We start from the raw sequence: 115343 nt of genomic DNA, 5'->3' as shown, positions 1-115343 counted from the left end.
CGTCGGTACAATGAGTAACTCTTGTGGAGTAGCCATTTGCTGCATCAACAGCATACCGATCAGGCCGACCACCATACTCCAAAAGATAATGTCATTACCAAATGCACCTGTCAGCATACTAATGATTAATACTGCAATGACAAAGCCAAGGGAACCATAGGAGCGGCTTTTGCCATAGTGTACATTTCCATGCTGTACGAGCGTTGCCGCACTACTTTCAACGGCAGGTAGCAGTGCTGGATAGAATATACTAAATAAAAGGGTAACAATAAGAAGCGAGATAAAGCCCGTGCTTAGTATGTAAAGTAAAGTTGTGATTAGGGCACCTATTGCTAGAATGCTAGTGAGTCGTTTATTATTCACATATTTTGCAAGCGTCGGGAAGAAAAAGAGATTTGAAATAGCCCGTGCTAAAAGACCGCAGCCCATTATGACGCTAGCCTGTGAAACAGTAAGATGTTTGGCATCTACAAGCCAACCAGTCCAATAAGGTAAGAAAATACCCCATGTAAAGAAAAATGCAAAGAAATTTTGAGAAAGCCATCGTTGATTGTTCATAAAATTACGTACCTCCATTAACTATGTTGAATAATAGCACGTTCATCGATACAATAATGTGAGATATCTCACATTATTTTCGGAGGAGAGAGTAAAAAATGCAAATACTGGTAGCTGAAGAACGTTCATACTATCTCGATAAATATCCAATAGATGATTTTTTTTCTTTTGAAATTGATCCATTTTTAGAAATATGTAAGTTTGACAAAGGTGAATGGATTTTTCAAGAAGGGTCATTTCCAAATACGCTATACTACATGATCGAAGGAAAGGCGAAGCTATACATGACACACAAAAATGGCAAGGTCTCGCTTATCGATTACTTGGAGGCACCACTTTTTATGGGGGAAATTGAGTTGCTTAATGAGGCAAGATATACGAAGGGGATTCAGACAGTAACCGAGACGATTTGTTTTTCGATTAAACAGTCCTGCAAAGAAAAGTTACTCACGGATGTACTATTTTTACGTAAACTTTGTGTGTTTTTAGGGGAAAAGGCGTTCAAAATGACGTCAAAATATACACAAAATCAAGCATTTCCACTTGAAAATCGACTTGCTGCCTTTATTCAATTTTCGTCAGATCAAGGAGTCTATAAAGAAAAGCATACTGAAATCTGTGAATATTTAGGGGTTTCCTATCGGCATTTATTATATGTACTTGCACAATTTTGCGAAGAAAAAATTTTAGAGAAGAAGAAGGATGGCTATCACATTATTAATGAAGAGCGTCTTTCCGAATTGGCTCAGGAAATACTATGAGGAAAGAATATAGTTGCTGTTAAAGGTCATATAAGCTGTCCAAATCATTTCACGAAAACAATGTGATTGGGAAATAAAAAAAACCTTTTTTGACGGTCAACCTCAATAAATGGTATTATTTACTATTGTCTGGTGAAAATTCTTTAAAATAGTGTATAAAAGAGAAAATAACGAGTTTTGGAAAAAAGATTGAGTGAACAATATGGATAAGCTCAATCATTTTTCGTATTCAACTAGATTTTGGAGGTATATAATTTTTAAACATAATTACATATTAATAAATATACGCGGAGAAATTATTAGAGAGGATCATAGTAGAAAGTTTGTGTTGTTTTTAAATAACAACTTTATTAGCGTTATTCAATAAAATGTTATGGCAAAATAAAGAAAAGCCATTACTAGAGTATTTTTTTAAAAGGGTGGACTTTAATGAGTAATAATCATACAATATTAAACTTTTCAAAAACTGATAAAGTTATTATGTGGCTTGGTTTCCCACTTATCGGTTTAGTGCTAGGATGGTTTCTTCCGAGTATTGCTAAATGGGCTAGTACTTTACCATGGGTACCTTTTCAAGGACCTTTAAATTTTATTGCATCTTATCATGGAGCATGGGTAGGTTTCATCACAATGGCACTTGGTTTGGTGGCGGGAATTGCAATCACTTTTTTTTCTATTCATGAAAGTTTAGAAATGACAATAGACGATGAGAAAATTATTTTAAAACTTAGAAATGATGAAATGAACTTAAAAAAGAAAGATATCTCACTCGTATTTATGGATGGCAAGCAAATAGTATTATTAGGTAATGATGAGAAAGAACTTTTCCGATATAAACAAGAGCTTAATAAAAATACAGTGGGTGCTGCATTTTTAAAACATGATTATCTTTGGAGTGAGAGTGAGCTATTTAAAGAAGATTTTAAAAAGTGGGTAGTAGATTGTCCTGATCTATCACCCGCTGCGAATGCTCTATTTAAAGCAAGAAAAATTGCGATTGAAGATGGCGATGATGAAGAAGTATTTCTGTTAGCTAAAGAGCTTTGGAAGCTAAGAGTGTCAGTAAAAGAAATAAAAAAGAGTCAATATTATCGATAAAAGACAATAAATAAGTAAAAAATGACTTCCCTCTTAAATGTAACAATTATGCTTCAATAGTGTTTTGAAAATACAAGTTATGCCGAAAAAAGCTTGGTAGCAAGTTTTTTTCGGCATTAGTCTTCTGAAAAGAAGTCAGGATTTTAATTCTTCAGTAAAATGTTTTTGTACCGAAAGAGTAGCGATAGGTACAGAAGTCACTTACTTCTATTGAAGATGAGATATATTCAGGTTTAATTTAATTTTCAGCAGTTGTCCAAACATCCGCTGAAATAGAGGAATCAGTCAAAGAACGCCACGTCCTGTGGCAATTTATCTGTGCAACAACAACACATGAATGAGTGACCAACATCACGCTATCGCTTCGCTTTCGCACATTAAAAACCTTTTGCTGACGCTACGCTTTCGCGCGAAAAACATCCGTTGCCCCAAAGCCTCCGGACGCAATTATGTAGTGGCATAAGCTACTATTTCCTAACAAGTCTAAAATTCTCATAATATATATTGATTCTCCGATTTTACTCCTTTACAATTACACCCCTAAAACATAGCGAAGAACTAGTTAAATGTAACTTTTTGCATATAGATTGTCCCAAAAAAGGCAAATGATTAGGGGACTTCGATCCTATGCTGAAGAAGTAAGGAAACGTAACTCAGTTTTAGTCAGTCCTAGCCTTATTATATTCACATTTTTTAACCAACCAGCGCGCGATCTCTTTGCCTCCATGGTAGAAGTTAATCTCATTGACCCTTTGTATAGATGTAACTAGGGTTTCTTCCGTAACGCCAAAAGGTATAACCCCTAAACATTGGTGTGTGTTGTGTGGGATCTTTTTGTGCTTTACCTCAGTTTCAATGTGAGTTGTAGCAGATTTTTGTGCATTTCGGAATGGACGAGTAAGTAATTCTCCTTGTTCCAATGTTGTGCTTGGCGAATAACAATTACCTTTCATTCAACATGCCCCCTTTGTCGTTAGTTTTATTGTACAAGACATGCGGTGGAAAAAGTCTTCATTTACAAGGCTTTAACGAAAACTTAAAGGTTAGTTAATCAATTATGCCTCGGCATAATTGCGTCCGGAATCGGCTTTGTGCTTAGGCCTGCACGACGCAGGTCAGTTAGCCGTTATCGCATGGATGCGATGATTTTAGGCTAACATCCTATGTGAACTCCTTTCCGATTTCCATGACATCCGCCGGAGGCTTTGGGCCAATACGACGTTGGTCACTCAGTCGTTGCCACAGGACGTGGCGTTCTTAGACTGAGTTCCTCTATTTCAGCGGATGTTTGTATATTCGCTGAAAGAAGTTAAATATGTAACCGTATTCATGCCATTTACGAATAGAAATCATAGAAAACTTGTATGATTTCAAGAGAAAAACTCGTACTCAAACTATTGTGAATTTTCCTAACACAACGTATTATTGTAAGTAGATTTAACGTGAAGGACTTCACATAGTCACGTAATCGTGAGGAGGAATTTTTAATGAGTGCAATTCGAGTAGGTATTGTAGGTTATGGAAATTTAGGGCGCGGTGTAGAGTATGCTATTTCACAAAATCCAGATATGGAGTTAGTAGCGGTATTCACACGTCGCGATCCTTCAACTGTAAACATTGCAAGTAATGCAAGCGTATATTTAGTAGATGATGCTGAAAAATTCCAAAATGACATTGATGTAATGATTTTATGTGGTGGCTCAGCAACAGATTTACCTGAGCAAGGACCACACTTTGCACAATGGTTTAATACAATTGATAGCTTTGATACTCATGCGAAAATTCCTGAGTTTTTCGAGGCTGTAGATGCAGCGGCACAAAAGTCTGGTAAAGTATCCGTCATTTCAGTTGGCTGGGATCCAGGTTTATTCTCATTAAATCGTATACTCGGGGAGACAGTTCTACCAGTAGGCACAACTTACACTTTCTGGGGAGACGGTTTAAGTCAAGGTCACTCAGATGCAGTGCGTCGCATTGAAGGTGTTAAAAATGCGGTACAATACACATTACCAATTCAAGAGGCAGTAGACCGTGTTCGTAACGGTGAAAATCCTGAGCTGACAACGCGTGAAAAGCATGCACGTGAATGCTGGGTAGTTCTTGAAGAAGGTGCAGATGGTGCGAAAGTTGAACAAGAAATTGTGACGATGCCGAACTATTTTGATGAGTATGACACAACTGTAAACTTTATTTCTGAAGAGGAATTTAAAGCAAACCACACAGGCATGCCACACGGTGGGTTCGTTATTCGTAGTGGAGAAAGCGGCGCTAACGAAAAACAAATTCTTGAATTCTCATTAAAACTTGAAAGTAATCCAAACTTCACGTCTAGTGTTCTAGTGGCCTTTGCACGTGCTGCACATCGCTTAAACCAAGCTGGTGACAAAGGTGCTAAAACAGTATTCGATATCCCATTCGGTCTGTTATCACCAAAATCAGCTGCTGAATTACGTAAAGGACTTTTATAATTTTAACCTATTAAACTACCCGATTATCATTTAGTTGATAATCGGGTTTTTCAAATTTAGCAATTCATTTTGTTAAATCACTATTTAGGTAAACTTTAAATGAAAGCACCATCAAAAGCTGGGTTGACGAAATTAACGACTCAACAATCGGTAACTTTATGTAAATTGTTATACAAATCATCGGTTCATATTTATTGTATATATTTTTAAATTAACCCTTTTTCATATCACAAAAAACTCTCATTTGGTTCGAAAATTCAAGTCATTTTCCCCAGTGGGAAGAGTCAGTCAAGTTTACTCAAACTTTGATAAATATGAAAACGCAGAATTAGTTTACATTTACAATCTTTTAAATAGCGGTATAGCAAAGGTTTTCATATCTATGGAAAAACAAAATATGAATCAGAATCCATTTTGATTAATCCGTTCAATATGTATTCAAAGTAAAAGTAACTTTTACAGGTGTAATTGAGGAGAAAAAGGCCTAGGTTATGTGACTATAACTGAAGGTAGTGATTGTAAATCTTGTGAAGTATCCAGATCAAACATTTCATATTGGCGATAAGGTAAAATTGGTCTATGATGGTAAAATAAAGGATAAAGCACCAAATAAATTTCTACACATACAACAGAGCTGTTTTGGTTATATTTACCAAGTTGTTTAGTATGAAAATGATAGAGTGGGGAGTTTTATATGGAAAAAGTGAATTTTTTTAATAGTGAACTATTTCATAAAAATGCTGAGAAATCTTTTTTGATTCACGCAAATAAAATACAAGATTTACTACCAGAGGCTGATATCCAGCATGTTGGTAGTTCAGCAATCCCTAATTGCATGACTAAAGGTGATTTAGATATCCAAGTACGTGTTCATGCTGAACAATTTTCGAAAGCCGTAGAACTTCTATCAAATTTATATGAAAGAAATGATGAAAGTGTTAAAACAGCTACATTTAGGGCATTTAAAGATGATACAAGTAATCCTCCTTTAGGGGTTCAATTAACTGTAATTGATTCTGAGTTTGATTTCTTTTGGAAATTTAGAGACGTTTTATTGGCAAATTATAAATATCGCGATGCATATGATGAATTGAAGAAAGAGTACGAAGACAAATCAATGGATGCCTATAGGGAAGCTAAAGATATCTTTTTCCAAAGATTAATGGAAACTCCTGAGTTTAAGAAATACGATAAATAATATTGATTATTCATCGGATAGTAAGGAAACTGAAAAAAAGTTGGTAACGGTAAAATCAATTTGATAAACTTGAAGTACCAAGCGAAAACTCCACTCGTGGTTTGTCTCAGCAACAATTGCGATACGTGAGTTTTCGCTTTTATTCGATATATAAATGTAAAGATTTCATAAGAGCATCCCCGCGTTACTATGAGGAACTCATAAAAGATTTTAACTCTGAAGAATTGTAACCTTACATAACCAGTTGAATGGGGAGGTTATCACTTAAATGACGACAGACATTATTATTCAATCAAAATGTATTCCACCGAGTCCGTCTAATCATTGTATTAGTAGAGCAACATTAATGAGAACATTAAATAAAAGCTTAGACCATAGTTGCACGCTTATTCATAGTGGAGCTGGATATGGCAAAACAACAATCCTTACACAATTTCTACATGCACAATCAAGCAAATTTTCCTGGTATAGTGTGTCGGAGGAAGATGATAATATATTGCCGTTTTTAAGGCATTTATTTTTTAGTATCACACGAATTGTTCCGGGCTTTGGCCAAGAATTTGATGCTTGGAATCAATTATCCCGTTTTCCTAAAATTGAAGAACTTAATCGTTGGTTTAAGCTGTTTGTCAATAGTTTATGTGAAATCGAAGAAGCAATATTAATTGTCATCGATGACTACCATCTCGTTGACCATGAATTTCATATAAATTATGTGATGGAAAAAATAATTGAGTTTTCACCACCGAATGTTCACTTTATCATTGCCTCTAGAACGATGCCGAATTGGGATATTTCGAGGAGATTAAAGCTACAAATGAGATTACTTGTTATTGCAGAAAGAGAATTAGCATTTTCCTCAGAGGAGATCGCTGTTTTTTTCGAGGATTATGCAGAGGTGCATTTAACAGAGGATGAAATAGCTAAGGTTGTGGAAATTACAGAGGGCTGGGCAATTAGTATTTCTTTGTTAGCTGAGCAATGGAACAATGAGACATTAACTCATTGGTTAAATATTTCTACAAATGATCTTTTCGCTTATTTATCGGAGGAAGTTTATCTTAAGATGTCTGCATTTGAGCAAGAGGTATTATTAAAGCTGGTGATTTTCCCCACTTTCTCAGAAGAGTTAATATCGCAATTTTATAGTACGGAAATTGCACAGGTGTTAAAACTGTTTGTCCAGCGACATTTATTTATTCAACCAATCACGAAGGATGGTTTGTATCGTTTTCATGCCTTATTTAGTCGATTTTTAGAGGCAAAGTGGCCACAACAAAATGCTTCCCAGTATGTTGCATTGCATAAACAAGCAGCATTGTATTATGTAAAACAAAACAATATTCAAGCTGTTCTTCATCACGCATTTAAAACGAATGATCAGGATTTTTGTGGGGAGCTATTACAAAATCATGCTGAAAGTCTAGTCCGTGCCGGGCAATTTGAGTGGTTATTAGAAAAGATAAACAGATTTACAGCTTATGAAAAATCGGAATATTATAAATTGTATTATTTTGAAGGTGAGTGCCATCGCTATCGTGCTTACTATGAAAAAGCGAAGCAGTCGTATGAAAATTGTGCAACCATCGCAAAAAGTAAAAATGATTATCTCTTTATGACAAAAGCACAGGCAGGTTTAGCACATATTTATCTCGATACAATTCAGCCAGCATTGGCAGAGCCACATTTAAAGAAGGCTTTAGAGTTAGCGAATCATACGCCGTTAAACAAAGAGGAACTTCTCGAATTGCAACGTCAGTATGCAGAAAATCTTGTGAATCTAGGGAAGGCGAAAGGCGCACAAGTATTTACCGATGAGGTTGCTTTAACGGAGGACGTGCTACAAAGAGCAAATGTCGATGTTCGAATATTGTTAAGAACAGGACAGCTACTAGAAGCGAAGGAATTGCTGACGAAGAGATTGGAATTACCACCACAGCTTGTCGCGACACATAGAGAGAGTGAGCTGCTAGCATCATTTGTCTATGCGCTTTTAGGGCAGGGGAAGGATGCATGGTATGCCGCCCAACATGGAATTCGTAGGGGGCTACGTGAAAAATCGGTTTTTATTGAGGCTGTTGGCTATATTCGCAAAGCACATGCTTACCTATTAGTGGATTTTCCTGATCATCAAGGAGCCTGCCAAGCTTATGAGAAAGCTCTTACATTAATGAATACTATTAATATTTCTCGCGTAAAAGCCGAACCTTACATGGGACTAGCAATTGTCAAACATGCGCAAGGTGATATGATCTCAGCTAAAAAATATATAGCCCTTGGCTTACAGGAAACAGAGCAAGTACAAGACGCATGGATGACCGCTCTAATATTAATTGCTGAGGTGAAAATCATTCTTTCTCATCATGAATATGAACGAGCCGGACAATTATTAATAAAGGCACAGCGATTATTTCACGACTGTGGTGATCAAAATGGTGTAATGCATGTACTATTCTTTCAATCTGTCATTGCTTTCAAAGAAAATAAACCGCAACAATTCAATCATTATTTTCAGCAGTTTGCACAGTTATGCATCGCAAATGGCTATGACTACTTTTTACAAAGGAAAACCATTCTCGGTCCAGCGAATGGGATTATTTTTTATGAGCTTTTACAATTTAGTAGAAAGTGTAATGGGGAAAATGCCGCTATTTTGACGATGCGCAGCTATTTTCAGGTTGAGAACAATATCATCTATCCTGATGAGGAAATGCAGGTGAATTTTTTAGGAAGTCTAAATTTAACAAGAAATCATCGAAAGCTTGAGGATAAAGAATGGCAGCGCGATAAATCGAAGGAGCTTTTTGTCTATTTATATTGTCATCGCAATCGTTTTACGCCGAAGGAAGAGATTGCACAGGCGCTGTGGCCAGAGCGAAATGTTGATTCACTCGATCGAGATTTTAAAGTTGTCTTGAATACGTTATTAAAGGTTCTTGAGCCTAATCGAAATGCGCGTCAAGATAGCTTTTTCATTCAGCGGAAAAATAATATGTATCAATTGCAGCATACACAATTTCTGCAAATCGATATCGAGCGCTTTCTCTATTTTTATGAATTAGGGATGGAGGAGTTTGAGCCACAATTGTCAAACGAGTGGTTGTATCTTGCTGAAACAAGCTATACGGATACACTTTATGCTGAAAAAAAGCAGTTAGATTGGCTTATACAGGATCGAGAAAAGCTCCAATCATTGTATATTGAAGTTCTGGAAAGATTAGCACAAAATGCGACGAGGCAGCAAAACTATAAGCAAGCTATTTTTTATGCAGAAAGAATGATTCGTGAAGATGCATTATGGGAAGAAGGCTATCGCTTGTTAATGTATAGTTACTATCAATTACAAAACCGCTCCCTTGCATTAAAATGGTATGAAAAATGTGTGCAGCAATTAAAAAGGGAACTAAATACAACACCGATGGAATCGACGATGATTGTTTATGATTTGATAATGGGCTAGTATATATTATGTAAATTGGTTATTTTTGGGCATCTATGACTTAGGGGGATTTCCGTTCCCACTGGGCGCTTTGTAGCTGCCGCTTCGCTTTCGCACAGATAAAACAATTGTTGTTGCTGTCGCTACGCATTCGCACAGAGCAAAGCTTCCTGGGGGCGTCCGATGAGTCTCCAGTCTCCGCTCCAATCAACTAGCTCCTTCAAGGAAAAAGCATAACAACTTTTGATGAACATTTATGTGTATTAATCAACAATTTTTATAATAATTGGAGGAACTACTATGTCATTTTGTAAGGTAAGTAAAGCGAATATTTACTATGAAGTGATTGGAACCGGAACACCAATCGTAATGCTCCATGGCTATTCGCCAGATCATAGATTAATGAAGGGATGTATGGAACCTGTTTTTGCCGAAAGGGAAGGTTGGAAACGAATTTATATTGACCTTCCAGGAATGGGCAAGACGACGGACTATGAAAAGATCCATGACTCAGATGAAATGCTAGAGGCCGTTGTAGAACTAATACACGACTTACTACCAAACGAACGTTATTTATTGGTAGGAGAATCTTATGGTGGATATTTAGTGCGAGGAATTATGAGAGAGTATCATGAACAAATATTAGGGGCTGCGTTTATTTGTCCGTTAATTATTCCTGATAAACAAAATCGAACAGTGCCTGAACAAAGTATTGTCTCGGCGGATAATGAATTTATATCAACATTAACAAAAGAGGAACTAGAGGATTTTACCTCACATCTAGTCGTATTGGATGAATACAATTGTCATCGTTATACGAATGAAGTGTTAGCAGGGCAAAAAAATGCAGATGTGGAATTTTTAGAAAAAATCCAAAAAGGCTATCGTTTTTCTTTTCCTGTAGATGAAATTTCATTTGATAAACCTTGCTTATTTTTGTTGGGCAAACAGGATTCAATGGTTGGCTATAAGGACGCTTTTGATATTTTAGATAAATTCCCACGAGCAGCCTTCACAATTTTAGATAAGGCTGGGCATAATTTGCAAATTGAACAAGCGATTTTGTTTAATAGCTTAATGCATGAATGGTTGAATAGGGTAGAGGAAATTAATGATTGAATACATTTTTAAAAAGACAGACAGAATGAAACTTTGATAGATTGAAGAATTCGCTAACTCAATAAATTCAAGAGATTCTTTCTGTCTAATTTTTTTCACGTAGTTTCTTCATTGGAATCTATATCAATTTTTATAGTCTCAAGTCTTTCTTTAGTGACTTTGCCCTCGTTATCAAATGGATATTAGGAAAATGCGATATTTCATAATGGTGGCAGAAGAATTGAATTTTAGTCGTGCAGCAGAACGTCTGAGGATGGCGCAACCTCCTTTAAGCCAAGAAATTCGTAAATTAGAAGAAGAATTGGGAGTTCAACTTTTTCATCGAACGAAAAGAATGGTTGAACTTACGGATGCTGGAAAGATATTTTTAGAAGGATCTCAACAAACACTGCTTCAATTAGAAAGAACTATAAAAGAAACACAACTCGCAGCTGAAGGGAAAATAGGGAGTTTAATTATTGGTTTTGTCGATTCCACAGAAATTGTTATAGAAGTTCTTAATAAATTTCGAGAACGCTTTCCTAAAATCCATCTTATATTACGTGAAATGACAACCGAGCAGCAATTAAAAGCGCTTTATGAGAAACAAATTCATATTGGATTTATTCGTTCTAAACAGAACAACGGGATATTATCTTCTGAAGTTTGTTCGGAAGAATCTTTAAGATTGGTTTTACTTCAAGATCATCCTTTCGCCTCATTGCCCGAAATACCACTGCAATTGTTAATTGATGAACCATTTATTTTGTTTCCGCGTCATATGGGTCCAAATTTTTATGATTTAATTATTAGCTACTTTTGGGATCATGGTGTAAGTATAAATGTTGTTCAGGAAGCTATTCAAATGCAAACGATTGTTAATTTAGTGGCAACTGGAATGGGAGTTTCTGTCGTTCCATCGTCGGTGGAAAGTTATAAACATCCTGGGGTTATCTATAAAAAAATCCAAGAGACTACACCAAAGGTAAACTTATATGTTGGTTGGAGAGAAGATGAAAAATCTGCAGTAGTAAATCATTTCTTAACAGTAGTTAGAGAGATGTATGCGATTTTGCAATTTAATCACCAAAAATAAAAGCCCATCCTAAAGGGGATGGGTAATACAATATTATTAACCTGTTTTACTCGGATCGTACTCAATGAAACCTTCTAATACTTTGTCAATCTGATTCATAATTTCAATGTCTAGTTTGACACCAGAAGCGAGCGCGTTCTCTCTTACCTGTTCTGGGCTCGAGGCACCGATAATTGCTGAGGAAACGTTCTGGTTTTGTAGTACCCAAGCTACTGCGAGTTGAGCGAGGGTAAGATCAATCTCTTGTGCGATGGGTTTAAGCTTCTGAATAGCAGTGAGGACATTGTCGTTCATCCAACGTTGTGCAAGTTTATTAAAGAATGGTTTGCCAGCCGCAGAATTAGCACGCGATTGGGCTGGTACCGGTTTTTGAGGTAAATATTTGCCAGTGAGAACACCTTGTGCTAAAGGCGACCATACTACTTGCCCAAGTCCTTCACGTTGACAGGTTGGTATAATATCGCTTTCGATAACTCTCCACAACATTGAATACTGAGGTTGGCTTGCGATGAACGGAATATTCAATTCCCGTGAAAGTGCTGCACCACGGGTGATTTGTTCGGATGTCCACTCACTAACACCTACATAGAGCACTTTACCTTGTCTTACAAGATCTGCGAAAGCTAACATCGTTTCTTCAAGTGGAGTAGTTGGATCAAATCTGTGTGCATAATAGACATCTATATAGTCTGTCTGTAATCGACGCAAAGATGCATGACAATTTTCTAGAATATGTTTTCGTGATAAACCTTTATCGTTTTGCCCATTCCCAGTCGGATGGCACACCTTCGTACATAGTTCAATGCTTTCCCGGCGTATACCTTGTAAAGACCTGCCGAGTACTTCTTCAGCTTTAGTTTCTGAATAAACATCAGCAGTATCGAATGTAGTTATACCGACATCTAGTGCTGCTTTAACACACTCTTTTGCAATATCCTCATCTACTTTACCCCCATGATTTATCCAGTTTCCGTATGCAATCTTGCTTATTGTTAATCCGCTATTGCCAAGTTTACTAAACTCCATTCTAGTCCCTCCTTTTAAAAGTGCTATCTTCATTATAAAAAGCAGATTTCAATATGGATAATATATTATTACTAATGAATTAATATGAAATTTATATAATAAAACTGCTTTGCTGTTGTTGCAGAAAAAGTAGTACCTTACATTGTATTTTCTAAAATGTTCCGATAAATCGCTGAAACATTCCGATAAAACCTGAAATTGTTCCGATAAATCACTAATTTATTCCGATAAATCTCTCATCCCCGTAAAAATCCCACTTTCGTCGCAGAGTTGTTAGGCTCAAGTGATGAGCCTAACAACTTGTAACTAATTTGTAACTGGAGTTTTATATAGTGTTTACATAGCAACGAAAGCGCTTTCTTTTTAGTTCATTATGAAAGGGGATATGGGATGAAGAAGCATTGGTTATTTGTGCTTTTATTGATGTTGACGATGTTGATGGTGGCTTGTAATTCGGATGGGTCGAAGGATAGTTCAACAGGTGATAAGGCTTCAGATGATGACACAAAAGGAACTAAGGAGGATGGGGGCACTATTAAAATCGGCGTGCTTGCGTCATTAACGGGTGCTCTTGAATCGTATGGGAAACAAACGCAGCATGGCTTTGATTTAGGAATTGAATATGCTACAGGCGGCACGATGGAGGTTAACGGTAAGAAAATTGAAGTTGTCTATGAAGATACAGAAACAAAGCCTGAGGTTGCGGTTCAAAAAGCGACGAAGCTATTAGAAGATGACAAGGTTGATTTTTTAGTAGGTTCTTCTAGCTCAGGTGATACGCTTGCTGTTTTACCACTTGCGGAAGAGTACGAAAAGATTATGGTGGTGGAGCCTGCGGTAGCGGATAGTATTACGGGCTCAGAATTTAATAAATATATTTTCCGTACAGGTCGAAATTCCTCTCAGGATGCTTATGCTGCAGCGGCAGCAATCGCGGGAAAAGGTGTAAAGATTGCAACGTTTGCGCCGGATTATTCTTTTGGCTTGGACGGGGTAAAAGCCTTTAAGACGGCTGCGGAAAAGCTAGGTGCAGAAATTGTTTTAGAGGAATATGCAGATCCGGCAGCGACTGATTTTACGTCCAATTTGCAAAAAGTAATTGATGCTAAACCAGATTATTTATTTGTTGTATGGGCTGGTGCAAACTCACCGTGGAATCAAATTGCCGATTTAAAAATTCAAGAAAAAGGCATTAAAATTTCAACAGGTGCACCAGATATTATTGCATTGAAATTTATGAATCCATTAATTGGTATGGAAGGGTTCTCTGTTTATTATCATACGTTACCACAAAATGATGTGAATAAATGGTTAGTTGAGGAGCATAAAAAACGCTTCATTGACGTTCCAGATTTATTTACGCCAGGAGGCATGTCTGCAGCCATCTCGATTGTAGATGCTTTGAAAAAATCAGAGGGTGATACAGATGCGGAAAAACTGATCGGCATTATGGAAGGGATGTCATTTGAAACACCAAAGGGTACGATGACTTTCCGAAAAGAAGATCATCAAGCATTACAGTCGATGTATTCGATCCGTTTAGAAAAGCAAGATGGTGTAGATTATCCGGTACCAGTGCTAGTTCGTGAGCTTAGCCCTGAAGAAACAGCCCCACCGGTTATGAATTAATGAAATTGGAGACAGAAAGCTTTATTATTCTGTCTCTCTTCACCCACTTTCATATGAGAATGGGTGAAGAGAGTTAGAAGTACTAGAAAGGAGAATACGATGGAACCCATTTTACGAACAGAAAACTTAACCATTCGTTTTGGCGGACATATAGCTGTCGACCATGTGAATTTTAATATGCCGGAAAAGCACTTGAAGTCAATTATTGGACCAAATGGAGCTGGGAAAACAACCTTCTTTAATTTAATAAGTGGAGAGTTGAAGCCGACTGCCGGGGATGTCTATTTTAAGGGGCAATCACTTGCGCAAAAATCAGCAATTGAAAGAACACGCATGGGGCTAGGGCGATCATTTCAAATTACGAATGTTTTCCCGAACCTGACAGTATTAGAAAATGTCCGTCTGGCTGTGCAATCCAAGGAGAAAGTTCGTTATCAATTATTTCGTCATTATAAAAGCTACAAGGCAATTACAGAAAAAGCGGAGGAGCTATTAACACTTGTTTTGCTTGACAATAAAAGAGATGCCCTCACGACAATGCTATCTCATGGGGAAAAGAGAAAGCTTGAGATTGCGATGCTGTTAGCACTTGATACGGAAATTCTTTTACTAGATGAACCAACGGCAGGTATGTCCTTAGAGGAGGTGCCGACGATTTTAGAAGTGATTCGCACGATTAAAAATCAAGGGGATAAAACTATTCTCCTCATTGAGCACAAGATGGATATGATTCTAGATTTGTCGGATTCGATTATGGTGCTATTTAATGGCCAGCTTCTTGCAGATGGAACACCAGAGGACATTATGAAAAACGAAACCGTACAAAACGCATATTTAGGAGGTCTGTACGATGAACACCTTACTGAAATTAAATGATGTCCACACATATATCGGGCAATACCATATTTTGCAGGGGGTCAATTTTGAGGCAATGGAAGGGCAAGTAACTGTACTGCTTGGCAGAAATGGAGCAGGCAAAACGACCACTTTAAAAACGATTATGGGGTTAACACCTGCCTCAAAGGGAGAGATTGAATTTCGCTCACATTCTATTAAGAAAAACCCTACCTATAAAGTAGCTAAGTTAGGAATAGGCTATGTTCCTGAAAACCAAGGAATCTTTGCAGATTTAACAGTAGAGGAAAATATGAAAGTAGCCATGCGTAAAGAAGATACAGCTACTTTAGAGCGGCAAAATTATGTACTGGAGCTGTTTCCAGACTTAAAGAAATTTTGGAAGAAGGCTGGTGGACATCTTTCGGGTGGTCAAAAACAAATGCTGTCCATGGCACGGGCATTTATCAATGATAGTAAGTTGATATTGATTGATGAGCCTTCGAAAGGATTAGCGCCCATTGTGGTAGAGAAAGTAATGGAGGCCATTGTTGAAATGAAAAAGCAAACGACCATCGTTCTTGTCGAGCAAAACTTTATGATGGCGAGCCGAATTGGAGATACGTATACATTGATTGATGATGGTAGAACCGTTCACTCAGGGAAAATGCAAGATCTTATCCATCATGAAGAATTAAAACGAAGATATCTTGGAATCGGATAAGGGGGTGTACTTTATTGGAGCTATTCGTCAATTTAGTCATTAATGGCCTTGCAACCGGCATGTTAATTTTTTTGCTGGCGGCTGGTTTGACGTTAATTTTTGGATTAATGGACGTTTTGAACTTTGCACATGGTGGTTTATTTGTTTGGGGGGCTTATGCGGGGATCTTTACGTATATGTTCACAGAGAGCTTTCTTATTGGAATTGTAGGTGCCATCGTAACGGGAGCTTTATTAGGACTCATTACTGAAAAATTAATTATTACACCTGTGTACGGCAATCATATTCAACAAATTTTAATTACATTAGGGCTGATGCTCGTGCTGCAGGAGATGATTAAAGTTGCTTTTGGTCCAAATGGTGTGGCAGTGAAAACGCCGAGTTATTTAGCAGGTAGCTGGGAAATTGGAGACGTTATTATTATTAAATATCGATTATTTATTATTATTGTCGGTTTTATCATTTTCGGTATTTTCCAATACATGCTAAAAAGGACGAAGGTCGGGCTCATCGTTCGTGCTGGTGTACAGGATAAAGAGATGGCACAGGCGCTTGGTATTCATATAAAGCGAGTGTTTTTATATGTGTTTATGGTTGGTGCGGCACTAGCAGCACTTAGTGGTATGTTAATGGCTCCATATTCAGGCGTCATTTATGCAGAAATGGGCATGGAGTATGCGATTTTAGGTTTTATCGTTGTCGTAATCGGAGGAATGGGTAGTTTCTCAGGCTCGCTATTAGCAGCTATATTAGTAGGTTTAGCAGGTAGCTTTATGGCTTATTATGTGCCAGTGTTATCGCTTGCGGTCAATATGATTTTAATGGCTATTGTATTAATTTTCCGTCCACAAGGCTTATTTGCTATGAGAAAGGAGAGATCAACATGAAAATGAAGCTTTCATTGCAGCATCTATGTTTTTTCCTCATGTTAGCTATTTTAGTGCTTCTCCCTTTCGTCAATGACTCAAGGACGCTCATTATTTTATTAACGCAAATCTTTATTTTCGGTATTTTAGCGATGAGCTATGACATTCTCCTTGGCTATACAGGAATTGTTTCGTTCGGTCATGCAATGTTTTTTGGTTTAGGTGCATACACAACCGCTGTCATGTTGAAACAAATGGAGCCAACGCTCTCAACGTTTTTCTTTTCGATTGTAGTCGGCATGTTACTAGCAGGCTTCATTAGCTTTTTAGTAGGATTACTAACACTTCGATTAAAAAGTCATTTCTTTGCGATGCTGACATTAGCTTTTTCAGGACTATTTTTAGTTGTGGTAGAAAAATGGCGTTCTGTTACATATGGAAATGATGGCTTTACGTTTAGAGCACCCGAAATATTTAGAGATCGAATGACGTTTTATTTCTTCGTGCTAGCATGCTTAGTCGTTATTTTTATTGCGCTATATCGCTTCGTGAACTCACCAACTGGTCGAATTTTAATTGCTGTTCGGGAAAATGAACAACGAACAAAATCATTAGGCTACAACACTTTGTACTATAAAGTGATTGCTTCAATTGTCGCAGGTACTGTTGCAAGCTTAGCGGGTTCCTTATATGCTGTGTCACTCCGTTTTGTCAATACGAGTGTGATGACAATGGACATTACTTTAGATGCATTATTAATGACGATTATTGGCGGTGTCGGCACTTTAGTTGGGCCATTATTAGGATCGGCTGTTATTGAATATGCACAACATGCACTTTCAGGGTTAGCTCGTGATTATCCAATATTTGAACGTTGGATTATCTTCTTTGGGATTCTTTATATTTTAGCAGTTATCTTTTTCCCAAAAGGAATTATTGGATCCTTACGTATGATGTTTTGGAAATGGCGATTAAAGCGAAAAGGAATAAATCAATCATCGGTTGCCCTGTCGCAGGAAAAGGAGCGATTTGAATGACTGTAGGCATTGTAAGTACAGGAATCTATATTCCACAGACGAAAATGACGTCAAAAGAAATTGCGATGCTTTCCAATATACCAGAGGATGTTATTCGACAAAAAATGGGTATTTATGAAAAGCCTATTCCTGGTGAGCACGATCATACGGTTCAAATGGGGATATGGGCCGCGCAGGACGCTATACGCAAGGCTAATATCGACCCGAAGGACATTGATGTTGTGATCTATATGGGAGAGGAGCATAAAGAGTACCCTTTGTGGACTGCCTCGATAAAAATGCAGGAGGAGCTAGGGGCTGTAAATGCTTGGGCATTTGATGTGCAATTAAGATGCGGCACGACCATTATGGCACTAAAGCTAGCGAAAAGCTTAATGGCGTCGGATGATTCCATTCATACCGTACTCCTAGCTGGTGGCTATCGAAACGTTGATTTTATCGATTACAGCAATCCTCGAACACGCTTTATGTACAATTTAGCAGCTGGAGGAGGCGCTATTCTTTTACAGAAAAACTATGATAAAAATCATTTATTAGAGGCAGATATTATGACGGATGGTTCTTTCTCAGAGGATGTAGTCGTGCCTGTAGGCGGTACAAAAAAACCTTTGACGCCTTCTCATTTAGAAAATAAATTGTATCAACTCGATGTGATTGACCCAATTGGAATGAAGGAACGTTTAGAGCAAAAATCTTTAAGCAATTTTTTGAAGGTAATTCGAACATCTTTAGCGAAAAGTGGATTCAATGAGGGTGATGTTGGCTATTTAGCAATGCTTCACATGAAAAGATCTGCTCATGATTATATTTTATCAGAACTTGGGTTAAAGCAAAAGCAGTCCATATACTTGCAAGAGTATGGTCATATCGGACAGATTGATCAAATATTATCATTGCAGCTAGCATTAGAAGAAGGCCGTATTCATGATGGCGACATCGTCACACTTGTTAGTGCTGGGATTGGCTATGTATGGGGAGCGATTACGATTCGATGGGGATAAGGGGGAAATACAATGTTAAAAACTGTTGAGCTATCAAATGGAGAAACGATTGCGTATCGTAAACGTCAAGGGGGAGAACGTGTTTTATTATTGATTCACGGTAATATGACATCATCCAAACATTGGGACGTTCTAATCGACGCGTTGGATGAAAAATATACAATTTATGCGCTGGACCTACGGGGCTTTGGTAGTTCATCTTATCATAAACCAATTTCCGCGATTAAAGATTTTAGTGATGATGTGAAGCTTTTTGTGGATGCGATTAAATTGCAGCAGTTTGACATGATTGGTTGGTCAACGGGCGGAGCTGTATGTATGCAGTTTGTCGCACAGTATCCAGGCTATTGTCAGCAGCTTATTTTACTAGCCTCGGCATCTACGAGAGGCTACCCATTTTACACAGATTTAGGTACTGGCAATCAAGCGGCATTAAAAAGAGCTTTTAGCTATGAAGAAGTACTCGTTGATACATCTAAAACAAAATTAGTACAAGGCTTCTATGATTCGAAAGATGTGCATGGCTTACAGTCGGTCTGGAACGCACTTATTTACACACATAAACAGCCTAGCCAAGAACACTATTTGACATATGTGGAGGATATGCTGACACAACGAAATTTAGCGGAAGTTTATCATGCCTTAAATGTCTTCAATATAAGTGCTGTTGATCATGATGTTGCAAAAGGCACGCATGAAGTACAACAAATTACCATTCCAGTTTTAGTGTTAAGAGGGGATCGTGATTACGTAATAACAGAAGGGATGAATGATGAACTAATGCTCGATTTAGGTGAAAACGCACAATTCGTTAGTTTAAAAAACTGCGGTCATTCCCCATTAATAGATGATTTACCACAGCTGACATCTGAAATTGAAGCATTTTTAGAAATAGGAGGAAAAAAGTATGCGTTTAAACAATAAAGTTGCCATCATTACGGGAGCCGCGAATGGGATTGGCTATGCTGCTGCGGAACGGTTTATTGAAGAGGGTGCATTCGTTGTTATTGCAGATTTTAATGAGGATGCAGGGGTTTCTGCAGCCAAACATTTAGGGGATCAAGCATTATTTGTGCAAGTAGACGTTGCAGATAGAGAGAGCGTCAAAAACTTAGTAGTAACAGTCATAGAGCAAACAGGCCGAGTCGATATTTTAGTGAACAATGCGGGTATTACACGTGATGCGATGCTAACAAAAATGACGGAAGATCAGTTTTATCAAGTGCTTGATGTGAATTTGACTGGTGTTTTCAATTGTACGCAAGAGGTCATTCCACATATGATTGCCGCCGGAGGGGGAAAAATTATTAATACATCCTCTGTTAGCGGAGTTTATGGCAATGTTGGTCAAACGAATTACGCTGCTACAAAGGCTGCTATTGTCGGCATGACGAAAACTTGGGCGAAGGAATTAGGGCGCAGGGGGATTAACGTTAATGCGGTGGCTCCAGGCTTTACAGAAACAGACATGGTGAAAAATATGCCAGAAAATGTGCTAGCACAAATGCGTTCTGTCGTGCCATTGCAAAGATTAGGAACACCTAGAGATATTGCCAATGCTTATTTATTTTTAGCATCTGATGAGGCTTCCTATGTCCACGGTCACACGCTTCATGTGGATGGAGCAATTATGATGTGATAAGGAGGCTTTCAAAATGTTTGTAGAGCAATCCTGGATATTAAAACGTGCATCGTTAACACCTAAACGTATCGCATTGGTAAACCTAGAAACACAGGAGCAATGGACTTATCAGCAACTAACAGTGGAAATCACAAAATGGTGTCATTTTTTTGAGTGCCAAAACTTGCGAGCAGGAAGTCGTGTTGCCGTATTTGCGAAAAATCACATCCAGCTTTTTGCTGTCTTATTCGCATGTGGATTAAGAGGACTGATCTACGTGCCACTGAACTGGCGTATGAGTGCAAAGGAATTACATGATATTTTGACAGATGCTACGCCTTCTTTACTGCTTTTCGATGAAGAAATGAATTGCCCTGTATCTTTAGAAAATATGCATTCACTTCGTATAGCGAGTGAAGCGGCTACTCTCAGCATCCGAGAAGTAGACCTGAATGATCCTTGGCTAATGATTTACACTGGGGGTACAACTGGCAAGGCAAAAGGTGTTGTCCTATCCTTTAATTCTGTGAATTGGAATGCGATTAATACAATTATTAGCTGGGGCTTGAATGATCGTGATTGTACGTTAAATTATATGCCGTTGTTTCATACAGGCGGTTTGAATGCTTTATGTATACCGCTATTAATGGCTGGCGGTACAGTGGTGATTGGTGATAAATTTGAGGCAAAAAACGCCCTTCAGGCGATTAATCAGTATAAGACTACAATTTCACTATTTGTGCCAACAATGTACCAAGCGATGATTGCAACGGAGTACTTTAAGGAGAGTAGCTTCCCATCAATGAATGTATTTTTATCAGGAGGCGCACCGTGTCCGTATCCAATCTACGATGCATTTTTTAAGAAGGGGCTATTTTTTAAAGAGGGTTATGGCTTAACAGAAGCGGGGCCCAATAATTTTTATATTTCTCGAGAGGCAGCCTGTTTGAAAAAAGGTACCGTGGGGAAAAGTATGCAATTCAATGAAGCTAAAATTATGAATAGTGCCGGAGAAAGCTGTGCGCCCAACGAAGTGGGAGAGCTATTCGTTAGAGGCAAGCATATGTTTCTTTTTTACTGGAATAATCAGCAGGAGACTGAAAAAATCATGCATGAAGGCTGGTTGAAAACCGGTGATTTAGCTATGATGGATGAGGATGGTGACTTTTATATTGTCGGTCGTAGTAAAGAGATGATTATTTCTGGCGGGGAAAATGTGTACCCACAAGAAGTCGAGCAATGTATTTTGCGCCATCAACTAGTGCATGAGGTAGCGGTCATTGGAGTAGCTGATGATTATTGGGGAGAAATCGTAGCGGCCTTTATCGTTTTTCAGAATCAGGATGAAACTTTATTAGAGGAAATCAAAGAAATTTGTAACAAGCATCTAGGTCGCTACAAGATCCCTAAAAAGATAATCGTCATTGATGAATTGCCAAAAACAAGTGTCGGAAAAATTGATAAGAAAGCATTACAAATGTATGCGAAAGCTGCGAAATAATCAATTTCGCCTTGGCGTAATTGTAGCTGTCGCTTTGCGTTCGCTACAGAAAACATTTGCCGCTGACGCTTTGCTTTCGCGCAGTTAAACAATGCGTCCGGATTTTGAATTGTGCTCAGGCCTGCACGAGGGCCGACACGAGGTCGGTCATTTCGGTAATTCCACAGGACGTAGAGTTTTTACCGATGCAGGACAGTTAGCCGTTTTCGCAGGATGCGAAGGTGTTAGGCTAACATCCTTTATTCATTCCTTTTAAAATCCGTGACATCCGCCGAAGGCCTTGGGCAAACAGGATGTTGGTCACTCAGTCGTTGCCACAGGACGTGGCGTTCTTAGACTGAGTTCATCTATTTCAGTAGGTCTATGAACACCTCTAAAAAGGAACCACATCCGCATTCAGTTCATCACATTTAGATGGAGGCGTCTTCTACTGAATGAAGATAAAAAACGCTTGGAAATTCAGGCGTTTTTTTGTTTTTATATATGAAATGTTTCCTTCATTCTCTATTCGAGGAAGTCCCTTGAAGATGTGAATAAACGGATAGGGGAGGCTATTCAATTGGGCCAGGTTTTGAGAATCCCTTGTGTAATTATGATAAAATATTGCGAGTGAAATCAGATTTTTAACGATTTTCAGTAACAAAGAATATATTTCAGAAATGAAGAAAGGTCAGTACTACTATGGAAAACATAACAAATGTAGAAAAATTGGAATCAATAAAATCCTTACAATCGACAATCAGCAAACTCGAAAATGCCTTGTCTCAGATGACCGAGAAAGGCGCAAATACTACTTTAGTAAAGAAACGACTTAAAGCTGTTTGCATTGGATTAGCGATGCTAGAAAATGTATGGAGTCAAAGCCCCCATCATTTTACCCAAGAAGATTTAGCCGTAGCGCGCAATGTTCTCGCTGGTTTATTACCATCAATTGAGAACATATACATGAAGTCAAAGGTTGGTAGTCCCCAAAGAACGCTTTTAGAAAGAAGGATTAAAGCGTTGGAACTAGCTGTTCAAGCGATTGATGACCATTCAATAACTAAATAGAGTATCAGGAGCTTTAATAATCATAGTAATCCTTTTGAAGAACATATTCTGGCACTTCATTAGCGCTACGCTTTCGCGCAAAAATCATTTGTTGCCCCGACGTTCCTTTAGTTGTGAATTTACTGTCTGCCACTGCTCACCAATTAGTGAGCAGTGGCTATGAAAAAATAATATCAAGGAGAATAGAATATTTCCATTTTTAATGTGTTCATACAATAATTGACAACTCAATAATAGTTAAGTAAACTGAACTTAACTATAAATGGATTGGGGCTGATAAATCTGTGGATGATTATTTAATAATGATAGACCAAATCAATCAAAAGTTTGAGCAGTTCAAGTTGTTAGTTTTACAAGAAACCAAAGAGGTTGAGGAATTAGAGAACTTTCACTTAACTCCTCAACAAGAAATTATTATGTTTTATATTATTCGCAATGAGCCTGTAATTGCGAATGATATTGCAAATCATTTTGGTATTTCAAAAAGTGCGGTTAGCCAAGTAATTTCAAAGCTCGAAGAAATGAAAATGATCTATCGTCAAGAGAATTCAATAAACCGTAGAGAGACCTTTATTTATCTTGGGGATAGAGGTCAAGAGTTTCATCAGCTTCTAAATAAAATTGACGCCATGCTTGTGGAAAAATATTATTCGAAAGTTAGCTTAACAGAGTTAAAAAATGTTCTTGATACATTAAATAAGATTGTCGGAACAAATGAAAACAAAGGGAGTTAAGATAATGGAGAAAAATTTGAAACAACTAACTAATCGTATACATTATTTGCCGCATGATCCTGATACAGATCGACCAATACTGTCTGCCATTTGTGGGGATCACCAAACCTTAATTGTAGATGCAGGAAATTCTGATAAACATACTAAGTTATTTCTTGATGAACTAAATCAAAGTCAAATTGCTAATTATCATTCTGTAGTATTAACGCATTGGCATTGGGATCATAGCTTTGGAACAAATCAGATGAATCTCTTAACAATTGCACATGAAAACACAAAAATGCATCTTGAAAAAATGATGGAATATGATTGGTCAGATGAAGCTTTAGATAATCGTGTCGAAAAAGGCCTAGAGAATCAATTTTGTTCCGACATGATTAAAAAAGAAATTGGAGAAGACAGAAATATTACCATCAAATTACCTAGTATTACTTTTAAAGATAAATATGAGATTGAATTAGGTGGTAATCGGTGTGTAGTCAAACATGTCGGTGGAGATCATTCCGATGACTCATCAATTATTTATGTAGAAGGAGAAAAGGTACTTTTCTTAGGGGATTGCTTGTATCCAAGTATTTACACACAACAACCACAATATAAAGTTGAAAATGTTAGACATCTCTTAGAAAACATTGAAATGTTTGATGCCGAATTTTATGTACTTTCACATGAGCCCCCATTTTCTAAAGAGGATTTTATGGGGTATATAATGTTGTTAAAGTTAATTTGTGATTTAACAGAAAAATATCAAGGAAACCATTCGAATTTAGTTAATGAACTATCTACTCAACTAAATCGCAATTTAAGTCAGTTAGAAGAAGAAATAATATATTGTTTTAGGAATGATTAATAGTTGATTAATTATAGTTACAAGTGATTATAGAACCGAAAAAACGCTTGGAGATCCAGACGTTTTTCAATTCTACAAATGAAATATTTCCTTTATGCTCAAAGCAACTTCTTCAGCACTCAAATTTGTGTTGTTGATCTTGAGATAATTTCCATATTTTAATTCGCCTTCTAAGGAATTTAATCTGTATTTTTCCATCGAGCTTTTCAAATCCTTTTCGGACCATTCAATATCTCTTTTTGAAGGTTTATGCTCAAGTCGATTACCGCTTTTATTTCTTTCCAATCTTTCTACTACATCAGCTTCAAGCTCTACAAAATAAACAGTCCACCCTCTAGATTCAAAGCTTTGCAAGATCCATAACCACTGCTCACCAACAACTCATTTATATTAAAATTGTTAATTTATTGATAATGTATTGAAACTATTTATAGAATCATGTTTAATAAAAATGGCTTACATTTTATACATAATATTCCTGATGAATATGAGAAAAGGAGAGATAAATTATTTGCGCACTTTTAAAATTAGTACGAAATTTAATTTGCTTTTAGTGGGCGTTATTCTGTTTTTAAGCATTATGATTGGATTTGTATCCCATATACAAGTGAAGGAAATTATGCTTAATAATTTTGAGCAGAGTGTAACCCATATTTCAAAGGTCGGCTATGCGCTTCTAGAAGAACGATTTAAGGGAGATTGGAGTATAAAAGATGGGGAACTTTACAAAGGGGATTCAAAAATAGTTGATGAGGAAGCCTTTGTTGATGAGGTTGGTGAAAGCATCGATGGTGGTGTAACCATTTTCCAAGGCTCTAAAGGACTTATTACTAATCTAAAGCTAAATGGCGAACGTTTAGTTGGTAAAGATGCTGATCCAAAAGTCGTTGAAAATGTAATGACTAAAGGGGAAACCTTTATTGGTGAGGCAGATGTAGTAGGTACAAAATATTTAACACTGTATGCACCTATTAAAGATGCAAATGGAGACATCATTGGGATGTGGTTTGTCGGTGAAACGATCGATGAAGTGAATGCTATAATTTTTGCATTTATCGGCAAGCTTCTCATCGTATTGTTTATCGGAGCTGTCATTGCTATATTAGGTAGCTTCCTGTTTACAAGAGCATTTGTGAAGCCGCTTCGTGAAATGAATGCTCAACTTCGAGATATTGCGGATGGAGAGGGAGATTTAACAAAACAGCTACAAATTAATTCCAAGGATGAAGCAGGCGAGCTTGCGCAATCGTTTAATAAAATGCTGACAAGCTTAAAGGTAGTCATGCAACAAATAGCACAATCTTCTAAACAAGTTGATGTATCGTCTGATGGTTTAACATCTAAATCGCAGCAAACCGCTGACATGACGAGACAGCTAACTTCAACACTACAAGATTTAGCCGATGGTTCAAGAACAACACTACATAGCACAAGTGATAGTTTAACAGCCATGCAGGAAATGGCGATTGGCATCCAACAAGTTGCTGAAACGGCTTCAACGGTTTCAGATGCTGCTGATTTAATGAGTGACGAGGCTGCTCAAGGAAATGATTCATTGAATCGTGTATTAAATCAAATGACAATAATTAATAAATCATCTGACCATGTAGAGGCGCAGGTCCGAATTTTAGGTGATCAGTCGCAACAAATTGGCAATATCGTTGATGTGATTACAAGCATAGCCGATCAAACGAATTTGCTTGCCTTAAACGCAGCCATCGAAGCGGCTCGTGCCGGGGAGCAAGGAAAAGGCTTTGCTGTCGTTGCAGATGAAGTTCGTAAATTGGCAGAACAATCAAAGAAATCTGCTGATCAAATAGCATCCCTTATTCATTCAATCCAAAGTGATACGGCTAATGTTATTACGGCTATTTCTAGTAACTCGAAGGAAGCTGCCGCAGGTATGGATGTTGTCGATGATACAAAACTGGCCTTCCACAAGATCATGCAGTCGATTAAGGGTGTAAGTACACAGTTGCATGACATCTCCGCTGTGACGGAACAAATGTCTGCAAGTGTTGAAGAAGTTACTGCTTCAACAGAAACAATGGCACGCATTGCAAGCAAGGCTACTGAAAGCACGGAACACGTTACGATAACAGCAGAGGAGCAATTAGCTTTCATAGATAATATGGCTTCTTCAGCAAAAGAAATGGCACAACAGGCAGACGAGCTTCAAAGTTTAATAAAGAAATTCCAATATTAAAGATGCGCTGATCCTAGCTATTTGAAGTACAAACAAGTACACAAAAGGGAACAGTTTTTCTCAAATTTTATTAAAAGGATAGAAGAGCTTAAATAAATTCGCTCTATCTATCCTCTTTTTTATCAAAGATGGCTTTATTTACTACAACTACAATTTGTTCATTCATCAACCTATGTTGCGGTAATTCATATCAATTATTAAATGAACATTCAGCCTATTTAAACGCCTATGTAAAAAAGATATAGGCTGTTTTCAGATTGATCCTATTCAACTAACGATTAAGGTTATATTGATGAAAATTGGGAATATTCAAAATTAAATGGATGTATGTTAAAATAGTTATTTGATACATAAATATTTTTAAAGGAGTATATTTATGAAAATCGTTGAAAAGTATGGAAAAGTAATAATAGACAACTTTGAATTTTATGGTCAAATTGAACACGATAAATATTGTTCTAAATGCAAGTTTAATCTAGTATATTACGATGATTTTGATGCTTATTTTTGCCCTAAATGTAATAGTTGGACTGAATCACAATGTAGTGACCCTAATTGCAAATATTGCGCTAACCGACCAGAAAGACCTTTAACTTCTTTCAGCATTGATGAAAACTAAAAGCATAAAAGGAGAGCTAAAAGTGGAAATAAGATTAGCTGAAATCGGTGACTTATCGCAATTGATGTATATATTAAATGAGGCTACATTAAATTTACAACAAAAAGGAATATCCCAATGGGAATACCCTTGGGATAATAATAAAATTATAAACCAATTAAAGAATAACTTTTTGTACGTTTTAATACTAGAGGAAGAAATAATAGGAACATTTTGTATATATGATATAGAAAATATAAATGAGCTTTTACTTGATGATAAAAGTAAGTATCTATCTCAAATTGCTATTTTACCCAAGTTCCAAGGAAAAAACATTGGTTCTGCTATAACAAAATTTGCTTGTTTTTTGGCAAAAGGATTAGATAAAACCTTGTATTTAGATTGTTGGGCAGGAAATGAAAAGTTAAAACAGTTTTATTCAAGGAATGGTTTAGAATATATGGGGGATTTTCCTGAAGAAGACTATTTCGTTAGTATCTTTAAATATAGCTAAATATATTTGCTTACCTACTGATGGGTTCCCTAAATAAAGAAGTGTTAGTGTAAAAGATAGAATAAGATTGTGAATCATTGTACTTGAGGTGTGATATAATGGAAGATTATGAGAATGAAGCGGAATTATTTGCTGTATCTAATCACTCAAAACAATATGACTACCTTAAAGATCAAACTCTAGAATTATAATTTAAATAATCAACTACTATCCAAATTATTAAATTTATCTGTTAGTGAGATAGGAACCTTAATGAATGATTCAGATATCATCACAAATGAAAAGTCCGAAGAAATTGATAATAAATTGACAATGTTAAATTTTGGATTTAAAAATTTCGATGTAAAAGAAAGAGTAAAATTAATATTGAATGATTTGCTAACTGATTACATGTTAACAACAGAAAGTTTATCTAAAATCATTTATGTAGAAGAAAAAGATCTTATAGATTTTAGAAAAAAAACACTACTTGATAGAGATATAGAATTAAAAATATGTGTAAATATTATCTTTCTTCATTTTATTTTACACAAATAATTATAAAAATTAAAAAGAGCACCTAATGTAGTGACCCCTTAAAGTAGTGTGTTTATTATGCAGCTAATTGGCTGGCATGAGTTCGGTATTATATTGAACTCATGCCTTTTCATTTTGTCTTCATTTTTTTGTAGTGGCTATGCTAAATAATCTAAATAATGTCCCAAGAGAAAAGCAAAGAATTAAATCTTATTTTAATCAAACATTTATTTTTCTCACAAAGGTTCCCATAATACGAACATATCAGTAAAATAGAGTAGGTTAGGGGGACAGTAATTTGAAAGATCAACGTTTTAAAATTGCGCATCGAGAGGCGCTTATCGGTATTGGACTTGTTATCGTTAACTTTGCGATATGGTTCGGCTTTGCCTATGGACTAGGCTCTGGTGATCCAACAAGCTATACGTATGTTTTCGGTTTCCCTGCATGGTTTTTCTATAGCTGTATTGCAGGGACAGGATTTATGATTATTTTAATCTGGCTCGTCATGAAACTCTTTTTCAAAGAGGTACCATTTGACGATGAGGAGGTGGATCGATAATGCACTGGCAAGTTATTGTTCCACTGCTATTATTTTTAGTCATCATCTTTGGTATTGGTATCTGGTCAAATAAACATATACGCTCTTCCAATTCATTTTTACAGGAATATTTCCTCGGTGGTCGTGAAATGGGAGGCTTCATCCTTGCGATGACAATGATTGCTACGTACGGTAGTGCAAGTAGCTTTATTGGTGGTCCAGGTGTTGCTTATACGAAAGGGCTTGGTTGGGTCTTACTGGCGATGGCTCAGCTTCCAGCGGGTTATTTTGTTTTAATGATTCTTGGGAAGAAATTTGCTATTATTGCAAGACGTTATCAAGCGATCACGTTAATAGATTTTTTACGAGAGCGTTATAAAAGCCATGCCATAGTCATTTTATCTGCCATAAGTATCATCATCTTTTTATTTTCTGCCATGATGGCACAATGGGTAGGTGGTGCTCGATTAATTGAATCATTAACGGGCTTAAACTACACAACGGCACTGTTTATTTTTGCGATTTCCGTGTTAGTTTATGTGATCATTGGGGGCTTCCGCGCTGTAGCATTGACGGATACGGTGCAAGGCTCGATTATGGTGATCGGAACAGTTATTTTATTAATTGGGACAATCATCGCTGGCGGAGGAATTGATAATATTATGGCCTCACTTGTCGCTGAGAATCCGAATCTTGTGTCTCCATTTGGAGCTGAAGGTGAATTAACGCCATTATACGTTTCTACATTTTGGATTTTGATCGGTGTTGGAGTGGTCGGGCTTCCACAAATCGCTGTTCGTGCGATGAGCTATAAAGATTCAAGAAGCATGCATTTAGCCATTATCATTGGCACTATTGCCATTGGGACAATCATGTTTGGGATGCATTTAATTGGTGTTTTTGCACGACCAGTGATGCCAGGTATGGAGATTGGTGATAAAGTTATGCCATTGCTAACATTAAAAGTTTTACCGCCATTTTTAGCTGGCGTTGTTTTAGCAGCACCAATGGCAGCAACGATGTCTACAGTTAATGCGTTGTTGATGCTTGTAAGCTCGACAGTAGTGAAAGATATTTATTTAAATTATATAAAACCGACAGCTAATGATTCGGAAATTAAGCGTGCAAGCTTTATTGTTACAGCAGTGATTGGTTTAGCGGTTATCATTTTTGCACTAAATCCACCAGATTTATTAGTATGGCTTAATTTATTTGCTTTCGGCGGACTTGAGGCAGTCTTTATTTGGACCTTCGTTTTAGGACTCTATTGGAAAAAGGCCAACAAATATGGTGCGATTGCGTCAATGATTTCAGGGATGACCTTATATATTATCATTGATCGTTTTTATCCTTCTGTCTTTGGCATGCATACCGTGACAATTCCAATCGTCGCTTCCTTATTCATTTTTGTTATCGTTAGCTTATTAACGAGTCATAAATTTAAAGACGAAAAGTTGTTTATCTGACATATAAAACGCCGTAGAGATAGAATATCTACGGCGTTTTATATTGTATTCAAAGAGTAATGGATAGAACATCGAGAATCGTGGATAGAAACACTGAATTGACGGATAGAACCTTCGAAGCGACGGAAAGGGGTAGAACCGATAAAGGGGCTTCACAGGGCGATAATGGCGGTAATAACAACCAGCCAAGTTATTTAAATGTAGAGGATGATCCTTTTGCAAATAGGAAAGAGTCTAAGGAAGTTAATGAGGATGACCTCCCATTCTGAAGTAAGGAGTGATTACTGATGATAACAAAACAACCTACTAAGAATTTTTTAGGGTGTGGTTATTGTGCAAACTAATAATGCCATTTCTTTTTAAAAACTTTATCTTGGACTTTAGAAGATAGGACAATGTTTTGGTGCTAAATGAACGTTGCACTGTTACATTCTTGATTCGGATAGTTTACTCATAGTTAATCAACTCATACGTAGTAAAACAAACGAATGGTAAATTTTAGGAAAAAACGTGTTTTTATGCATGATGATAGCCCTGAAGTTTAATTCAATGTATTACTTACAATTCGTTATGAAAAAAATACAAAGTAATTCCATTAATTACTTAGAATTAAAAACATACGTTAACCTCAACATAAGCCTGTGTTAACTAATACAAGGAGGTTATAGGATGATTTTTAATGATATTTGGCAAGCAGATATGAAGGGCAATGGATTAATACCTTTAATTAAAGGATTAAGTGACAATGAAAAAAATGAAGAAATGGGATATGTAATTGTTAATACTAACCCGTTTCCAGAAGGAAGAAATTCAAATAGTTCAGATGGGCAAGTCAATGTTTTAGAAACTGTAGTTATTCCTGAAAGTAAATTGGCATCATATGAATTATTCAAAAAACTTCATGACAATTATGATTGGAGACGCAATCATGATGATCCGACGCCACAGGAAGAATTAGATGAAGTAAAAGAGTTTCTAAATTTTGCTATTAAAACAGAACCAATGAAAATAGCACGGGAGTATGCAATCGAAAGTGGACAAATTTCAGCTAATGCTTCGGATGATGACTGGATAGTATTGTTAAAACAAATATGGTTTAAGCAATATTATCATAATAGTACTTCAGCATTTGAACATGTATTTATTGGTGAAGAGGGTCGTGGAAATAAATTAGATGGTCACCATTCGTGGTATCACTATTATATTAACGATGGACCTTATGAAAAAACGCATCAAGATGATGTGATTTTATTCTTAAAAACTATTCAAGTAAATAGTCGTGCTGAAATGAGCAATAAAGCTGAAGTGATTACAATAAGATATGAGTATAAGGAAAAAGATAATGAAGGTTCAAAAACGCTAATAAAACAAACGGGTGGTTTTTTCGTTGGACTTAGTACAGAAGGACTGTTAGCTATGGGTACTGTAGGGTATTTCCATAATCCGGAGATGGAAAATATACCAATAACGATAAACGATGAAGAATATACATTGGCAGTTTTTAAAACAGAGGATGGAGATAAAAATCTGCGTACTTTCTACCCGAAAATTCCTCAAAGAAATAATTAATCCTGTAATTTTTACTATTAAGTAAAGTACAGTAGAAACCAATTAACGTATTAGGTTGCTGAACAATATGAAGAAATAACTAAAAAGTTTGGTGGGGATATATCCACCAAACTTTAGTTATTTGAATTTTTTTGACAAAAAACAAGAACAAATGAGGAAAGAAGATTACTAAAAAGGTTTGTACGATAAAACAAAAGCAATCATAAAACAGAAATAACACAAGTCGCACTATACAAAAGTGATAAATCGAACATAATCCGCCTTCTCATTTTTAGTCAAACTATAATATATAAATAGATTCAGAAAAAGCCGAAGCGTTGACACACGCTCCAGGAAACTAATGAACAGTATGAAGATTAAACAAAAAAAGAGCGATTAAAACAGCGCTCTAAAAAAATCATAAAATCCCATGTTCATCGGGATAGCCCAAATAAAGAACCCGAGCAGAGCAATTGGGCCAAGTAATAAATTATAAATTTTGGTTGGCAAAATATTGCCTAATAGGACTTTATAAATCGCTGCACATACTACCATAACAATAGGTAGTAATAGCATTGGTGGAATGAAATATAGTAGACTTCCGCCAATTGATAATCCTGAAAATATGCCCATTGCATTACCTCGTTATGTATTTTCTGTAAATTATATCATAAAAAAGCCGCAGCGTTTGCAGACGCTACAGCTCTTTAAGAGATGTTAAACCTTCAGGTATTAATAATCATTTCTAATCATGGTTCACATTGATCGTCCTCAAATACCTGTTTTATATTTAGAAATATTTTTTTTATTTTCAAAAATAGAAGTATTCTGTTCATATTTTTTTGGATTAGATAACTGTTCAAGCTGTTGTAACAACAGATCGTGAGAAATATCATTCAAATCTTCGGACTCTTTCATGTTTTCTTGGGTTTGTTTTACTTCCCTAATAAGTAATCTAACTAATTTTTTTCCAATTGTTTTCACAATATATGTACGTATATAACCATCTTCATATCTGATTTCAAGTTTAGGTTTGTTATTTTTTTCGTTTTCGTCTTCGTCTTTATGTATATCTTCAATTCCAAATAAATCTAAGAGACTTTCTTTTTTTATATTTTTATTTACCTCTGTTTTTAAATAATTTAATGTACTACCGGTTTGAATTTTCATTCATAATTCTCCTTAGAATTTAGTGTTTGTATACCTTATTATAACCTTTAAAGTTAATAAATGGAGGTTTTAATATGAAAATTTGTTCAGTACTTTTAACATCAGTTTGCTGATGCACAAGCATTAAGTAGCATTAAAGACTACACTGTTAAATTGCCCGAAATATTGTAGTTTTAATAAATTCGAAATTACTTAGAATAAAAGAAAAAGCCGCAGCGTTTGCAGACGCTACAGCTAAGATTTGGTTTATGCCCTTCTATTTAGGCTAGTCAGATAAGTAATTATAACACATAGAGGACATAGGAGGGAAAAACTATGTTAAAAGAGAGAACAGAATTAAATCGCTACCAACTAGACAAGGCAATTAAAAAGTACCATGACAACATGTGTAAGTACATGAGAATGAAGGATGAACTTGATTCATTAACAGCTGCTGCATCTACAGCAAAGTATGGTATTGAGGCAACAATGCCAAAAGCTGCAGGAAGCACAAGTGATCCAGTACATGCACATGTTCAAATCAGAGCTTCGCGAGGTACGTATTAACAAAACAAAGAATGAATTGTTGATGGTTCAAAATCTAATTGACAGGGTAACAGGTGACATTGAGCAAGAAGTGCTTTATTGGTTACTGGAAGGCATGCCTTTCCGTTGGATTGTTGCAAAGCTGAATATGAGTCATACAAGTGTACAGCGTGTAATGGTATGCTCCCCCATTAGGTTAACAGATTAAAAAATTTAAATCTGTCTACCTAATGGGGAGCATATCACTTATTTTGTTAGTGATTTTATGTTAGGTTGTATAACTATATTTTCTGTTTTATCAATCTTTTTGGTTTTTATATTTATAAATTCAACTTTAACATTGAAAATACTGCCATATTCTGATTCAAAGCTACCCACTCCACTAGTTAAAAAGTAATCGGGATTATTAGAACTTCTTGAAAGAGCTTTAATCTCAGGTATTTCACTATACCCATCTTTTTCTGCTTGCTTGTAGGCATCGTCATAAATAGAACCAAGGCTTACCGAACCTTTAATACCTTCAAATACATGATACATTGTGATTTTATCGGAACCATATACTTCTTTATTCAATCCAATTTCTGAATGAAGGTCCATTTTACCTTTAATTTTTTTTACATCTAATGTTGCCGTTACACGAGCAATTGTTTGTGGTGGAACAATAATCGCTTGAGTTGGGGCTACATACTCTACAGTCTCAGAAGATTCATGCGCCTGAGTACTATTAAAATTATATTCTGCTTTTAAGGTGATTTTTCCTTCTGCTAGAAAGGGTATGCCAGTTGAAAGAGATGTTTCAGTCCCTAGCATAAATCCATGTTCTGTAGAAGAAGTTGTAGTGTTGGTATAAGATTTACGAAATTCTGTTGAATTTAAAGTTTGTTCACGGTCAGTCGCATTTTCTAAATCACTTTGTCCAGCCCAAAGTGGGGTAGTACTTATTACTTGGGGTTCCATTGCTAATTGACCATAAGAATTTTTAACTTCTAAATCTTCCGCAGTTACAACTGGAGCAACACGAAGTAATCCATTCGCTCTTAAATATTTATCGTAATATTGGAAAAGCCACTGAGTGCCTAGTCCTACATTAGGGAAACTATTCTCCCTCTGGTTAATCTGTTTAATCAATTGTTGCTCGTTATTATCCTCTGTTTTGGCGGATACCGCTAAGGGTGTTAAAATACTTATCCCCAAAGTCGCACATAATAATGTTTTCGTAATTTTTTTCTTCATATCTTTCCTCCTAGCTTACTCATATTTTTGTTTTCCATTACATTACAATCATACATAACAATATTTTAAAATGCGAATTTTCAAAAAAAGTAAGTAAAATAACCAAATATAACATAGTTTATTATTGTATATAAGTATATTTAGGGTATAAATGTTACTAAAATATACGAAAATACTCATAATTCTAATGAGGAGACTCATTTGATATATATAAAATGTCACAAAAAATATAAAAGATAGTATCCTAATATTTAACAAGGTTTAAGTTTAAGATAAATATTTTAATGGTTTAGATTGTATTCGCAAAATTTTGAATAATAAATCTATCTTCTCTTTAGAAAGCTAAAGCTTTATTAAATTCCATATCAACATTAATTAAATGAGGCCTGTTTTTGATATTTATCCATTAACCATATTGGAATATTTTACAAAAAATGATGCGATGTTTTTATATTAAAGGTAGTTAAAAAAGACACTCTCTTAATGAGAGTGTCTTTGCGCTTGTAGGTAATAAATAATTTTGCCCCCCAAGTTTGCCCCCCAAGTTTGCCCTCCTATACTAAATCTAATTAAATGCAATAATGCATTTAAAATAAATTGTTAGGTTGTTTTTTCTACACAAATACAATAAAAACACATACGATTTTCGTCCTATTAAGTAGCGTATCTACGGCGGTTTTTTAATGAATTATGTAATCATAAGCATTTTTAGTGAGCAATGTAATCGTTACGATAATAAACAATACGCGAACAAAACCGGTACCTTTTTTAATCGCCATACGTGAGCCTACAAATGCACCGGCAATTTGAGCTACACCCATTAGTAAACCGTAGACATAATGAATTTGACCTAAGTAGGCGAACATTAAAAGTCCTGCAAAATTACTTGCTAAGTTTAAAAATTTGGCATTTCCTGCTGCCTTTAAAAAATCGAAGCCGACTAATAAAAAGCTGAAAATTAAAAATGAGCCGGTTCCTGGACCAAGAAATCCATCATAAAAACCAATGCAAAATAACAATAGCATGAATAAAACTAAGTGCGTAAATTTTAAATTTTTGACCGCAGCTACTGAACCCCAGTCTTTTTTGAAGATTGTATAGACTGCAACAGCAGCAAGCATTATTAGCATAAGTGGTTTTAGTAATTCTGGGTTTATTAAATGTACTGTCCATGCACCAAAGAGTGATCCAATAAAGGCTAGGGGAAAGTATTTGATAACTGAACGAATTTCTAGCTGACCGGAACGATAAAAGGAAATGGTTGATGTTAAAGACCCCATTGTACCAGCAAGCTTATTCGTTGCTACGGCTGCTGCTGGATTTAAACCGGCAAACATTAGGGCAGGTAAGGCAATTAAGCCACCTCCACCAACGACCGCATCTACAAAGGCGGCTAAAAATCCAAAAGATATTAATAATATGACTACATTTAAATCTACTTCAAATAGCATGTTTACACCTCTTTAGATAGTTACTACTGAAATAGTAACTAAAATTCACTGAGCTGTAAAGACTAATTTTTTCGTTGGCGTACCTTCATACCCTTCAATTATAATAGAGGAAATGGAGGGATTCGATGGAATTATTAATCGCCCAATTAAAAGAACTGGGATTCACAGAATATGAAGCTAAGGCCTATACGGCACTCGTACAAAATAGTCATGTAAGTGCCTATCAAGTAAGTAAAAACTCCGGTATCCCACGTGCAAGAATATATGACATACTTAATGTACTTGTTGAAAAAGGGTTAGTAATGAAAGAAGAAACTGCAGATCAAACGACATACTCTTCCATTCCGGTTGCTGTGTTTTTACAACAAATTGAGCAACGCTGGCAATCGAATTTTACGTCGATTAGTGATCAATTAGAAAAATTAGAGGTAAAAGAGCAGGAAGCGGAGCATAAGGTTGTTACGCTAAAAGGAAAAGAGGCAATCGTCAATTATTGTCAGTCGTTATTACAAAAAGCGGAGAAAAAAGTACTATTATCAATGTGGGAAGATATGTATGAAAAATTGCGAGAAGATATACATGAGGTCTCTCAGCGTATTCCGGTTCATGGCATTACATTGTATGTGGATGAAAATGTTGCATCGATTGACCAGCATCGCATTACTCAATATACGAGGAATGCTGCTACGCCCCATTGGTTTATACTGTCTATAGATGGTCAAGAGATGATTTATGGTCACTCACCGTCCAATCAAGAAACGGCTTTTATAACAAATGACCCAGTGCATATTTATTTATTAGAGGATTATATATGGCATGACGTGCTTGTCAATCGACTGTTAAAGCGCGATGATACGGAGCTTGGGGAATGGATTACAAAAGAACGTAAAGCCTTTTTCGTAGAGTGAAAATAATAAAAGAATCTACAAGCCATCATGTACAGATGGCTTGTAGATTCTTATTTTATGTTATATAAGATCTTTTATCTTAATAAAAAACTTTATCAACATTGTATTTAGCGCGGAATGTATTAACCGCGTATGTTTCGTAAATTTCACGTTCCATTGGATCATCTACTTCGTACACTTCAATTTTGAAAACTTCATCACGATGATTTTTCATCGGTGACACATTGTCTTCGAAATGCTTTTTAATACGTTGACGAATCTTACGTGCTTTACCGACAAATAATAGTTCATTCTGTTCATTGTAGAATAAGAAAATGCCGCCATTTTCACGTGTGATTTTATGGAAATCAATAAAACCGAAATACGGTGTGATTGGTACATCACCTGGCTTTACATCTTGTTCGCGTTGGCGAATTACTAAATCTGGTTTTGGAAATTCAATTTTAATCAAACTATTCACGTTCCTCTCTGTTACTAAAGGTATATGTTAACATAATTACAGCTTGTTTACCATAAAATATATGGACTTAGCTTCAATATTAGTTTTAAACAAATTACATAATGACATGCATGGTCAATAACGAAATATTCTATGTATTGTTGATATTCTTAATTGTTCATGTTACAATTCATTTTAATTAAATAATCTTATCATGAGAAGTTGAGGGATTTGGCCCGATGACGCTTCAGCAACCTCTAACAAAAGTTAGAAAGGTGCTAATTCCAGCAAAGGATTTGTCCTTTGAGAGATAAGAGTGAACGTGGTAAACATCCTTCTCATTCTATCTCAAATGGAATGAGAGGGATTTTTTAATTTCATCGAAAAAAAGACTTTACGCAAGGCCTGTGTATGGAGACTAAGGCCAATAATGGGTTAACAGAGAGAAATATAAGAGAGGGGAATGCAAGATGCCAATTAATATTCCAAAAAACTTACCAGCTGGAGAACATTTACGTGAGGAAAAAATCTTCGTAATGGAAGAGGATAGAGCGAAAACTCAACAAATTCGTCCGTTAAATATCTTAATCTTTAATTTAATGCCAGAAAAAGAAAAAACAGAGCTGCAATTACTACGTTTATTAGGGAATACCCCGTTACAAGTGAATATTACATTTTTGAATACTGCTACTCATGAATCGAAAAATGTTAGTAAATCACATTTACAATTATTTTATACGACGTTCGATCAAATTCGTCATCGTCGCTATGATGGCATGATTATTACGGGGGCACCAGTAGAAAAAATGCCGTTTGAAGAAGTGAACTACTGGCAGGAAATTTCAGAAATTATGGACTGGTCCAAAACAAACGTAACATCGGTTCTACATATATGTTGGGGTGCTCAGGCAGCGTTATACCATCATTACGGTATTGGCAAAATTGGGCTTTCTGCTAAATGCTCAGGTGTATATTCTCATGTTATCACGGATTTAACAGTGGATTTAGTACGCGGCTTTAGTGATTTGTTTACGGCACCACATTCGCGTTATACGTCTGTATCGATTGATGAAGTACGCAACCACCCTGATTTACGATTGCTCTCTTATTCAGAAGATGCTGGTGTTTTCATTGTGCAATCTAAAGACAATAAAAATATTATGATTACTGGTCACCTTGAATATGATGCAACCACTTTAGCGGATGAATATAGTCGTGATGTTGCGAAAGGATTAGATATTGAGGTACCAGTGAATTACTTCCCAAATGATGATCCAGCGAATGAACCGATTAATACGTGGCGTGCTCATACACATTTGTTATTCTCGAACTGGTTGAACTACTATGTTTATCAAGAAACACCATACGAATGGGATTTTGTTGATCAAATTGAATATCATATTTAGTGCTATAGAAAAATGATGACCTTGATATTATAGGGTCATCATTTTTTACTTTTCTCATTTCCGTTCCAGCAGGGCACCCTCCTGAGGGCGTCCGATGAGCCGCTTCACTTTTGGTGATGAACAATACTGCTGTTAATTGTCTGGCGATTTTTTATTCTTATCACTGTTTGGCGTATTTCCGGTATCGCTATCATTCTGTGTAGAATTTCCGGTATCGTTTTCACTTTTACTTTGTGTAGTATTTCCGGCATTATTATTACTTGCACTTTGAGCAGCATTCCCACCATTGCTGTTACTATCACTTTGAGTAGAACTATCGATATTGCTACTATTTGCACTTTGAGCAGAATTATCGTTATTGCTACTACCTGCACTATGAGAAGCATTCCCGCCATTGCTACTACTATCACTCTGTGTAGTATCTCCGTTATTACTATCATTTTGATTTTGCGTACTACTATTACATTGCGTATTATCTCCTTGATTACCATTGATTTTTCGAATCTTCGCGACTATTAATAATAGTAATGGTAATAAAATCATTAAAATGAAGGAGAATATAGGCCATATATCTCTATTGTAAATATTGGAATGAATGATATTTGGATGAACAATTTGTGAAATTCCAAGGATAATCATGCCGAGTGGAAAAATGAGAGGGCGATGATTTTTAATTTTAAATATTTGTGCGATACCGATAACCGAAGCATAAAAATACATAAAAGTCCTAATATAAATTGATATAATCCACATGGCTGCCATAATAACTTCAATACGCTGCAAAAAATTCCCGATTGAAATTCTTTGAGCTAATGCATAGCTAGGAAATGTCCTAGATGCTGTATTTACAGGACCTAGGACAAGGATAGACAGTGCGATAATCGTAATTAAGGCAATCCCTCCAATAATTGTGCCAATGTAATAACCTTTTTGTGCAGATTTTTGTACGTTAACTGTGGAAGGGAAAATCATTAATAATACAGCAAGCGGGAATGAAAAAAGACTTATAAATCGAATCATACTAAAGAATAATGATTTTTTTGATGTTTCCATTATTGGCTGTATATTTTCGATTTGGATGGATGGTGTAATAAAAATGACAAAGAAAATAAAAATTAATATAAATATGGCAAATAGTATTTCTGCAGAACGTGCAAATACTTCAATTCCTAAAAATGCAGCATAAATAATGATAATACTGAACATAAATGCAAAGGCCATCGTAGGTGTTTCTGGCATTATTTCCGTTTTCATGAAAATTCCAATGAAATATAACAATTCACCGGCAGAAAGTAAGGTTATAAAAATAAAGCCAATCGCAGTAAATTTTCCGAAAAAACGACCTAATATCTTTTCATTAGCCTCTATAAATGTAAGGGTAGGTGTTTTATTTCCTAAAGCAACGAAAAGCTTTACTATGGGCAAACTTATAACGACACCAATGATCGCTGCAATCCATGCATCTTGCTTTGCTTCGCTTGTTACACTCGCAGGGATTATTAAAATGGCTGTCCCGATTGAAAAGAGAAGGGTAATAATCATAAATTGTCTTGAACTAATTATTTCTTTTTCCATTATGAACTACCCCTTTTTCTTAACATAATATTGCCTTATTACTTTGTCAGAGAGATGATGTAATCTTTAATTGGTGAAAAAATATAGGTAATCAAATCTAATGGGCTCGGTATTTTGACCTTTAATAAGATTGCAATATTTAATGCGGTACCAAGCAATAAAAATATCGAAAAAATAACGATCGTTTTCGTTTCTTTATTTTTTTTTAATGTTGGAATAAAGGCATAGGCTATAACAGCAGAAATGATAAATATGAATATCGCCATCATCATAGCTTATTCTCCCTCCGGCTTATTCACTAATGAGTTTTCCATCGTTCCTAAGCCTTGTGTGTTTACATGTACTTCAACTTTAACAGGTAGCTCTTGAAATATGGTTAGCCACTCTTTTTTTATTTTTTTCCACTCTTTCGGATTTGTGCGATGAAGTGCTTCGCCGAATCCAAAAATATCGACCCGATAATTTTGCTGAACTGTACTGATTGTTTTTTCGATTCGCTTTTTAATAAGTTCTTCCGTTTTTTTATTGATGTAGTGAAGCGATTTTTCTTTTGTAAGGTCTATATCACATTCAACTTCTCCGACATTTTGGTTAACATCTATAGAAACATTGATTTTGGGTGATCCATTTTTAAATTTACCTTTTATTTTTGTCTTTGAGTGTGTAATTTCAGTTGATAGAGTACCTCCCTTAGGGCAAGTAAGAGTTTCAATTGTACTTTCTATTTTGTCCTTTAAAAAGCCTAGGCTTCTACTCTCATCTTCCGATAAAAGCCCAATGAGTTTATCTTCTTTAAAAACAGCTAAGCCCGCATATTTTAATAGCACAGGAGATTTCGATCTTTTAACATTTATTTGTTCCATGCCAACATTTTTATCCCCCTGTATTTCAATAGCAGACATGACTACACTATTTTCTTTGCTATTTAAAGTATTAATTATCTCATCAATTTTAATGGATTGGGTTGTACCCCAAGATTTCGCCGACGTCCTAAGAGAATTAAGTAATTTAGTAGCTGGTACTTTTTCGATAGGTGTTAATACATTTAAAACTTCTTCGGCAGTCGCGTCATGAGCAACGATGACATCGAAATCATTTCTGAATTCATGATCTCTTGAAATTAAATCTAATGGCTTGCCAATTCCTTCTGTAGCTAATTCATCGCCGAGCACAACTATTTGAAGATGAGAAAAATAAAGTTTTCGAGCTGTTAATGTTGTCATTTTTCTTATGGCCTCAAACACTGTTGCACCTTTTGAATGATAGGTAATAACCGGTGACCGTCCTGAAGTAGGCTGTTTGGAAGAGATCTCACCAGGAATTACAACTTGAACTGATATGTCAAATTCATTATCTACTTTATCTATTCCTAATGCTGCGACAATTGCTAATTCATTGAGTTCACGCTTACTCCAGCAACCACTTAAAAGTAAAGTAAGAATCATTAGTAAACATATTGCCTTAAATTTTGACATAGTTTATTCCTCGTTTATACATTCTTTTGATTCCTTTTTTTCGTATTAATATATTTATGACCTCTGACAGTGTTTTTTTTACTAATTAAACGTGGTCGAGTCAATAAAGCTCTACGCGGGAACAACACAAGTGCATCTTTTTGATCCTTTAAAATTAAGGGGCCGAATGGACTTAAATATGGAACACCGAAAGTTCGTATACTGCTTAAATGTAATAAGATGATCATCAGGCCAAACATCACACCAAATAATCCAACGATTGCTGCTACAATCATTAATGGGAAACGAAGAGCACGAACGGTATTGGATAAGCCATAAGCAGGGAACAAGAAGCTACAAATGGCTGTTAAGGCCACAATAATGACCATTACGGCTGATACAACATTTGCTTCTACGGCCGCTTGACCGATCACTAATGTTCCAACAATGGACACGGCTGGTCCAATGGTTCTTGGCATGCGAAGACCTGCTTCTCTTAACACCTCAAAGGCAATCTCCATAATGAGTGCCTCTACAACGGCAGGGAAGGGGACTCCTTCACGTTGAGATGCAATACTGATCAGCATCGGAGTCGGTAGCATTTCTTGATGGAAGGTGGTGATTGCTACGTAAAGCGATGGTGCCACCAAGGCAAGGGCAATTCCAAAAAATCTCAAAATGCGTACAAGAGAACTAATCATCCAATGCTGATAATAATCTTCAGCAGATTGTAAAAAGGATGTAAATAATGCTGGCACAATGAGGACAAACGGTGAACCGTCCACTAAAATGGCAATTTTACCATCTAATAGCTCACCAGCAATAACATCAGGCCGTTCAGAATTATAAATAGTAGGGAATATAGTGAATTTGTTATCTTGAATAAAATCTTCGATATAGCCGCCTTCTAAAATACCATCAATATTAATACGATCTAATCGGGCAAGAACCTCTGCTACTATTTTGTCATTGGCAATGTCATTTATATACATAACTGCAACTTCCGTTTTTGTTACTTCACCGACAATCCGGGTCTTGATCCAAAGATTTGGACTTTTAATTTTTCGACGGATTAGGGCTGTGTTCGTCCGTAATGTTTCTGTAAACGATTCCCTTGGACCTCTAATAACCGACTCTGTGGATGGTTCCATAATGGCTCTATCTTTTGCACCTTGTGTACTTGTCACGATACCAGTTGAAGATTCATCTAATAAGATGACCGTATCACCCTTTAAAATAGAATTGTACAGTGCTGAAAAATGGAAAATATCATTCACATCGCCGGCTGTTAAACAAGAATCTCTCAAATATCGAATAATCTTTTCTATTTCTGTATCTTGATGATCTTCAATATCAAGCATTAGCTTATCAATCACAGAATTAGAAATGCTTATTTTATCGGATAAGCCATCTATATAAATGATTGCTAACGTATATTGTTCAGCTTTTCCAATCGTTATTTCTCGTATGACAAGGTCATTACTATTCCCCAGTGTGTTTTTAATCAACTTTAAATTTTGAGAAAGAGAACTATATAGTTGGTCGTTATTTTGGGAGGTATCAGCAATTTTAGAAATAGACATGTTCTTTCCTCCTCAAGTTTTTACATAAATATAGAATGTACAACTTTGAGAGAAGATAAACTAAGGTTGGAAGTGATTTCATAGAAAAAAGCAGTGTTCCTTTCGTATAAAGAAAGGAAACACTGCTTTATTTTGTATACGTATATTTTAGTTCTTCATTAGTAGCATCCACATCTACATTTAATTTGTGGTCATTGAAGAACCATAAATCTTTTTCATCAATATAGTAGGTCACATCGTCAATAACTGTCTTTACACCAATTTCGATTGGTTCTTCACGTGTCATACCAAGAGAAAAGCCTTCGTGAAAAGGACTGGAACCACCATATCTAGCATAAAAACGAATCGTATCTCCGGATTCTACTTCCATTTCTTGTTTAAACCATTGTAGGGCTACATCTGTTAGTGTGATATTCATTAGAATGCTCCTCTCTTCGTTACAGCCATTTTACCTTTGGTTCGGTACCATTTTTAATGCGGGTAATATTTGCTCGGTGACGATACATGATAAAGGTAAATAAACAAGCTACTAAAATACCTAACGCAAAATCACCTGTAACAAAATAATAAACGATTGAGTAAATAAGTGCTACTAAAGCGGCAATCATCGAAGTTAAGCTTACAATCTTCGTTATTTTTAATGTTAATACAAAAGCGATAAATAGTAAGATAAATAGAGGCCATGAATAACCTAAGAGAACGCCTGCTGATGTTGCCACCGCTTTCCCACCGCGAAAACCTGCAAAGATAGGGAACATATGACCAACAACGGCTACTAGTCCAAGAATTAGCGAGTGAATGGAAACGCCAGAGAAGACAGGAAGAGCTACAAGTAATACGGCTGCTGTACCTTTTAAGACATCCATAATCGTTACGACTATTCCCGCTTTTTTTCCTAAAATACGAAATGTGTTTGTCGCACCTAAATTTCCACTTCCATGTTCACGAATATCCGTTTTATAAAAAATTTTGCCTACCCATAATCCCGAAGGTATAGAGCCGATTAGATAAGCACATAAAATAATAAGTCCATTTAGCATAGCTGGACTCCTTTCATTCATTGATTATTACTTGGTACTAATAATATGTAATAAATATTCTACACTTTTTCTCTACAATCTACAATGACATGAAGGAGATTTCTTCGTGTATCTTGAATTCATTATAAAAGATAACTATTTTTCAAGGATTTTAATTTGTATTTGATTATATGTTAGGCTTTTTGACATGATTCATATTGGCAGCATGAAAGACCTTTCTAAAAATATAGGTAAAAAGGCAATTTTGTCAATCATCCATTCCTTTGGTAGAATAGAAGTCTATCTTTAATTTCTAGAGTAAGTTAGTATGAATTTTCAAATAGACAGAAGGAAGCTATGAAGTACTGACCTGTATATTTTGCTGTGGAATTTCAAATGCTTCTGTATGGAAGACCAAAACCTATACCGATCGGCATCGTTTTGAAATGAGAGAAATGACCAGAAGTTAGCCATATGTTGTTTTATTTATGGAACTAATGTTTATGATCCTGCGTCAAGGGAATAGGATAGTTAGTAATACATAATAATGCATATATTGCAACTTTTTCTTCCGGTAACATGCTCAAAACGATAAAGCTGTGAGGAAATTTTAAAAATTTATTGGGTCTGTCACTAGCTATTGACAGGAAATGCTATTATTATTAGGAAGAGAACATAAATAGAACATGCGTTTTGTTTTTTGGAGGGGAATTTTTTGGCGAATAAACAGTCACCAAGCGTCTATAATGATGACGCCATTCAAGTATTAGAAGGATTAGAAGCGGTACGAAAACGACCCGGCATGTATATCGGTTCTACAGATGGCCGTGGACTTCATCACCTTGTTTATGAAATCGTAGATAATGCGGTGGATGAAGCACTGGCTGGCTTTGGTTCTCATATCATTGTCAATATTCATAAAGATCAAAGTATCAGCGTTCGAGACTTCGGCCGTGGAATGCCAACAGGTATGCATAAGATGGGGAAACCCACTCCCGAAATTATCTTTACTGTCTTACATGCTGGTGGTAAGTTCGGGCAAGGTGGCTATAAAACAAGTGGTGGCTTACATGGTGTAGGTTCTTCTGTTGTTAATGCTTTATCCACTTTTTTAGAAGTAACGATTCATCGTGACGGTAAAAAGTATCGTCAACGCTTTGAAAACGGTGGCCATCCTGAAACAACATTAGAAGAAATAGGACAAACAAAACAGACAGGAACACTTGTACATTTTCTACCAGATGACACAATTTTCTCTGTAACAAAATTCAATTATGATACGCTTGCAGAACGTTTACGAGAGTCCGCATTTTTATTAAAAGGCTTAAAAATTGAGCTAATTGATGAACGCGAGGAAGGCAAAGGTGATGTTTTCTTTTATGAGAACGGCATTGAAGCTTTCGTTGCGTATTTGAATGAGGAGAAGGATGTCCTTCATCCTGTTAAGTATGTGGAAGGGATTCAAGACGATATTGAAGTAGAATTCGCCTTCCAATTCAATGATGGTTACTCAGAAACAATCCTTTCATTTGTTAACAATGTTCGTACTCGTGATGGTGGTACACATGAAACAGGTGCCAAGTCAGCATTAACACGTGTTTTCAATGAATATGCGCGTAAAATTGGCCTGTTAAAAGATAAAGATAAAAACCTTGAAGGGACAGACATTCGTGAGGGCTTAGCTGCGATTGTTTCTGTTCGTATACCAGAGCATTTACTACAATTTGAAGGTCAAACGAAAGGTAAGCTCGGAACTAGTGAAGCGCGCTCGGCGGTAGATAGTGTTGTTTCGGAGCAAATTTTATATGTGCTTGAGGAAAACGCTGAATTATCTGCATCTCTTGTGCGTAAAGCTATTCGTGCGCAGCAAGTACGCGAAGCTGCTCGTAAAGCACGTGAAGATGCACGAAACGGCAAGAAAAGCAAAAAAGGCAGTACGATTCTTTCCGGAAAATTAACACCTGCACAATCGCGAAATGCTGCGAAAAACGAGCTGTATTTAGTCGAAGGTGACTCTGCAGGAGGGTCTGCAAAACAAGGGCGAGATCGTACGTTCCAAGCGATTTTACCATTGCGTGGTAAAGTTATTAATACTGAAAAAGCAAAGCTTCAGGATATTATGAAAAATGAAGAGATTTCAACGATTATCCATGCTATTGGTGCTGGTGTCGGAACAGATTTCTCTGTCGAGGATGCAGCATATGACAAGGTCGTGATTATGACCGATGCTGATACGGACGGAGCACATATTCAAGTGTTGCTGCTAACGTTCTTCTATCGATATATGCGACCATTGATCGAAGCTGGAAAGGTATTTATCGCATTACCACCACTTTATAAAGTATCAAGAGGCACTGGAAAAAAAGAAGTGATTGAATATGCTTGGACCGAAAATGATTTACAAACGGCCATTAAAAAAGTTGGAAAGGGTTACATATTACAGCGTTATAAAGGGCTTGGTGAGATGAATGCTGACCAGCTGTGGGATACGACAATGAACCCTGAAACGCGTACATTAATTCGTGTAACAATTGAGGATGGTGCACGTGCTGAAAGACGTGTGACAACATTAATGGGCGATAAAGTAGAGCCACGCCGTAAATGGATCGAAGCGAATGTAGACTTCGGTATGGAGGATGATTCAAATATTTTAGACAATGAATTCATCCAACAAGAGGAGGACCAAGCATGAGTAGTACGGAAAAATTTCAAGATTTACCTTTAGAAGAAGTTATGGGTGACCGTTTTGGTCGCTATAGTAAATATATTATTCAAGACCGCGCGTTGCCTGATGCACGTGACGGTCTTAAGCCTGTGCAACGACGTATTTTATATGCGATGTTTACAGAGGGCAATACGAACGATAAACCATTCCGTAAATCAGCCAAAACTGTCGGTAATGTTATCGGTAATTATCACCCACACGGTGACAGCTCAGTTTATGAAGCAATGGTGCGTATGAGTCAGGATTGGAAGGCGCGCCATATGCTTATTGAAATGCATGGGAATAACGGCTCTGTTGATGGTGACCCACCGGCAGCGATGCGTTATACAGAGGCAAGACTATCTGCTATTGCAGCGGAAATGCTCCGCGATATTGGCAAGAAAACCGTTGAATTTGTGCCAAACTTTGATGATCAGGATATGGAGCCGACTGTTTTACCAGCTCGTTTCCCGAACTTATTAGTCAACGGTTCAACGGGTATTTCGGCAGGTTATGCGACGGACATCCCACCTCACGCACTTGATGAGGTGCTAGATGGTGTTCTTATGCGTTTAGATAAGCCAAACTCCACGGTTGATGAATTAATGACCGTTATTAAAGGGCCTGATTTCCCAACAGGTGGCATCATTCAAGGTGTCGATGGTATTAAAAAGGCATATGAGACTGGACGCGGTAAAATCATTGTGCGCGCTCAAGCAGTCGTAGAGCCAATTAAAGGTGGCAAAGAGCAAATCGTTATTACGGAATTACCGTATGATGTCAATAAAGCAAATCTTGTGAAGAAAATCGATGAGCAGCGCGTGGATAAACGACTTGAAGGAATTGCAGAAATTCGCGATGAATCAGATCGTACCGGCCTACGTGTTGTCATTGAGCTGAAAAAAGATGTTCCAGGACAAGGGATTTTACAGTACTTGTTTAAAACAACTGATTTACAAGTAGCCTATAATTTTAATATGATTGCTATCCATAATCGTCGTCCGACAATGATGACATTGCCATTGTTATTGGATTCTTATATTGCCCATCAAAAGGAAGTCGTGACGAACCGTTCTATTTATGATTTGCAAAAGGCTAAAGATCGTTCGCATATAGTTGAAGGCTTGATAAAGGCATTGTCTATTTTAGATGAAGTCATTGCAACGATTCGTTCGTCGAATGATAAAAGAGATGCAAAAACGAATTTACAAGCGAAGTTTGACTTTACAGAAGTACAATCAGAGGCAATCGTTAGCTTGCAATTATACCGATTAACGAATACAGATATTACAGAGCTTCGCAATGAACAAGATGAATTAAATAAACTGATCGCCAAGCTTGAAGGGATTCTTAATAGTGAAGCAAAGCTTGTACGTGTCATTAAACAAGAATTGCTCGACATTAAAAAACGCTTTACAGAGCCTCGTCGCTCAAAAATCGAGCAAGAAATTGAAGAAATCAAAATTACGTTAGATGTCCTTGTACCAAGTGAAGAGGTCGTAGTGACTGTTACAAAGGATGGCTATATTAAACGAACATCTACACGTTCACATGCAGCTTCAAACGGTCAGGATTTTGCAATGAAGGATTCCGATTATTTATTATATGAAGCAAATTTAAATACACAGCATCATCTACTGCTGTTCACAAATCGAGGCAATTATATTTATCAGCCAGTCCATGAGCTTCCTGATATTCGTTGGAAGGATCTTGGTCAGCATATTTCAAGTATTGTGCCAACCGGAAAAGATGAATCTATTATTGCTGTATATGGTTTTGAGACATTCGAACAGGCCAATACGTATATTTTAACGGCTACGAAAGATGGACAAATTAAACGCTCATCAGTAGCGGATTATGCTGTAACACGCTATTCGAAGCCGATAAAAACGATGAATGTCAAATCAGGCGATGAAATGATTTTTGCAAGTATTGTGACGGACGAGGTAGAACTAATGTTAACGACAGATACTGCCTATGCAATTCGTTTCCCAATCGAGGAATTACCAGTAACAGGTGTAAAAACAGGTGGCGTCAAAGGGATTACACTGAAAGACGGAGAAGCATTAGTCGGCATCAATGTTTTACCACCAGATAAAACGTCCTATGTGGCAATTATTACGCAACGCGGTGCTGTGAAGAAAATGAATGTAGCCGAAGTAGAATTGACTAGTCGTGCAAAACGCGGCTTAAAAGTATTAACAGAGTTAAAAGCGAACCCGCATCGAATCGTGGCTGTAGTCAAGGTTACTGATGGGGAACAGCTAATGATTGAAACGGAAAAAGGTGTGCAAGAGTCCCTTGATGTACAAGCATTAACTCGAGCAGATCGCCATTCAAATGGCTCCTTTAAAGTGGATATAGCTACAGACGGTGCCATTTCACATGTCTTCGCGGTAAAAAAAGAAGAGAAATAACATTAGTTTTATAGCCTAGCTCCTTGGAGAGCTGGGCTTTTTTGTAAAATGAAACCAATCAGTTTTGTGCTTTGATGAGGCTGTTTAATAATAATTCAGCGCTATCGATAAACAGACCCTTGTCATTTACGGATAGATATGGTTATAATAATCTCGAAAAGTTCATATCGAAAGAATGTAGGGGGGCTGGTAGTTGCCAGCTGAGATTGTGTCCGATAGACGCTGACCCTTTGAACCTGATTTGGCTCGTACCAGCGTAGGGAACATCTATTCAAAAAAAGAAAGTTTTTGATACTGATTGTACAACGTCTGGGAGGAATCCTAGGCGTTTTTTATGTTTTCAGACTTTTGTTGCATGCACATACCTTACGTGTAAACAGACCGTGAACGGTTTCTTCTGGTAAAGACATTCATTCATGAACACTTTCACACTACTAACTTGGAGGATTCAGCATGAAAAAATGGTTATTGGTCCTAATGGTTGCACTTTTAACATTAGTGGGCTGTAGCGAAAAAGAAACTAAAAAGGATGCTAAAGGATTAACAAAAGTATCGGTAGTTCTTGATTGGACACCGAACACAAATCATACAGGTTTATATGTAGCTGAAAAACTTGGCTACTTTAAGGAACAAGGCTTAGATGTTGATATTTTATTACCTGGTGAAACGGGTGCTGATCAGCTTGTAGCATCAGGAAAGGCTCAGTTTGGCGTAAGCTATCAGGAAGGAATTACACAGGCTCGTGTGCAGGATGTACCTTTAGTATCGATTGCAGCGATTATACAACATAATACTTCTGGCTTCGCATCTACCGCATCAAAAGGCATTACGTCACCAAAGGATTTTGAAGGGAAAACATACGGTGGCTGGGGTGCACCGCTTGAAAAGGCTGTACTACAATCACTAATGCAAACAGAAGATGCAGATATTAATAAGTTAGATATCGTCAATGCAGGTGATTTAGATTTCTTCACTATGATGAAAAAAGATATTGATTTTGCGTGGATTTATTATGCATGGACAGGTATTGAAGCAGAACTTCGTGGCGAAAAGCTGAACATGCTTTATTTAACAGATTATAGTGAGCAGTTAGATTATTACACACCTGTACTTGCTACAAATGAAAAAATGATTCAGGATAATCCTGAGACGGTAAAAGCATTTGTCGCTGCTGCAGCAAAGGGCTATGAATATGCAATAAAACACCCTAATGAGGCAGCTGATAGTTTACTAGAAGCAGTACCGGATTTAGATAAGAACCTTGTGCATAAAAGTCAGGAATGGTTAGCAGATAAGTATCAAGACGATGCTGCACAATGGGGCGAGCAAAAATTAGCTGTCTGGGAAAACTACGCGAAATGGATGGCCGACAACAAAGTTTTAGAGGGCGAATTTAACGCAAAACAAGCATTTACAAACGACTTTTTACCGAAAAAGGAGACAAAGTAATATGGCAAACTCTTTAATAAGTGTACAAATTATCCCGAAAACTGAAACATATGAAGATGTGATCCCATTTGTCGATGCAGCAATTGCAGTTATCGACGCTTCAGGGGTGAAATATGAAGTTCATCCATTAGAAACGACAATGGAAGGCGAGCTTGCGACTTTGCTGCAAATTATTGAAAAAATGAATGCCAAGATGATCGAGCTTGGCGCAATCAATGTCATTACGCAAGTGAAAATTTTATATCAGCCATCCGGTATTACAATGGATACGCTAACGGAGAAATACAAGTAATGAAGCAGGCTGTTAAACAAGGAAGGACGATAATTTTTATCGCCTTCCTCTTGTTCATATGGGAACTAATTGTCCGTTTTGCTGATATTCCACATTGGCTTTTGCCTGCACCAAGTGCCATTTTGAAAGAGGGCTTTCAATCGTATGAGACGTTTGTGCCGCATGCTTTAGCTACTATACAATTAGCACTTCTTGGAATTGCTATCGGGATATTATGTGGGCTCACAGTTGCGGTGCTATTACATCGTTTTACGTTTATAAGGGAGCTATTTTACCCTATTCTCATTATGTCGCAAAATGTCCCAGTACTTGTCCTAGCACCATTATTAATCATTTGGTTTGGCTTCGGTTTATTGCCAAAGCTCATTATTATTTGTCTTGTGTGCTTTTTCCCTATAGTTATTTCGGCAATGGATGGCTTTCGTCAAACTTCGCCTGAGCTAAAGCATTATTTTGAGATGATAGGTGCTACGAAAGCCCAAACCTTTTGGAAGTTAGAATGGCCTTATGCGTATCCAGCGATTTTTTCAGGCATAAAGATTGCTGCTACCTATAGCGTCATGGGGGCTGTTATTGCGGAATGGTTAGGAGCGAAAATGGGGATTGGCGTTTATATGACATTGGCACAGTCTTCATTTCGAACGGATCGTGTATTTGTAGCGATTTTCGCTATCGTATTTTTAAGTTTATTATTATTTAGTGCTATTCGATTAATAGAAAAACTTGTTGTGAAGGGGAGAGGAAACTATGCTAAGCATTCAAAACATTGATAAATCTTTTGATTCCCTTCTAGTTATCCGTAGTTTATCTTTTGAGGTGAAGGACGGGGAATTTGTGGCGATTATCGGTCCGTCAGGCAGTGGGAAAAGTACACTTTTTCAATTAATTGGTGGTGTTTCTTCTATAGATAAAGGTGCTATTTTATTAAACGGCACAGATATCCAGAAAAAAAGAGGGACGATTGGCTATATGCCTCAGCAGCCATGTTTATTACCGTGGCGGACGATCCTAGAAAACGTCACGATGGTCGAGGAGCTTCATGGAAAACCTAATGTTAACGTTGCGAAGGAATGGTTAGATAAAGTGGGGCTCGCAGCATTTGTAAATGCATATCCTAATGAGCTGTCAGGTGGTATGCAACAACGGGTATCGTTTATTCGTGCAATTGTCAGTAATAAACCTATTTTATGTTTAGATGAACCGTTTTCAGCACTGGATGAGTTTACAAGGCTTGAAATGCAGGCGTGGCTATTATCGATTTGGGAGAAATATCGAAAATCTATATTGTTCGTTACACATAATATTGAGGAAGCTTTGTTTTTAGCTGATCGTATTATTGTACTCACAAAACGACCAGCGACGATGAAAAAGGAAATAATCGTACCTTTTGCAAGACCACGACAAGAAGAAATTCGCCATTCCGCTTCATTTACGGCATTAAAGCAACAATTATTCTCGTATTTAAAAGAAGAAAAGGATGAGGCGAATGTTGATTGATGCACATATTCATTTAGACAAGTATAAAGAAAACGACATACCAACTTTGCTAGAGGAAGCTGAACGTGTTATAGCCGTAAGCATGAATCTACTGTCGAGTGAGAAGACGTTGAAACTGTCGAAAGCCTATGCTAAGGTAAAGGCGGCGTTTGGCTTTCATCCTGAACAACCGTTACCAAGTGAAGCAGAGGAAAACGCTTTATTCGATTGGATACGTCAACACGCTCATGACATGGTGGCAATTGGCGAGGTAGGGTTGCCTTATTATTTGAGGCAAGAGAAGGCTATTGATGAGCGTCCATATGTGGCATTGTTAGAACGGTTTATTGGATTAGCAAAGGAATTAAATAAACCGATTGTGTTACATGCAGTCTATGAGGATGCGACGATTGTTTGTGATTTGCTAGAAAAACATCAACTAACAAAAGCGCATTTCCATTGGTTTAAAGGCGATGCGACAGTGATTGAACGGATGATTCATAATGGGTATTTCATTTCAGTGACGCCTGATTGTACGTATGAGGCTGAAATTAAACAGCTTATCAAAAAATACCCAATTGAGCTAATGATGGTAGAAACAGATGGACCATGGCCGTTTGAAGGACCTTTTGACAATAAACGAACATCACCTTGGATAATGGATCATTCCATAGAGGTTATTGCCTCGATAAAGGGGCTTGCAACACATGAAGCGGCGCAGATCATCACAAGAAATACGACAACATTTTATAATTTGTAACAAAAAACACAACTGTTCTTTTAACGAGCAGCTGTGTTTTTTTAGCAATTTCCGATTGAGTTGACGCCGGCAGAACAGAGGAATAGCTGATAAAAAGAGCCCGAATCGCTATAGACTAGCGAAGTGAGAGAAGTTTAATTGACAATATTTTCATTTTTTCCTATGATTAGATGGAAAACAAGGAAAATATACAATTATTTTTATTTTCCTGAAAGCAGGTGATCATGTTGAAAGATAGAATTTTAAAGGTATCAATAAGTGAAGCTGAACGAAAAGGATTCCGGTTTACGATGGGGGATTTAGCAAAGCAACTAGGTATGAGTACTAAAACTTTGTATGGATACTATCCCTCGAAGGAAGAATTACTCAATGAAATGATTGAACTAGCAATTCATGAGCTGAAGTTGAAAGAGAATGAAATTCTGCAGGATTCAACGTTAAATCTTGTAGAAAAACTACAGAAATGTCTTGTACTAATTCCAGCTGATTTTACATTTGCTCAGCTCCAGTATTTAGAGGAACTTCAACGATATTATCCAAAGCAATGGGAAACAGTTGATCACTTTATTCATAAGCATTGGACAGGCATCATTTCGTTAATTGATGAAGGGATTGTCGCAAATCAAATACGTCCCTTTAATAAAGAGATATTTATAGAAGTCTATATTGGAGGGCTTTATCGATTGATGGAACATGCATCCAAAAACAGAAATATGATTTCACTTCAGGATACGATACAGGAAATGGTGGACATTCTTATGCTTGGTATTATTAATGGTAACGTTCATGAAGAAAACTAAATGGGGGCTGTAAATGAGTAAAACTTTAAGAATGCTATTTTTAGGTACAGATTTCTTTTTTATACTCTATTGGCTTGTCACTTTTTTTCATTTGATTCCAGAAGAGTATTTATATCAGGATTATCAAAATGAATTATTAGTTATATGGAATTGGTCGTTTTTCCCGCTAGATATTTTAATCTCAATTACCGGTTTTATTAGTCTCTATCTATTTAAAATAAAAAATGAAAAGTGGAGAGCGTTTGCCTTAGTATCTTTAACACTCACAAGTTGTTCTGGATTACAGGCGATTGCTTTTTGGACTATAAAACTTGATTTTGATCTTATGTGGTGGATACCAAACCTTTTTCTATTACTATATCCGTTGTACTTTATTCCAAAACTTATTACTTCTAAACAGCAAAATGTCTCATTTCAAGCAAAACACAACCACTAACAATCCTCAATGTGGTTGTGTTTTTTGTGCTTTGTTAAATTTTGTTCAATGCTTTCTTTTTTCGTTTTCGTTACACGCTCATGTGTACTGAAAGAGGAAGTTTGACGATTTTTTTCAACGTCCTTCCCTTTAGTGCGCTTTACATGCATACGTTTCTTTTTTGCTTTTGAGTTTGTCATATTTTCTTACCCCCAACTGTCATTTGTGAATATAATACCGAATAAGGAATAAAAAGTAAAACCTCGTAAGTGTTAACTTACGAGGCGGTTGTCGTATTATTAGTGAGATACGTCCTGTACAGAAATACCTGTGTTCGCTTTAACATCCACTTCACGATATTTCTTATCATCTGTTTCCTTAGAAAGCATTGTTCCGATGAAGCCTCCTAGGAAGCCAAGTGGAACAGAGATGATTGCTGGGTTCGTTAACATAATTAACGGATCACCAACGAAAATTGCTTTTCCTTCTACTGGATTCCAAATATTTGGTGAAACAGCAACAAGAGCTAAAGCAGAGATTAGACCTGTTAACATTGCCGTTATAGCACCAGCTGTATTAAAGCGTTTCCAGTAGATTGTATAGATGATTACAGGTAAGTTAGCTGAACCTGCAATACAGAATGCTAGTGATACTAAGAATGCTACGTTTAATGTTTGTGCACCAAGTGCTAAAAGGATAGAAATAACAGCGATTGTGATGGAACCGATACGAGCTGCAAGTACTTGCTCTTTTTCTGTAATTTTGCCCTTTTTAATAATTTGACCGTAAATATCATGTGATAGGGCAGATGCACCAGAAAGTACAAGACCAGCTACTACCGCTAAGATTGTTGCGAATGCTACCGCACATACGAATGAGAATAGAATGTCGCCACCAAGTGCTTCCGCAAGAAGTGGAGCCGCCATGTTCCCAGCAGCGTTTGCAGCAATAATATCTTCTTTACCAACGAATTTAGCTGCACCGAAGCCTAAGAAGATTGTAAGAATGTAGAAGATACCTACAATCCAAGTAGCCCAGATAACTGATGAACGAGCTGTTTTCGCATCTTTTACTGTAAAGAAGCGCATTAGGATATGTGGAAGACCAGCTGTACCTAATACTAAAGCGATTAACATTGAAATAGTATCAATACCATTTGTATATTTAAGACCAGGATTCAAATAAGCTGCACCGCTATCAGTTGCAGTTCCCATTTCTTTGAACATCGTTGCAATGCTAAAGCCGAATTCTTTTAATACTAAGAATGAAATAATAACTGTACCTAGCATTAAAAGACAAGCTTTAATAATTTGTACCCAAGATGTTGCAGTCATACCACCGAATAGTACGTAAGTCGTCATCATAAAACCAACGATTAAAACTGCAATCCAATAATCAATTCCTAAAAGTAATTGAATAAGTGCTCCTGCACCAACTAGTTGTGCAATCATGTAGAATAATACAATTGTAATAGTGCTTAAAGCTGCTGTACCACGAACTTTAGCGCTATCAAAACGCGCTGTAATCATGTCAGCTAATGTGAATTTACCAAGATTACGTAATGGCTCAGCGACGATGTATAGAACCACTAAGTAAGCTACTAAATAACCGATAGAGAAGAAGAATCCATCAAATCCAAATAATGCAACTGCACCGGCGATTCCTAAGAAAGATGCTGCTGATAAGTAGTCACCTGCGATGGCTAGTCCATTTTGCCAGCCTGTTAACCCTCCGCCTGCAGTGTAGAAATCACTTGCAGATGAAGTTCGTTTTGATGCCCACCATGTAATAACTAATGTTAAACCAACAATGGATACGAAGAAGAATATGGCTGTTAAACTCATCCCGTTATTCATCGGCGGCCACCTCCATTCTCGTACTCAGCAATAATTGCCTTTGCTTCTTTATCAAAGCTATTCGCTTTTGCTACATATAAATGACATAATGTCCAAGTCATGATGAAAAGTCCCGCTGAATATACCCACACCCAAGTGATTTCCCCAAATGCCTTTTGGTGTAGTATTTTCGTGTACGAAGTCAGAACTGGTAGCAACATATATGCTGCTAAGAAGATCGCGGTCATTAACCAAAGAAATGAATTCTTCCTTCGAACAAGCGCTTTAAATGATTCTTGATTTGCAATCGCATCATAGTCAATCACGACACTTTTGCTAGCTTTATTGTTCCCCATTAACATTCCCCATTTTGTGTTTATTTTTACTGCTTAAAGACTTGATTTTGCTAGATTAGTGAATTCACATCTTCATTTTATGAGAGAGTTCACAAAATTGCAATACATTTCAGAAAAATTATGAAAAAATAATTTTTGTGAAAAAAAGTCTTGAAAGAGAATATACGTGCCGAAGCTAAGAAATAAAGGGGTTTTAGAAAATTCTGATAAATATACAGAGGTATGTCAATTCTAGATTTTCGAGCGAGGAATATGGAAAAAAATTAAAAAAAGATATGGTTTTTTGTAAAAAATAAACACTGTTTATTTAGTGAAAATCATTTTTTTTCTCATTTTTTTTGAAAGAGAATAGTATTGCTAGATAAGTAAATTGGGAAATATTTCGAAAGAAAACATAAAAAAACTCGATTAAAAATCGAGTTTTTATTAATATGGATAGGATGATTGATAGATATTTTTTCAATAATTTGGATGTTCAGAATGGATCAGTGAGAGATATCAGAAACTGATACACCAGTGTTTGCTTTAACGCGAATTTCCTTGTAAATACGTTCTGCTTCTTCCTGTGATACTTTACTAGAAGTAAGAACAGAACCTAAATAACCTGCGATAAAGCCAAGTGGAATCGTAATAACTGCTGGAACGGCTAACGGAACGATAGGATTACCAACAAAAATGGCTGCACCTTCAACAGGACTCCATACATTAGGCCCCATAGCACCTAACACTAAACAAGATACTAAACCAGTTACCATCGCTGATATTGCACCCGTTGAATTGAATTTTTTCCAGTAAATTGTGTAAAGAATAACTGGTAAGTTTGCTGAAGCACCGATACAAAATGCAAAGGATACTAAAAATGATACATTCAAGTTTTGCGCAAATAACGCAAGGATAATAGAAACAATGGCAATAGAAATAGAGCCAGTACGAGCTGCTACAACTTGTTGCTTTTCTGTTAATTTACCACCTTTAATGATTTCACCATAAATATCGTGGGATATGGCAGAAGCTCCTGTTAAAACTAAGCCCGAAACTACCGCTAAAATAGTTGCAAATGCTACTGCACCGATAAATGCCATTAACACATCACCGCCCAAATAATTAGCAAGAAGGGGGGCTGCAGTGTTACCAGCTTTACTTTCAGCAAGAATTTTATCGATCCCTACAAAATTTAATGCACCAAAGCCTAAGAAAATAGTTAGTGAGAAGAAAATAGCTGTAATCCATGTTGTCCATGAAATAGAAGAACGCGCAGTTTTAGCATCTTTCACTGTAAAGAAGCGCATTAAAATATGTGGTAACCCAGATGTACCTAATACAAGTGCCATCATCATTGAAACAGAATCGATTGTACTTGTATATTTAATCCCTGGTACAAGGAATTTCTCACCATGATCCGTGGCAATCGTATCAAACATTTTCATTAGAGAGAAGTCAAACTTAATTAATACTAATGTAGCTAATACGCCTGTCCCGAATAAGAGAAGGCTAGCTTTAATAATTTGCACCCAAGAAGTAGCTGTCATTCCACCGAATAAAACATAAGTAGTCATCATGACACCTACGATTAAAACGGCAATCCAGTACTCAATACCAAATAATAGTTTAATAAGAGCACCTGCACCTACTAATTGTGCAATCATATAAAGAATGACGATAATAATTGTTCCTGACGCCGCAACGCCACGAATGCGTTTTTCATTAAAGCGGGCAGTAAGCATGTCTGCTAACGTATATCGACCTAAGTTACGCATAGGTTCTGCAATTACATAAAGAAGAACTAAGTTAGCTACTACATAGCCTACGGAGAAGAAGAAACCATCGAAACCAGTTAATGCAATCGCACCGGACACCCCTAGAAATGCCGCAGCTGATAAATAGTCACCAGCAATCGCAAAGCCGTTTTGCCAACCTTTAAGACCACCACCAGCTGTATAGAAATCAGACGCTGAAGACGTCCGCTTTGCTGCGATATATGTTACTACGAGTGTTAAACCAACGATTGCTAAGAAGAAACCAACGGATACTAAGTTCATTTATTTTCCACCTTTCGCCTGATACTCAGCTAGTACTGCTGCGGCAGCTTTATCGAATGAAGCTGCTTTTTTTACATATACCGTACAAAGAACAATTGTCATAATGAATAATCCAGCTGAATAAATCCAAACACCCGTAATATTTCCGATGATTTTTTGTTGTAGTACAGGCTGGAAAGCAAGGATAGGCAATAAAATATAAAGTAATAAAAAAATTGCTGTGATCGAGAAAAGGAAGGTATTCTTCTTTTTTACGAACTTGTTGAACGATTCCATAGCTTCAATTGCATTATAATCAATTGATTCTATATTTTTGTGTTCAGAAAGATTTGCCATTATTATTCCCCCTAAAGTGATATATTTCTGTTTTAGACGACATATTTCTTTTCTGTTCGTCGTTATATTCACTTATTTTATGGGGTAGATTCTTATAATGCAATACTAAATTTTGAGTTTTTATAATTTTTAATTATTTCTAAATTACGGAAATAACATAGAAATAATAAGGGTTTAGTAGAAAAAAACCGCATGAAAGAGAATGGTATTGTCTGTAAGAATAATTTTTCAATAATAGTTTAATAATGATAATTTTGAATATGATAGAAAAATTGAGCGTGAAAGAGAATTTTTAAGTGGTTTATTATTCCATCATTAGATGAGGAGGAACTTGAAAAGTAATGAAACATTGTTATATAACAAATGTTCGATCTCTTGGGAAATAACCGAAATAGTAAAAAAAAGCTTTGAAAAAAATTTTAATAAAGTGTGAATTATCTGGAATGCAAAGGAGGTTAATTATACTAAAATCGTACAACATACATTGAATGGATATAAAAAGTGAAATGATAAGCTCATATCTTGTATTATGCAACTTTAATTTATACAATAAACAACGATGGTAAATTGAAGGGAAGTGAGCAAATAAATGAAAAAGAAAAGTGTCATGCTCGTATTGATACTAACATTAAGTAGCGTACTTGCTGCTTGTGGAAGCTATAAATTTGAACCAGAAATGAACATAGAAGTACAGGATTTTTCGGTAACAAATCAAAATAATGAAAAGGTTAGCCTAAATGACTTAAAAGGTAAGCCATGGTTAGCGATGTTCATCTTTACTAATTGTAATACGATCTGTCCACCAATGACGTATAACATGACAGAGGTGCAAAAGGCGCTTAAAGATAAAGGTCTGGAAGACTATCAAATTGTAGCTTTTAGTGTTGATCCTGAGGTTGATAAGCCAGAAGTTTTAACGAATTATTTGAAAACGTATTCAGTGCCCGATGCAAGCAAATGGCAACTGTTAACTGGCTATGAACAAAAGTATATTGAACAGTTTGCGAGGAAATCGTTTAATTCCTTAGTAAAGAACGATCCGAATTCTGACCAAGTCGTACATATGTCAAGTTACTACTTAGTGGATGCTGATGGTATGGTTGTGAAGGATTATGACGGTACTACAGATGTACCAGTTGAGACGATCGTGGCAGATATGAAGGCCTTAACTAAATAAAAAACAATAACTCAGGAGTTCGGAGGAACTTCTGAGTTATTTTTTAGCCAGCTCATCAATTAAATGAAGTGGCACCTATTAGGATTGAACGATACGGTCATTCACAAACGCCTGTATGAAAAATAATTCATTATCATTAGGGTTCCTATTATTTTCTACTTTAAAGCACTCCATAGCATTTTAAGAAAAGGCAACCGCTTCGTGTGACGTAACTAATCGCAAATGGGGTGTTTTTTTATGGACTATTTAAAGAAAGAAAAAGTGAAATAGCGCTCGATCTATCGTAGCTCTTCATTTATACCTTTTTACTCAATAATTTTATTATGTCAACTAAAAACAAACTAAATAAAGAATCATTAAGAACGTTGAGTTTCGAATGTATTTTTTTCCAAACAAGTATATATTTAATTTTTTCAGCTTATATATTATTAGAATGATGTAACGTCTGGCGTCCGATTATAGGCAAAATTTATTCCGAGATTTAACGGCATCAATCAAGGTAGGTAGTGCCATCATGTTCAGTTCAGGTGAAACTTCTACAAAAAACGGTCGTTAGCAATGCTTTAAAATTTCTACTATTTTGCCAGGATTAATGGCTGCTTGATAACGTGTATCGACAAAAATGAAGTGAAAAAATTGTAACTCTAAAATATACGACAATCGTTGTTTATTTTAGAGTTACTTGACGTTGACCAAAAAGATATGAAGGGATGAAATAAATGAATAAGCTTATCGAATTTATAAACGTAACGAAAGAATACAAAATAGGAGAAGTCCCAATCAAGGCTCTTGATGGTGTTGATTTTTCCATTTGTGAAGGGGAATTTGTCGTTATACTGGGTGCAAGTGGGGCGGGTAAAAGTACGATTTTGAATATTCTTGGTGGTATGGATACGGCTACCTCAGGTCAAGTATTTGTTGGGAATCAAGAAATAACTAGATTGAATGAAAAAAAGTTAACAGAATATCGTGGTGAGAAAATTGGTTTTGTTTTTCAATTCTATAACTTAATTCCGAATTTAAATGCTCTCGAGAATGTTGAATTTGCTACTGAAGTATGTAAACACCCTCTAGATGCAAAGAAGATTTTACATCAAGTCGGATTAGAGAATCGTCTCAAAAATTTCCCTTCACAACTTTCTGGTGGCGAACAGCAAAGAGTTGCTATAGCTAGAGCGGTTGCGAAAAATCCCTTGCTTTTACTTTGTGATGAACCAACCGGTGCTTTGGATTATGTAACCGGTAAGTCCGTATTAAAGACTTTGCAAGATTTAAACAGCGAAACGAAGAAATGCGTTATTTTGGTCACACATAATTCTGCAATTGCTCCTATGGCAGACAAAATTATTAAAGTTAAAAGCGGATACATCGAAAGCGTCACGATCAATAATGAAAATCAAAGTGTTGAAGGGATTGAGTGGTAAACATATGAAATTGTTTTTTAAATTATTGAGGGACATCAAACAATCTATGGGGCAATTTATAGCCATAGTGATTATTATCGCAGTTGGTGCTTTTTTCTATGCGGGACTAGTAACGTATAGTACTAATCTAAGTGCTTATACGAAGGATTACTTCCAAAAACATCATTTAAGCGATTTAAATGTGTATTACAGTCACCTTTCTAAAAATGATGTGACGCGTTTGAGTAAAATTGAAGGGATCCATAAAATTGAAGGACGTTATACCTTTGATGGAACGCAAGCCTTTGAAGATTACAAAACTGCATTAAAAATACATTCGATCCCTGAAAACAATGAAATAAATACGCCTACTATCATTGAAGGGAATATCCCATTAAACAAGGGTGAGATTTTATTAGATTCTCACTATGCAAAAGAACATCATTATCGTGTTGGCGATCAATTCACAATCAAAGCGAATGACAGAAATCTTGATTTTACAATTAGTGGTTTGGGTGAGAATGTGGAATATGCAAAAAAGAACGAAATTCAAGACCATAAAACTTATGGGGTAGCTTATATTGCTGAAGAAACATTACCTGAAATCTTAGATGGCTTTTATTATAATGAGGTCATCATTGATGCCAAAAAAGGGCAAGATATTGAACAATTAGGCAAATCAATTGAGGTACAATCTAAACAGCTCAGTTATTTAGATCAAGTAAACAAGGAACGGACTTTGAATTATTCTAAAATCAATCAAACGATATATAATAATAACTTAATGAGTAAGGTTATACCTTTTGTTCTCTTTTTGATTGAAGCGGTTATCCTTTTTCTAGTCATGTCGAGGACGATCGATTCTCAAAGAATTCAAGTTGGTATTATGAAGGCTTTAGGTGTGAAAAATAGCAACATTATGCTTCACTATATGGGATACCCTGTGTTGGCAAGTATACTAGGCTCAATCATTGGCTGTGTTCTGGCCGCTTTCGTTTTTATTCCTTTAGTAACGACGTCGTGTGCAAGGGCCTATTCTTTGCCTGACATTAAATTCTCGCTCTCTCTATTTTCAATCATTCCTCCGATTATTTTCTCAAGTGCTTTTGGAGTACTAGCATGTTACTTAAGCGGTAGAGCTATATTAAAAGAACGGGCAGCACAAGCTATGCGTCTTAAACCGCCAAAGAAGATGAAAAAGCTATTGATAGAAAGAGTTCCAGGTTTCTGGAGTTCAATTTCCTACAGTAATAAACTCATATTAAGAAATATATTTTTAAATAAACAAAAGGCTTTAGCGAGTTCGATTGGTGTTGTTGTTAGTACGGTTCTACTAATCACTGCTTTCGGTACTCAGGCATCCTTGCTGAAAGTAGCTAATCAAATTGAAGATGTTTATAGCTATGATTTAAAAGTAGATTATACGATCGGTACATCTCCTAATATGATAAAACAACCTCCTGGTATGAAAGAAAGTTATTTTTTATCCACTTTTCCTATTGAAATCATCAAAGACGCTGAAAAAGAAAATGCTACTTTAATTGTAACTAAAGAAAATAACAATCTCATTCATCTCTTTGATGAAAAGAACAATAGCATACCTTTAGAAAATAACGGCTTACTTGTACCCAAATCTTACGCGGATCAATACGATATTTCAAAAGGGGATTTTATCAAAATAAAGTTCACATCGCCCGAGCTTAAAAACACTACTGTAGATATGAAAGTTTTAAATATATCTACACAATACTCGAATCCATCGTTTTATAGTACACCAGAGTACTTAAAGAGCTTTAACATAGACTACAATCCAACCTCGCTTTTAGTTCAAGCAAATAGCGCCGCGGATCTGATGAGTGTTCGTGACTTTTTTGAACGAGATCGTTATGTAGAAACAATTGCAGATAAGAATGATTTGAAAAAATCAGCTCAATACATTGTGAAACAAAACAGTTTTGTTTTTATCATGTTCATCACAAGTGCCATCATACTTTCCTTTGGCGCCATTTATACGATATCTTCCATAAACATTTATGAAAGGAATCGTGAGCTTGCAACGCTTAAGGTACTAGGCTATCAAAAAAATAAAATAAACAGACTAATATTTTTGGAAAACATTATATTAACTTCATTTGCGGTCATTGTGGCTTTACCGATTAGTGTTTATGTTTATAAAGTTATTGTCAAGGCTCTATCAAGCACCCATCAGCAAATCCCTGATAAATTAAATATTTTAATCATTTTGGTTTCTGTATTGCTTGCATTCTTACTGACGATTGTTTCTAATTTACTTCTTAGAAGAAAAGTTACGAAAATCAATATGATTGAATCGTTAAAAAGTGTGGAATAAGCCTTTTAAGATGATCGGACAATATAGCAGTTTTATCCCAGATGCGAAGGTAGCTCATAGCTAATTACAGGAGTGCTGGGGAGGACTTTCCAATAACTCATCTTTCGCCAACATTCGAATGAATGAGGACTTTTAAAGATCTTGGCTTGTTAAACTTAAGCCTGCGTTTGTTTAAGTACATTTCTTCATGAACTAATTAGTATTAAAGCTGTCTTAAGGCCATATACAAACCCCACTCTCGATTTTGAAAGTGGGGTTTGTATATGGCAAAAGAATTGGACAACTTTTTTAAGTAAACAATGTTTTCTATGTATTGGGGTTTCGAATTTAGTTAAAAGGTTCGTGTGTAATAGATAATCCCTTATGTTTAGGTCATATGATTAAAAACACTTGAAGAATATGGTAGAATAAAAAGGGGTTAAAAAGGTTTAATTTAACAACAAAGAAATATTTATACTAAAATTCAAAACAGTATATTTGAATTGGAGAATACCTTTATGAAATCGATATTAATTAAAATTAAAGAATATTTTATAACTAGTGCTCCGAAACCTCCTAAAAATGCTTGCTATTTTTGTAAACGAAAAGCAACTGATTTAAGAAATTATCGGAATGAAAAAAATAAAAAAATTAAAGTATGTTATCTATGTGTTGAATATGCTGAAAGACGTGCCTATCGTAAATAATCTTGCTGCTTTTGGGATTAAAAAAGGGTAATGAAAATTGTATAAATAGCTTGAATAGTTGAACAATATCTTGGTATATAGTATGTAATTTTTGGTATAATTACATATAACTATGTATATTAAGGAGTGATAATATGAAAAAAATACTTATAGTAACTAGTTATTTAGGCTTTTTTATATTAGGAGGATTAACCTTTACATACCTCTCAACAACGGAAGCGGCAAGCAATTTGAAAAAGATTAGCGTATTTCAGGATACAATCAATTACTATTTTGATAAGGTTGAAAAAAAACCACAAGCGGGTCAATCGGGCTTTATTTATGAAGGTACTACTTATGTGCCAATGCGTTTTGTTGCTGAATCATTAGGGAAAAAAGTGACATGGGATGGAAAATCAAAATCCGTTTATATTGGTGATGTTCCAAAATTCGTCGCTTTAAAAGATGTAAAGCCTATTGGGAGTGATGAGGATCACTTCTTCCATAACGCAAGCTCTATTGTGATTAGTACAGGTGAAAAGTTTGAACGATCCTATCAACTTGGTGGATATCATGGTGGAGGGGCTGTACAAGATCATATTGTTGAATACTTAGCGAATGGAAATTACAAAGGATTCGAAACGTATTTAGCACCAGTTAAAAAGTTATCGGCGGGCTCTTTCGGCGTAGGTTATATGAAAATTTACGCGGATAATAAATTGATTTATGATAGTGGATCGATAAAAGACAAGGTAAAAGTTAATGTTAAGTTAGACGGTGTTTCAAAAGTGAAGTTTGAAATGGAAGGCGGTGGCTTAGGTATATTAGATCCTAAATTTATTCAATAATTCAAAGTAAATATAGAAGAATCTGAAGCCAATACAGCATGTGTTCGGTGATAAAAAAGAAAGAACGAGGAGACTCACTCATACGTTCTTTCTTTTTTTGCTTTAGGTCTCGTAAAATATATAATTATCAAGCTTGTTTGGGTACTACTACCATGTATCTTGACTTGTCCTCGTATCCATAAGTCATCCATGGTATCGTATCATTTAAGGTATTTATTGAGGAGGTATTGGTTTATGAAATGGAGTTTACATAAGAAATCCTATCTATTTTTCGTTGTTTTACTATTAATCATTGGGATTCTTGATATGTTAATAAAGCAATCTATAGTAAGCTACTTCTTTATTCTGTCTTTTTTCCCCTTTACCTATTTTGTTCTCTTTGAAGAGATTAAATCTGACGATGAAAAGGCGAAGGTACTGCGAAACAAGGCAGCATATCATACGATCTTAATCTTATATTTGTCGATTTTAATTTTATATCTTATCTCAGAGCTCACTTTTATAAAAATTGATCATATATTTACTATTTACGCCATTTTGGTTATTAGTTATACAATGAACCTGTTGGTTTTGACAAAAAAGAATAAAAGATAACAATTACTTTGTACTATTAAAGATAAGTGAATGTATGTTTTTGTTATAAAAACAGTAACTTATCTTTAATGTCGCACATTATAGGATAATTAGTACATCACTTTTTTATAAGTGGTGTACTTCTTTGTTTTGTAAGTTGGTGTATTCATTAATGTATTAGGTGGGGCTTGTGTCACTGATCATGAGTGTCAAATTAAGATGGAATGTATCGGATGCTATGCAAAAATTCCTCAATCAGAAATAAAGGAAGTACTAAAACAATAAGTGAGGTTCATTTGAAATATGGGAAGCACCGTTCTAAATGAATACTTTTTGTGTTGCTTTAGATTAAAGAAATTTATGGTAATAATACTTCTTGCATCAATTTAGATTTTTAGTTAGAATGGTATATAGTTAGATAATCTAATTAAAAGGTGATTAAATGACAAAATTTAAAAAAATGACCACTAATGAAGATGATTTACCCGTATTAGGCCTAGAGCCGTATATTGAGTTGATTCAAACGACTTCTTCGACTAATACGGATCAAGAAGATGCAAAATTAGGATTAATGTTGTTGTGGTTAAGTGACTACGTTTTAGATGTAATGGATATTGAGCTGGCTCCTTTCGGAATTACAGAAAGTAAATTAGACTTACTAATTTTACTTACACTACATGGTGAAAGACGGGCGACTCCTTCGGCTATAGCTGAACGATTAGGGATTACGAGGGCATCGGCAACTTCAATGATAGATTGGTTAGAAAAGAGAAATCTTGTCGTTCGGAATCATAGTAAAGAAGATCGTAGGAAAATTTATGTGAGTTTAACAGATGAAGGTCGTACTTTTGTTGCTGAGATTTTGCCAACTTATTGGTCGTCTTGTGCTTCTAACATGATTGATTTGGAACCCGATGAACGAAAAGTCTTTGAGAAGCTGGTTAATAAATTATTAAAATCTATACAAAGAAGACTTGAGGTGGAACGTTAAACTGTAGCTTCGTTGGTGCAGTTTAATTTTTTTAATCATTTAATTAGATTATCTAACTATAAGTCAATCGAATCAAAAAGGGTGGTTTATTGTATGAACAAAGCAATTACAGGAAACCAAGTGAATTATTCTCTGATGACAATTATTTTATCTTGGTCAGGGATGGTAGTTATGTCTAGTTTATATTTAACAATACCTCTTATTAGTCTTTTCAGTGATTATTATCATATTTCATTGTCCAAAGCAGGCATCACTTCAAGTATTTTTTCACTTGGATTTGCTACAGGGTGTTTTTTCTATGGAGCTATATCAGAAAAATATGGACGAAAAAATGTGATTGTTATGGGACTTTTTTCATTAAGTATTATAACGTTGCTATTAGGAATGGTTGCTGATTTTTCTTTAATTCTACTACTAAGAGGGTTACAGGGACTTGCGGCGGCTACATTTTCACCAGTAGCACTTGCATATACTCTTGAGGTATTTCCAAATGATAAAAAAGTAGGAGCAGTTGGTTTTATAAGCACAGGGTTTCTTGTAGCTGGTATTGTAGGTCAGGTATTTAGCGGATATGTTAGTGAACATACTCATTGGCATGTAATATTTTATGTTCTTTCTATAGTATATATTTTTACTGCCTTCCTAGTATCGTGGTTTATACCAAAAGGAGTGGTTCATAACCAAACCAAAAATATATGGGAGCCCATGAAAAAGATCGGTACTATTTTTACCAATGGAAATTTATTATTCAGTTATATGATTGCATTCGTTCTATTAATGTCATTTGTCAGTATGTATATTATTTTGGGTGAGTATCTTACGAGTGCTTCTTTTGGAATGAGTAGTCAGAAACTAATTTACATTCGATCTTTTGGTATTTTAGGAATGATAATGTCACCTTTTGCAGGGAAATTAGCAAAACGATTCAATGTGTTGTTTGTACTTAAAGTTGCCTTGACTCTTTCGATTATCGCACTAATCATGATGAGCGTTATTTCAAACATAATTGGTTTATCCATCATTAGTATCATATTTGTTAGTGGAATTGCTCTTTCTGTCCCTTCATTAGTGACACTTGTTAGTCAATTAGGCTGGAAAATGGGTGGCATTGCAGTCTCTATGTACACGGTTATTTTATTTGCTGGAACAAGTGTTGCGCCCATTATATCTGTTTACTTTATGAAAACTGGTAGCTTTACATTAGCATTCATTCTTCTTGCTACAACACTTAGTATCGGATTAGTTTCTGCAATGATGATAAAAATGCAAACTAAGAAAATCCTAAATTGATTATTGATGGACTATCAGCATCAAAAAGCATCTTCCCTTTTAATAAAAAAATCATCATTGACTTTTAAAATAAGGCAACTTGTTTTAGAAAGCAATTTAAAATGATTGCTTCAGACTAAACAAACCAATTAAACTAGCTATAACAGTCCGTTTACCTTTGAGGTAGACGGGCTTTTTATTGAATATAGAGAAAAAAATACCATGCGGAAAGCAGAAAGAGAAAGTCCTCATAAGATCGATAAAGCATAGGTTCCCTAGTTATTTTACGTATTTGTTTTTGTCAAAAACATGTAATGTTGTTTCTATTTTTGTTAAAAGTGAACAATGTTATTTGAATGCTCCTATCTTACAATTGCATTAAGGAATACCATAAGGAAATAGGAGAAAGTAGAAGTGGGTAAAAATGAAAATACTTTGTTTTTTGTGCAAAACATACAAAGTGAAAACTGAAATTTCATTCACCTCTTCATATGTGATTTTAACGGGGATCTTTCTATTTTTAAACTATGGTACCTAGTTAATCAACAGACGTATTGCAAAATAATAGGAGGGAATTGATGACATGTTAGTTAAATTATTAGAACCATTAAATGTTTCGGATTCAATCATTGAAAAATTAGCGGAACCAATTAAACAGCGAGGTCATGAATTTGTTTATTACAACGAGAAAACAACAGATTCGGCAGAATTAGCAAGACGTAGTGAAGGTGCAGATGTTATTATGATTGCTAATAATCCTTATCCTACAGAAGTCATTGATAAAAATGACAATGTAAAACTAATCAATGTTGCCTTTACAGGTGTTGATCATGTAGGGATCGCTCAAGCTAAAAACCAAGATATTATGGTATGTAATGCTGCTGGTTATGCAAATCAAGCAGTTGCGGAAATAACAATTGGTTTAGTATTAGATGTGTATCGTCATATTACTCAGGGGGATAAAGAGATTCGTGTCGCTAATTTCCCAGGAGCATTCCAAGGTCGTGAAATTAAAGGGAAAACAGTTGGTTTGATTGGTACAGGTAAAATTGGCATGATGACGGCTCATTTATTTAAAGCATTTGGCGCAAAAATAGTGGCTGCAGACCAATCCCGAAGAAATCCAGAAGCTGAAGCTTTAGGAATCGAGTATATGGAATTAGATGAGGTATTAAAACAATCTGATATTGTATCCTTACATATTCCGTTACTACCAAGTACAAAGGGATTAATCTCTAAAGAAAAATTAGAATTAATGAAGGAATCAGCTATTTTAATCAACTGCGCACGAGGTCCGATTGTTGATAATGATGCATTGGCGGATGCATTAAATAAAGGGCGAATTGCAGGGGCTGGTATCGACGTTTTTGATATGGAACCACCTATTCCTGAAGACTATAAACTATTACACGCTAAAAATGTAATTTTAACACCACACGTAGGTTTCCTTACGAATGAAGCGATGGAATTGCGTGCTACAATTGCATTCGATAACACGATCGCATTTTTAGAGGGTAAACCTCAAAATATTATGAAAAGATAATTCCTTGATGTATTTTTGCAAATCCGACAAGTTTTTATTTGTTGTTTAATAACGCTAAATCATTTGGGTATGGTGAAGTTGGAAATTTGAAACAAGGAGAAAATACTATGACATTTAAAAAAATAGCAAGAAATGATTTGAAAAACCGTATTTTCCATTGGCCAGATATTCAAGAGTTTAGAGATGAAGAAGCGACAAAACATATTTTCTATGAAACACCTAATACTGTTGGAGCTGTCTGGTGCATGCGTCCAGGACAAGATTTGCCCATTCACTCGCATAAGCAAGCGGATGATATTTGGATTGTTATTGAAGGAACTGCAGATTTTTATCCAGAATGTGGTGAAATGGTGCAAATTAAAGCTGGTGATGTTGTTGTTGCACGTCCGGGTGAAAAGCACGGTATGACAAATAATTCTGATAAAGATTTTGTAATGTTAGGAATTGCGGGTCCAACACCAATTGGTTTTATTCCGCATTAATAGTATTGAGTTAACTTTCACGTCTGTTGGTTAACTAGTTTTCATCGTAAAAAAGAGAGGTTAACACGATTTCACGGGAATAAGTGGATCTTACAATGAGGCTGTCCCAAAAGTCAGATTTACATCTGATTTTTTGGCAGCCTTTTTATTATATGTCCAACAAAATTTACTAGGGAAGCGGATTGAGGAAATAAAAAAATTCCTCAATCCGTTTTTTTTATTAGTCTTTTTAGACAATCCCTCGAAGTTCAACAGTAAAACAAAGAGAGGATTCGTACGTTTGGTCAAAATTGAAACTATTTTAAAAATTCCATTTTGTCTAAAATGTGCAAAGTTATTTTTATTTTTGTTCAAAATGAACAATGTTATTTAGTTGCTCGTAACCTACAATCAAGTTAGTAATAACATAAGTAACAACATAAGTAAATACAAAAAAATGGGAGTGTCAACCATGGAACAAACAGTTAAACATGACCCGAATTATTACAAAAAAATCATTTTTGCACTGTGTTTAGGTTGGGTAGCTATTTGGATTTATCGTACAATACTTACACCAATATATCCACAAATTCAAGAATCGCTTGGTAATATTAGCGATACTCAAGTAGGACTTATTGCCTCTATTTATTTCTTTGCCTATACGGGTATGCAAATTCCATCAGGAATACTCGTTGATAAATTTGGACAAAAACGAGTATTAATCCCTGCGTTTATCATTTTTGCATTAGCAGCATTCGTCATTGGATCAAGCACGACAATCACACAAGTTTATGTAGGCGCCTTAATGGCAGGTCTTTCGACTGGCTCATACTATGGTGCGGCTTTCTCTCTATCAGCTAAATATATGCCAAAAGATAAGAAAAGCTTTTCTAATGCGATCATCAACAGTGGTTCGGCATTAGGGATGGTTATTGGTCTAGTAGGCTCATCAGTATTAGTAGGTGGCCTTGAAATCCAATGGAATTACATGCTTTATATTATAGCGGTCTTAATAGTAGCAGTAACATTTGTGTTTGCGTTATTTGTTAAACAAGACAAAAGAACAGCTACAAATGAAACTTCTGAAGATAAGGAAACAACACAAGCCACAGTATCTAAAGGCGTAGAATTATTCTCGCTAAAAAAATTAGTTATTTATTTCGTCTATTTTGCAACATGTTATGGTTATTACATGATTGTGACATGGTTACCATCATTCCTTGTCGCAGAAAAAGGATTCGAACAAGGTTCAGTAGGATATGTAGCTGCTTTAGTTGCAGTCACAGCAGTACCTGGTGCATTGATATTTTCTAAGTATATTGACAAAAATGCACATATGCGTCAGAAATTAATTATCTTCTTGTTAATTGGTGCAGCCGTAACAATTAGTTTAACCGTATTTGCACCTAACCCTTCTGTCCTTTATGCAGCATTAGTTTTATACGGTTTATTAGGTAAACTTGCCATTGATCCAGTTTTAATCACATATGTAACGGATTCAGTACCTTCCAACAGCATGGCCAAAGCACTAGGTATCTTTAACTTCTTTGGAATGACTTCATCAGTTATTGCGCCAACTCTTACAGGTTATATTGGTGATATCACTGGTTCGAAAGTATTAGCATTCTATATTGCAGCAATACTTCTTGCAGCAGCAGCGATTTTATTCTTCCTTGCCGTGATGGTGAAAGAGAAGAAAACAATCAATCCCCTAACTAATGAATAAAGTAAAACTACCTATCAGTGGAGGTTTAATACATCTCCTGCTGATAGGTAGTTTTGTTATTGCTGTCCAAAGGCAACGAGGTCTTTCCATGAAGAAAAATTCTCTAGATGAATTATACAACTCCATGCAATCCGAGTTCGATATAACGACGATAATAGTATGAAAACTTTTATCATTGTTTAATAATGTGGATACCTTTTGGATTGTTGTTTTCCTTTGCAGCATTTGGATTAGATGTAGTAGAAGGAAATAAAATCATAACGTCGGGATATGCACTTATTTATTTGTTTGTTGCGGCATCTTTTACGTTTATTTACGGAAGTGCTGGATTACCGGAACTGGACATAATGGATGTGAGCGATAATACCCGTTCAGGATACTCACTAGCTGCAACCTGGGCGATCATTCCGCCCATAGACCTGCCAACGAGGACACAGCTTTTGCCATCCCGGGCGCCGAGCTAATGTTGGTTGACGGCATGGGTCACGACCTGCCGCACCAACTGTACAAAGTAATCGCTGATGGCATAGAGCGTACGGCTTGTCGCAATTGATACGCGTCTACTGAGTGGCAACTAGCAGGAGTCCTGCGGTGCCCAATGGGGCTGAGGGCTTCAGGGGAGTAGTGCTAATCAATTTGCACCCTAGGCTCATACGATGCGGGTGGAAGCGGCGATGTTCTTTGAAGAGGTGTTAAAGCAGCTTCATGTCATTAATTAATGGGTCTCCTAACAGATAATTCATTTAAACGTATATGTGGATTCAATCGAATAAGCGCCGGTTTCATGATAACATCGTGAGTAGGAGCTACACTATTTGCTTGCTCATAATTGAGGTGGGGAAGCAAGTATTTCGGTAAAATAGGCAAAAAAAATCCCGCTAAAAAGCATTCATAACAGCTTTTTAGCGGGATATTTTAATTTAAAAATTTACTTTCTCTGACGCAAATAATGCTAATCGTAGATCCAATGAAATATCAGGCGATTCGATAGACTGACCTAAAATCTCTTCACATTTTTTAATACGATATTTTACCGTGTTCCGATGAATAAATATATCTTCTGAAGTCTTTGTCAGATCACAATGATTCGCCAAATAGATTTTCAATGTATGTTTTAGTTCTTTTTCTTTTGTCGTTTTCGGATAGGCTAATGAACCTAGTGTATACGTGATAAACGGTTTTAATTTATTGGCTGGAATGAGTTGTAACAATTCTTCTACACTTTTAGATTTATAGAGTTCTATAAATTCAACTTTACTACTTTCAGACTTATGATCAAAAGCTTCATTCGCTTCAAAATAAGAGAGTGGTAAATGTGAGAATTCAGTAACTTCATTCCCAATACCGAATGACAGTGTGCTATTAAAAAGTTTTTGATACTCTTTTTGGATATATTTGCAGTAATCTAAATAATATTGATGTTTAGTTTGTAATAGTATCGTAAATCGATGATTACCTGGAGACCTATAAACACTGATAGAAGGATCAATGTCAGTCAACTTATGTGTTAGCCATTCAAAAGTCATTTGATAGCGCTCATTCAAATAGATATTATTTTCCACATCCCTTTCTTGATCAATCGCACAAACGATCACTTGATAGAAATTGGATGGTTGAATAAGGTGTTTTTTTAAAAACTCAGGGTGCTGTTTGACTGAAATAAGATTATCAGGATGTTCAGACATCAATGTTTCGAAAAACCGGTTTACATCTTGTTGTTCGGCTTCTTTGATTTTACTATTTTTATAAATGGCGAGACTAAGTGTATTTACGGCTTGTTCTATGGCAAGCAGACTAAATGGATAAGTGAGCGTATTAACATTTGAAACCATCAAATAGTACGGAAAATATTTAAATGCTGGAACTTCAAATATAATATGTTCTTCTTGGAAAGATGCTTTATTATTAGGTGAAATTTGCTTGGAATTAACACATCTTTTGAAGTAACTAAGATTTTTCTGAATTTGCTCTGAGTGTTCTTGGAAGTGATGGCTCATCGATTTAATTTGATGAAAAGGATTTAAGAGCATCACAGGGACTCTAAGGAGTCTGCTCATTCGTTCAATCATCATTTCCAAGCTCAAACCTCTCATAAGCATTGTATTTAATTCTTGTTGGATATCTAATGCAAAATATAACTTTTCAGTTTCTTCATCCAAGATATAGGATGACATATGATGCGTAATGGATCCAAGGTTCCAACTATCAGGGATTCTAATAATGGGGAATTTTAACTCGTTTGCATATTCTATTACTTCATCATCAATTTTTTCTAAAAAGCGCGATAATTTAACGCCTATGCCAGCAACTTGTATATCATTTAATTCTCGAACGAGATCCTTTAATCCGGATTGGTCGTGTTGATAACACATACCCGTAGTGACGATAAATGAATGAGGTGCTGTGAAATTTTTTATATCAGGCGTTTCCGTAATATCGACCATTTCTACTTCTCTTTCTAAATCTCCCTCATCATTTAATAATGTTAAATCAGAAAATTGTTGGACAGACATGATTTCTTTTAATGTTGTCATAAGAATCATCTCCTTTATATTTGTTAGAAAAAGCCAAAATATGAATTAAATATGTGAGATGCTACAAGGATAACCTATCACTCTGATTGTATACTATTTTTGAAAGTTATTATACGTATAATTCTTTATTTCGAAATAGTAAAGGAGAATCATATGCTTGAACTAGGTCAGAATATTCTACGTGATGCTTTGTTTTTTGAAAATCGGGTTACAACAAGGATAGCATGCTAAAGTAGCTTGAACAAAGAAATTCACCTTTGCACAACTAAACCGTGTTAGGAATAACTACGTTAGAAAGAAGTGACAACGATGTGGGATCAACAATACAATCCACTTGGAAACGAAATAGTGAGTGGCATCATAGCCTTTCTTCCTATACTCCTATTTCTACTTAGTTTAACAATCTTTAAATTAAAAGGGATTTATGCAGCAGCATTAACTTTAGGTGTTACCATTATCATTACAGTCGGAGTCTTCGATATGCCGATAACTAAAGCGTTTGGAGCAATTATTCTCGGAACAGGTAAAGCATTGTGGCCCATCGGTTATATCGTCATTATGGCTGTTTGGTTGTACAAAATTTCTGTGAAAACTGGAAAATTCGAGATCGTCCGAGGGAGTATAGCGAATATTACCGAGGATCAACGACTTCAATTATTGCTTATTGGTTTTTGTTTTAATGCCTTCTTGGAAGGAGCGGCCGGATTAGGTGTTCCAATCGCTATTTGTGCAGCTTTACTAGTGACGCTTGGTTTCAATCCCATTAAAGCTGCTGGCCTTTGCCTAATCGCCAATGCCTCTACAGGCGCATTTGGAACAGTTGGAATTCCAGTCATTACTGGTGCTGAAGTCGGTGGGATGGAAACGTTAGAACTGTCAAGAATGACAGGTTATCTTTTACCTTTGATTTCATTTCTCGTTCCTTTTCTCCTCATCTTTATTTTAGATGGTATCAAAGGAATAAAAGAGATATTCCCAGCCATTTTGGTCGTCAGTAGTGTCTATTCAGGGCTTCATTTACTTACGATTACTACGATCGGGCCAGAACTTGCGAATATTATTCCTTCTTTAATTAGTATGGTGGTTTTAGCCTTATTCTTAAGGAAATGGCAACCAAAAACGATTTACCATGAACCTGGAGTAGAACTATCAGGAAATTTAAAAAACTATTCTATGAAAGAGATTTTGGTAGCTTGGTCACCATTTTATATCCTCACTGGTGTTATAGCCGTTTGGAGCTTGCCTGCATTTAAACAATTATTTGTAGATGGTGGTGCACTTGATTTTACGACTGTCGCATTGAAAATTCCCGGATTACATGATCAAATCATGCGTATACCACCGATCGTAACAGAAGCGAATTCTATACCAGCTATCTTAAATATTAACTTTGTTTCGGCAACGGGAACGGCGATTTTATTGGCTATCATTTTAACGAGTGTCCTGTTTCCTGCGTTAAACATCAAACAAACCGTTCATTTGCTAGGTGACACGATTAAAGAACTATGGTTACCGATTTTTACAATCGTACTTGTAATGGCTTTTGCAAATCTTTCTGACTTCTCTGGGCTTAGCACTTCTCTAGGACTGGCACTTGCCAAAACGGGTGAATTCTTCCCATTTGTTAGTCCAGTATTAGGATGGATTGGTGTCTTTCTAACGGGATCGGTTGTAAATAATAACGCACTATTCGGTAGCTTACAGGTAGTTACCGGGACGCAGATCGGCATCTCACCATCATTGCTAATGGCAGCTAATACTGCTGGGGGAAGCGTAGCAAAATTGATTTCACCACAATCTATCGCGATTGCAGCAGCAGCCGTTAATCAAACCGGGAATGAATCAAAAATCTTTCAATATACAATACGATATAGCTTAGGCTTGCTCCTACTTGTATGTATCATGACACTCGGGCTATCGTTTATCCTCTAATCATTTTAATAATGACTATACCACATAGTAAATCTAAGTTTTCAAATAGATTTACTATGTGGTTTTTGTTTTTTAGTAAGGATAAAATTGAATATTTACTCCACTCACACGCCTTCTTAGACCCTTCCCATAATCAATAGCTAACAACGTTCTTATTTACTGCGAGCTACTTGCTCCTTATGAAAAATTATTTGTCTAAAGTGCATAAAAAGACCATCCATTATTGTTCATTGTGTCAATGAATGGTTATGAGTATGGACCTATAATAAAAGTGTACTAGAAGGAAGGAGTGAAAGAGTAATGGATATTCAATCAACTTTTCAATCTTTAGATAAGAAATTCACAAGTTTTGGTGGTTTAGAACAAGGTGGGATTACACGCCTATTATATTCTCAAGAATGGAATGAAGCCGTTCGTGAGCTGGAAGCAACATTCAAAGAAGAAGGCTTAGAAGCAAGTTTCGACGATATAGGTAACTTAACTGGGCGTCTTGTTGGAAGTAAATATCCGGAAGAAACCATTTTAACAGGATCACATATCGACACAGTAGTTGAAGGTGGTCATCTAGATGGACAATTCGGTATCTTAGCTGCACTGGTGGCTGTGAAATATTTAAAAGCTAAACATGGCCAACCACTACGCTCATTAGAAGTATTATCGCTTGCAGAAGAAGAAGGTAGTCGATTCCCTTACACATTCTGGGGTAGCAAAAACTTCTTTAACTTAGCTAAAAAATCGGATGTTGACACAATCGCAGATGCTGAGGGCATTAAGTTCGAAGACGCGATGCGTAAATCAGGCTTCGATTACCGAAAAACGACTGACGTTCGTAATGACATTAAAGCATTTGTTGAAATTCATATTGAACAAGGTAAAGTGTTAGAGACAGAAAACAAAACAATCGGTGTTGTTAATGGCATCGTTGGTCAAAAACGCTTCACGATCAACTTAAAAGGTGAAGCAAACCACGCTGGCACTACGCCAATGTCGTTACGTCGTGATACAGTTGTTGCCTATAGTGAAATTGTCTCTGACTTAACAAAACGTGCTAGAGAAATTGGGGAACCACTTGTGTTAACGTTCGGTCATGTCACACTTGTACCAAACACAGTAAATGTAGTTCCTGGTGAAATTACGTTCTCAGTAGACTGTCGTCATATTGATCAGCAACTATTAAATGATTTTGCAGCAGAAATCGAAGACAAAATTAAATTAGTCGCTGAAGTAAATAGCATGACTTATGACATTAATTTATGGATGGATGAGGCACCAACATTGATGGACAAAAAAATCGTTCAAATCATTGAACAAGCAGCAAAGAACAATGTAGGGGATCAATATAAAGTGATGCCATCTGGTGCAGGACATGACTCACAAATCTTTGCTCAATATGTTCCAACGGCGATGTTGTTTGTACCATCTATTGATGGAATTAGTCACAACATTAGTGAAGAGACGAAGATAGAAGACCTTGTTAAAGGTATTGAAGTATTAAGCGATGTACTTTATGAACTAGCATATAAAGAATAAAAATAATGAAAAAGGAGCCAGATACTTATGGGTTACTTAAATCAAGTTCAAGGATACAGAGAAGGTTTATTAGAAACACGTTCTGTCATTAAAAAAGACAATTATGCGGTAATCACACCAGATGGCTTAGTTAATAATGTTGTACCTGGTTTCAAAGATTGTGACGTAACAATCTTAGGATCCCCACGTTTAGGTGCAAGATTTGTAGATTACTTAGTAACAGTAAAAAACCAAGGCGGAAACAAAACTGGTTTCGCTGGTGATGGTATTCAATCTTTTGTATACGTTGTTTATGGCAAAATCAATGCTTTTGCAGATGGTAAAAGATACGAATTAACAGAAGGTGGGTACTTATATGTACCACCCCACTTACAGTTGACTTTTGAAAATAATAATAACGGTGAAGATAGCCGCTTATTCTTATACAAAAAACGTTATCAACCTCTTAAAGGACAACCTCTTAAAGGGTATACACCAGAAGTCGTGACAGGTAATGTGAACGACATCGAACAAGAGGCATATGAAGGTATGAAAGAAGTATTAATCCAAGACTTATTACCAAAAGAAATCGGATATGACATGAACATTCATATTCTTTCATTCAAACCAGGTGCTTCACATGGTTACATTGAAACACATGTTCAAGAACACGGCGCTTATGTTTTAAGTGGGCGAGGCATGTACAACTTAGACAACGAATGGATGCCAGTTGATAAAGGTGACTATATCTTTATGGGCGCTTATGTACCGCAAGCAACCTATGCAATTGGTTTAGATGAACCATTCTCATACATTTATTCAAAAGATGCAAACAGAGATATTGATTTATAAAAAGTGAATATATTTATCTCCGATAGTTATCCAAAGATAATATAGGCATCTTAGTTACAAATGAATAAATTCTAGATTATTTAGAATCTGACACAAAATATTAATTAAATGAGGAGTAAACAAGATGCGTGTATCTAAAGAAGAACTATTTAATTTAATGAAGCAAAAGTTTATGAAAGCGGGATTAAATGAAGAAGCGGCACATGATGTTGCAGACGTATTAACATACGCTGATCATAGAGGTATTCACTCACATGGTGCTGTACGTGTTGAATACTATTCTGAACGAATTGCAAAAGGCGGTATTACAACCAATCCAAACTATACATTTGAACAAACAGGACCAGCATCTGCGGTCTTTAATGGGGATAATGGTCCAGGTCACCAAATAGCAAAACAAGCGATGGAAAAAGCGATTGAAATGGCTAAAAAATCAGGTGTTGCCGTTGTTGGTATGAAAAACATCTCCCATAGTGGTGCTTTAGGTTACTTTGTTGAAATGGCAGCAGAACAAGATATGGTTGCTCTAAGTATGTGTCAATCAGATCCAATGGTCGTGCCGTTTGGCGGAACTGAACCTTATTTTGGGACAAACCCAATTGCATATAGTGCACCGTCTGCTGATGACCGTATCATTACATTTGATATGGCGACTACTGTTCAAGCATGGGGCAAAATCTTAGATGCAAGAAGTAAAAATGCATCGATTCCAGATACATGGGCTGTTGATGCTACTGGTGCACCTACGACGAATGCAAGAGATGTTCATGCACTTCTGCCAATTGCAGGTCCAAAAGGATACGGCTTGATGATGATGGTAGATATTTTATCAGGTAGTCTTCTAGGAGTCCCACATGGTATACATGTGTCTTCTATGTATCAAGACTTAACTAAAGGACGCGATTTAGGTCAAATTCATATCGTCATTAACCCTGCTTATTTCACAGATTTGAATGCTTTCAAGCTACAAATTACAACAATGCTCAATGAATTAAAAACACAGCCAGCGGCAGAGGGCTATGGAGAAATTTATTATCCAGGTGAACGCGGTATATTAAGAAGTAAGGAATATGATAAGGAAGGTATTGAAATCGTAGACGACATTTACAACTATCTTGTGTCAGACGACGTTCATTACGATCGTTATCATGGAAAAAATAGATTTGCAGAATAATAAATTGGAGGATCATCATGTTATACACAATTATAAAAGAAAACACTTATAAAGATTCCATCGTGTTAATGCTTTTATCCAACAAGTTGTCTGCAATTGATGGTGTAAACAAAGTATCGATCATGATGGGAACACCAGCGAACAAAGACATTTTTAAATCTTCTGGCTTAGGCACGGATGAATTAGAAAAAGCAAAGCCAAATGATATCGTCATCGTTGTAGATACAGATCAAGAAGAAAAAGTAGACGAAGTGAAAGAAGAAGTAGAGATCGCTTTAAAAGGTGAGTCTGATTCACAAGACGCATCTAAAGACCAAGAAGCACATAACTGGAAACGGGCATTGGAGCTTGCGAACAATCCGAACTTAGCGTTAATTTCTATTCCTGGTCAATATGCAGCAATGGAAGCGGAAAACGCATTAAACGAAGGTTTACATGTATTCATGTTCAGTGACAATGTTTCGAAAGAAGACGAAGTGAAATTGAAACAAAAAGCGCATGAAAAAGGGTTATTAGTGATGGGTCCAGACTGTGGTACCGCACTAATTCACGGCGTGCCTCTTGCCTTTACAAATAACGTCAACGAAGGTGATATCGGTATTGTTGGGGCATCTGGTACAGGAATCCAAGAAGTCACAACAATTATTGACCGTTATGGTAAAGGTGTTACAAACGCTCTTGGTACAGGTGGACGTGATTTATCGACGGAAGTTGGTGCTATTACGATGTTAGATAGCATCAAAGCGTTAAATCAAGATCCGAAAGTAAAAGTAATTACAGTGATCTCCAAACCACCTGCAGAGGAAGTACAACGCAAAGTATTAAACTTATTAAGAAATATTGATAAACCAGTTGTTACGCTATTTTTAGGTGACAAACCTTCCTATCAAGAAGAGAACATCTATCATGCTTATACACTTGAAGAAGCAGCAGTTGTAGCTGTCCAATTATCAAATGGGGACAAACCGAATTTTGAACCGACAACAGCTGAACATGTAAACGTACTATTACAAGAATCACAAGTTGGTATTAAAGGTTATTATTCAGGCGGTACATTAGCATCTGAAGCAGCGATGCTAGTGAGAGATGCTTTTAAAGATACAATAACGGAAGAACAGAACGATAGCTATGTTTTAAAAACAATACATCATGAAATTATCGATTTAGGTGATGATGTTTATACAAAAGGTAAACCACACCCGATGATTGATCCTGAAAAACGTATCGAAATGCTAGAAAAATCCGTCAACGACCCTGAAACAGCGGTTATTATGATTGATAATGTAATCGGTAACGGTGGTCATGAAGATATGGCCAGTGAACTAGCACCAGCAATCAAACGTATTTTGGATAGTGCACATCAAGATGGTCGTCAACTTGCAGTGCTTGCAACGGTTGTAGGTACAGCACAAGACATCCAAGGTTATGATAAACAAATTGAGATTTTAAAAGAAAGTGGTGCAATTATTTGTAAGACAAACGATCAAATGGTTCGCACAGCTATCCAACTTGTAGGCGGTAAAGTGGAACAACCTATTACTGATGTACAAAAATTTGACTATACAAAAGAAAGCTTAGTAGTGGATGAGAAAATTATGTCCTTCATCAATATGAAACCAAGCGTGATCAATATTGGGCTAAAAAGCTTTACGGAAGCTGTTCAAAACAGTGGCTCGGAATGTGTTCAATTTAACTGGCGTCCAATTGCTGGTGGCGATGAGAAGTTAATGAAAGTACTTCAATTCTTAAACTATTATGAAGGAGGTACAATCTAATGGGTTACAAAACAATAAATGAAGCGAACGAAGCCGTTATCCAGAAGATTATAGCAGCAGCACCATTTTTAACGGATGTTGTACCTGCAAAGTCTGTCATTCCTGAATTAGAAGAGTATGTGTTATTACATGCTGGACCTCCAATTAAATATGAAAACATGACAGATCCTATGCAAGGTTCCTGTGTTGGCGCAATCCTTTTTGAAGGGTGGGCAAAAGACGAGGAGGGTGCACGTGATTTACTTGAAAACGATAAAATTACGTTCATTCCTTGTCACCATGTGAATGCAGTTGGACCAATGGGCGGTATCACTTCACCTAACATGCCAGTCCTTGTCGTTATTAACAAAGAGAGTGGTAACGAAGCGTACTGTCAAATGAACGAAGGGATTGGTGCAGTATTACGCTTCGGCGCTTATAATGAGCAAGTTATCAATCGTTTACACTGGATGAAAGATGTATTAGGTCCAGTATTAAGTAAAGCCTTAAAAACATTTGATGGAGGCTTGAACGTCAACGTATTGATTGCTAAAGCTATTGCAATGGGCGATGAGTTCCACCAGCGTAATATTGCAGCTTCACTTGCATTTTTAAAAGAACTATCTCCAGTCATTGCATCATTAGAAGACGTTGAAAAAGAACAACGTACAGAAGTAATCCAATTTTTAGCTGACACAGACCAATTTTTCTTAAATATTGCAATGGCGACTGGCAAAGCGATGATGGATGCAGCACGTACGATCGAACACGGTACAGTTGTTACCGCAATGTGCCGAAACGGTGAAAACTTTGGTATCCGTATTGCTGGTATGGGAGACGAATGGTTTACTGGTCCTGTTAATACGCCACAAGGGTTATATTTCACTGGTTACTCAGCAGAAGATGCAAACACTGATATCGGTGATTCAGCGATTACAGAAACAATCGGTGTCGGAGGTATGGCGATGATTGCAGCCCCTGCAGTAACACGCTTTGTTGGTACTGGTGGATTTAATGATGCGCTTGAAACAAGTAATCAAATGACTGAAATCTGTATTAGCGAAAACCCTAACTTTGTTATTCCAACTTGGAATTTCAAAGGCGCATGTTTAGGTATCGATGCACGGAAAGTTGTTGAAACAGGGATCACACCAGTCATCAACACTGGTATTGCCCACAAAATTGCGGGTTATGGACAAATTGGTGCTGGTACAGTCCATCCGCCAATCGAATGTTTTGAGAAGGCAATCACGGCATATGCTGAAAAGCTAGGTTTTAAAGGATGAATTTACAAGCAAGTGCGATTGGTTCAATCGCACTTCAATTATTAAATGAAGGAAAAACTTTTACCGTGCATAGTATTTTTGAAAAAGGGTTAAATATTGTTGATCGAAATGGTGAATTGATATTTATTGGTACCAATGAAAATGGGACATTTCCGTTTGGGATTTTGCTTGATCCTCAAACGAAAAAAAGGTTAAAGAGCAATATTAAGGTAGGCGATACATTAATATTTCGCAATAATCGTCTTTTTCATAACCGTTTCGAAATGGTGTTTAATGTAAAAATACTACCGTTAAATATGGATTTTGAACATGCAAATCTAAATAAATTAAAAGAAAATTTACAATGCATTTCATTTACATCATATGACTCAACAGATTTTGAACGAGCACGTGTGTTGGCCTTGATCAATAGATTACATGACCCAACTCAAAATCTTGAGAAGACATTCCGTTATTTTATTGGACGTGGACAAGGTTTGACACCAACTGGTGACGATATACTGGTCGGCATATTGTACGGTCATTTTCTAAATAATTTTATCGAACATAAACATCTTGATACTTTAAAAGCGTTAATCAAGGAACCTTTAACGACCATTGTCAGTAAGCGCTTTTTAACATGTGCTCTAGATGGTGTATTTAGTTCGAAGATCACAACATTACAGCATGATCCATCTTTAGAAAGTATGGAAAGTCTTATAGAAGTAGGCTCTTCATCTGGGATGGATACGCTTTATGGCATTTACATGTCGTTAATTAAGGAGTGAAAGAAATGGGAAAGAGTGTAGTTATTGCTTTGGGCGGTAATGCCATTTTACAGCCAAAACAAGCAGCAACTTATGATAATCAATTCAAAAACGTAGTGTCGGCAACAGGCCATATGGTGGAAATTCGAGAAGCGGGGCATAAAATCGTCATCACACACGGCAATGGTCCGCAAGTGGGAAATATTATTGCTCAGAACGAAGCTGCTAAAAATGTTGTTGAACCACTACCAATTCATGTTTGTAACGCCGAATCACAAGGGTTCATTGGTTATATGATGGAAACAGCTTTAAAAAACCATATGAAAGAACGAGGCATTGCTACAAACGTGGTGACATTGCTAACAATGGTTGAAGTGGCCAAGGAAGATCAAGCGTTTGAAAATCCGACTAAACCGATTGGTGTATTTTTCTCGGAGGAAGAAGCGAAACGTCTAGAAGCGCAAGGCTTTACGATGGCGGAAGATGCAGGACGGGGTTACAGACGAGTAGTCCCTTCACCAGAACCACAAGTCATTCATGGTATAGACGAAATTAAACGTTTAATTGATGATACAATCGTTATTTCATCTGGTGGCGGCGGTATACCTGTATATCGTGAAGACAATGGTCAATTACATGGTATTGAAGCAGTCATTGACAAAGATCGTTCAGGATTAAAGCTTGCACAACAAGTGGCTGCGGATGTTTTCATGATGCTAACAGATGTACCAAATGTCTATATTAATTTTGGGAAAGAAAATGAGCAAAAATTAAGCCACATTACAGTAGCAGAAGCTGAACAGTATGTTGCAGAAGGACAATTCCCAGCAGGAAGTATGTTACCAAAAATGCAAGCAGCTATAGAATTTGCGAAATTAGGTAAAGAGGCAATTATTTGTTCATTAGATCAAGCGATAGCTGCATTAGACGGAAAAGCAGGTACACGTATAACAAAATAAGCTAAATTAGTTGTTTGCAACGTCCTAGAGCGACATATAGCGTTCTAAAGACGTTGCAAACTTCTTGTCGTTTACTTACTTCTAAATTGTTGAAACGCTCTTAAAGGGGATTCTAATAACCTTTAAACGAACTAGAGGAAAGTATATGAATCGATTGTTTTAATTTAAGAGTCCAAAACTATTTGTCTTAAAAGTGGAGAAATAGTTTTGGGCTTTTTTATATTTAGGAAAAAAAGGATAATAAAGTATAATAAAGATGTAAAACAGTTTGAAAACTTCTAAGATTTACGGCTATTACATATCATTATTCTGTGTTTTGAAACAAAATGGACGATAAAAATGATTATTTAAAGGGGAGAAAATTTAAAGATGAGTGTAACAATTTATAACGAAGAACGTTCTGAAGAAAGTATTCAATTCGAAAAATGGTTAATTGCTGAAAGTAATAAAGAGAGTTTTTCTAGTATTGCATACACCGAGCAGTTTGTTAAGGAAAGAGGAACTGAAAACAGAAAACCGTATGTTATTGGAGAGGATGTTACACTTTTAAGTGAAGTTAAGGAGCATATTTTAGAGGGAATACAGGTTTTCACATTAAATGACCAAAAGTCTTTGAAGCAAAAAGCTATTCTATATATACATGGTGGTGCTTGGACGAATCAACCTTTAAATTTACATTGGTTGTTCTTGGATATAATGGCGCAATCTTTGAATGCGAAAATAATTGTTCCGATTTATCCTAAAGTACCTCATTTTAACTATAAAGATACGTACCCAAAAATTCTAAACCTTTATAAAGAAATGCTTGCATCTGTTGAAAATTCCAATCAATTAACGATTATGGGAGATTCGGCAGGCGGTAATATAGCACTTGGCCTAGCACATTTTTTAAAAATGAACAATTTGCCTCAACCGAAAGATATTATTTTATTATCAGCATGTGTAGATATGAATTTTGAAAATCCACTTATAGCTGAATATGAAGAAAAGGATCCGATGTTAGCAAGTGAAGGAATGGTAGTCATTACAAAGTTATGGGCAGCTGATAAAGATTTAAAAGACCCATTGATTAGTCCAATATTCGGTGACTTTAAAGGACTTGGAAAGATAACTCATTTTATTGGAACGCATGAATGTTTATATCCAGATGCAATAAGACTTGATGAAGAACTAACTGAACAGGGAATTGAACTCAATACTTTTGTTTATCCGAAAATGAATCATGTGTTTGTTGTTATGCCAATCCCTGAAGCTCTAGATGCTCAACAGAAAATTATTTCTATAATTAATAATTAAGTGCTGTTTTTTTAAGTGCAGAACATATGTTCTTTGTATAAATAAATCAATTGAATTATGCAAAAAAAAGAACGTTTTTATATTTAAACTAGAGAATATGGTTTATCAGAAGTCACAATTTATAAATGTCTTAACCTTTATTCTCCAATTGAAGGTTAACTGCAGCCGAAATCGCAGACTATGATCATTTCGCGCATAAAAGGGCTTAAAAGTACGAACGTATTATAAATAAAAGGAAATCTTTGTCGATATATGGACGTTTGGTCGGTAAAAGTAGTTCAAATATTTAGCCGTATATGATTTTGACAAAGTGGATTATGTATTAAAGGGATTAAACTGGAGGGAACAAACAATGGATGCAAAGACACTATTGTTACAACAATGGGCAAGCTGCTTAGATGAAGAAGACTGGTTTCCAGCACTTAAAAAAGTACTGGAGGAAATTACTTTTGAACAGGCAATTTGGAAACCAACTGAAGGAGCAATGAATTCCATTTGGGAAATAGTTTGTCATTTACTTTTCTATAAAAACAGACTTTTGACGCGATTTTTTGGTGATACAGCGAATGAACCACAGGCAGATAATAACGAATCTACATTTCGATTACCAACGATGACGCTTCAAAATTGGAATGAAACAAAACAAGAATATTATGAAGTTCATCGTGAACTTGAAAAAATACTAGCAAAAGCAGAACAAGAAGATTTGTATCGACAGATACCAGGAGAAAGATCATTAGTGCTTGAAATGAAGAGTTTAGCATTACACGATGCATATCATATTGGGCAAATAGTATTTCTAAGTAAAATACAAGGAGCTTAGAGCTTAGGCAGGTAAACGCAGATTTCATATTAAGAACGGGAACGTCTGAGGATGTTCCCATATTTTATACTTGAAAAACAACAATACTAATTAAATTAACTTTTTTTTAGCTGTTTCGTCTCACTATTATTAGTATACTTTTCATTGATACGTAACTTCCTATAATTTATATTATGTAAACTAAAATTATTTTGCGAGGAGGAGGGCTTGGATTCGTCTACTACTGTACATGGACATCTGTATATGTACAAGAACTTGCAGACACTCATATAAAATTAAGTGTAGTCTTTTAATAAAAATTCATTAAAATGTTGCTTTAAAATAAAGTTTGTTCAAAAATTCTTCACAAGCCAGCATTTTACGATAAATAAAAAGAATCCATTTTGTAAAAAGATTGATCAAAATGGATTCTTATCCCTCAAATTTAAGATTGGTTTTTATAAAAAAGATCGATTATTTTCTACCAACAGGCTTTGAATCTACAGGTTTTTCTGGTTGCTCTGGCCCTTCAGGTGTTGGCTTTATTGCTACTGGTGAGGATTTCCATCTTTTAGAACAAAAGCAGTTTTACTTTCCACACCTGTAGCAGATATAGACTTTATACCATATGTGTATATTTTACTATTATTTGCAATAGTATCTACATAAACAGTATTACCTTGTGTGTTATAAACCACGTCTACTATATTTTTAACGTCTTCATATGATCCTTCTTTTGTCCCATCAAATCGGTATATTACATATTTCCTTGGTTGAGTACTATTTTCATCTGTAATAGTAAGCTTCATGCCGAAAGACTCTTTACTCAATTTAACATCAGTTGGACATAAAGGTATTGCAGAGCCTTTCCAATAAATTGTAGGTGTTAAAGCTTTATAATTGTATAGTTGCTGATTTAGATAAGAAGCATATCCAAGAGCGTTATTGTTAATACTTCTTAGAGAAAAATGCATTTGCCCTTGAGCATTTTTATTTGCTCTGTTGGCGATTACTTGGCTGATAAGTTCCGTCTTATTATTCCATGCAGTATCAGAATCATTTCCAACTTTATGATTGGCCATGCCAATATATAAATTAACAGGATGGACTTTTGCGTATGTTTGAACTTCTCTTCCCCACCAATCTAATAAAACAGAGTAATTTGCTGCTTTATGATTTCTGGACCAATAGATTTGAGGCGCAATATAATCGATACTTCCATCTTTAATCCACTGTCTTGTATCAGCATAAAGATCATCGTAGTTACTCATTCCATTCGTGTTACTACCAGTAGAATCTTGCCCTTTGTTTCGCCAAATTCCAAACGGTGATATTCCATATTGAACATGAGGTTTAATTGCCTTAATGCTTGCATAAACCTTTTTTACTAATTGATTAACATTATTTCTGCGCCAGTCTTCAATATTATTGAATGAGCCACCATACTTTTTAAAAGTTTGTTGATCTTGAAAAGTCTCTCCTTTTATTTTATAAGGATAGAAGTAATCATCCATATGTACAGCGTCGATATCATAGTTGCTTACTAATTCTTCTATGGTTGATAATAAGTAATTTTGAACTTCCGGCAAACCAGGATCTAAATAGTATTGTTTACCGTATTTCACTACCCAATTAGAATTTTTACGGGCTACATTATCGGCAGCAAGATTAGTCAAAGATTGCGAAGGCATAGTGACCCTATATGGGTTTACCCAAGCATGAAGTTCTAATCCTCGCTTATGTGCTTCGTCCAGCATTATTTGCAATGGATCAAAACCCGGATTGGTCCCTTGTGTATTGCCTGTTATATACGATGACCATGGAGCAAGCTTAGACGGGTACAGTGCATCATTTAATGGCTTAACTTGAAAAATAACTGTATTAAAGTTATCAGCTTTTAATTTGTCTAAGGTACTTTGAACCCATTGAGTATATTGGGTTTTACTCATACCTGCCTTCATATCAATATTAGATACTGTTGCAATCCAGGCTGCACGCATTTCATTTTGAGGTAGTGAATTAGCTGTAGCCTTTTGATTTGTAAAAACAGGAATAAGTAAAAGTAAAACAAAAAAAGTTACTAAGCACTTTCCAAAAAAATTTTTAAACATAAATAATGAAATCTCTCCTTTTAATTCTCAACTATTAAAACCTAGCTGTTACTATAACCTAAGTAAATACCATTTCAGCCTATTCTATAAAAGTAGGAACTGATTTATCCTTCTAAATTTTGTCGGCAGGACCCCCTATTGGTAATTTCAATTGTTTGCGAAGCTCGTTGGAAAATTTTATTCTGTTTCTTCGCTCACTATATAATACCACAAATCCCCAATTATTCTCCCTTCACCGGTAATCTCCATTTATTTAAATTCTTGACGCCAATTTTATGATAGCGTTGAATAGCAATCATTTGGTCAATTGTTAAGTTTGTTTAATAAAGTGGACCATATGGTGGAAGGATTGGAAGAAATTCTTCACAAGATAAACATCAGTTTTAACATAAATGTCCAATAAAAAAATCATCTCAAAGGATAATTGAAGAGATGATTTTTATAAAACTTTATTATTTGTTTATCTTAGGATTGTTGCTTTGTAAAAAATATTGATTAAGAAGGTGCTACAAACATTGACTTAATGACAGAAGAAAAACCATCATTTTGAAAAAACATTGATCAAAATGAGAGCTTTTTTAGTACATTTGAATATTATTTTGTAAAAAAGATTGATTATTTCGGAAAGCGAATCTTCAACTAACGCACCCCGTTAGTTGAATAAGAAAAGAAACGCTTATTCCACAATCGCACCCTTTAACGGAATAACACATGAGCTTCTATTAGCTAGTTTTTTAATAAGAGGCTCTACTACTTGGTAGAAGGTGACTGGCAGCCATAAGAGTATGCAAGACATAGAAAACCACTCTTTTCTAGGATAGGCCTACTCATTGAACTGGCGTCAACAGTAAGGAAGGGATGCCCATTTTCAAATGCCTTTTTTGCACGAGTAGCTAAAAGTGCTGTATAATAACCTTTTCCTCGGAACAACGGTAGTGTTGAACCTCCCCATAAGCTGGCGAAGGAGGAGTTTTCTTCCAAACATATCCAAGCTGCACTTACAAGCTGACCATCTTCATAAATTCCATAAAGGTATAGGGATTCAGGATTATTCTGTTTATCTCTCCAAAGTCTTTCTCCCAGCTCAGCATGCGGTACATTCCAGATTGCGTCTTCTAGAACAATAATGTCTTGAATGCCTTGTTCATCTGTTATTTCCTTTAAATTGAAGTGTCGGTCATTATTAAGCAAGGGGTGCTGTTCATCTAACTTCATGACCATTAGTGCTTCAGGGTCATCTATTGTGAATCCTTCTTGTTCAAGAATATCTTTCAAACTAGCAGGCTTGTCGTAGTTATACACCTTCCACTCAAAATCCTGCTCAAGGTTACTAAAATAGTTTAACTCGTTCTTAATAATTTCTCTTACATCGCCTTCGTTTACATTAGATGAGACAATGAACCCTTTTTCACCAAACTGTGAAATGTGACGCACGACATGTTCTGTTTCCTCTCTTATGTAACCTTTTACTTGAGCCTCTTGTCGAAGTTCTTTGTGGAATAGTGAGATTAATTCATTTTTATCCATGGGCGACCCTCCTATATTTTAAAAATTCTTTTTCTAACGAATCTTATTCCATTAATTAACATATTGATTAGTACCAATTATTTCAAAAGAAGACGTTCGACTCAATCTTTTTTTTCGTAAAAAAGACGCTTTTCCTTGTTCCATAATCGCGCCCCTTAATTGAATAACGATTAACCTTCTATTAGCTGGTTTAGTTCAATAAAGAAAAAAAGGGCTGTCTATGCAACTCATTTTATTGAATTTTGTTGTATAAATTTCAAGTTCATTTCTCAAAAGTCAGATTTATTTTTGTGTAAAGACTCTGTCGTTTTAATGGATAATGGTTATTTGACAACAGCTGTAATAATAATTTTCTTGCTTGTTCAAAGGTTTTATATTCCTGAAAGAAATGATTATAGTTTGCAATCCGGTCTTCAAGAAATTCATATTGATTATAGTATTCAAAAAAAGACTTATAAAGCATGTCAATTTGTCCTTTTGGAATTTGATTTGTCATATCTTCTAAAACATAACTCGTAATAATCTTTCATTAAAGTAAACCAGGATAATTTATGAAGTTATAGCTACTGTGGAGCTGCACATGTAGAAAATGACCAACTTTGTTTTAGATATTAAAGGATACTACACGCTTTTTATTTATCCCACACTCTCATCTGCTAGTACTGCTATTTTTTATTACCAAATTAGCCGTTTCACTCGGATGGTTAAGAGGAAAATGATGACCATATGGAACAAAATCAACCTTACCCAGATGCGAAGGAGCAGAATAGCCTCTGTCATATTCCCCCCAAATAATGCGAAGATTATACTTTGTTACTTCATTGAAATCACCTTGAACGTTTTTCAATAGTAAACTGTTAAGCTGAACCGTAGTATTTAAAATTCTAGGAGAAGTAAAACTGTTACTTATTTTTTCAATATAATGTTCAGGGATGCTCTCCGTACTTTCAAATAAACCATTACTTAATAAATAACGCTCTATCAAATTAGTAGTTGCCAATTTCAATGTCCATTTGTTCATAAATTGAGGAACATTTATCGATTTAGCATTTTTTTTAGCAACAGGTGGCTGAAGTAAAGTAATTGTATACTTCTTATCTATGTACTTTTGTACTAATGCTTCCAAAAGAATATACGCACCAAATGAATGGCCAATTAGATGGGCACCATTAGTAGCTTTCTCCAATAGCTTTTTCAATACATTCAAATAGATATTTAAAAGATTTTTCTCTCGTTTAAAAGGAGAACGTCCCAAACCTGGAAGGTCCATGATCCATACAGGTCGACCCGTTTTTTCATGAAGCTCTTTCCCTAAAGGAAATAAATCCTCTCCATCACTTAATAAACCATGTAATAAAATAAACGGTTTACCCTCTCCTTGTGATTGGTAAATGGTAGTATTATTACATAATGTTCGTTTAAATAAATGACTGTGCTGGCCATTTTGATACATCATGCGATAATCCAGATCAGCTATTACGGCTGGGAAAAATTTCATTACATTTGTCTCCTTAAACCAATCTTCTCCCATAATCTTTTTCGCTGAACCATTTGAAAATGTTCGATTTGTAATAAAGTTCAGCCCATCAGCAGGAATTTGGGTTATTTTGCTTACGCCACTATTCATAAGTGCTTTCATAATTGGCAATGGGGCAGAAATTTTAGGTGCAGTCATATTCATACTTTCTGACATAGCATCTAATAATTCTGAAATATTCTGATCATGTTGTTTATCTTCAACAAGTGTATATGTTTGTATAGTTGGTTGTTCCAATCTGAAAACCTGCACAATAAACTTTGCTAGTTCATCGTTTGCAATAAGTGGTAATCTGTATTCCTTACCTCCAGGAATTACTGGCATGAGCCCTTTTCGCATACTCATCACAAGCAAGCCTAAGCCTCCTGTTTGCTCCGTACTCCCTGTTTTACTACTACCAACTACAGTTGGTGGATTAATTACTGAAAGCGGATAACCTACTGTTGATGCCTGCTGACGGATATAAAGATCTGCTAAAAACTTTGTTCTCTCATATGGATTTTTTATTTTCAAAAAATTGTTTCCTTCTTTAAACACATCTATCGCAATCTTGCTATTTTTATCATCAAAGGGACTCATATAGCCTACAACATGAATAAATTGTTGCAATCCCTTCAATTGATGAATATTTTTAGCGAATTCACTAATATGTTGGGCACCATTCAAAAATACGGAAGCTGCCTCTTTGCTTGTCGCTTGAATATCCATGGGGCCTCCTGCGTGAATAATCACATCCGTTTTCAATACCAACTCCTTATCTTCAGCACTTAGACCTAAGTCTATTTTCGTCAAATCACCTTCAATAAAGTGCATAACTGCCTCTTTTAAGATGCCTCTTTCTTGATAAATGCGTGTTGCTTTACTTTTCGATCTCACTAATAGAAGAATTGTAACATGCTCTTTGGCTAATTCCTTCACTAATTGCTTTCCAATAAAACCTGTTCCACCAGTTAAAAATACTGTTCTCATATAAATCCTCCTTTTAGTACTATTTAGTACTAATCTGATGTAAAAAAAATGCTTCTTTTATCGAAGCAAGTTAAAAAAATGATCTGCTGTTTTCATGATAACAGTTGCATCCTTCAGTGTTTCTGAAATAAATAGCGCTCCTTCAAGATTTGTAATAAAAAGAGATGCAACCTCGTCAATATTAATTGTCTTTCTAAATTCACCATTCTCTATCCCTTGTTTAAGTAATAGAGAAACTTTCGTTTGTAATCCTGCAAAAAAAAGACCTATTTTTTCTTTTACTTTTGTGGCATTTGTAGGGCTTTGAATATAAAGCGTAATAAATGGACAGCTCCCCTTATATTCTCTCGTCTGAACTCCTTGTGATAATTGCTTTAAAAACAGTTGGATACGATCTTCTACTAATAATTGGTTTTGAGATAGTAAGCCATCAATTGCAGATTGATACATTTCAATCCAATAATCAACGACCCCTTCCAACAATTCTTCCTTATTAGAGAAGTGATAATACACATTAGACTTTGAAACTTTGCTTACACGAACCAATTCATCCATGCTTGTATAAGCAAACCCTTTTTCTAAAAATAATGTTGCAGCTACTTCAATCACACGTTTTTGATTCATTAATTTTACCTTTGTCATAATTAGTACTGTACAGTACTATAATAGGTGTTGCAAGTATATTTGTTAGTTTAATAAAAAAATTGATCAAAAAAGCTATACTTTAATTGATTTTACTGCTAAAAATTAATCTCATTTTGAACAAAGTTGAACTGAACCCCAAAACTGTTTTGGATGCCTTGCAATTTTTCACTTGTGTTTTAACGCTAGGTTCATATATTTTTGAAAAGAAAACAAATATGTTTTTTTGGAAGATACATACGAATTTATTTTTGTAGTTACTAAATTGTTTAGAGGAGATTCTTTTATGCCCATTTCAGTACAGCATATTCGACATGCTACATCAATTATCTCAATAAATGGAAAATTATTACTGATTGATCCGATGTTGAGTGAAGCTGGTAAACTTTCACCTGTCCCTTTCACTAGAAATTATCGCAGAAATCCATTGACTTCATTGACTGTTTCACTTCACATTTTTGAAGATGTAGATGCTATCCTTCTAACACATCGTCATTTTGATCGATACGAAATCTATATCCATCTTGAATAAGGAAACTATTGTATTTTGTAGCCCTAGGGACCAAAGCTTTGTTCAAAAAGCTGGATTCAAGAAAATAATAGCAATTAATGACTATTATGTATGAGAAGGAATTCAAATGTGGAGAATTGAGAGACCGCATGCTCCTGGCATTACTGGTAAGATACTCGGGACAGTTTCTGGTTTTTATTTGAATACGATGTCGAAAGGTTTTATTTATATAGTAGGTGACTGTATTTATACACCAAATATTGAAAAAAACTTTCGAGATTTATCGCCTGATGTTGCTCTTTTGAATGCCTCAGAGGCAGAAATGATATGGGGAACTATTATTACAATGACACGCGAGGATATCGCTCGCATTGCTCAGCTATCTCCGAAAACTAAGCTACTTGCAGCGCATCTAGATACTAATAACCACTGTAAATTGAGTCGAAAGCAACTATCCGATTTTCTTAAGGAACAGGATCTAAGTGGTTCAGTATTGATTCCTAAAGACGGTGAAATTATTTCTTTTTAATTGTTTCCATTATTAAGTATAACTTCACCAATAATAAAATTAAGTATATCCATGCCAATTCGGCAAAGATATACTTAAAGTCACACAATTCTTTCTCTCGTACCAACAATTCTAAAGCGCATCTTTTTATGTAATTGAATACTTGATGTATTTATGGTAAAGATAGATGATTGGAGTGTCCAAAACCCTGCCTTCTCACTCTCTTCAATTAGTATTTTAAAGAGCTTTGAGGCAATACCTTTCCCTTTACAATCACTTGATATACAAACACTAACTTCTCCCACTCCAGAATAAACGGTGCGTGTAGAGACAGGGGAAATGCCAATCCAACCAACTTCTCTTTTGTGTTCTCCTGCAACAAAGCGCAATGTTGCATGGTGTCTTTCATCCCATACCTGTTCACTTGGCACAATTGTTTCAAAGGTTGCCATCCCTTTTTCGATTCCCTCTTTATAAATCTTTAATCCCTCTTTTAAATCCTTCTTTTCCATTTTACGAGTAATTAGTGTGTCCATTCCATTTCCCCCCTGTGATGGTCAAAGAAGAAATTTTGGGAGATTAATATGTACAAAAAAAGCTACATTGATGGATGGGCAGCATAGATTAGGTGGGATTAGTGAATATATAAAAGAAACAGATAGCACATTAAACGTTCCCTTTTTGGCTTTTCATTATTTAGATGAGGATGAAGAAATTAAATTATTTGATGTAATTAATTCAAAAGCTAAGGGTATAGGTACATCACTAAGTCGCTATTTAAATAGGGATAATGATGACATTAGCGGGATTGCTACAAACTTAATACTTAAGCCAGAGAGTCCCTTCTTTAGTAAAGGAACATTAATCGGAAGAAGAACTAAAGAAAAAAATGTAACATTACAAAATCTGTACAACATCATAAAATTATTAACTAAAAAATCTGCTTTAGCAAATCTATCAAAAGAACGAAAACTAAATATTGCTTTCAATTCAACATTATTCAATTAACGCACCCTGATAGATTAATAAGTCTTTAGTTTTGTCCCCATTTATTTTCGAAAATAAGATGTTCTAAAGAACGTCTTTTTTCCCAATTAGCTAACTCTAAAATGGGCTTTTCTGGGTAATTTTCAGTATAACCGATTGATATAAGAGCAATGGGATCGATGTGTGGTGGTATTTCTAAAATGTCTCTAATATCATTCTTTTTATAAAAACTTACCCACCCCATCGCAAGTCCTTCAGCACAAGCTGCTAACCACATATTTTGAATAGCACAGGCTGTTGATAATATATCTGTTTCAGGAATTGAATTTCGTCCTAATACATGGGAACCTCCTCTTGTAGGGTCACATGTAACACAAATAGTTATAGGAGCTTCTTTTAAACCCTCAATTTTTAAATCAAGGAATTTCATTTGTTTTTCCCCATCATAATGAATAGCTAATGCTCGGCTTTCTTTTTCTGCTGCCCAAGCCAATTTTTCTTTAATTTCATCAGTGGAAATCAAAATAAAGTTCCAAGGTTGCATAAATCCTACTGAAGGTGCATGATGAGCTGCATTTAATATTCTATGTATAATGTTTTCAGGGATAGGAGTTGATAAAAAACTTCGAATATCTCTCCTATTATAAATAACTTTATAAATAGACTCTCTTTCTTCATTAGTAAACATAAATTTCTCCCCTTTTCTATTTTTAATATTAACTAATTTTTCATTATTCTGCCACGTAAGTTGAAGTGAAAATGCACCAAAAAGCGTGGTTTGGGTATGTTTGTCCTTATCGTTGTATCCGCATAAATCTGACTCCACCTCTTCTTACTTCGGATTAACATTCGTCAAATCGATTACCACAATTCCGTTCAGTTTCATATATGGATAATGGCACCATTAATAATAGACCGGTTTAAAGACACCTTCTGCAGATTTCACAATGCCTTTGGCTGCTGAATCGATAGTCCTTCTAATAGCCAACGAAGCTCTTGCTGAAAGAGAGTTCATACTTCAGCGTGTTAATGTATAAAAATGAACAAAGGATATAATTCATTAAATATCTCTAATGGGATAGAAATAATTGATTGGGATGAATTATTTATTTTACGGATTTGGCTTAATTCAGATGTAACGAAGTTTATTCGTGGGAAATGTAACAGTTTTCCAATTACATCTAACGCCGAATCTAAATCTTCATCAAAATGCGCTTTTTATACTAGAAATTCAGATTCCATCTATAACACCTCTTCTTTCCTTACATATCATTAGAGCATTCTGAATAGTAATTAGTTGCATAAAATTAAAATATTTTTATTATTCTATTTTAATCTAGGTCTGGCTACAAAGCCACAATCTATCGCTATTTGAAACAAGAGCAAACACAACACCTAATAAGGTTGTGCTTGCTCTTGTTTATTCATATTTGCCTTAACGTTGTAAATCCACATTTTTCTAAAGGGGCCCCATTTAAATCTAAATGATTCACCAATATTTTAAAACCAGATTTATCAATTGTTCTATATATTATGTAACTCAATTAAGAATAGTCGAACATACAAATTTGCACGTTCGACTATTCAAATATTCCCGTTCTAATATCAATAATATATGTATTTATTCTTCAACCAAGGGCTTGGATACGTCAACTACCCATAATATCTGTACTTTTCGACTTGTAATTCTGAAGTTCCTTATAATTTTCATGTGAACGACAATTCTCCTTTTTTAAGATAATAGGATGATTTTGTACAGATAATAATTATTGTTTAATACGATATCTGGAGGTTTTATACTTGCAACTACACGCAGCCATTGATGAATTTATATTGTATATTGATATTGAAAAAAATTACTCGGTAATACAGTCACTAGTTATGAATACGATTTACAACTCTTGTTAAGCTTTTTAACGGATTATGGCTGTTCAACCTGTTTAAATGACATTACTAAGACCAAACTTTACTCATTATTAAGAGGCCTTAATTGAAATTTCAAAACAGTAAAATTAATGGGTTTATGATACTTTCAAATATGTTCAATCTACAATTGAGACTGCAACCAACCTTTCAGTAAATTTGTACACTAAGCAGAATAAACTTTATAATTAATTAGTTGCTTTTCCACTAATTAAAGTAGTTAGAAGTTCCTGTTATCACATTCAATTGTGAATTTTCCGAAGAATGTGTGTTAGTATTAATTTGTAGAATGTATAATGTCTTTTAAAATTAACTACAATTGTGTTATAGGTGGTGGTATCTTGAAAAAAGACATAATTAAAGTGGTATCCGTTTTTGGTATAGGTTCTATTTTAGTTTTATTGGTCCCTTTTGCATTTAAATTGCTTTTATAGGATGTCTTGTTCCTCAATTAAATTAGAAAAAACAAGAAGCCTTTGATAAAAAAGGCTTCTTGTTTTTTGAAAATAAATCATTCATTTTACAAATCAACTAATATAGTTGTTATTTAAGCTTTAAAACAAGCTATAACTGCTGGTATATTAGCTCCACCTATCACAAAAACTCCACCTACACAAGCTGCACAAACAGGTACTATACCAGTTCCACAAGCTCCGATGCAAGTTGCTGCCACAATTCTTGCTACAGTTAAGTCAATTAAGAGTACCCCAGCAAGACAAAGTGCTACTTCTCCGACTCCCAATGGTTGTACAATGTTTTCTCTCACTTCAAGGTTTTTAGCTTTATCGATGGCTTTCTGTACTTCACTATTGCTTAAATATTCAATATCTGTAACTTTTTCATTAAATAGGTTTCCGTCATTGTATGTGGCAATTGCCACTGTATTTTCTGTACTTTTTGTTATTAATGTCTCACTATAAGTTAATATTTCGTCATTTTGAATAACTAATGTTAAATTACTTAAAGGGTTATAATCCTCTGATGCAATTGGAATTGTCAAAACCGTATACGTTTCATTATCAGCAGAAATTTCACCAACATTAGCGCTACTATAATTTAAATCAGCGTCTTTAGCATTAGATACAACTTTATTCATTGATATTGCATCTTGTGCTATCTCTTTAATTTCTTGAACTTCACCTGGTTCTTCTACCACACTTAACATTTGTGCAGTTTGACTTAACTTTTCAAACTCATTAGATTGTGCATTGGTCTTTAAGATTGGACTAGACCCTCCGAATACAAATAGTGCTAATACCGTCAATACTGCAATGGTTCTTTGCCATGTTTTCATTCGAATCTCCCCTTCTCTCAGTCATTTGGGAATTATGGTTATAGTTCCCAAATGACTTAACTATACCAAACATTCGGAAAATTTCAACTGCTATTATGATTTTTCTATAAAAATATATATTAATTATTGGAAATAACATTATTTTCAAAGCTACTCTTATCATTAAGAATTAACTTTATCTAGTATAAAAATAAAAAAATGCACACCACTAAGATTTCGCTTAGTAATGTACACTTTTGGGTATGAAAGCTACTTTAATTTTGAAAAGTGTTATAAGGTGGGTTTTAATTAAACATAAACTATCCGTCTAAGGTCTATTTTAGTTTATTAATTGAATGATATTTTTAACGAATTTGTATAATTATTATGTAAAAACTAGCTAAGTCCCTCATATGATATTGGACAAATCTATATTAAGGGAGGGTTTGGATACGTCAACACCCCATAATATCTGTACTTTTCGAGTTGCATTTGTGAAGTTCCTTATAAATTTCATGTGAACGATAATGGGTTTTATTTGTACAGATAATAATTATATCTGGAGGTTTATATGTGGAACTATTTGCTGCCCTTGATGAATTTGTTTTGTATATTGAGATTGGAAAAAAATACTCGAAAAATACGGTTTACAGCTCTCCTTAACCTTTTTAACGGACCATGGCTGTTCAACCTGTTTAAATGACATTACTAAGACATAGGGTCTTTAAAAACAAAAACCTCGTTCGATCAATCGAAAAATTTCTTCCTTAAAATCGTTTACCAAATATTGTTTAAAGGAACATTACCTGACGTATGATTTCACGCAGCCATCGAATCACCAAAGTCCGATGACAAACTTCCTGTGTATATGACATTAACGGATTTTAAGCAGCTATTTGACCATTTAGAATGCGCCCAATCATGTTTTTCGATGCGGAATGAGCTAATGTTTAAATTTATTAGCAACAACAGGTCTAAGACGTTCTGAACTTGTTTCATTAACATGGGAACAAGTTGATTTAGTAAATGAAACGATTCGAATTGATGGAAAAAGGAAAAAAACGTATTTCGCCCCTTCATTCACACTTAATTCCGCTTCTTGCATCCTAGAAAGCTTCTTTAAAAGCATATCAAATTTATCAATTAGAACCTGGTTGCATGTCATCTTTTAAAAAAAGGCTGGCCTCCCACCTACCCGCTTCACGCTACATCACTTACGGCATACTTTTGCAACATGGATGTTACAGCAAAATAAAGAAAACGTTAATTTACGAACACTTTAAGAACTACTTGGTCATGAAAGTATTACATCAACTCAAGTCTATACACAGGTTGAGTACGAACAGAAGATGAAAGCAATTATTTTTTTGAATTTATTGATTCCTTCCTAGGAAAGAAACTACCCGAAATTAGTTTTCTATTATTAAATATTTCGTAACCGTATAAATGCGTTGGATAATTAGGTTGATAATGATTAGTCATTGACTGCGGTTGATATGGATAATTCATATTTGTTGGAGGGATTGTAAATCCTTCAGATTGAAAGCCGACTTTTGATGATAAGAATAAGGGCTTACTTCAGCTGTATGAAATGGTGATGTTACATTTTTACCTTCTAAAGAAGGTAGAAAATAGTTCAGTATTATTTGAATAAGGACTTGTATTTGATAACATTGAGTGTTCCATTTTTGAGAATGTTACATGAAATAGAGGTTTTCCTTCACCATATTGTAAGGTCTCTCTATTCCAAAGTGTAATTTGAACAGGGTGAAAGTAAGTTTATGTTTTCATAAGACATGGATTCCATCGTTTATTAGAATCAATTCATGGATCACCCGAATCAACACTGAGAATAATCCTCCTCTTTAGTGCTTGCAAGCAACAATACCCCCACGGTGTACGAACTAAGTTTGTTACCTACCGATATCAGATCGGTCTTAATATCAATACAGTACGCACTAAGACGAACAGCCAAGGCTTTTTTGAAAAAGCGCTTGGCTGCTGAAGTCTTTAGATATAAAATTCAATATATGCGAGATTTAGTAATTAGTGTGAGTAGCCATGTAAACAGAAATGGTGCCTTCATAATTGAATAAGTGTAGTAACGCTCCTTATTGTTAGGTGCTAATAATAGCTCTACAATCGCATCACGTTCAGAATTAGCTAAATGATGCACGCATCCATCCTCACTTACCTGCTTGGTATATTATAAAGTAACCAGTTCTGAAGGGAGTCGAATCCCCTGTTAATTTCCAGGTCTGTTCAGGTGAAGCTCAAGTTTTAATAGATGTGTATATGCCTTTTCATTACTCTTTTAATTTAACATCGATTGGAAGTGGTGCATTAGGTGCTACTAGTTTTTGTATACGCATTTCTTCCCAGAATGCTGCCGGAATTACCGTGTTCAATGCAACTTTGTCTTCTGCAATTCGCTCTGGTTTACTTGCACCAGGAATGACAGCAGCAACTGCTGGGTTCGCCAATGAAAATTGTAAAGCAGCCGCCTTGATGCTGATTTGATGACGATCTGCAATTTGTTTGATTTTCTCCACTTTCGCCATAATTTCTGGTGACGCTTTTTGATATTCGAAGTGAGTACCTCCCGCAAGAACACCTGAACTATATGGGCCACCAACGACAATATCCATGTTATTTTTTTTAGCTATAGGCATTACTCGTTGTAGCGCACGTTCATGGTCTAATAAAGTGTAACGACCAGCCAGCAAGGATACATTTGGCTTTGCTTCTTCCAGGTCCAGCATGAGTTCAATTGACTCTACTTTGTTTACTCCAAGTCCCCACCCTTTAATGACTCCTTCATCACGTAAACGTGTGAGAACACGAAATGCCCCTGTTCGAGCAGTTTCAAATTGTGCAATCCATTCATCGCCATAAAAGTCTTGCGCTAAATCATGAATAAAAACAAAGTCTAGACGATCTGTTTGTAAACGTTTCAAGCTATCCTCGATAGAACGAAGAGTTGCATCAGCACTATAATCATTGATAATTTTATTCTTACGGCCGAATTCAAAAAGTCCACCTTTCTCACCTAAATCACGTGAAGATGGATCTTCCAATTCATCTGAAATAATTCGACCTACCTTTGTACTTAAAACGTACTCATCACGATTTCTTTTCGATAATGCTTCACCAAGACGAATCTCCGCTAAGCCAGAGCCATAAAGCGGAGCTGTGTCAAAGTAACGAATACCACTCTCCCATGCCGCATCTACAGTTGCTATAGCTTCTTCTTCGGGGATGTTACGGTACATATTACCAAGCGGCGCAGTACCAAAACCTAGTTTTCCTTGCAGTATATCTCTCATTTAAAGATCCTCCTAAAAATTTATAGTAAGAATTGGATTGAATAGTGTGATTAGATTAAAAAACAATGACTGAATAATATTTCATCACCTGACATGATAAATCGTTTAATACCTTATTACTCATTTCCGTCTTACAAGTATCATTATGAAATATATTTAACATCATGAAAAGTACGTACTTCAAAGTGCTTTAGAAACAAAAAAGTTCCCTATATATCCTTTATATAAGAAAAGAAACTTAAACAGCTTGAATTAAAAAGTTTATGCCTGATATAGCTTAAAATATATTAACAACAATATCGTAAAGGAAGGAGATGATGTATTTCTTCTTAAGGTTACACTGTTCCACCTAAAGTCGAATATTTACTTACCGAGGATGTTGTCTTTAGATAAAATGTAAGTTTTTTGTTTACACAGTAAAGTTGCTACCCTTGTAATCACATACATTACAATTTCAATTCTAGAAAGTTTTCTTTCTAACCTGTTATATTTCAGTTGACTGAAATATATAGCCACATTTTCATTGTCTACTTATAGGGGATCATACCAGAGAGAGAAATTTTAATCATATTCGAATACAGCTTGTTTTCAAAATTAAGGAGACACAAAAAAAGGATTGAACAAAAAATATCAATCCAAAAAGTACATACATTTAATTATAATAACTTCAGATAGAATCCTATTATCCCTAGTCCTACTAGAATACAAATTAAAACTTTTAATGTTGAAGATTTGATTAATGCTGGGTATAAAATTTCTGATACTGTAACCATGAAAATTATGCCTATTGTAATACTAATTAAGATTGTGTTTATTGACTCGTGTTCAAATCTTAAAAATCCACCAATAAAAACGCCTATAGAAACTGGAAAAGATACAATAAGGGAAATAAAAAAACCAATCAAGATATTTGAACCTGCTAAAATCATAGGAATAAATAAAATAATTCCTTCTGGGATACTATGGAATAAGAGTGTTTGTAATAAAGTCATTGTAAATTCGGGTTCTTGATTTGCACCTAAAACAATTCCCATAGGTATATTGTGAACCGAGAAACTAAACACTAATATTAAACCAGTACGAATATACAGTTTTTTCATTGAAGTACTCTTTATACCTTGTTTATTGTGCAACCGATTATGCAATACTTCGAATATGAGCATCCCTATAGTAAATCCAATAAAGGTACTTAACCAACCACCAGTTTCAATTGCTTCTGGGAAAATTTCGAAACTAATTAAGCCCAAGATAATACCTGCACAGAGTCCATAAATGATATCTACCTTCTGTTGCAGCCCCTTAAAAAGCCAAGCTATCGTTCCACCTAACAATATCCCTGAAGAAGTACATAAAAAACCTAGTAGCCACATTCCACATTCACCTTTCAATGGTTATAATTAGTGGTATGATTAACTAGCTGTTTTTAGCACACCAGTCATTTTTATTTAATTAAAGAAACAAGCTTTCTTTTATCCATTTCATATTTATCAGGGATTGATGGCAGTATAAGAACAGGATAATGTTGTGTTTACTCTTGTTATATCCGTATTTTCCTAGAGGGCGTTCTACTTTATCTACTTTCCTATAAATCTTTAGCATTTTATTATATGCACCTATCCAATTTCCCTTTAAAAAAAGAAAATGGATTTATAAAACTGATTCCATTAATAACTTCTTTGAATTTTTAACTAGAAATTCACCTTTAAAAATTAACACCAATAAAGCATAGTTGAATATTTGATACGAATAATACATATATTGGTTTTAATATTACATTAAAACAGAACTCTATAATTATCCTAATGATGGAATTATAATATAAGTGAAAATTATCTATAAAGATAGGATGATGACAATTATTGAAAAATCGGTTCTTGCTATGGTTATTTTACGTGTATTGTCTGGAAGTATTGAAGTAAGTGCTGGATTGTTGATGCTAAAGTTGAATAATTTAGAAAAAGCATTCTATATTAATACAATGCTTGCATTGGTTGGTCCAACAGTGTTAATCGTAACGACAGCAATTGCATTATTTGGACTAGCTGACAAAATTCCTGTGACGAGAATCATTTGCCTATTTACGGGAATAACACTTATTATTATTAGCTCACATGTTAAGTAAGACCACGTGCATCACAGGCTGTCCCACTAAGGTATTTATTTTATGTAAACTAAAATTAGAATACGTTACCCTCTGTATTTGTATTGTATATGGACAAGCTTTTAGACATTGTATTCCTCTACTTCCTCAAAATTATTCATATTAATAGCTATGAATTTCATATTACTACTTAATGCTTCATCTCGTTCCATAATAGAGTCCAATACAATTGTATTTATTTCTCCTAAATGTTCCTTTGGTTCTAATCTAGTATTACAAGCAGCAAGAGCATCATCATAAACAGACAACTAAAATATTTAAATTTAAATTTTCCCCCGTCCTTTTATTTGGTGTATTTTGAATTTATTTCACTAAACTGTTCAATTAGCTCAATCAGTACATTATTTAAGCAACGTTTGAAGACTAGGTGCATACACGATTAGTGGAATAAGCAAAATTACTGCACCAATTTTTTTAATTTCCTTTTGTAATAGTAAAAGAGAAGTTATGAAAAATAATGGGTAAATAATAAAAGTAATTATTAATACACCATCAACTAATTGATATAATTTTCCTGTAATTGCACCTATGAATGGGATTGAAATCCATTCTAGTAAGCTAAACACAATAACCAATATCCACAACCATTTAAGTGTCATCACTAATAACCTCAATATCCTTGATTGGTTAAAAAAAGTAAAAACTCTTATTTCACTTTATCACCAATTAATATTTCAATTTCTTGTATTAATTTTACCGAATAAACCTAATTGCTGATCAACTTAAGTGTTTCCCCGTTTCATTTAAGTTTTCGCAAGGTCATAAAAAGGTTTCATTCGTGACTTTTTCAAAAAGATAAAATTCGTGTTTTAACCGATTTATAGTGTATCCAGCCGATGGACGAAGGGCATTTCTACTATTTAAACACGAATATTTATAATGGTTAAACTCTAAATTGTTCGTTAATTGTATTCATCAGGAATTTTTGCAAACAAATCAGCACTTACTTGTATTTTTGCAGAACTGAATTTAACTGAATTTACTTGAAATGTATTAATATCAGGGAGAGTACCTCAACTAGATATGATTTGCTGGAATATCTTCTAGTGGATTCGATCCCTTACTAGCACATGTGGTGGAGTTTATGTAGTAACACAAGGGATGTTGGTTGGTTTATGAAAAAGACTAGGTTCTATCATAGTAGAACCTAGTCTTTTCATTTAATTTTAAAAAGAATGGTTTTCTTCCCAGTCGGGATTCTTTTTTCAATGATACGTATCGTTATGCTTTCACTTTAGATCCAACGAATTGATTAAAAAATGAGAGGATTTTTTGATAAACAGCAATTTCATTTTCTTTTTTAGAGAATCCATGTCCTTCGTCTTCAAGAAGCATGTACTCGACATCACGACCTTTATCTTTTAAAGCTTGCACGATTTGATCAGATTCCTCTTTCACAACACGTGGGTCATTCGCGCCTTGGATAACGAGCATTGGATTGACCATGGTTTCTAAATACGTTAATGGTGAGTATTCAATGAGTTTTTGCTTGTCTCTTTCAGGATTTCCTACCCATTGATCCATAATTGGCTTCCAGTCTTCAGGAACCGAGTTGATAAATGAGAACAAATCAGATGGACCAAATATGTCCACTACGGCTTTGAAATATTCAGAATGTCTACCGTGAAGCAATAAGGCCATGTATCCTCCATAACTTCCGCCCATCAATAAAATATTGCCTTTTTCCGCGTAGTTATTATCAATGAGCCAGTCGAGACCAGCTACATTATCAAGGCGTGGGCCGTGTCCCCAGTCTCCTTCCACCATTTTCATGAAAGCCAATCCATAACCTGTCGAACCACGGAAATTCGGAGCAAAGATGCTATACCCATGATTTAAAAAGAATTGGAAGGAAGCTCTAAAAAATTTACGCTCTGCAGCTTGCGGACCACCATGCGGCCAAAAGATGATTTCGCCATTATCAATTTCCTTTTTAGCTTTGAAAAATAAGGACTCTATTTCAAGTCCGTCAAAGGAAGAATAAGTAATCACATCCGGCTCAACTAATTCGCTTTGATCTACACCTGGAACTGTGTATCCCGTTAAAGATGTCCAGCCATTTTCCTTAAATTGATAAATATTATGCGGTTTCGTAGCCCCTCTTCCTAATAAATACAAACTACCAGATTTTGTGACTATAAGTTTTTCGATGACACTGCATGGTGAATCTAGTTCTTCCCAATTATTCGATAGCAAATCATGCATGTATAAATGATCTTCTACACCTTTTTCACTAACTACATACAGGCACTGCTTTTCTTTGTTATATTTCAACGAAGTAAAGCTTTCATTCTCCAAATCTTTCAATTTTACAAACTCATTTGTCTCTAAATTATACGAAGCTAAATACGTAAAATCAGCATCGTAATTCGTTAATAAATAGATGAGCTCATTGGATACAAAAACTGCGTCACTGACCGTATGTTGCTGATCTGTTGGCGGTGTTAGAAGAATATGTTCCTCTCCTCGTTTGGCGTATAGGAGTGTATACGTATTTGCAAAATGTTTATAGTAGAGGGTTACCTTTTCATTCGGGCTAAAATCGATTAAAAAAGTGGGTGCATCTTTTCCCTCAAGTACTGTTTCTTCCTCACCAGTCACCAAGTCATAGACATATGCATTTAAATACGTAGGATTTCCTTTCGAAGATGTATAATAAAGCTTGTTCCCATCTTCTGATAAAATTGGCTTAGCATTGCGAGTTCCTTCTTCATAAATAATTTTCTTCATTGTCCCACCTTGAAGTGGAAGTCCATAAAATTGCGTATTTTCGTCCCCGTTCTGGTCAAAACCGGCAATGATGAACCGTCCTTGTTTATCATAGAGTAGTCCTTGACAGCTCTGGTCAATAATAGTAAGCGGCGTCGGGAACGTATTTGGTAAATTCATGGCCCATAAATTATACTTACCACTTAAATTAGTACTGAAAACGAGTTGTTTTTCATCTGGACAAACCGCAAAATCCCCAATCGAAAATGTTCGTAAAAACTGTTCTACATCTGGTTTAGAAAAAGATATCATAATAAAAACTCCTCCTTTTTTGAATTAAGTGAAAAGTCTATCTATTCATACAATACCATTATTACACTTTAATGTATATTTTGAGGTGATAGATATTATCTAAACTTTGATTATAATAGTTAAAATCATAATACTAGTTACAACTCAGTGATTGAATAATATCACCGTTTAGTATTACGGTATCAAACATTTCAAGTTTTTCTTGGGCAATTTTCAAACGTTCTATTTGCTGTTCTAAATACCATGTTTAAGACTCCAACAAAAATTGCATTATTCCTCTTTAAAATAAAAAAACGATTTCCATCATCAGAAATTCGTTTTTTTCATTATACTCCTCGCATTGTGTTGTTTCTGTTATCAGTAGTTGTTGATGTTATCGTTGAAGAACAGCCATTAATTAGTAGCTGCACTTATTGTCCAAAAACTTAGTTCATTGGGCTTCCTCGTCGACTGAGGGACCGTAGATGCCTGGCACCGAAATATCAAGTAGGCGCAAGTATACCCCGAGCTGTGCCCGATGGTGGACCATGTGGTTTAATCCGAAGATGCGGAACGCAATTGCTCTTGGCTCACGGCGGATGATTTGGTCACCGTGGCGCAGCGTCCATTCCTCACCGAGCGTTTTCTCGTCACATTTGGCCAGCAAATTTTTCAATTTACCGATGTTTGCGTCAAACTCATCCAGAACGTCAGATTGTTTTTCCAAAGGCTTTCGTCGCAGCGGCACGGTTGAAAGATCAAACTCTGGGTACTGAAGAATTGCGATTTGCCAATTCAGCAGATTGATCAGGTGCGTGGCCAGCTCGCCAAGCGTCATCGATTTTTCATGTGGTTTCCATGACATATGCTCCTCGGATAAGCGTTCCAAAATGCGACGCGTAGTAGCCAATTCATTCGTTGTGTCGCCAACAATCAATTGTTTAACCATAAATTTCTCTCCTCCATTTGGTTAGCATATTTTAAATTCCATTCGAGTAGAAAGCTACAGTCTCAAGAACTGTTTCCGATAAAATCTGTGCCGTACGAAACTGGTTATATTTTTTAGTGATCCACAGAACAGCGCTCAGACGAATCGAGAATCATTTTGACGGGTACTTGGTTACATGGATTACGCTCAGGTCAATTTGAAGAACATAACAAAAGCGCTCGAAGGATCCTATTTTTTAGATGAGTTCTCTTCTTTTACTTTGTTATTAATTTTTGAGTAGAAATCCCAACTTTTTAAAACCACCCAAAATATAATGACTACTAAAAATGAATAGCGTTTATATTCGACAGGAAGAAGCACAATAAGTAATATTGTCATGATAAAAAATGGTGGCATAAGTATCCAATAACGCTTATTTTTAAAGTGTTTTATTACGATTCCCTCCGTTTCATTTAAGTTATGGGTTAGGTCATAAAAAGTTTCATCGAGACTTTTCCCGAAAGAGAATATTCGTGTTTTATTCGATTGATGAAGTATCCAGCTGATAGACAAATGGCACTTTCTTCATATAAACACGAATATTCTATGTGGTTTTATTGAAAAACGTCCGTCAATTAACGTTTGTCAGGAATATTTGCAATCAATCGTCCTAACTATATATTACTTCAATCTCTCTCTTTTCCAAGGTTACTCAAGGATTTTTACATTGTTTAATGATCATTTTTAAAGTGTATTCGTCTTATGTTTCGCTAATTCTCATTGCTAATAGGAATAGAAAAGTTGCAGCCAAAACAATTACATTTCCTAATAAGCCGAAATGTCGAATTTTGATACAAGGATTTCAATCTTATAATTTGAAATAAAACTAACTTCCTGTTAATAGCAATGGCTTCTGCAGTAATCTTACTCATTTATCGCATAGGCAGTGCTGACTAACTACAGATTGTGAAATGCCTAGAACAAAAAATGCAATATTGCATTATTTTCTTCAACCCAATAAACATACGAAATGTGATTCTTATCAGAAAAAATAATAAAATCCAGATGGTTGCTTCAATTTGATATAATGAACCAGCATTTTTATATTATTTTTTCGGAGGATTTATGAGCAACCCAAATAAAAATAAATATTTAGCTTCATTAACTATTATTGCTAGTTTAATATTACCAATCTTTCTACCTGCATTTATTATGATGGCCCTAGTTAATTTCATGCCTAATGAAATTACTCATTCAGGAATAATGTCATTATTTATATTATCAATTGCGCTATTTATAATTGCTGGTATTTTCACTAAAGTATTAAGCCTTGTAGGTTTAACTGAACAAAAAATAGAAGAATTAGGCTTTCTAGGTTTTATTATCTCTGTTTTGACGTCATTTATCTCTATAGTTGTAGGATATTATTGGATGAAAACTCTCCACTTCACTTCTGTTGAGTTATCTACTATTGGAATTTTAATCATTGCAGCTATCACTACGATTGTTTTAACAGCCCTAATAAAAATTTTAGAGAAGTTATAATCAACACAAATGCCCAGGCTCAATATTAATTGAGACCTGGGCATTAAAATTATGCAGGTAACTACTTTTTTCTTCTGTTACTAAGTGTGAAGTTGCAGAATGTACTTCATCACATACTCCTACTTCTGGCTTCCACAAATATAGGTAGGACATTACTAAAAACGTTTTAGCAGTTTACTCTAAGAAGCCTTTGATGGTGTATACGTAATGTTTTTTCTAACCTTTTGTTTTATGTTTTTAAATCGATGTTCAATCCCAAGGTAACGATCTAAACTTAAAACATAACTCTTGTTTAAAAATAGCAATATACAAAATGCACTAGTATAAAGAGTTAAACTAATTAAATTCATATTCCCAGAAAGAATAAAATTTATATGCATAAAAAGACAAATAAGAACTGAGGGAATGATCATTAATCCTACGATCAGAACAATCCCGATACTAATTTGAACGATTGGAATCGTGTAATTAAAAAACATAATATGCTTTAATGCGAAGTGTTCAATAAAATACTTATAAAATTCCGGTACATTCGGTTTGTCTAGTGCCATCATTAAGTAATTTTTAATAAATATTCCTGGTTCACTAAACCAATTTTTCTCTGTAATTTTCGATATACCAGCAAAAAGCCAGCCAATCCCAAAAAGCAGTCGCATTAAAGTAACTAATGATTGAAAGGCTTGTTCTCCAAATCGTGTTGATATTAATTTCATATGCTTAATTGTCCTCTACTGTTTATTTGAGAAGGTTTGCCCTTCTCTGTAAAATTCTTGCTTACTATTAATTTTTATTCCTTCAAACTTTACTTTATTGGTTTTTAAACTCTTTCACATTTTCAACTTGACGAGTTCAAAGATCTTCCCTCTTTTCCTATAAGGGTATAGCCATTTTTCCAGGTTTTTATGTACATGCCACAACTACTTTTCGAAACATTTACCCTTTTTAATCGACAATGATAATCATTCTCAAGAAGAATAGCAGTAAAGATTATTATTGTCAATGGAATATTTAGGAGAGAAATTTATTAGTTTACGTATGTATAATAACTAGTTCAAACTTCCTTTAAAAATATGATTTCAAAGAGTGGAAGGCAACAAACACTATTATCAACTTTGCCACTACTTCGCTGAAATTTGTAAGAATCAATATATGGATTTTGCTCCACTAAATGAGCAGCTGCAGCTAACCCGATTGGACCAGCACCAATTAACCCCTTCAAAATAACACTACTATAAAAGCGTATTCGAAAAAATCCCGAATACGCTTCATTTAATCTTCCATCTTTTCTAAATAGCCTTGCTGTAAACATGTATCCGTCAAAAACTTCTTAATCCCCGAAGCAAATGACAATTCAATTGTGCTACTCGTAACAGCTAATATTTCCCCTTCTCCAAAAATCATATGCTTTACTTTTGAGCCGACGATTAACGATGACTCAGTTGTAATCGTCCGCTCATTACGGTATTGCTTCAGTACTTTACTCGTATTTTTCGGCACTTTCTTTGGCAATTCCTGCGGTGAGACGATTTGTTTTAATGACTTCATGAAAATCGATGGCACTACGCTTGTTTTAAAGCGTTTATTATACGAAATTAATTCCAAATGGCGAATCGCACGCGTAATACCGACATAAAAGAGTCGTGCTTCTTCCTCGCTTTCTTCTTCTGCCTCACTAGGTATAATCCCCTCAATCAAGTCAATCAAATACACACGGTCAAATTCCAAGCCTTTTGAACTGTGCAATGTTGTCAGTGTAATTGCATTCAATTCATTTTTCATATGAGACGAACGTGCTAAATTTTCAAGTTGCATCAAACGACCCGCAAATTCGGTCATCGTCGACGTATGACGAGCAATTGAGTCAAGTACATTCACAATATCTAGTAAATTTTCATAATTAAAACCGAGGTTCTCACTCATATTCTTTAAAGTACGCTCATATCCAATGTCATAACGGATATGCTCTAGCATAGCTGTTGGCGTCGTTTTATCAAATTGAATGCTATCATACGTTTTGCGAATCCGCTTAATATATTCATGCTGATAATCCTTTAACTCAACATGCTCTAATAACTGTGTGAATACACAGCCATCTGTCGGTACTTTCTGTAGCGCCTTCAATTGCGTGGGTGTAATATAAGCATTCATTTTTCTGTAAACTTTTTCAAATACCGTGATATTTTTTGTATTGTACGCTAGACGCATGAAGTTCATAATATCCTCTACGACCCAATGCGTGAAAAAGCGAATCGTGGAATCTTTCATATAGAAAGGCAAACCTGCTCTGTCAAACGCGTCCATAAGCGGAATGGCTGACATATTATTTCTATATAAAATAGCCGTTGAGCCGCGCTTAGACTGATTTTTCAACTGGTCCACTAAATATTTGGCCTGTAAATTGTAATTCTCTAAGATTTTAAACGAGATTGGCTCTGCTGCAGGATTTTCCGTAAACATTTGTTTGTTGAAACGCTTTTTATTACGCTGAATAAATATATTGGCTGGCTCTACAATCGTTACAGATGAACGATAGTTTTGCGTCATAAGTAACACTTGAGCCTCCGAATATATCTTTTGGAAATTCAACAAATAATCTGGCTCTGCACCGCGCCAGCTATAAATGGCCTGATCCTCATCCGCAACGACGCATAAATTTTGATGGACTGCGACGAGCTTGGCGATGATTGCATGTTGAACAGGCGATGTATCTTGACTTTCATCCGTTAAATAATAATCGTAACGGCGTTGGTATTGCGCCAACACCTCTCGATTATTCGTGAAAATATCATTCGCCATTAATAGCATATCGTCAAAATCAATTAACAAACGGTCACTACCTGTGCGTTTATATTCCTCATAACGCTGTAAAATCTCGATTTTTCTAGGCACCTTTACTTCTGCAATTTCCCATTCCTGTTCTGGCAGCATTTTATTTTTGATAAACGTTATGTACGTCAGTAGCTCGTCTAACTGATCTTCGGTAATTTTTGAGCCATTTAATTGTTCAAAAATCTCGCGAAGCACTCGTTTTTTTGAAACAATACCAGGCTTGTCCGATTCTTCGATGATGCCGTATGTAATGCCCTGTCGTTCAAGTGTCTGCCGCACAACTTGAAATGCTAAACTATGAATCGTCGAAAAATCAACCGGTGGCAAATTCGGGAAAAACTTTGCAAACCGCGCCTTCATATCACCTGCCGATGCCTTACTAAATGTGACAGCCTTTATGCGAGAAGGATTCACACCAAGTGCCTCAATCAAATAGCCAATACGCATAATAATCGTCGTCGTTTTTCCTGAACCGGGAGATGCTAATAGTAACAGAGGGCCATTCGTTTGTAGCACCGCCTGCGTCTGCACATCATTTAGACGAACGCCAAGTGAACGCTCCTTTTCCTCAAAAAACGCTTTTTGCGCTCCATTCATATCAATCGCTCCGTTCTAAAAAATCTATTTGTTATTATACCAAATGATGAGGATTCTTCCGAGGAAAGCTGCACATTATTAAAGCATTTAAGCGCCCCCTAGTGGTACAGTTACAATAGGAGGCAAAACTGCTTGCTATTTGCCAGCTGTAGCTACAAATAAAAAGCTATGAGACGCATCGAGATTCAGTAACACGTACCGTCGCCCATCTCGATTGCTCTCACAGCTCATAAATAAAATCATTTTTTTAAGAGCACCTTTTAATTTTTTAAAATTAGATTATTCGCTCTTGCTAATTTCTCCATTCGCAGTACATCTGCAATTGATCTCCATTTAATTCTGCTGATAAATTCTCATCCATCTTTGTCATTAGACTTTTCGCAATATATAATCCTAAACCTGTACTTTTTTTGTTCTTGGTTGATTAACTTTATAAAACGATCACAAAGAAAATGAAGATCGTATTCTTTTAATCCTTTGGCGGGATTCAATATAGTAAGTTGAACAGATGGTGAATTTTTAACAAGTTGAATAGTAACATCTTCACTCGAATGTTTAATCGCATTGGAAATTAAATTTTCAATTACACGTTTAACAACCGATGAATCCGCCAAAATATAAATTTCATCCTCTGGAATTAGGATTGAAGGTTCTATTTGTACATTTTTAATATCATCATAAAACCTATGTTTTTAACACTTTGCTTTTTTGAATGTGACATACTACTAATCTATCCTTTGATTTTTATTAGCATGTGTAGTAATATACATACATGCCTAAAAGATATGTAGGATACTTTTAGTTACTTTTAATGTTACAGGAGGTTTACAATGCAAAAAATTTATAATATTGGTGTTGAAGCTACGCTTGAAGTCATTGGTGGTAAATGGAAACCGGTCATTCTTTGTCATTTAAACCACCATGGTAAAATTCGAACAAATGAATTTCGTCGATTAATTCCAGGAATTTCACAAAAAATGCTTACAAGTCAATTAAGAGAATTAGAGCAAGATGGATTAATCCTTCGAAAAGTTTTCAATCAAGTACCGCCGAAAGTTGAATATTCCTTAACGCCTTATGGACAGGGAATGGAACCTATTCTGAACATGCTTTGTACTTGGGGCGAAAATCATGTTGAAGTATTACAGGATAAAGGCGAAGATGTAATTTTAAAACACCGTGATGATGATATAGCTATGCAGCAAACATCTTAATGAAGGAAAAAAGAGACTGTCAAACACTAAATTGTACCCTTTGTAAAGGACATTTTAAAAAAGGTTAGGAAACTTTTTGAAGCTGCTGTCTGTATTTTGCAGGCGGTAGCCTTTTTAAATTCCATTGCCCTCGATAATGATTGTAGTAAATCATATAACTCTTAATTTCTTTCTTTACTTCTTCTAACGTTTCACATGTTCTAATAGTTGTTTCATCTTTAAAATGCCCAAAGAATGATTCTTGAGGTGCATTATCCCAACAATTTCCACGGCGTGACATGGACT

At 35.6% G+C, this 115343-nt stretch carries 104 protein-coding genes, 4 pseudogenes and 2 riboswitches (1 of these 110 running past the window's edge); of the genes and pseudogenes, 67 read left to right on the top strand and 41 right to left on the bottom strand.

Annotated elements, in window-relative coordinates:
* Window positions 1-558 carry the 5' end (the start) of an MFS transporter gene (locus tag ACFTQ7_RS08355; protein ID WP_386828105.1) on the bottom strand. The gene continues 594 nt to the left of window position 1, outside the view, so 558 of the gene's 1152 nt are visible here — the first part of the coding sequence; its start codon is at window positions 556-558; the stop codon falls past the left edge of the window.
* Between the two features lie 98 nt (window positions 559-656).
* On the opposite strand from ACFTQ7_RS08355, the gene yeiL reads away from it, so the two are divergent.
* On the top strand, window positions 657-1319 hold the full coding sequence (yeiL, locus tag ACFTQ7_RS08350) for a transcriptional regulator YeiL (RefSeq protein ID WP_386828104.1): 663 nt from the start codon (window positions 657-659) through the stop codon (window positions 1317-1319).
* 429 nt (window positions 1320-1748) lie between these two features.
* Window positions 1749-2417 (top strand): YqeB family protein, encoded by a 669-nt coding sequence (locus tag ACFTQ7_RS08345; protein WP_386828103.1) that lies wholly within the window; start codon window positions 1749-1751, stop codon window positions 2415-2417.
* A gap of 659 nt (window positions 2418-3076) precedes the next feature.
* Here the strand turns inward: ACFTQ7_RS08345 and ACFTQ7_RS08340 are convergent.
* The gene (locus tag ACFTQ7_RS08340) at window positions 3077-3370 is read right to left on the bottom strand and encodes a hypothetical protein (RefSeq protein WP_386828102.1); all 294 of its coding nucleotides are present in this window, start codon (window positions 3368-3370) and stop codon (window positions 3077-3079) included.
* 534 nt (window positions 3371-3904) lie between these two features.
* Here ACFTQ7_RS08340 and ACFTQ7_RS08335 point away from each other — a divergent pair.
* The 5 genes from ACFTQ7_RS08335 to ACFTQ7_RS08315 all read left to right on the top strand — a co-directional run bounded on the left by ACFTQ7_RS08335 (window position 3905) and on the right by ACFTQ7_RS08315 (window position 11716).
* Entirely contained in the window at window positions 3905-4885 is a 981-nt protein-coding gene (locus ACFTQ7_RS08335) for a diaminopimelate dehydrogenase (RefSeq protein WP_197140991.1), read from the top strand.
* Between the two features lie 694 nt (window positions 4886-5579).
* Window positions 5580-6083 carry a GrpB family protein gene (locus tag ACFTQ7_RS08330; protein WP_386828101.1) on the top strand — a complete coding sequence of 168 codons (504 nt, stop codon included), beginning with the start codon at window positions 5580-5582 and terminating at the stop codon, window positions 6081-6083.
* Between the two features lie 268 nt (window positions 6084-6351).
* Entirely contained in the window at window positions 6352-9543 is a 3192-nt protein-coding gene (locus ACFTQ7_RS08325; protein WP_386828100.1) for an AfsR/SARP family transcriptional regulator, read from the top strand.
* Window positions 9544-9822: 279 nt separating this feature from the next.
* Window positions 9823-10641 (top strand): alpha/beta fold hydrolase, encoded by an 819-nt coding sequence (locus ACFTQ7_RS08320; protein ID WP_386828099.1) that lies wholly within the window; start codon window positions 9823-9825, stop codon window positions 10639-10641.
* Window positions 10642-10816: 175 nt separating this feature from the next.
* Complete coding sequence (locus tag ACFTQ7_RS08315; RefSeq protein ID WP_386828098.1) at window positions 10817-11716, top strand: LysR substrate-binding domain-containing protein; 900 nt, start codon at window positions 10817-10819, stop codon at window positions 11714-11716.
* Window positions 11717-11752: 36 nt separating this feature from the next.
* Here ACFTQ7_RS08315 and ACFTQ7_RS08310 read toward each other — a convergent pair whose 3' ends face one another.
* A complete protein-coding gene (locus ACFTQ7_RS08310; protein ID WP_386828097.1) occupies window positions 11753-12742 on the bottom strand; it encodes an aldo/keto reductase family protein in 990 nt (329 codons plus the stop codon).
* A gap of 390 nt (window positions 12743-13132) precedes the next feature.
* On the opposite strand from ACFTQ7_RS08310, the gene ACFTQ7_RS08305 reads away from it, so the two are divergent.
* The 12 genes from ACFTQ7_RS08305 to ACFTQ7_RS08250 all read left to right on the top strand — a co-directional run bounded on the left by ACFTQ7_RS08305 (window position 13133) and on the right by ACFTQ7_RS08250 (window position 24589).
* Window positions 13133-14371: a substrate-binding domain-containing protein gene (locus ACFTQ7_RS08305; RefSeq protein ID WP_386828096.1), complete on the top strand. Its 1239-nt coding sequence runs from the start codon at window positions 13133-13135 to the stop codon at window positions 14369-14371.
* Between the two features lie 99 nt (window positions 14372-14470).
* Complete coding sequence (locus ACFTQ7_RS08300) at window positions 14471-15247, top strand: ABC transporter ATP-binding protein (RefSeq protein ID WP_386828095.1); 777 nt, start codon at window positions 14471-14473, stop codon at window positions 15245-15247.
* Window positions 15222-15929, top strand: a complete 708-nt coding sequence (locus ACFTQ7_RS08295; protein WP_386828094.1) for an ABC transporter ATP-binding protein — start codon at window positions 15222-15224, stop codon at window positions 15927-15929. Before ACFTQ7_RS08300 ends, ACFTQ7_RS08295 begins: the two co-directional genes overlap by 26 nt.
* A gap of 14 nt (window positions 15930-15943) precedes the next feature.
* On the top strand, window positions 15944-16816 hold the full coding sequence (locus ACFTQ7_RS08290; RefSeq protein WP_386828093.1) for a branched-chain amino acid ABC transporter permease: 873 nt from the start codon (window positions 15944-15946) through the stop codon (window positions 16814-16816).
* Window positions 16813-17832, top strand: coding sequence for a branched-chain amino acid ABC transporter permease (locus ACFTQ7_RS08285; protein ID WP_386828092.1), 1020 nt, complete (start codon window positions 16813-16815; stop codon window positions 17830-17832). The genes ACFTQ7_RS08290 and ACFTQ7_RS08285 overlap by 4 nt, the downstream gene beginning before the upstream one ends.
* Window positions 17829-18833 (top strand): 3-oxoacyl-ACP synthase, encoded by a 1005-nt coding sequence (locus ACFTQ7_RS08280; RefSeq protein WP_386828091.1) that lies wholly within the window; start codon window positions 17829-17831, stop codon window positions 18831-18833. The genes ACFTQ7_RS08285 and ACFTQ7_RS08280 overlap by 4 nt, the downstream gene beginning before the upstream one ends.
* 12 nt (window positions 18834-18845) lie before the next feature.
* Window positions 18846-19757 (top strand): intracellular short-chain-length polyhydroxyalkanoate depolymerase, encoded by a 912-nt coding sequence (gene phaZ, locus ACFTQ7_RS08275; protein ID WP_386828090.1) that lies wholly within the window; start codon window positions 18846-18848, stop codon window positions 19755-19757.
* Window positions 19741-20472: a 3-oxoacyl-ACP reductase FabG gene (gene fabG, locus ACFTQ7_RS08270; RefSeq protein ID WP_386828089.1), complete on the top strand. Its 732-nt coding sequence runs from the start codon at window positions 19741-19743 to the stop codon at window positions 20470-20472. Before phaZ ends, fabG begins: the two co-directional genes overlap by 17 nt.
* 16 nt (window positions 20473-20488) lie before the next feature.
* Window positions 20489-21955 (top strand): class I adenylate-forming enzyme family protein, encoded by a 1467-nt coding sequence (locus ACFTQ7_RS08265; protein WP_386828088.1) that lies wholly within the window; start codon window positions 20489-20491, stop codon window positions 21953-21955.
* 681 nt (window positions 21956-22636) lie between these two features.
* Entirely contained in the window at window positions 22637-23005 is a 369-nt protein-coding gene (locus ACFTQ7_RS08260) for a hypothetical protein (RefSeq protein WP_386828087.1), read from the top strand.
* A gap of 284 nt (window positions 23006-23289) precedes the next feature.
* Window positions 23290-23739: a MarR family winged helix-turn-helix transcriptional regulator gene (locus ACFTQ7_RS08255; RefSeq protein ID WP_386828086.1), complete on the top strand. Its 450-nt coding sequence runs from the start codon at window positions 23290-23292 to the stop codon at window positions 23737-23739.
* Window positions 23740-23743: 4 nt separating this feature from the next.
* Complete coding sequence (locus ACFTQ7_RS08250; protein WP_386828085.1) at window positions 23744-24589, top strand: MBL fold metallo-hydrolase; 846 nt, start codon at window positions 23744-23746, stop codon at window positions 24587-24589.
* A gap of 72 nt (window positions 24590-24661) precedes the next feature.
* On the opposite strand, the pseudogene ACFTQ7_RS08245 reads toward ACFTQ7_RS08250, so the two are convergent.
* Window positions 24662-24946 (bottom strand): annotated as a pseudogene (locus ACFTQ7_RS08245) (shikimate kinase); the annotation flags it as partial.
* Window positions 24947-25100: 154 nt separating this feature from the next.
* Between ACFTQ7_RS08245 and ACFTQ7_RS08240 the strand changes: the two are divergent.
* The 8 genes and pseudogenes from ACFTQ7_RS08240 (at window position 25101) to ACFTQ7_RS08205 (ending at window position 31999) form a co-directional block, all read left to right on the top strand.
* Window positions 25101-26795, top strand: coding sequence for a methyl-accepting chemotaxis protein (locus tag ACFTQ7_RS08240; protein ID WP_386828084.1), 1695 nt, complete (start codon window positions 25101-25103; stop codon window positions 26793-26795).
* A 376-nt stretch (window positions 26796-27171) separates the two neighbouring features.
* Complete coding sequence (locus ACFTQ7_RS08235) at window positions 27172-27414, top strand: hypothetical protein (protein WP_386828083.1); 243 nt, start codon at window positions 27172-27174, stop codon at window positions 27412-27414.
* A 22-nt stretch (window positions 27415-27436) separates the two neighbouring features.
* Window positions 27437-27907, top strand: coding sequence for a GNAT family N-acetyltransferase (locus tag ACFTQ7_RS08230; RefSeq protein ID WP_386828082.1), 471 nt, complete (start codon window positions 27437-27439; stop codon window positions 27905-27907).
* A 195-nt stretch (window positions 27908-28102) separates the two neighbouring features.
* Window positions 28103-28444: pseudogene (locus tag ACFTQ7_RS08225) on the top strand (HTH domain-containing protein); the annotation flags it as partial.
* A 277-nt stretch (window positions 28445-28721) separates the two neighbouring features.
* Complete coding sequence (locus tag ACFTQ7_RS08220; RefSeq protein ID WP_386828081.1) at window positions 28722-28985, top strand: YhdT family protein; 264 nt, start codon at window positions 28722-28724, stop codon at window positions 28983-28985.
* On the top strand, window positions 28985-30430 hold the full coding sequence (gene panF, locus ACFTQ7_RS08215) for a sodium/pantothenate symporter (RefSeq protein WP_386828080.1): 1446 nt from the start codon (window positions 28985-28987) through the stop codon (window positions 30428-30430). Before ACFTQ7_RS08220 ends, panF begins: the two co-directional genes overlap by 1 nt.
* Before the next feature lie 59 nt (window positions 30431-30489).
* Complete coding sequence (locus ACFTQ7_RS08210; protein ID WP_386828079.1) at window positions 30490-30699, top strand: hypothetical protein; 210 nt, start codon at window positions 30490-30492, stop codon at window positions 30697-30699.
* A 400-nt stretch (window positions 30700-31099) separates the two neighbouring features.
* On the top strand, window positions 31100-31999 hold the full coding sequence (locus ACFTQ7_RS08205; protein WP_386828078.1) for a hypothetical protein: 900 nt from the start codon (window positions 31100-31102) through the stop codon (window positions 31997-31999).
* Between the two features lie 375 nt (window positions 32000-32374).
* Here ACFTQ7_RS08205 and ACFTQ7_RS08200 read toward each other — a convergent pair whose 3' ends face one another.
* Together ACFTQ7_RS08200 and ACFTQ7_RS08195 are read right to left on the bottom strand one after the other, a co-directional pair.
* The gene (locus tag ACFTQ7_RS08200) at window positions 32375-32611 is read right to left on the bottom strand and encodes a hypothetical protein (protein WP_386828077.1); all 237 of its coding nucleotides are present in this window, start codon (window positions 32609-32611) and stop codon (window positions 32375-32377) included.
* A gap of 138 nt (window positions 32612-32749) precedes the next feature.
* Window positions 32750-33148 (bottom strand): hypothetical protein, encoded by a 399-nt coding sequence (locus ACFTQ7_RS08195; RefSeq protein WP_386828076.1) that lies wholly within the window; start codon window positions 33146-33148, stop codon window positions 32750-32752.
* A 315-nt stretch (window positions 33149-33463) separates the two neighbouring features.
* On the opposite strand from ACFTQ7_RS08195, the gene ACFTQ7_RS08190 reads away from it, so the two are divergent.
* Together ACFTQ7_RS08190 and ACFTQ7_RS08185 are read left to right on the top strand one after the other, a co-directional pair.
* The gene (locus ACFTQ7_RS08190; protein ID WP_386828075.1) at window positions 33464-33694 is read left to right on the top strand and encodes a hypothetical protein; all 231 of its coding nucleotides are present in this window, start codon (window positions 33464-33466) and stop codon (window positions 33692-33694) included.
* A gap of 22 nt (window positions 33695-33716) precedes the next feature.
* Window positions 33717-33881 carry a hypothetical protein gene (locus ACFTQ7_RS08185; RefSeq protein WP_386828074.1) on the top strand — a complete coding sequence of 55 codons (165 nt, stop codon included), beginning with the start codon at window positions 33717-33719 and terminating at the stop codon, window positions 33879-33881.
* Window positions 33882-33919: 38 nt separating this feature from the next.
* On the opposite strand, the gene ACFTQ7_RS08180 is transcribed toward ACFTQ7_RS08185, so the two are convergent.
* Together ACFTQ7_RS08180 and ACFTQ7_RS08175 are read right to left on the bottom strand one after the other, a co-directional pair.
* A complete protein-coding gene (locus ACFTQ7_RS08180) occupies window positions 33920-34906 on the bottom strand; it encodes an ETX/MTX2 family pore-forming toxin (protein WP_386828073.1) in 987 nt (328 codons plus the stop codon).
* Between the two features lie 680 nt (window positions 34907-35586).
* Window positions 35587-36357: a TSUP family transporter gene (locus tag ACFTQ7_RS08175; protein ID WP_386828072.1), complete on the bottom strand. Its 771-nt coding sequence runs from the start codon at window positions 36355-36357 to the stop codon at window positions 35587-35589.
* A gap of 125 nt (window positions 36358-36482) precedes the next feature.
* Here ACFTQ7_RS08175 and ACFTQ7_RS08170 point away from each other — a divergent pair, with 125 nt between their 5' ends.
* Window positions 36483-37265 (top strand): TrmB family transcriptional regulator, encoded by a 783-nt coding sequence (locus ACFTQ7_RS08170; RefSeq protein ID WP_386828071.1) that lies wholly within the window; start codon window positions 36483-36485, stop codon window positions 37263-37265.
* Between the two features lie 79 nt (window positions 37266-37344).
* Here the strand turns inward: ACFTQ7_RS08170 and ACFTQ7_RS08165 are convergent, their stop codons facing one another.
* Window positions 37345-37716, bottom strand: coding sequence for a nucleotide excision repair endonuclease (locus ACFTQ7_RS08165; RefSeq protein ID WP_349658035.1), 372 nt, complete (start codon window positions 37714-37716; stop codon window positions 37345-37347).
* A 194-nt stretch (window positions 37717-37910) separates the two neighbouring features.
* A riboswitch (SAM riboswitch) is annotated at window positions 37911-38021 on the top strand.
* A 153-nt stretch (window positions 38022-38174) separates the two neighbouring features.
* Between ACFTQ7_RS08165 and metA the strand changes: the two genes are divergently transcribed.
* Complete coding sequence (gene metA / locus ACFTQ7_RS08160) at window positions 38175-39110, top strand: homoserine O-acetyltransferase MetA (RefSeq protein WP_386828070.1); 936 nt, start codon at window positions 38175-38177, stop codon at window positions 39108-39110.
* A 132-nt stretch (window positions 39111-39242) separates the two neighbouring features.
* On the opposite strand, the gene ACFTQ7_RS08155 is transcribed toward metA, so the two are convergent.
* The 6 genes from ACFTQ7_RS08155 to plsY form a co-directional block, all read right to left on the bottom strand.
* A complete protein-coding gene (locus tag ACFTQ7_RS08155) occupies window positions 39243-40685 on the bottom strand; it encodes a GerAB/ArcD/ProY family transporter (RefSeq protein ID WP_386828069.1) in 1443 nt (480 codons plus the stop codon).
* Window positions 40686-40723: 38 nt separating this feature from the next.
* Entirely contained in the window at window positions 40724-40957 is a 234-nt protein-coding gene (locus ACFTQ7_RS08150; protein WP_386828068.1) for a hypothetical protein, read from the bottom strand.
* 3 nt (window positions 40958-40960) lie between these two features.
* Entirely contained in the window at window positions 40961-42160 is a 1200-nt protein-coding gene (locus tag ACFTQ7_RS08145) for a Ger(x)C family spore germination protein (protein WP_386828067.1), read from the bottom strand.
* 14 nt (window positions 42161-42174) lie between these two features.
* A complete protein-coding gene (locus ACFTQ7_RS08140) occupies window positions 42175-43722 on the bottom strand; it encodes a spore germination protein (RefSeq protein ID WP_386828066.1) in 1548 nt (515 codons plus the stop codon).
* A gap of 127 nt (window positions 43723-43849) precedes the next feature.
* A complete protein-coding gene (locus ACFTQ7_RS08135) occupies window positions 43850-44140 on the bottom strand; it encodes a HesB/YadR/YfhF family protein (protein WP_386828065.1) in 291 nt (96 codons plus the stop codon).
* A gap of 19 nt (window positions 44141-44159) precedes the next feature.
* Window positions 44160-44762 carry a glycerol-3-phosphate 1-O-acyltransferase PlsY gene (plsY, locus tag ACFTQ7_RS08130; RefSeq protein WP_386828064.1) on the bottom strand — a complete coding sequence of 201 codons (603 nt, stop codon included), beginning with the start codon at window positions 44760-44762 and terminating at the stop codon, window positions 44160-44162.
* A 694-nt stretch (window positions 44763-45456) separates the two neighbouring features.
* On the opposite strand from plsY, the gene parE reads away from it, so the two are divergent.
* The 9 genes from parE (at window position 45457) to ACFTQ7_RS08085 (ending at window position 55075) form a co-directional block, all read left to right on the top strand.
* Window positions 45457-47433 carry a DNA topoisomerase IV subunit B gene (gene parE, locus ACFTQ7_RS08125; RefSeq protein ID WP_386828063.1) on the top strand — a complete coding sequence of 659 codons (1977 nt, stop codon included), beginning with the start codon at window positions 45457-45459 and terminating at the stop codon, window positions 47431-47433.
* A complete protein-coding gene (gene parC / locus ACFTQ7_RS08120) occupies window positions 47430-49862 on the top strand; it encodes a DNA topoisomerase IV subunit A (RefSeq protein ID WP_386828062.1) in 2433 nt (810 codons plus the stop codon). Before parE ends, parC begins: the two co-directional genes overlap by 4 nt.
* 169 nt (window positions 49863-50031) lie before the next feature.
* Window positions 50032-50142: riboswitch (TPP riboswitch) on the top strand.
* Between the two features lie 173 nt (window positions 50143-50315).
* A complete protein-coding gene (locus tag ACFTQ7_RS08115; protein ID WP_386828061.1) occupies window positions 50316-51311 on the top strand; it encodes an ABC transporter substrate-binding protein in 996 nt (331 codons plus the stop codon).
* A 1-nt stretch (window position 51312) separates the two neighbouring features.
* Window positions 51313-51603, top strand: a complete 291-nt coding sequence (locus tag ACFTQ7_RS08110) for a thiamine-binding protein (RefSeq protein WP_386828060.1) — start codon at window positions 51313-51315, stop codon at window positions 51601-51603.
* Complete coding sequence (locus tag ACFTQ7_RS08105) at window positions 51603-52373, top strand: ABC transporter permease (RefSeq protein ID WP_386828059.1); 771 nt, start codon at window positions 51603-51605, stop codon at window positions 52371-52373. The genes ACFTQ7_RS08110 and ACFTQ7_RS08105 overlap by 1 nt, the downstream gene beginning before the upstream one ends.
* On the top strand, window positions 52351-53100 hold the full coding sequence (locus ACFTQ7_RS08100; protein WP_386828058.1) for an ABC transporter ATP-binding protein: 750 nt from the start codon (window positions 52351-52353) through the stop codon (window positions 53098-53100). Before ACFTQ7_RS08105 ends, ACFTQ7_RS08100 begins: the two co-directional genes overlap by 23 nt.
* Window positions 53090-53839 carry a TatD family hydrolase gene (locus ACFTQ7_RS08095; protein ID WP_386828057.1) on the top strand — a complete coding sequence of 250 codons (750 nt, stop codon included), beginning with the start codon at window positions 53090-53092 and terminating at the stop codon, window positions 53837-53839. The genes ACFTQ7_RS08100 and ACFTQ7_RS08095 overlap by 11 nt, the downstream gene beginning before the upstream one ends.
* Before the next feature lie 224 nt (window positions 53840-54063).
* Window positions 54064-54639 (top strand): TetR/AcrR family transcriptional regulator, encoded by a 576-nt coding sequence (locus ACFTQ7_RS08090; RefSeq protein WP_386828056.1) that lies wholly within the window; start codon window positions 54064-54066, stop codon window positions 54637-54639.
* Between the two features lie 13 nt (window positions 54640-54652).
* Window positions 54653-55075, top strand: coding sequence for a DUF5360 family protein (locus ACFTQ7_RS08085; RefSeq protein WP_386828055.1), 423 nt, complete (start codon window positions 54653-54655; stop codon window positions 55073-55075).
* On the opposite strand, the gene ACFTQ7_RS08080 is transcribed toward ACFTQ7_RS08085, so the two are convergent.
* The 5 genes from ACFTQ7_RS08080 to ACFTQ7_RS08060 form a co-directional block, all read right to left on the bottom strand.
* Window positions 55072-55254: a hypothetical protein gene (locus tag ACFTQ7_RS08080; protein ID WP_349658012.1), complete on the bottom strand. Its 183-nt coding sequence runs from the start codon at window positions 55252-55254 to the stop codon at window positions 55072-55074. The two genes, ACFTQ7_RS08085 and ACFTQ7_RS08080, sit on opposite strands and share 4 nt — an antisense overlap.
* Window positions 55255-55353: 99 nt before the next feature.
* Window positions 55354-56898, bottom strand: coding sequence for a solute symporter family protein (locus ACFTQ7_RS08075; protein ID WP_349658299.1), 1545 nt, complete (start codon window positions 56896-56898; stop codon window positions 55354-55356).
* Window positions 56899-56906: 8 nt separating this feature from the next.
* The gene (locus ACFTQ7_RS08070; protein WP_349658011.1) at window positions 56907-57245 is read right to left on the bottom strand and encodes a DUF485 domain-containing protein; all 339 of its coding nucleotides are present in this window, start codon (window positions 57243-57245) and stop codon (window positions 56907-56909) included.
* Between the two features lie 485 nt (window positions 57246-57730).
* Entirely contained in the window at window positions 57731-59284 is a 1554-nt protein-coding gene (locus tag ACFTQ7_RS08065; RefSeq protein WP_386828054.1) for a solute symporter family protein, read from the bottom strand.
* Window positions 59285-59620 carry a DUF485 domain-containing protein gene (locus ACFTQ7_RS08060; protein WP_349658009.1) on the bottom strand — a complete coding sequence of 112 codons (336 nt, stop codon included), beginning with the start codon at window positions 59618-59620 and terminating at the stop codon, window positions 59285-59287. It abuts the gene before it with no gap.
* 589 nt (window positions 59621-60209) lie between these two features.
* Between ACFTQ7_RS08060 and ACFTQ7_RS08055 the strand changes: the two genes are divergently transcribed.
* The 10 genes from ACFTQ7_RS08055 (at window position 60210) to ACFTQ7_RS08010 (ending at window position 72626) form a co-directional block, all read left to right on the top strand.
* Entirely contained in the window at window positions 60210-60797 is a 588-nt protein-coding gene (locus tag ACFTQ7_RS08055) for an SCO family protein (protein ID WP_386828053.1), read from the top strand.
* A gap of 719 nt (window positions 60798-61516) precedes the next feature.
* On the top strand, window positions 61517-62221 hold the full coding sequence (locus ACFTQ7_RS08050) for an ABC transporter ATP-binding protein (RefSeq protein ID WP_386828052.1): 705 nt from the start codon (window positions 61517-61519) through the stop codon (window positions 62219-62221).
* Between the two features lie 4 nt (window positions 62222-62225).
* Window positions 62226-64550 (top strand): ABC transporter permease, encoded by a 2325-nt coding sequence (locus ACFTQ7_RS08045; protein WP_386828243.1) that lies wholly within the window; start codon window positions 62226-62228, stop codon window positions 64548-64550.
* A gap of 497 nt (window positions 64551-65047) precedes the next feature.
* Window positions 65048-65236: a hypothetical protein gene (locus ACFTQ7_RS08040; protein WP_386828051.1), complete on the top strand. Its 189-nt coding sequence runs from the start codon at window positions 65048-65050 to the stop codon at window positions 65234-65236.
* A 134-nt stretch (window positions 65237-65370) separates the two neighbouring features.
* Window positions 65371-66063 carry a stalk domain-containing protein gene (locus tag ACFTQ7_RS08035; RefSeq protein ID WP_386828050.1) on the top strand — a complete coding sequence of 231 codons (693 nt, stop codon included), beginning with the start codon at window positions 65371-65373 and terminating at the stop codon, window positions 66061-66063.
* 1015 nt (window positions 66064-67078) lie between these two features.
* On the top strand, window positions 67079-67627 hold the full coding sequence (locus ACFTQ7_RS08030; RefSeq protein WP_386828049.1) for a MarR family winged helix-turn-helix transcriptional regulator: 549 nt from the start codon (window positions 67079-67081) through the stop codon (window positions 67625-67627).
* 93 nt (window positions 67628-67720) lie between these two features.
* Window positions 67721-68917: an MFS transporter gene (locus ACFTQ7_RS08025; RefSeq protein WP_386828048.1), complete on the top strand. Its 1197-nt coding sequence runs from the start codon at window positions 67721-67723 to the stop codon at window positions 68915-68917.
* Window positions 68918-69479: 562 nt separating this feature from the next.
* Entirely contained in the window at window positions 69480-70439 is a 960-nt protein-coding gene (locus ACFTQ7_RS08020) for a 2-hydroxyacid dehydrogenase (RefSeq protein WP_386828047.1), read from the top strand.
* Between the two features lie 107 nt (window positions 70440-70546).
* On the top strand, window positions 70547-70921 hold the full coding sequence (locus ACFTQ7_RS08015) for a cupin domain-containing protein (protein ID WP_386828046.1): 375 nt from the start codon (window positions 70547-70549) through the stop codon (window positions 70919-70921).
* A 451-nt stretch (window positions 70922-71372) separates the two neighbouring features.
* Window positions 71373-72626, top strand: coding sequence for an MFS transporter (locus ACFTQ7_RS08010; RefSeq protein WP_386828045.1), 1254 nt, complete (start codon window positions 71373-71375; stop codon window positions 72624-72626).
* Window positions 72627-72942: 316 nt separating this feature from the next.
* Here the strand turns inward: ACFTQ7_RS08010 and ACFTQ7_RS08005 are convergent.
* Both ACFTQ7_RS08005 and ACFTQ7_RS08000 read right to left on the bottom strand, forming a co-directional pair.
* Window positions 72943-73056: pseudogene (locus ACFTQ7_RS08005) on the bottom strand (alpha/beta fold hydrolase); the annotation flags it as partial.
* Window positions 73057-73546: 490 nt separating this feature from the next.
* Window positions 73547-75160, bottom strand: coding sequence for a PucR family transcriptional regulator (locus ACFTQ7_RS08000; RefSeq protein ID WP_386828044.1), 1614 nt, complete (start codon window positions 75158-75160; stop codon window positions 73547-73549).
* Between the two features lie 309 nt (window positions 75161-75469).
* Between ACFTQ7_RS08000 and ACFTQ7_RS07995 the strand changes: the two genes are divergently transcribed.
* From ACFTQ7_RS07995 to ACFTQ7_RS07950, 10 genes are all read left to right on the top strand, one after another.
* Entirely contained in the window at window positions 75470-77092 is a 1623-nt protein-coding gene (locus tag ACFTQ7_RS07995; RefSeq protein ID WP_386828043.1) for a lactate permease LctP family transporter, read from the top strand.
* Window positions 77093-77392: 300 nt separating this feature from the next.
* Complete coding sequence (gene allC / locus ACFTQ7_RS07990) at window positions 77393-78622, top strand: allantoate deiminase (RefSeq protein WP_386828042.1); 1230 nt, start codon at window positions 77393-77395, stop codon at window positions 78620-78622.
* 27 nt (window positions 78623-78649) lie between these two features.
* Window positions 78650-79453, top strand: a complete 804-nt coding sequence (gene allE / locus ACFTQ7_RS07985) for a (S)-ureidoglycine aminohydrolase (protein WP_197140910.1) — start codon at window positions 78650-78652, stop codon at window positions 79451-79453.
* 124 nt (window positions 79454-79577) lie between these two features.
* Entirely contained in the window at window positions 79578-80627 is a 1050-nt protein-coding gene (allD, locus tag ACFTQ7_RS07980; RefSeq protein WP_386828041.1) for an ureidoglycolate dehydrogenase, read from the top strand.
* Window positions 80628-80644: 17 nt separating this feature from the next.
* Entirely contained in the window at window positions 80645-82402 is a 1758-nt protein-coding gene (locus ACFTQ7_RS07975) for an acyl-CoA synthetase FdrA (protein ID WP_386828040.1), read from the top strand.
* Window positions 82402-83667, top strand: a complete 1266-nt coding sequence (locus ACFTQ7_RS07970) for a YlbE family protein (RefSeq protein ID WP_386828039.1) — start codon at window positions 82402-82404, stop codon at window positions 83665-83667. The genes ACFTQ7_RS07975 and ACFTQ7_RS07970 overlap by 1 nt, the downstream gene beginning before the upstream one ends.
* Window positions 83664-84434, top strand: coding sequence for an oxamate carbamoyltransferase subunit AllH family protein (locus ACFTQ7_RS07965; protein ID WP_386828038.1), 771 nt, complete (start codon window positions 83664-83666; stop codon window positions 84432-84434). Before ACFTQ7_RS07970 ends, ACFTQ7_RS07965 begins: the two co-directional genes overlap by 4 nt.
* A gap of 5 nt (window positions 84435-84439) precedes the next feature.
* On the top strand, window positions 84440-85372 hold the full coding sequence (arcC, locus tag ACFTQ7_RS07960; protein WP_386828037.1) for a carbamate kinase: 933 nt from the start codon (window positions 84440-84442) through the stop codon (window positions 85370-85372).
* A gap of 369 nt (window positions 85373-85741) precedes the next feature.
* Window positions 85742-86668: an alpha/beta hydrolase fold domain-containing protein gene (locus tag ACFTQ7_RS07955; RefSeq protein ID WP_386828036.1), complete on the top strand. Its 927-nt coding sequence runs from the start codon at window positions 85742-85744 to the stop codon at window positions 86666-86668.
* Window positions 86669-87020: 352 nt separating this feature from the next.
* Entirely contained in the window at window positions 87021-87491 is a 471-nt protein-coding gene (locus ACFTQ7_RS07950) for a DinB family protein (RefSeq protein ID WP_386828035.1), read from the top strand.
* 527 nt (window positions 87492-88018) lie between these two features.
* On the opposite strand, the gene ACFTQ7_RS07945 is transcribed toward ACFTQ7_RS07950, so the two are convergent.
* The 5 genes from ACFTQ7_RS07945 to ACFTQ7_RS07925 all read right to left on the bottom strand — a co-directional run bounded on the left by ACFTQ7_RS07945 (window position 88019) and on the right by ACFTQ7_RS07925 (window position 94238).
* A complete protein-coding gene (locus ACFTQ7_RS07945; RefSeq protein ID WP_386828034.1) occupies window positions 88019-89581 on the bottom strand; it encodes a glycoside hydrolase family 10-like protein in 1563 nt (520 codons plus the stop codon).
* Window positions 89582-90331: 750 nt separating this feature from the next.
* Complete coding sequence (locus tag ACFTQ7_RS07940; protein ID WP_386828033.1) at window positions 90332-91108, bottom strand: GNAT family N-acetyltransferase; 777 nt, start codon at window positions 91106-91108, stop codon at window positions 90332-90334.
* A 262-nt stretch (window positions 91109-91370) separates the two neighbouring features.
* Complete coding sequence (locus ACFTQ7_RS07935; RefSeq protein ID WP_386828242.1) at window positions 91371-91628, bottom strand: YxiJ family protein; 258 nt, start codon at window positions 91626-91628, stop codon at window positions 91371-91373.
* Window positions 91629-91757: 129 nt separating this feature from the next.
* Window positions 91758-93614, bottom strand: a complete 1857-nt coding sequence (locus ACFTQ7_RS07930; RefSeq protein ID WP_386828032.1) for an alpha/beta fold hydrolase — start codon at window positions 93612-93614, stop codon at window positions 91758-91760.
* A gap of 57 nt (window positions 93615-93671) precedes the next feature.
* Complete coding sequence (locus tag ACFTQ7_RS07925) at window positions 93672-94238, bottom strand: TetR/AcrR family transcriptional regulator (protein ID WP_386828241.1); 567 nt, start codon at window positions 94236-94238, stop codon at window positions 93672-93674.
* 304 nt (window positions 94239-94542) lie between these two features.
* On the opposite strand from ACFTQ7_RS07925, the gene ACFTQ7_RS07920 reads away from it, so the two are divergent.
* Window positions 94543-94788: an MBL fold metallo-hydrolase gene (locus ACFTQ7_RS07920; protein ID WP_386828031.1), complete on the top strand. Its 246-nt coding sequence runs from the start codon at window positions 94543-94545 to the stop codon at window positions 94786-94788.
* A 106-nt stretch (window positions 94789-94894) separates the two neighbouring features.
* Window positions 94895-95296 (top strand): MBL fold metallo-hydrolase, encoded by a 402-nt coding sequence (locus ACFTQ7_RS07915; protein ID WP_386828030.1) that lies wholly within the window; start codon window positions 94895-94897, stop codon window positions 95294-95296.
* Between the two features lie 80 nt (window positions 95297-95376).
* Here ACFTQ7_RS07915 and ACFTQ7_RS07910 read toward each other — a convergent pair whose 3' ends face one another.
* A complete protein-coding gene (locus ACFTQ7_RS07910) occupies window positions 95377-95811 on the bottom strand; it encodes a GNAT family N-acetyltransferase (RefSeq protein ID WP_386828029.1) in 435 nt (144 codons plus the stop codon).
* On the opposite strand from ACFTQ7_RS07910, the gene ACFTQ7_RS07905 reads away from it, so the two are divergent.
* A complete protein-coding gene (locus tag ACFTQ7_RS07905; RefSeq protein ID WP_386828028.1) occupies window positions 95804-96283 on the top strand; it encodes a DGQHR domain-containing protein in 480 nt (159 codons plus the stop codon). The two genes, ACFTQ7_RS07910 and ACFTQ7_RS07905, sit on opposite strands and share 8 nt — an antisense overlap.
* A 25-nt stretch (window positions 96284-96308) precedes the next feature.
* Here ACFTQ7_RS07905 and bluB read toward each other — a convergent pair whose 3' ends face one another.
* Both bluB and ACFTQ7_RS07895 read right to left on the bottom strand, forming a co-directional pair.
* Window positions 96309-96950, bottom strand: coding sequence for a 5,6-dimethylbenzimidazole synthase (bluB, locus tag ACFTQ7_RS07900; protein ID WP_386828240.1), 642 nt, complete (start codon window positions 96948-96950; stop codon window positions 96309-96311).
* Window positions 96951-98732: 1782 nt separating this feature from the next.
* Window positions 98733-99479 (bottom strand): hypothetical protein, encoded by a 747-nt coding sequence (locus ACFTQ7_RS07895; RefSeq protein WP_386828027.1) that lies wholly within the window; start codon window positions 99477-99479, stop codon window positions 98733-98735.
* Between the two features lie 986 nt (window positions 99480-100465).
* Between ACFTQ7_RS07895 and ACFTQ7_RS07890 the strand changes: the two are divergent.
* Window positions 100466-100630, top strand: a pseudogene (locus tag ACFTQ7_RS07890) (hypothetical protein); the annotation flags it as partial.
* 1134 nt (window positions 100631-101764) lie between these two features.
* On the opposite strand, the gene ACFTQ7_RS07885 reads toward ACFTQ7_RS07890, so the two are convergent.
* Together ACFTQ7_RS07885 and ACFTQ7_RS07880 are read right to left on the bottom strand one after the other, a co-directional pair.
* Window positions 101765-102784, bottom strand: a complete 1020-nt coding sequence (locus ACFTQ7_RS07885; protein ID WP_386828026.1) for an aldo/keto reductase — start codon at window positions 102782-102784, stop codon at window positions 101765-101767.
* A 656-nt stretch (window positions 102785-103440) separates the two neighbouring features.
* On the bottom strand, window positions 103441-104154 hold the full coding sequence (locus tag ACFTQ7_RS07880) for a ZIP family metal transporter (RefSeq protein ID WP_386828025.1): 714 nt from the start codon (window positions 104152-104154) through the stop codon (window positions 103441-103443).
* A gap of 476 nt (window positions 104155-104630) precedes the next feature.
* On the opposite strand from ACFTQ7_RS07880, the gene ACFTQ7_RS07875 reads away from it, so the two are divergent.
* Window positions 104631-104906, top strand: a complete 276-nt coding sequence (locus tag ACFTQ7_RS07875; protein ID WP_054611762.1) for a YqhV family protein — start codon at window positions 104631-104633, stop codon at window positions 104904-104906.
* 101 nt (window positions 104907-105007) lie between these two features.
* Here the strand turns inward: ACFTQ7_RS07875 and ACFTQ7_RS07870 are convergent, their stop codons facing one another.
* The 4 genes from ACFTQ7_RS07870 to ACFTQ7_RS07855 form a co-directional block, all read right to left on the bottom strand.
* The gene (locus ACFTQ7_RS07870; RefSeq protein WP_386828024.1) at window positions 105008-105193 is read right to left on the bottom strand and encodes a hypothetical protein; all 186 of its coding nucleotides are present in this window, start codon (window positions 105191-105193) and stop codon (window positions 105008-105010) included.
* Window positions 105194-105286: 93 nt separating this feature from the next.
* Window positions 105287-105544, bottom strand: a complete 258-nt coding sequence (locus tag ACFTQ7_RS07865; protein ID WP_386828023.1) for a hypothetical protein — start codon at window positions 105542-105544, stop codon at window positions 105287-105289.
* Window positions 105545-106166: 622 nt separating this feature from the next.
* Entirely contained in the window at window positions 106167-107966 is a 1800-nt protein-coding gene (locus tag ACFTQ7_RS07860) for a S9 family peptidase (protein ID WP_386828022.1), read from the bottom strand.
* A gap of 430 nt (window positions 107967-108396) precedes the next feature.
* Window positions 108397-108894: a DinB family protein gene (locus tag ACFTQ7_RS07855; RefSeq protein WP_386828021.1), complete on the bottom strand. Its 498-nt coding sequence runs from the start codon at window positions 108892-108894 to the stop codon at window positions 108397-108399.
* A gap of 1104 nt (window positions 108895-109998) precedes the next feature.
* On the opposite strand from ACFTQ7_RS07855, the gene ACFTQ7_RS07850 reads away from it, so the two are divergent.
* Window positions 109999-110418 (top strand): epimerase, encoded by a 420-nt coding sequence (locus tag ACFTQ7_RS07850; protein WP_386828020.1) that lies wholly within the window; start codon window positions 109999-110001, stop codon window positions 110416-110418.
* A gap of 179 nt (window positions 110419-110597) precedes the next feature.
* Here ACFTQ7_RS07850 and ACFTQ7_RS07845 read toward each other — a convergent pair whose 3' ends face one another.
* From ACFTQ7_RS07845 to ACFTQ7_RS07830, 4 genes are all read right to left on the bottom strand, one after another.
* Window positions 110598-111131: a hypothetical protein gene (locus ACFTQ7_RS07845; RefSeq protein WP_386828019.1), complete on the bottom strand. Its 534-nt coding sequence runs from the start codon at window positions 111129-111131 to the stop codon at window positions 110598-110600.
* A gap of 338 nt (window positions 111132-111469) precedes the next feature.
* Complete coding sequence (locus ACFTQ7_RS07840) at window positions 111470-111637, bottom strand: hypothetical protein (protein ID WP_386828018.1); 168 nt, start codon at window positions 111635-111637, stop codon at window positions 111470-111472.
* A gap of 50 nt (window positions 111638-111687) precedes the next feature.
* Entirely contained in the window at window positions 111688-113844 is a 2157-nt protein-coding gene (locus ACFTQ7_RS07835) for an ATP-dependent helicase (RefSeq protein ID WP_386828017.1), read from the bottom strand.
* Between the two features lie 353 nt (window positions 113845-114197).
* Window positions 114198-114458 carry an ATP-binding protein gene (locus tag ACFTQ7_RS07830; RefSeq protein ID WP_386828016.1) on the bottom strand — a complete coding sequence of 87 codons (261 nt, stop codon included), beginning with the start codon at window positions 114456-114458 and terminating at the stop codon, window positions 114198-114200.
* 216 nt (window positions 114459-114674) lie between these two features.
* On the opposite strand from ACFTQ7_RS07830, the gene ACFTQ7_RS07825 reads away from it, so the two are divergent.
* Entirely contained in the window at window positions 114675-115058 is a 384-nt protein-coding gene (locus ACFTQ7_RS07825) for a winged helix-turn-helix transcriptional regulator (RefSeq protein ID WP_349657955.1), read from the top strand.
* A gap of 64 nt (window positions 115059-115122) precedes the next feature.
* Here the strand turns inward: ACFTQ7_RS07825 and ACFTQ7_RS07820 are convergent.
* Window positions 115123-115343 (bottom strand): IS3 family transposase (locus ACFTQ7_RS07820; RefSeq protein ID WP_386828015.1); only part of this gene is annotated, 221 nt, incomplete at its 5' end.

Origin of the sequence: Lysinibacillus sp. NPDC056959 (assembly GCF_042674095.1) — a bacterium.
GTDB classification, from domain to species: Bacteria; Bacillota; Bacilli; order Bacillales_A; family Planococcaceae; genus Lysinibacillus; species Lysinibacillus zambalensis.
The sequence above is the reverse complement of the archived record's forward strand: the minus strand, read 5'-3'. Positions and strand labels throughout refer to the sequence as shown.

Bases quoted from the DNA above. Each gene is read 5' to 3' on its own strand.
- yeiL (WP_386828104.1), top strand. From the start codon at position 657: ATGCAAATACTGGTAGCTGAAGAACGTTCATACTATCTCGATAAATAT.
- ACFTQ7_RS08345 (WP_386828103.1), top strand. From the start codon at position 1,749: ATGAGTAATAATCATACAATATTAAACTTTTCAAAAACTGATAAAGTT.
- ACFTQ7_RS08340 (WP_386828102.1), bottom strand. From the start codon at position 3,370: ATGAAAGGTAATTGTTATTCGCCAAGCACAACATTGGAACAAGGAGAA.
- ACFTQ7_RS08335 (WP_197140991.1), top strand. From the start codon at position 3,905: ATGAGTGCAATTCGAGTAGGTATTGTAGGTTATGGAAATTTAGGGCGC.
- ACFTQ7_RS08330 (WP_386828101.1), top strand. From the start codon at position 5,580: ATGGAAAAAGTGAATTTTTTTAATAGTGAACTATTTCATAAAAATGCT.
- ACFTQ7_RS08325 (WP_386828100.1), top strand. From the start codon at position 6,352: ATGACGACAGACATTATTATTCAATCAAAATGTATTCCACCGAGTCCG.
- ACFTQ7_RS08320 (WP_386828099.1), top strand. From the start codon at position 9,823: ATGTCATTTTGTAAGGTAAGTAAAGCGAATATTTACTATGAAGTGATT.
- ACFTQ7_RS08315 (WP_386828098.1), top strand. From the start codon at position 10,817: ATGGATATTAGGAAAATGCGATATTTCATAATGGTGGCAGAAGAATTG.
- ACFTQ7_RS08310 (WP_386828097.1), bottom strand. From the start codon at position 12,742: ATGGAGTTTAGTAAACTTGGCAATAGCGGATTAACAATAAGCAAGATT.
- ACFTQ7_RS08305 (WP_386828096.1), top strand. From the start codon at position 13,133: ATGAAGAAGCATTGGTTATTTGTGCTTTTATTGATGTTGACGATGTTG.
- ACFTQ7_RS08300 (WP_386828095.1), top strand. From the start codon at position 14,471: ATGGAACCCATTTTACGAACAGAAAACTTAACCATTCGTTTTGGCGGA.
- ACFTQ7_RS08295 (WP_386828094.1), top strand. From the start codon at position 15,222: ATGAACACCTTACTGAAATTAAATGATGTCCACACATATATCGGGCAA.
- ACFTQ7_RS08285 (WP_386828092.1), top strand. From the start codon at position 16,813: ATGAAAATGAAGCTTTCATTGCAGCATCTATGTTTTTTCCTCATGTTA.
- ACFTQ7_RS08280 (WP_386828091.1), top strand. From the start codon at position 17,829: ATGACTGTAGGCATTGTAAGTACAGGAATCTATATTCCACAGACGAAA.
- phaZ (WP_386828090.1), top strand. From the start codon at position 18,846: ATGTTAAAAACTGTTGAGCTATCAAATGGAGAAACGATTGCGTATCGT.
- fabG (WP_386828089.1), top strand. From the start codon at position 19,741: ATGCGTTTAAACAATAAAGTTGCCATCATTACGGGAGCCGCGAATGGG.
- ACFTQ7_RS08265 (WP_386828088.1), top strand. From the start codon at position 20,489: ATGTTTGTAGAGCAATCCTGGATATTAAAACGTGCATCGTTAACACCT.
- ACFTQ7_RS08260 (WP_386828087.1), top strand. From the start codon at position 22,637: ATGGAAAACATAACAAATGTAGAAAAATTGGAATCAATAAAATCCTTA.
- ACFTQ7_RS08250 (WP_386828085.1), top strand. From the start codon at position 23,744: ATGGAGAAAAATTTGAAACAACTAACTAATCGTATACATTATTTGCCG.
- ACFTQ7_RS08235 (WP_386828083.1), top strand. From the start codon at position 27,172: ATGAAAATCGTTGAAAAGTATGGAAAAGTAATAATAGACAACTTTGAA.
- panF (WP_386828080.1), top strand. From the start codon at position 28,985: ATGCACTGGCAAGTTATTGTTCCACTGCTATTATTTTTAGTCATCATC.
- ACFTQ7_RS08210 (WP_386828079.1), top strand. From the start codon at position 30,490: ATGGATAGAACATCGAGAATCGTGGATAGAAACACTGAATTGACGGAT.
- ACFTQ7_RS08205 (WP_386828078.1), top strand. From the start codon at position 31,100: ATGATTTTTAATGATATTTGGCAAGCAGATATGAAGGGCAATGGATTA.
- ACFTQ7_RS08200 (WP_386828077.1), bottom strand. From the start codon at position 32,611: ATGGGCATATTTTCAGGATTATCAATTGGCGGAAGTCTACTATATTTC.
- ACFTQ7_RS08195 (WP_386828076.1), bottom strand. From the start codon at position 33,148: ATGAAAATTCAAACCGGTAGTACATTAAATTATTTAAAAACAGAGGTA.
- ACFTQ7_RS08190 (WP_386828075.1), top strand. From the start codon at position 33,464: ATGTTAAAAGAGAGAACAGAATTAAATCGCTACCAACTAGACAAGGCA.
- ACFTQ7_RS08185 (WP_386828074.1), top strand. From the start codon at position 33,717: ATGGTTCAAAATCTAATTGACAGGGTAACAGGTGACATTGAGCAAGAA.
- ACFTQ7_RS08180 (WP_386828073.1), bottom strand. From the start codon at position 34,906: ATGAAGAAAAAAATTACGAAAACATTATTATGTGCGACTTTGGGGATA.
- ACFTQ7_RS08175 (WP_386828072.1), bottom strand. From the start codon at position 36,357: ATGCTATTTGAAGTAGATTTAAATGTAGTCATATTATTAATATCTTTT.
- ACFTQ7_RS08170 (WP_386828071.1), top strand. From the start codon at position 36,483: ATGGAATTATTAATCGCCCAATTAAAAGAACTGGGATTCACAGAATAT.
- metA (WP_386828070.1), top strand. From the start codon at position 38,175: ATGCCAATTAATATTCCAAAAAACTTACCAGCTGGAGAACATTTACGT.
- ACFTQ7_RS08155 (WP_386828069.1), bottom strand. From the start codon at position 40,685: ATGGAAAAAGAAATAATTAGTTCAAGACAATTTATGATTATTACCCTT.
- ACFTQ7_RS08150 (WP_386828068.1), bottom strand. From the start codon at position 40,957: ATGATGATGGCGATATTCATATTTATCATTTCTGCTGTTATAGCCTAT.
- ACFTQ7_RS08145 (WP_386828067.1), bottom strand. From the start codon at position 42,160: ATGTCAAAATTTAAGGCAATATGTTTACTAATGATTCTTACTTTACTT.
- ACFTQ7_RS08140 (WP_386828066.1), bottom strand. From the start codon at position 43,722: ATGTCTATTTCTAAAATTGCTGATACCTCCCAAAATAACGACCAACTA.
- ACFTQ7_RS08135 (WP_386828065.1), bottom strand. From the start codon at position 44,140: ATGAATATCACACTAACAGATGTAGCCCTACAATGGTTTAAACAAGAA.
- plsY (WP_386828064.1), bottom strand. From the start codon at position 44,762: ATGCTAAATGGACTTATTATTTTATGTGCTTATCTAATCGGCTCTATA.
- parC (WP_386828062.1), top strand. From the start codon at position 47,430: ATGAGTAGTACGGAAAAATTTCAAGATTTACCTTTAGAAGAAGTTATG.
- ACFTQ7_RS08115 (WP_386828061.1), top strand. From the start codon at position 50,316: ATGAAAAAATGGTTATTGGTCCTAATGGTTGCACTTTTAACATTAGTG.
- ACFTQ7_RS08110 (WP_386828060.1), top strand. From the start codon at position 51,313: ATGGCAAACTCTTTAATAAGTGTACAAATTATCCCGAAAACTGAAACA.
- ACFTQ7_RS08105 (WP_386828059.1), top strand. From the start codon at position 51,603: ATGAAGCAGGCTGTTAAACAAGGAAGGACGATAATTTTTATCGCCTTC.
- ACFTQ7_RS08100 (WP_386828058.1), top strand. From the start codon at position 52,351: ATGCTAAGCATTCAAAACATTGATAAATCTTTTGATTCCCTTCTAGTT.
- ACFTQ7_RS08095 (WP_386828057.1), top strand. From the start codon at position 53,090: ATGTTGATTGATGCACATATTCATTTAGACAAGTATAAAGAAAACGAC.
- ACFTQ7_RS08090 (WP_386828056.1), top strand. From the start codon at position 54,064: ATGTTGAAAGATAGAATTTTAAAGGTATCAATAAGTGAAGCTGAACGA.
- ACFTQ7_RS08085 (WP_386828055.1), top strand. From the start codon at position 54,653: ATGAGTAAAACTTTAAGAATGCTATTTTTAGGTACAGATTTCTTTTTT.
- ACFTQ7_RS08080 (WP_349658012.1), bottom strand. From the start codon at position 55,254: ATGACAAACTCAAAAGCAAAAAAGAAACGTATGCATGTAAAGCGCACT.
- ACFTQ7_RS08075 (WP_349658299.1), bottom strand. From the start codon at position 56,898: ATGAGTTTAACAGCCATATTCTTCTTCGTATCCATTGTTGGTTTAACA.
- ACFTQ7_RS08070 (WP_349658011.1), bottom strand. From the start codon at position 57,245: ATGGGGAACAATAAAGCTAGCAAAAGTGTCGTGATTGACTATGATGCG.
- ACFTQ7_RS08065 (WP_386828054.1), bottom strand. From the start codon at position 59,284: ATGAACTTAGTATCCGTTGGTTTCTTCTTAGCAATCGTTGGTTTAACA.
- ACFTQ7_RS08060 (WP_349658009.1), bottom strand. From the start codon at position 59,620: ATGGCAAATCTTTCTGAACACAAAAATATAGAATCAATTGATTATAAT.
- ACFTQ7_RS08055 (WP_386828053.1), top strand. From the start codon at position 60,210: ATGAAAAAGAAAAGTGTCATGCTCGTATTGATACTAACATTAAGTAGC.
- ACFTQ7_RS08050 (WP_386828052.1), top strand. From the start codon at position 61,517: ATGAATAAGCTTATCGAATTTATAAACGTAACGAAAGAATACAAAATA.
- ACFTQ7_RS08045 (WP_386828243.1), top strand. From the start codon at position 62,226: ATGAAATTGTTTTTTAAATTATTGAGGGACATCAAACAATCTATGGGG.
- ACFTQ7_RS08040 (WP_386828051.1), top strand. From the start codon at position 65,048: ATGAAATCGATATTAATTAAAATTAAAGAATATTTTATAACTAGTGCT.
- ACFTQ7_RS08035 (WP_386828050.1), top strand. From the start codon at position 65,371: ATGAAAAAAATACTTATAGTAACTAGTTATTTAGGCTTTTTTATATTA.
- ACFTQ7_RS08030 (WP_386828049.1), top strand. From the start codon at position 67,079: ATGACAAAATTTAAAAAAATGACCACTAATGAAGATGATTTACCCGTA.
- ACFTQ7_RS08025 (WP_386828048.1), top strand. From the start codon at position 67,721: ATGAACAAAGCAATTACAGGAAACCAAGTGAATTATTCTCTGATGACA.
- ACFTQ7_RS08020 (WP_386828047.1), top strand. From the start codon at position 69,480: ATGTTAGTTAAATTATTAGAACCATTAAATGTTTCGGATTCAATCATT.
- ACFTQ7_RS08015 (WP_386828046.1), top strand. From the start codon at position 70,547: ATGACATTTAAAAAAATAGCAAGAAATGATTTGAAAAACCGTATTTTC.
- ACFTQ7_RS08010 (WP_386828045.1), top strand. From the start codon at position 71,373: ATGGAACAAACAGTTAAACATGACCCGAATTATTACAAAAAAATCATT.
- ACFTQ7_RS08000 (WP_386828044.1), bottom strand. From the start codon at position 75,160: ATGACAACATTAAAAGAAATCATGTCTGTCCAACAATTTTCTGATTTA.
- ACFTQ7_RS07995 (WP_386828043.1), top strand. From the start codon at position 75,470: ATGTGGGATCAACAATACAATCCACTTGGAAACGAAATAGTGAGTGGC.
- allC (WP_386828042.1), top strand. From the start codon at position 77,393: ATGGATATTCAATCAACTTTTCAATCTTTAGATAAGAAATTCACAAGT.
- allE (WP_197140910.1), top strand. From the start codon at position 78,650: ATGGGTTACTTAAATCAAGTTCAAGGATACAGAGAAGGTTTATTAGAA.
- allD (WP_386828041.1), top strand. From the start codon at position 79,578: ATGCGTGTATCTAAAGAAGAACTATTTAATTTAATGAAGCAAAAGTTT.
- ACFTQ7_RS07975 (WP_386828040.1), top strand. From the start codon at position 80,645: ATGTTATACACAATTATAAAAGAAAACACTTATAAAGATTCCATCGTG.
- ACFTQ7_RS07970 (WP_386828039.1), top strand. From the start codon at position 82,402: ATGGGTTACAAAACAATAAATGAAGCGAACGAAGCCGTTATCCAGAAG.
- ACFTQ7_RS07965 (WP_386828038.1), top strand. From the start codon at position 83,664: ATGAATTTACAAGCAAGTGCGATTGGTTCAATCGCACTTCAATTATTA.
- arcC (WP_386828037.1), top strand. From the start codon at position 84,440: ATGGGAAAGAGTGTAGTTATTGCTTTGGGCGGTAATGCCATTTTACAG.
- ACFTQ7_RS07955 (WP_386828036.1), top strand. From the start codon at position 85,742: ATGAGTGTAACAATTTATAACGAAGAACGTTCTGAAGAAAGTATTCAA.
- ACFTQ7_RS07950 (WP_386828035.1), top strand. From the start codon at position 87,021: ATGGATGCAAAGACACTATTGTTACAACAATGGGCAAGCTGCTTAGAT.
- ACFTQ7_RS07945 (WP_386828034.1), bottom strand. From the start codon at position 89,581: ATGTTTAAAAATTTTTTTGGAAAGTGCTTAGTAACTTTTTTTGTTTTA.
- ACFTQ7_RS07940 (WP_386828033.1), bottom strand. From the start codon at position 91,108: ATGGATAAAAATGAATTAATCTCACTATTCCACAAAGAACTTCGACAA.
- ACFTQ7_RS07930 (WP_386828032.1), bottom strand. From the start codon at position 93,614: ATGAGAACAGTATTTTTAACTGGTGGAACAGGTTTTATTGGAAAGCAA.
- ACFTQ7_RS07925 (WP_386828241.1), bottom strand. From the start codon at position 94,238: ATGAATCAAAAACGTGTGATTGAAGTAGCTGCAACATTATTTTTAGAA.
- ACFTQ7_RS07920 (WP_386828031.1), top strand. From the start codon at position 94,543: ATGCCCATTTCAGTACAGCATATTCGACATGCTACATCAATTATCTCA.
- ACFTQ7_RS07915 (WP_386828030.1), top strand. From the start codon at position 94,895: ATGTGGAGAATTGAGAGACCGCATGCTCCTGGCATTACTGGTAAGATA.
- ACFTQ7_RS07910 (WP_386828029.1), bottom strand. From the start codon at position 95,811: ATGGACACACTAATTACTCGTAAAATGGAAAAGAAGGATTTAAAAGAG.
- bluB (WP_386828240.1), bottom strand. From the start codon at position 96,950: ATGTTTACTAATGAAGAAAGAGAGTCTATTTATAAAGTTATTTATAAT.
- ACFTQ7_RS07895 (WP_386828027.1), bottom strand. From the start codon at position 99,479: ATGAAAACATGGCAAAGAACCATTGCAGTATTGACGGTATTAGCACTA.
- ACFTQ7_RS07885 (WP_386828026.1), bottom strand. From the start codon at position 102,784: ATGAGAGATATACTGCAAGGAAAACTAGGTTTTGGTACTGCGCCGCTT.
- ACFTQ7_RS07880 (WP_386828025.1), bottom strand. From the start codon at position 104,154: ATGTGGCTACTAGGTTTTTTATGTACTTCTTCAGGGATATTGTTAGGT.
- ACFTQ7_RS07875 (WP_054611762.1), top strand. From the start codon at position 104,631: ATGATGACAATTATTGAAAAATCGGTTCTTGCTATGGTTATTTTACGT.
- ACFTQ7_RS07865 (WP_386828023.1), bottom strand. From the start codon at position 105,544: ATGACACTTAAATGGTTGTGGATATTGGTTATTGTGTTTAGCTTACTA.
- ACFTQ7_RS07860 (WP_386828022.1), bottom strand. From the start codon at position 107,966: ATGATATCTTTTTCTAAACCAGATGTAGAACAGTTTTTACGAACATTT.
- ACFTQ7_RS07855 (WP_386828021.1), bottom strand. From the start codon at position 108,894: ATGGTTAAACAATTGATTGTTGGCGACACAACGAATGAATTGGCTACT.
- ACFTQ7_RS07850 (WP_386828020.1), top strand. From the start codon at position 109,999: ATGAGCAACCCAAATAAAAATAAATATTTAGCTTCATTAACTATTATT.
- ACFTQ7_RS07845 (WP_386828019.1), bottom strand. From the start codon at position 111,131: ATGAAATTAATATCAACACGATTTGGAGAACAAGCCTTTCAATCATTA.
- ACFTQ7_RS07835 (WP_386828017.1), bottom strand. From the start codon at position 113,844: ATGAATGGAGCGCAAAAAGCGTTTTTTGAGGAAAAGGAGCGTTCACTT.
- ACFTQ7_RS07825 (WP_349657955.1), top strand. From the start codon at position 114,675: ATGCAAAAAATTTATAATATTGGTGTTGAAGCTACGCTTGAAGTCATT.